Source organism: Salinibacillus aidingensis, assembly GCF_055393355.1.
The window spans coordinates 2,753,784-2,869,126 of sequence record NZ_AP043759.1; the positions used below are offsets into that span (position 1 = coordinate 2,753,784).

Here is a 115,343-nt window from a genome sequence, read left to right on the forward strand (position 1 = left end):
CATACTTAATCCGATAATAGGCAGGTTTAAGATGAGTAAATAAGGTTTCTTCCAATTCGTTTCGTTGACGAAGCATTACACAAGCATATTTTTGAAAATCTGTTACCATTTTCGCAATAACTTTTTTCAGTTCCATCATTTCTTCAGTTTTTGCTTCATTATAATCAGAGTGGTTTACACGTGAACCTAGCAAATTCATTGTGAGAAAGTAAATTTCATCCTCTGGCAGATTCACACCTTCAGCCTTTAACTGTCCAGATATCCAGTATGCTGCCTCGAACTCTTTGGTTTCCTTGAGCACTTCCTTTTCAGATTCTTCGACAGAAACACGATTCCCCTGCTCAATTCTCTGTTGCAGTATGAGCAATTGGATAGCTAGAAAGTGCAAGGTTTCATCGGTTAGTTCATTACCCAAAAATGTCTCAGCATTCAAAATAACCGTTTTCATTTGATTTAAATGATGCTGATTAAAATAACGAAGATTCTTAGATTCTATTGATGAAATCTGATTAATATTGAGCAAAATATCATTCCACTTATCTTTTGAAATAAGATTTGTTGCGTAATGCACCAATGCACTTCGCTTGGTCGATTCTTTTCCCTCGATGATATAACCATCTGTATGTTGGTAGGTTAAGATAAGAGACCATTCACCTAATTCTGTCTTCAACATCTTTAAGTCACTAAAAACAGTTCCTCTGCTTACCCGGGTCAGCGACATAAAATCTTTTACAAACAGAGGTTGTGAATCTGTCATTAATTTCACGGCCAGTAATGCTAACCGCTCTTCTTTATTATGAAAGTACTGCCATTCATCCAGCTCATTAATCAGTTCCGGAATTTCTGCCTTTACAGATTTTTTTAAATAAAAACCTGTTCCTTTTTGCTGCTGAATCTTTTCCAATTGGTGTTCACTCAACCAAGCATTAATCTTCTTGAGATCATAATAAACGGTTCTTCTGGAAATTCCGACTTTTTTGGATAGTTCCTGAACCGTATAAAAATCATCTCTGTCCAAAAACAGGTTTAAAATATGAACACTTCTTTTGTCCAGTGTCATCGGGATCCCCGGCCTTTAGTGCAAAAATTATATTCACAAGATTACGTTAGCTAACTTAATCTAATTATAATACGATTAAATCAGTATTGGAAGTGCTTTCAATATATAATTTTAGTACAAAGGGTTTGTGCAAAATTATACTATCATCTAAAACCATTGAAATTGGATAGCCGGGGATTCCGCTTCAACTCGAAAAGAGTCTCCGGGAATTTTTATTATCCAGATAAACATTATATCGATAGGAAATGTCTTACAGGGGATTATTTCAGAAAAGGCATGAGAAATGTGAAAATAGGGGCCAGCTTTATGAAAAAATCAAATCATATTTGGAAAAGCATACGGGTTCAGCCATTACTGAAGAAGGAGGGCAGCATGGCATTTTTATATTGAAGAAATGAAAAAAGCGGCACTAAAATAAAGGCCAGGGCAGCATCCCCTGACCTTCCTGCTTTTCACGTAAAGGTCCTATGTATTGCAGAGCTACCATCAGTCATTTTAGTTTCATTGCTCCACTTCCCTTACACGCCTGCGTTCATTATGTTCCCCTTTTCACTTCTATTTATTCATCTTTACAATAGAGTATGGGATTACTTTGCGTTTTGTAGTTGAGAAAGGTGATACAGGACAAATTCATAATAAGCCTCGGTGTGTGGAACAAAATCTTTTATTGTCAGATTCAGGGTTTTGGATTTGACCTGATTTCCCTGATAAGATAAGGCCTCTGTTCTATAATTCTCATAATCCCTCTCAATTATCTGCTTAAAATCATCCATTGGCAGACAAACAATCCCTGCTACTTCATCAGGATTTATCCTAAGTTCTGTTATATCCCCCTTATAATGATAAGCATAAACATAGCAACATTCCCTGTCCTGTTTGCCATTGGGCTGCTGAAGAGTATCACGGACGATTCCCAGGGGCGTTAACTCATGAAATGGTACCTCCAACCCGATTTCTTCCTTAATTTCCCTTGATCCTTCTTCAGGTCCCTCCCCGGCTTTTAAATGCCCGCCAACTGTAATATCAAGTAAATTAGGATAATTCACGTGAGCATTTCTGACTTGAAAGAGCAGATAAGGAACGTCATACAGATACGTATAAAGCCAGCATTGAAAGGCCGCATGCAGCCATTCCTGTTCGTGAACGGTCTTTCGATTTTCCTGACCAATTACTTGCAGGTTCTCATCCAAAACATCTAAACGTTCATCCATTGTGGTTTCTCCTTTATGTCTTAAGCAAGATTTATACCGTATCTTAATACATTCAATAGTTGGCCTTCCATCCCCTGTTTTTATCAATTTAAAAGCTGGTTTCGATTTTTGCGCAGCTTTTTTTTAGAGGTTGAGGGGACAATTTTTTTCCGAATAAACTTCAAACTCGAAATGGTTGCCAAAAGGCCCAGGGATTCAAACATTTTCATCCTCCTATATCGTGGTGTTTTAGGTTAGTATTCCCCGATGTGAAGGATATATGAGCTTTTTAACGTTCCCTTAGAGAATGCAGCTTTATTACGAGGGCATAAGACTTCAATAATGGCGGAATGGGAGATAATGAGGTTGGTTCATACTTAATGATGGACAGCTTCCCTAATGTACAGAGTCGTTTTTCCGTCATCTAAGCCATATTACAGATACACGATGAAGGATCGCTCTTTAACGATAAAAGCACGGGGTTACAGCCACTATAACAGCCCGAACAGAAATATACCCCAATTGCCGGAGTCGATCCTACAATTGGGGTAATACGTTTCAACCTTTTTAATCCTTTAATTTTCCTGCATTCCTTTAATCAATACCGCTGCCACCTCAGGACGGGAGAATTCCTTTGGCGGTTTCTCTCCGTTGCGCAACAGACCGCGAACTTTTGTACCACTTAAATGCACATGGTTTTCTTTGTCGTGCGGGCAAGTTTTCGCTGTTGCCATGTTTTCGCATTTTGTGCAATAGAAGGCATGTTCAAATTTAAAAATGGTAATGCCAAGCTCATCTTCAAACTGATTGATAAACTCCTGTGCTTCATAGGTGCCATAATAATCGCCTACACCAGCGTGATCACGGCCGACAATGAAGTGGGTACAGCCATAGTTTTTACGAACAATGGCATGCAAAATGGCTTCCTTTGGTCCGGCATAGCGCATCGCTGCAGGATAAATGACCAGGCGTGTACGATCTTCAGGGTAGTAATTTTTCAAAATCACCTGATAGCTTTCCATACGCACATCCGCCGGAATATCATCAGATTTTGTTTCACCCACAAGTGGATTTAAGAGAAGACCATCGACAGCTTCAAGCGCGCATTTTTGAATATATTCATGGGCTCTGTGTACAGGGTTACGGGTCTGGAAGCCAACAATGGTTTTCCAGCCAAGATCCGCAAACATCTGCCGGGTTTCACTTGGATCCATATAAAAGTCAGTGAAATCTCCATGATCAGGACGGTTTAACAGCGTAATCGGACCACCCAAATACACATCGCCGCCGCGTTCGTACAGCTTTTTCACTCCTGCATGCTCTTCGTCGGTTGTGCCATAAACGTTCTCGGCCTCAAGCTTTTTATCATATGTATATTTTTCTTCTAATTGAAGGGTTCCATAAATAACGCCGTCTTCCCCTTTTAGCGCAATTTCCTCCCCAACCTGGTACTGATCGGCCTCATCGTTTGCTACAGACAGCGTAATCGGAATACTCCATACAGTACCATCAGCAAGACGGGTATTTTGAACGACGCTCTCATAATCAGCCTGTCCCATAAATCCTGTTAATGGACTAAAACCGCCAATTCCAATCAATTCAAGGTCAGAAATGGCCCATGCGGACAGGGTTAAGGTTTTGAGGTTCTTCGCTTTTTCAAGAGCAGCTTCCTTTTCATTGCCCTGAAGCTCCCGGTTAATAAGCGTGCCACCATGTGCTTCAATAGCCATATTTGAAATACCTCCAATTTTGTCATTGTTTATCATTTATTATCGTATCATTATTGCGGTGCCTGTCACCACCCGGATTTTGTCGAATAATATTTAAGTTTGCTGCTGTCCAAAGTAAAGGCGTACCTATGATCCATAGATACGCCTGAATAGATGATTTGCAAGGATTGATGCATGTTAGTGCCTTCTATTTGGCTAGCACCTGTTTTAAAAAATCAGGATTGGGGTAAGCGACTTCTTCTGCCTTCCGAATCACCTGACTTGTATCGTACTTTACACGCTGAATACCGACTTTAAAATGCTCCCCCTCTCCTTCAGCCATCAAATAGGATGCATGATTCATGCCATCGAACGGAAGGCCCACACTTCCCAGATTGGCAACTGTCTTGCCATTTATGTAGCGAACATAGGGGAGGTGAATGTGACCATAAAGATAAATGTCGGCTGATGCTTCCTTCATAAGTTTGCTTTCCACTATTTCATCAGCTTCAGTAGGCTTTACGATGTCAAAAAGACTATTGGGGGTGGCGTGAAAGACATGAATTTTTATCTGGGCCGTTAAATCAATGGTTGCCTCTGCCGGCAAGCCCTTAAGATAATCAATATCTTCATTCGAAAGCCGGTCTGCGGTCCATTTCTGCTCCGTTCTCATCATATCCAGCGCCTGGTCAGGTACCTCTCCCTCACGAATGCCGCGAACCACCCATTCATCCGCATTTCCCTTCACAACTGTGGGATTCAGCGATTGAATGAGCTCCAGTGAACGTTCAGGCTCAGGACCGCGGTAGCAAAGGTCACCAAGAACCACAATTTGATCTGCATTTTTGGATTGGATATCCTTTAAAACAGCCTCTACTGCCGTTGCGTTTCCGTGGATGTCTGAGATAAAAGCGATTTTCATGATTGGACCTCCTTTAATATTCGAGTATAACGCTATAATAGCATACCGAATTTTGGATTCTAAAAAAGGAGGAATCCAAGCCCTATCACCGCAACGATTATTCGACAAAATCCGGGTGGTGACAGGCACCAACTTTAGATCGCCTTTCGTGCCAGTTCATCCGCGTGCTTATTTTGCTTTTCCGGAATCCATTTGATGAAAAAGAAAGGGAAAGGATCCGCTTTTTCTCTGATTTCATTTAACAGTGGCTGGAAGACATTGTTTTTCGTAAAATCCGCTTCAATGACATCCACGACGATTTTGGAATCGGATCGAAAGGATAAAATTTCATCAGGGAATTGCTCCCTGCAGATCTCCAGTGCTTTAATCACAGCGATAAACTCTGCTTCATGATTGGAGAGCGTGGTATCCAGTGAAAAGGAATACTCATACTTATTCCCTTGGGCTTTTATGTAAATTCCAACTCCGGCAGGTCCTGGATTGCCCCTTGCTGCACCGTCTGTGTAAACCTCTATCAAATGGCAACGCTCCTTTACGCTCGCTTGTGAAACATTTTGTGAAACAAGATTTTTCGGGTGGTGACAGGCACCTATGCTACTGCAGGCACCCGGGTGCAGCGGGATTGTCTGCAGACCTACTCTACAGTTTCCCGAGCTTCCTGCAATAACGCTCTTCATCAAATGGTGTTTGCTGTTTCATTACATCATACATTTCTTCTACTAAAACGGTGCCGATTTTTTCCTTTGCTTCCTGTTCTGTATAGCCAGCATTGATTAATCTGTCGAGGTTGGTCTTCGTACACTTTGGCTCATCCATTTGAAGCTGGTTATCGATCACTTCAATTAATTTATTTTTCATCCGTTCGTTTGGCATTTTGCTTCCTCCACGTATATTTTTCCAACATATTTTATCAGCTACAGAGACTGATTACAACTTTAGGACACAGAGGAGTCCCTCTATCCAGTCACGATATTATAATGCTGTATAATTTAGAATGCAAAAGGATGACACCTTAAAAATAAGGGACGCGAGAATCAGACCAGTTATCCTCACGCCCCTTCCAGTTCACGTATTCTCTCTTTAAGTAATCGAATCCAATCCAATAAGCTAAATCATCAGCGGTTTCTTCTGCCACCGTAAATTTGGTTAAGCGGATAATCACCTGCTGCAGTTCATTTTGCTTCCCCTGTTACACAGTAATAATTCAACTCTGGACCTGCTGTAGGAAATCGTCCCAATTCCCCTTATAATCGATAACTTCCTGCCTATCCGGATAAAAGTTACGTTTTCAGCTCAGGAAGCCTCTGTTCAGTATAGCACAATATTTTTCGACAAAATTCGGGTGGTGACAGGCACCTTATCGGGTTACCAAAAACCAGCCATTCCGCAAGTTTTCCCGATTATAATAAAATCTTTCCTGATCCTCATGTCTAAGTACAGTTCCACCTGAGGCTTCCACAATCGCCTGTCCGGCACCTGTGTCCCATTCCATCGTCGGTGCATAACGGGGGTAATAATCGGCTTTTCCTTCTGCTACCAGACAAAACTTCAGTGAGCTTCCTGCTGAAACGACATCTACTTGCTGTCCGCCCTTTTTAAGCTCGTCAATAAACGCTTGTGTGTCATCAGACATGTGGGAGCGACTGGCGACTACGTTAATCACATCAGATTCCTTCACATTTGGCAGCTGTTCACTTTGTTCCACTAGATCTGTCTCATTCTCCGCTTTGCTTTCAGAGGCCTCTTCCAGTTTGAAAGCACCCAAACCTTCTTTTCCAAAATAGAAAGTGTCCAGTGCCGGCGCGTAAATCACACCCATTGTTGGGTAACTTCCTTCGATCAATGCGATGTTAACTGTAAATTCTCCGTTTTTCTTAATAAATTCCTTCGTACCATCAAGAGGATCAACCAGCCAGAATTTATCCCAATCAGAGCGTTCATCGTATGGGATTTCGGCTCCTTCTTCACTGAGTACAGGAATTTCCGGATAGGCAACCTTCAGCTCCTTCATAATCGTTTCATGGGAACGCTTATCAGCAATTGTTAGTGGAGAATGGTCGTCCTTGTGCTCCACATCAAATTCCTCCTGATAAACCTCCATAATTTCCTTTCCAGCCTTTAATGTAATATCCATCAACCTTACTAAATCAGCCATAGATCTCATAATCCTTTCATTCGACATTTTCCGGGTGGTGCCTGTCACCTATTCGACAAAATTCGGGCGGTGACAGGCACCTACCCGATGAAATACTCCACAATCTGCTGCACGGATTCTTCAAGGGTTTGTTTATCGGTATCCACGGTGATTTCCGGGTTCACTGGTTCTTCGTATGGGGCGTCGATTCCGGTAAAACCTTTAATTTCCCCGGCACGTGCCTTCTTATACAGCCCTTTAGGGTCACGGGATTCACAGGTTTCCACGCTTGCTTTAACAAACACTTCAATAAATTCCCTGTCCCCCAGAAGCTCACGAATGTTGTCGCGGTCCTCACGGTATGGAGAGATAAAAGCAGTAAGAGTTACCAGGCCTGCATCCACCATTAATTTGGAAACCTCACCAATACGGCGAATGTTCTCTTTACGGTCGTCCGGGCTGAAGCCTAAATTTTTATTCAAACCGTGACGAACATTGTCCCCATCCAGACGATAGGTATGAATCCCCCGGGCATGGAGCTCTTTTTCAACCTCAACAGAAATGGTTGACTTCCCGGAGCCTGACAAACCGGTAAACCATAAAACAGCTCCCTTGTGTCCATTTAATTTTTCCCGGTCTGCTTTCGTTACTTTTGATTCATGCCATACAATATTTTCTGATTTTCCCATATTTAATACCCTCCTAGAACCAAATAAAGTTTACAATCATAACTGTAATCACCATGACAATCATACTTAAGGGAGCTCCGACTTTTACATAGTCCGTAAATGTATACCCTCCCGGACCATAGACAATAAGGTTAGTCTGGTAGCCAATCGGGGTCATAAAGCTTGACGATGCCGCGATAGCAATGAGTACCGCAAAGCCCATCGGATTCACCTGGAGATTTGCTGCCATTTCCAGACCTATAGGCAGCATAAGAACAGCTGCCGCGCTATTCGTAATCAGCTCTGTAAACACATTCGTTAAAAGATACATTAAAAATAATACCGCCAGTAACCCCAACGGCTGTCCAACGGCAAGAATGCCCTCTGCAATCCATTCCGCGAGCCCCGTTTTCGTCATGGCTACACCAATTCCAAAGGAGCTAGCAATCAGCAATAAAACATTAAACTGTACATTTCGCTTCGCTTCCTCCGGGGTTATGATTCGCATACCAAACAAGATGAGCACTGCCAATGCCATCGCCTTAAACATCGACAGCCATCCGAGTGTAACCGTCAGAATCATGACGATTAAGAGTCCTATGGAGAACCAGCCGTTTTTGGGATCTGCGTTTAAGGATTTAGGTGCATCAAGGGAGGAGACCACATAAAAATCATTCGATTGCCGGTAATTTTCTATAAAATCAGGTCCAGCCAGTAAGAGGAGTGTATCCCCGGGTCGCAGCACAATATCCCCAATTTTACTATGGATTCGTTCGTTATTTCGATGAACAGCGATAACCCCTGCATCATACTTTGAACGGAATTTTGACTCTTTAATCGACTTTGATAATAGGGCTGATTGATGGGAAACAACTGCCTCTACCAGCTGCGAGGTTCCATTCCGCAAATCCTCAAGTTCAATATTGGTCCCTGTTTCCACATATAACCCTTTCATCCGCTGCAAATCCGCAAGTGTCGTTATGAGCCCTGCAAAAATAAGACGGTCACCTATCTGAATCGTTGAAGTGGAGCGCACAGGAGAAATCCGGTCATGGTCCCGGATAATTTCAATCAAATACAGACCCTTCAAATCACGAAGTCCTGCTTCCTGCACACTCTTGTTCACATGAGGAAAATCAGAGCCAACGACCATTTCGCCAATATATTCCCTTGATTCCTCTTTGATCTGCTGTTGAAAGCCTTTGTTTTCAGGAAGGATTTTATAGCCAATAGAGAATAGATAAGCAATCCCGGCAATCGTGATAGGCAGACCAACCACGGCCAGCTGATAGAAGGAAAACCCTTCAAGACCATAATCAAGCAGCATCCCGTGGACGACCAGATTTGTAGAGGTCCCCATTAAAGTCATTGTCCCCCCCAAAATGGTGGCATAGGATAGGGGTATTAAAAACTTCGATGGTGCAATCCCATGATCCTCACACCATTTTTTTATGAGGGGCGTAAAGGTAACGACAATCGGGGTATTATTCAGGAAAGCGGAAAACAGTGAGGAAGGAATCAGAAAACGAAACATCGAGCCAATCCTTGTTTTCCCCATGTCCAGCCAGCTGCTCATGGCCCGGTCCACGATGCCGCTCTTTTGAACCGCACCCGCTACAATAAATAACAAGGCAATGGTCAGCATTCCCTCGTTGGAAAAGCCCTGCAGTGCCTCATCAGGTGTTAAAATACCAGTGATTAATAAAGTTGTAAGCGCTGAAAAAACAACCATGTCAGGACGCGCCACCTCAAAAAGCAGCCCACCCAGCATAGCAATAATGATAATAAGCACAAACATCATTTCAAAAGACATAGCAAATGCCCCTTATGAGACAAAAAGTAAGTTAACCGTCCCAATTTCATATGTATCTAGTATTCTATCATGGGATTGGTGCCTGTCACTACCCGGATTTTGTCGAAATGTTTCTGGTGTTGATCTTTATCAGCAATAGATTATAACAGCGTCTTTTAAATAAAAAATCAACCAGCCCCTCCCTTTAACAGGATTGAGCTGGTTGTTTAAAATTGTATAGCTATATAGTATTAATGCAACACCTTTACAAAGAAGCCTTTTCAGCGGATTACTGAGCTTCCTTTTCCAGACGCTCTTTACCTTTCCATGTTTGCTCACTTATTTTTTCATTTTGGCTTATATGTCGATGGTGAAGGTTAAGGTAGTAATCCAGGGCCTGACTGGCATTGATTGTATCCTGGTGGTTCATCCCCTTTTCTTTCGCGGTCTGAATCATCCATTGGCGTTTCTCTTGAATTAATTCCAGCAACTTTTCATTAAAATCAGCCATATTTCCACTCCTATCACGTAAAGTGAAACGTCAATAAGTGAGAGTTTAAGCGTCCAGCGCATTGTTGCATTGTTCCATCAAGGTGTTCATCCTGTTCGTTAGTATTCCCGCCTGATTCTTATATGAAACAGACGATTCAATTGTCGTTACTTCATCTTCGTTTTCCTCAAAGATTGACATTATGTCCGTAGTCTGAAATCCTTACTTTTATAGTAGTCATATTTTAGGTGATTATTTGTTTCTCACCCCTATAATACTAGAAATGTCGATAAAAACAAGTAAAAATACCTAATTTTTCGATATTTTTATAGGTGTACCCTCCTTCCTTTGTACTACAAAAATAGTAAGAAGCCTATAATTGGGCTATATAAACAGGTATTATCATCCGACAAAATTCGGGTGGTGACAGGCACCTTCCCCTAGAAGACAGTCATGAGATACAAAAACCATTTCCACTACTCTTTGTTCATTTCTATCATTTTAGACAAAAAATTCTTGACTATTTTGTTCATTTGAAACATAATTAGCACATAAGATGTTAATTACAAACAGGTGATGATATGTATTCGAAGGAAAAGCGAAGACAACTAATTCTTGAACGATTAGCAGAGGTAGAAAAAATAGACATTGAAAAGCTTGCTGAAGAGCTTGATGTTTCCACAATGACAATCAGACGGGACTTATCCTATCTCGAGGAGCAGGAAGAAGTCATCCGAACCCACGGAGGCGCGGTATTAAATAAACCATTGATTAATGAGTCCCCTTTTCAGTTGAAAGAAGGCAAGCATTCTCAGCAGAAAAAGCATATTGCTCAAAAAGCAATCCAGCTTATTCCTGATCAGGCTACGATTCTATTGGATTCAGGGACAACGACTTTAGAGATTGCCAGATTGATGAAAAATCGATCTGACGTAACCATCGTAACCAATGATATTAAGATTGCTGCTGAGCTAATGGACAGTGAGGTAAAGGTGATTATAACCGGTGGAGAACTTCAGAATCGTATCGGAGCGTTATTTGGAAATGTAACCGAAAACATTTTACGTGAAATCCATGTTGACCTCTTTTTCCTTGGGGCTCATGCCATTGATATAAATGCCGGAATAACAGCTCCCGGTTTTGAAAAGGCTTCCATTAAGAAGCTGATGATTGAAGCAGCTGATCAAGTCTGGCTTGTTTCAGATTCCAGTAAATTTAAACAAAAATCTTTCACAAAGGTTTGCAGTCTCTCTGAATTGGATGGAATCATTACCGATCAGACCATCGATAAAGAATATGAATCATTATTAAAAGAGCATTTAAACGTCATGAAAGCAAATGGGGGAAACGATCATGAAAGTTGGAGTCATAGCAGATGATTTAACTGGAGCTAATGGTACAGGTGTACGTTTATCAACTCAAGGATTCAGCTCTGCAACAATGATGTTTTACAATGAACCGACCTTTAATGGCAAGTATGATGCCATTTGTGTAGATACAGACAGCCGATATGCAGCAAGAGAGACATCAACCATGCGTGTGAAGACGGTAACAAATCATTTCAAAAACTGGGGTGCTGATATTGTTTGTAAACGCATTGACAGCACCATCAGAGGAACCAACATCGGTTCCGAACTCGAAACTCTTCTCACAGAACTAGGTGAGGATTCCGTGGCTGTTGTCGTTTCTTCCTTTCCGGATACCGGCAGAATCACATCAGGAGGCTACCTGTTAATTGATGGGATCCCTGTCCAGGAAACTGATGTAGCCAAGGATCCCGTTGCCCCTCTTCTCAAATCGTATGTACCGGATATTTTACAGAAAGACAATCCATATCCTGTTACACACATTGGACTTGAAACCGTTTTAGAAGGGAAATACGCACTGGAGGCAGCACTCAGAAAACAAATCAAGGAAGGAAACCGGGTTATTGTTGTTGATGCAGTTACAGAGGACGAAATTGAAAGAATCGCACAGACCATGGCACGCATTAAAGAATACCAGCTGGTTCCGGTTGATCCAGGTCCTTTAACGGCAGAATACGCCCGAGCTTACAGCCAGAACTATGAGGCCAGTCAGAAAATTCTTGTAACCGTGGGCAGTGTTACGTCCATTAGTAAAAAGCAATTGCATTATTTAACCGATGGGATGAACGCTGATCCCGTCTACGCGAATGTCGAAAAGCTCGCTACCACTTCCGATGAATCCTGGGATGAGGAAGTGAATCGTGTAACAAATTTAGCCTTACAGAAAATTGAAAAGCAGGATCTTTTAGTCATCACCACCAATGCTCCTGATTCAAAAAAGATTGACTTAAAAGCAAAAGCCAAGGAAGCGGGAGTATCTAAAGATTTTCTGGCCAAACGTATTGCAGATGGTTTAGGTAAAATCACCCGAATGGTTATGGAAAAAACCACCCACGAAATTGGGGGAGTATTCTCAAGCGGTGGTGATATAACTGCATCGATTTGCTCGCTAAGCCGGGCGGATGGAATCAAATTAGAAGATGAAGTTCTTCCGCTTGTCGCTTATGGAACCCTCATTGGAGGCCACTTTGATGGACTCCCGATCATCACGAAAGGTGGGATGATTGGAAATAAAAAGGCAATGTACACATGCATTAAGTTTTTGTTATCCAAATGCCATTAAAAGCACTAGTGCTGAAGCGCCCGTTTGCTAGCTTAGACGCCCGGATCTGATCAGACATAGGCTAAACACAGTAAATTCAAAGACATCCTGATGAAAGTCAGGAATGGCTTATCAAGAATCAACATTCTAAAGGAGGACATACACATGAAAACAGTAGAAAAATCCATTATTGCAATTCCAATGGGAGATCCAGCCGGAATTGGTCCTGAAATCACAATGAAATCTCTGACCAAACAGAAGATTTATGATATTTGCAAGCCATTAGTCGTTGGTGATGCAAAGGTTATTGAAAAAGCCATATCTATCGTTGAGGCTGATTTAGAAATTAACGTAATCAGTTCTCCGGAAGAAGGAAAATACGAGCTGGGAACCGTGGACCTGATTGACTTGGATAATATTGATATGAATCAGTTTGAATATGGAGAAGTGTCTGCCCAGTGTGGTCAGGGTGCGTTCGAATATATCAAAACATCCGTTGACTTAGCCATGGATGGAAAGGTAAAAGCACTGGCTACCACCCCAATTAACAAAGAATCACTGAAAGCTGCAAAAGTGCCTTACATCGGACACACTGAGATGCTTGAGGATTTGGCGGGAGCAAAAGATCCACTGACCATGTTCGAGGTAAATGGAATGAGAATTTTCTTCCTGACACGCCATTTATCTCTAAAAGATGCCATTAATCAAATGACAAAAGAGCGTGTCCGTAACTACCTGAATCGCTGTGACCAGGCATTACAACGATTAGGGGTTGAAAGCAGAAAATTTGCTGTAGCCGGATTAAATCCACACAGTGGTGAAGGCGGTCTGTTCGGTATGGAGGAAGTTGAACAAATCACACCAGGCATTGAAGCAGCCCAAGAAGATAGAATTGATGTAACAGGACCTGTACCAGCGGACTCTGTGTTCTTTCAGGCTTTAAATGGAAAATATGATGCAGTATTGTCTCTCTACCATGACCAGGGACATATTGCAGCGAAAATGACGGACTTCCACCGTACTGTATCTATTACCAACAGTCTTCCATTCTTGAGAACATCCGTTGATCACGGAACCGCTTTTGATATTGCGGGTAAAAACATTGCGGAAAGCATCAGCATGGAAGAGTGTATTAAGGTTGCCGGGGAATATGCACCGCGTTTTACAGCTGAGAGTCTGACAAAATAAGTTTTTACAAAGCTATTTAGCCTAGAAGCTCTGTAACATGATAAAGGATGGTGCCTCTCATCATCCTTTATCTCTCAAATAAAATTGTAATCGCATTCAAAGGGGGAAGAGAAATGGATTCCGTATCCGGAACACAAATGATTGCCGGCTTAGTATTAGCCGTCATTGTCTTAATTTTACTTATTCTGAAGACGAAGGTGCACACATTTTTAGCACTCATCATTGCCGCATCAATCGCAGGTTTAATAGGCGGAATGGCCCCACCTGCTGTTGCAGACGCAATTTCGTCAGGATTTGGCGGAACGTTGGGATCTGTCGGTATTGTCATTGGACTTGGAGTAATGATGGGCCGCTTACTGGAAGTCTCAGGAGCTGCCGAAACCTTAGCCTATTCACTCATTCGATTTGTAGGTAAGAAAAAGGAAGAATGGGCGATGGCAATTGCCGGTTTCATTATTTCCATTCCGATTTTCGTGGACTCAGCCTTTGTTATTTTAAACCCTTTGGTCAAATCCCTTTCAAGACGAACAGGTAAATCAGTGGTTTCCATCGGGGTAGCTTTAGCAGCGGGACTTGTTGTCACACACTCATTAGTCCCACCAACCCCAGGACCTTTAGGAGTAGCCGGTATTTTTGGCGTTGATATTGGACTCGTTATTCTTTTAGGAATTTTATTCAGTATCCCACTAGTAGTTGTCGGAGTATTATACGCAAAATGGGTTGGCAAAAAAATCTATCAGCTTCCTGATGAGGAATCTGATACAGGATTCTCCCGTCCTGACAAAGAAATGGGATATCCGGAACTACTGGAGATTATGGACGAAAGATCCAAAAAGCTTCCTTCATTAGGAAGATCCATGGCACCGATTTTAATTCCGATTTTGCTTATTTTCATGAATACAACTCTATCAGCTTTAGATTTAACGGAAGGCCTTTACAGCTATATTCTATTCTTAGGACAACCAATTATAGCTGTCGGAATCGGCTTACTGCTGGCGATTTATCTACTCGTTCGGGATATCAGCCGTGATGATGCACTGAAACGCATGGAGGAAGGCGTACAGACAGCTGGTATTATCCTTCTTGTTACCGGTGCTGGTGGTGCCTTGGGTGAAGTACTTGCCCAAAGCGGTGCTGGCGATTATATCGCAAACCAGGTTGCCGAATTTCCATTACCAGCAATCCTGATTCCATTCTTTATCGCATCCTTTGTACGTGTTATCCAAGGGAGTGGAACGGTATCCATGATGACAGCCGCTTCCATCTCAGCACCAATCCTGGCTACATTAGATGTCAACATGGCACTAGCCGTAGTTGCAGCTACAATGGGTTCTCTTGTATTCTCATACTTTAACGACAGCTTCTTCTGGGTCGTAAACCGTATGCTTGGAATCACCAATGTAAAAGAACAAATGCTGGTATGGTCCGTCCCAACTACTGTCATGTGGTTTGTCGCTATGATTCTATTACTTGTAGCGAATGTGTTTATCTAGGTGCCTGTCACTACCCGAATTTTGTCGAATTCACCAATAAAAAATGGCTCCGGCGTTATTTCCCGAGCCATTTTTTTCAAATCTATGTGATAGTGTGGGGACCCTTTTGTTCTCATCCTTTGCCGACTAAGATTAATGGCTTAATCCATCAGACAGATATCGCAACACTTGGTATGGTCAACCCTAACCTCTATACCCTAACTCTCTGGAAATCTCTTCTGCAGTTTTTCGTGTTTCTTCTAAAATGATTTCCTCACGTGCTTTTGAGTAGTCGGTAATGGGAATACTGACCCCTAAAGCAGCAACTGTTTCCCCATAAAAGTCTTTTATAGGATAGGAAAAGCCCATGGTATCCCGGTAATGTTCTGCTTTACTGATTGAATATCCTCGTTGTTTAATGACATCCAATTCCTGTTTTAATTGCTCTAGATTATCTATGGTATTTTCAGTCATCTTTTCAAGCGTTATATTCTGCAGATAATCCTCACGATCCTCGTCATTCATATAGGCAAGCAGTAATTTAGGAGCTGAACCCGCATATAGAGGAGACCGGCCTCCTACATGTATGACGAGCCGTACAGGTTTCGTGCTATCCAGTTTTTCTACATAAATAGCCTCATCCCCCTCTATCACTGCCATTTGTACCAGTTCATTTAACTTTGAATTTAACTTTCTCATATACGGAAGGGCTATTTTTCGATATTCCAGCTGATCACTGACACGCTTTCCTAACTCTAATAATTTTAAGCCGAGCCGATACCTGACATCATGACTGGACCTTTTAACTTTCACTAATAATCCCGCTTCCTCCAGTGAGGTAACAAGCCTGAACACGGTAGTCTTGGGGTAGTTTGATTCCTCCACCAAATCATATAGTGTCATTTCGGATTTGTCTTTAAAACAGTCTAATAACTTTATAGCCTTTAATAAACTTTGACTCATAAACCATTCACCCTATTTATTTCATGTTTTGTTATGCTATAAAACATCTATAATATACACATATATAAAAGCACATAGAGTAACCGCAAAGAAATACTTTCCATTCCATCGATACGCAACAGTCCAGCCGTCATTTCTGACACAGTTACTTATAATGATGTTTAGTGCGTTTAATGGACTGATGGCAGATGATAACATCCACGCAAACGTACACATAAAAGCAATGGCCATCGCACTGACCTGAATATCTGTTGATAATAGTAGTGTTAATATGATAGGCACAACTATGATTTGATGCATACCAAACAACGCCATAATAGTCACTAATAAGAGGATAAGTAAAAATAAAAGGAATATAGAGATTTGTGATGACCAGACCAAAATCGCTCCAACTACATCAACAATTCTTGTGTTCACCAGCGCATTTCCAAAAAGACCCGCACTTAAAAAGATCGCAATTTCCATATTTATTCCATTTGCTACTTGCTTTTTATATGGAAGGAACACCTCTTTAATTCTCCCCCACTTTTGTCGTATGACTGCCCATACAACAGGAATAATAATACAGTTCATACAAACAAGGGTTAACATTGGCTGGTCAATGATTGCTTCCTGTAAAACTAATAACATGAGGAGACTAACAACGAAAACTAGCAGAAGAACAAAATTCTTGTTTTGATTGTCTTCTTTCAGGGAAATTTTTTCCGGAATTTCATCATCTCTTTTCCGGGGGCGCAGAATAAAAAAACCAATCAGGATTTGTATAACTGCAAATATAATTCCAATGGGCATATAGTTCAAGTAGGACATCTCCAAGGTAAACAGAACAATACCGACTGAAGCGAAAAATGGTGACCAGATAATCGAAGGGGTAAATCCACTATAATAAGCCTGCGAAAGCATTTTAGGCTGAATTTTTATATCCTTCAGAAAACCATGAACGATTCTAAGTGCACCCATATTTAAAATAGGAGCTAGACTAAGCATAAAACCGCTTGTTCCATAAAAGGTTTTTTGCTCATCGTCGTTTCTTTTTTCAAACATAGTCACAACTCCATCAATAATACCTTCCTGCCTCAAAGGTATGGATAATAATGGAGCTAAAATAATAATAGATAATAGTGCAAGATTTTGAGTGATCCCATTAAACAGATTCAAGCCTGTATAGCCTTGGAAAAAATGAATCAAAATTCCCAGCAAAAATAGACTTCCTGTTAAGATTTTTCTCTTGGGGTTTAATTTATTATAAACCATTAAGAAAACAAAAATACAAAGGACCTGTAAGACTAGATTCATTGTATCGTAGTTTAGCAATTGAGTTAAAAGATATAGGCCACTTATACTAATAATCATACAAAAACGAAACATAATCAAACCAGCTTTCCTAAATATTCCCTAAATAAACTAAGATTGTATGAAGCCTATGTTTAATAGCTAGTTAAAAGCTTAATAAATTGGTCCCCAACCTCTTCTGTTGATGCATCTCCTCCAAAATCCGGGGTTAATACCTCCCCTTCATCGATGATTTGTTTAATCGTTGAAACAATTTTTCTCCCCCATTCCTCTTCACCAAAATGGTCCATCATCTGGGCAACAGACCAGATGGCAGCCAAAGGATTAGCTAATCCCTGACCGGCAATATCAGGCGCTGATCCATGCACGGGTTCAAACATGGATGGGCTCCATCGTTTTCCCTAATAATCGTGAAGACTGGCAACTACAGGTTGCCAGTCACTTCCGTTTATTGCAAATATTCTATGATCGTTGAGATTCCCTGTCCTCCACCTATACACAGGGTAACCAGGCCGTACTTTTCGCCTCTTCTTTCCATTTCATGCAGAAGCTTTGTTGTAATTATCGCCCCGGTGGCACCAATCGGATGACCAAGGGCTATGGCACCACCATTGACATTTACTTTGTTCAGATCCATGTTTGCTTCACGGATAACCGCAATGGACTGAGCAGCAAATGCTTCATTTAATTCGATCAGCCCGATATCTTCCATTGATAGATTTGCCTGCTTTAATGCTTTTGCCGTAGACTCAACAGGTCCAATTCCCATGATGTCCGGTGATACACCACTGGTCGCCTGGGCAATAATTCTCGCCTGAGGCTTGATTCCATACTCATCCACTTTTTCCTTATTCATCATTAACAGGGCTGCTGCTCCATCATTACGTCCACTGGCATTTCCTGGTGTAACGGAACCCCCATCTTTAAATACGGCAGGAAGTGTGCTTAATTTTTCTAACGATGTCAGTCTTGGATGTTCGTCTGTATCAAATGTGAGCGTTTTTTTCCGTTCTTTTACTTCAAAGGGTACAATTTCATCTTCAAATCGGCCTGTTTTGATAGCCTGATCTGCAAGCTCCTGGCTGCGTTGAGCAAATTCATCCTGTTCTTTTCGGGAAATCTGATATTTTTCGGCCAGATTTTCTGCTGTTAGCCCCATGGTTAGCTCACCATATTCTTCTCTTGGCTGGGAGCATGGCTGACTTTCTGTATTCGGATCCACTAAAACTCCGTTGCCAGCTTTATATCCATACCTGGCATTTCGCAGGTAAAAGGGAGCTGTACTCATGCTTTCTGCTCCACCTGCAACAACGACATCAGACAAACCGAGTTTAAGTTGCATATCCGCATTATTTATAGCCTGTAATCCGGAGCCACATTGCCGGTGTACTGTATAACCAGATACACTTACAGGTAAGCCTGCACGCAATGCCGCCAGTCTTCCCAGGTTTGCCTGATCCTGACTTTGCTTAGCCTGACCCAGAATGACTTCATCCACTTCTACGTCCGCTCCATATCTATTAAGGACTTCCCGAATCACTTTTTCTCCCAGATAATCAGGAGTTACATCCTTTAATGTTCCTCCCATTTTTCCTACTGCTGTACGCACAGAACCAATAATATAGGATTCTCTTAATTCCATTTTATCCTTCCCTTCTCTTTAATTCGCGAATTAACTCCCCAGCAATGATATTTCGTTGAATTTCAGATGTACCTTCATAGATTTTGGTAATCCGAGCATCACGGTAATAGCGTTCAATTGGGTAATCCTTCATGTATCCAATGCCTCCGTGAATTTGGACAGCGAGGTCAGCTACTTTGTTATAGACTTCTGAGCCATATAATTTAGCAATCGCCGCTTCTTTTACCACACGCTGCTTTTGATCGGTCATCCATGCCACCCGGTATGTCAAGGATTTTAACGTTTCGATCTGCATACTAATATCCGCCAGCATATTCTGGATGGTTTGGATTTCCAAAATTGGTTTACCGAACTGCTCCCGCTCTTTTGCGTAGCTTAGGCAATGCTCCAGTAATTTTTCACAGGAGCCCAGGTTTCGAGCCGCTAGACCTGCACGACCATTGGCAAGTACCTTTAATGCATTTACATAGCCCTGCCCTTCTTCACCCAGTACATTTTCAGCCGGGACTTCCATATCTTCAAAAAATAATTCCGCAGAGTGAGATCCCCTAAGTCCCATTTTTTCTTCTACACTACCTAAAGAAAAACCAGGGAAATCCTTCTCAACAATAAATGAAGTAATTCCTTTGGCACCCTTTTCAGGATCTGTAACAGCCATAACAGTGAAAACATTCGCATCAACAGCATTGGTGATATAGTGTTTGGATCCGTTAATGATATATTTATCCCCTTTTTTTACAGCTGTTGTTTTTAAATTTGCAGCATTTGAGCCCGCAGATGGTTCCGTTAGGGCAAACGCGCCAATCCATTCACCTGTGGCCATTTTCGGTAAGTATTTCTGTTTTTGCTCTTCTGTTCCAAACTCGACAATACCGACTGTCCCGATTCCGGTATGTGCTCCGATCAAAGTTGTAAAACCGTTATGAGTTTTGCCAAGCTCCTCAAATACGGCACATTTATCGACCATGCCAAGGCCCAGGCCCCCATACTCTTCAGGGATACTTAGACTGAACAATCCCATTTCTTTGGACTGTTCAATGATTTTTTCCGGGATTTCATTGTTTTCTTCAATTTCCATTGCAACCGGTTCCACTTCTTCTTTTACAAATTTACGCACATTTTCACGTAAGAACTCTATTTCTTCTGATAAAGTAAAATCCATAATTGATAGCCCCTTTTCTTATTTGTTTTGGAATGATGCCGGCCTTTTTTCAATAAAGGCCTTCGTTCCTTCCTGTTTATCCTCTGTTCCAAACACAACAGCCTGCGATAATTTTTCCATCCACATTGCCGTACTCTCATCGATATCAAATCCTTTGTGAACGGCCATTTTAGCTAAGTGGATAGCAATCGGTCCTTTCTTTAAAATCTCTGTTGCTACGCCCTGGGCTTTTTCAGTCAGGCTGTCTTCTTCAGGTACATAATAGCTGGCTAACCCAATTCGTTCGGCCTCTTTTCCATCAATCATTTTTCCCGTTAAAATCATATCCAGTGCACGCCCTTTGCCAATGATCCGTGCCATTCGCTGAGTACCGCCGGCTCCCGGTATAATCCCCAGATTGAGCTCAGGTAAACCGAATTTCGCTCTGTGGCCAGCAATACGAATATCACAAGCCATGGCTAATTCACACCCACCTCCCAGGGCAAATCCCTGAACAACCGCAATGGTGGCCTTTGTTGAATTTTCAATTTTAGAATAAAGAGCCTGCATACCGGGAACAATGGCTTCCAGAGGTTCTTTTTCATGTAGTTGCTTAATATCTGCACCTGCAGCAAACGACTTTTCCCCTGCACTTTGAATTATGATTACTTTTGTATCCTGACTTTTTTCTGCTATATCCAAGGCCTGATCAATTTCTTCAAGCATGGCTGCGTCTAAAGCATTGCGTACTTCCGGACGATTAAGGGTTATCCAAAAAATACCTTCTTCTGTTTGGATATCGACATTTTGAAATTGATTCATGATTTCACCCTTCTTTTAAGAATAGTTGTAAAACCCTTTTCCTGATTTTTTACCAAGCCGACCTGCCTTCACATACTTTGTGAGGATTGGTGAAGGACGGTATTTTTCACCCAATGTTTGATGGAGATATTCCATATTGCGAAGACGGGAATCAAGGCCTACTAAATCCGCCAGTTCAAGCGGACCCATTGGGTGATTTAATCCGAGTTTCATAGCTTTATCTATATCCTCTGCACTTGCAACACCCTCCATAAACATGTTCATGGCTTCATTCCCGATCAAACAATTCATCCGGGAGGTCACAAATCCAGGGAATTCATTGACTTCAACCATTTCTTTTTGAATCTGATTGGAAATCGTTCTGACCTGATCAACAGTCTCATCTGATGTATCCAGACCACGAATCACTTCAATAAGCTTCATTTTGTGTACAGGATTAAAAAAGTGCATCGCCACAACTTTATCTGGACGGGAGGTTTGTGCACCAATCTCAGTTGGACTCATCGTTGAGGTATTCGTGGCAAGAATCGCTTCCGGCTTACAAATTTCATCAAGTTGCTGAAAAATAGAAATCTTTAAATCTATTTTTTCAAGAACAGCCTCTACGACGACATCAGCGTTTTTGGCCGCCTTTGTCAGATCTGTTTCAAAATGCAGATTCTCCAGCGCCGTATGATAAACTTCCTTTGTTAAAAATCCTTTATCACAGCTCTTTTCAAGAAGAGACTCAATGTCACGTTCAGCCTTCTCAAGGGCCTCTTCTTTAACATCATTCACAAAAACCTCATATCCGGAAATCGCAAATGCATAAGCAATCCCCTTTCCCATCACTCCTGCACCAACAACAGCGGATTGATTCATGACGACATCTCCTTTGCATTACTAGAATTACTACTAGTTAGTAAGTCCTTTCTAAATGTTTTTTGAAGAAAATAGATGCTTACCAGAACGATAACACCTATAATGTCCGAGTAAATTCCCGGGATAGTCATTCCGATGGCTCCTGCAAATAAAAGCATTCTTTCATACCAAAATGCGTGTCGAAGCACCCAGCCTTCAGCAGCGCAGGCAATGCCAATAACACCAATAATAGCTGTAATAACTGATGGAATAATCTGAGATGCAGATCCGATTAACAGAAGCTGTTCTCCATATACAAACAGGTAAGGTACGATATATGCTGTAATGCCTAATCGTACAGCAGTCATACCTGTTTTCATCGGTTCAGACCCCGCAATTCCCGCTCCGGTAAATGCGGCAAGTGCTACTGGTGGTGTAATAGCTGACAATGATGCAAAGTAAAAGACAAATAAATGAGCAGCAACCGGTGTTACACCAAGCTCTATTAATGCGGGAATGGTTAAAGGTACCTGTACAATATACGCAGCAACTGTTGGTAATCCCATGCCAAGAATGATACTTGCAATCATCGTAAATATAAGCGCAATCAGTAAGATACCGCCAGATAATTCAATAATCAGACTGCTGAACTTCAGTCCAATACCCGTTAAACCTATCATTCCTATGATTAATCCCGCTGCGGCACATGCGATAACAGTTTCCAGGGACGCCTTTGCTCCAAGGTCTAAAGCCTTCACGATTTGCTTCCCTGAAAGTCTGGTAGAAGCCTGAATAGCTGCCACTAAAATGGTGCTTATAATAGCATAAAGCCCTGCCTTCATAGGTGAACTTCCACCCACAAGCATAACGACAATGACAACCAGAGGAATCAGGAAGTGGAAACCTTTCTTAAAGATTCCCCATGTGCCTGGCAGTTCTTCCTTTTTAATACCCACCATTCTATTCCGTCTTGCACGCAGGTCTACTTGCAAAAACAGTGATAGATAATAAAGAACAGCTGGAATAATTGCAGCTACAGCCAATTCCATATACGGAACCCCTAAATACGCAGCAATAATAAATGCCGATGCTCCCATAATCGGCGGCATAATTTGGCCACCAGCTGAAGACACAGCCTCTACAGCAGCTGCAAAGTAGTTTCTATAGCCTGTTTTTTTCATCAGTGGAATTGTAAATGCACCTGTTGTGGCTGTATTCGCAACAGCACTTCCTGAAATGGTACCAAGTATGGAGCTTCCAACAATGGCTGTTTTAGCCGGGCCTCCCCGATACTGTCCCATGGCTGAGACAGACAGATTGATAAAGAAATTTCCGGCACCGGAAACCTCAAGAAATTTTCCAAATAAAACAAAAAGGAATATAAAGGTTGCAGATACACCCAGTGCTGTTCCAAACACACCATTTGTTGTATAAAATAAATGATCCATAATCCACATGGTTGTAAATTCCCGATGCCCTAATGCTCCAGTAATAAAATGGCCAAAGAATCCGTAGGCCAGAAAGATAAAAACCAGCACAACGAGCGTCTTCCCTATTACTCTTCTGGTAGCCTCAATTAACGTAAACATCGCAATAAAACCAAGAACAATTTCTAAACTTGTTAATTGCTCAATATAGCTCATACGAGATTGGATCTCCTGAGCGTTAAAGACAAAATATGAATAAGAGACGATTGATAAAATCATTAATAACCAATCGTACCAATGTAACTTCTCTTTACCTGCTTTTTTTGTTGGCCGATAGATGGCAAATACCAGAACTAAGGCAAAACCCAAATGTGCAGAACGCTGAAGTATGGACTCAAATACGCCAAACAGCCCTGTGTACAAATGGAAAATAGACATGGCAATGGCTATTATGGATATTAGTTTGCCTGCAAATCCTTTCAACGCACGCAATTTTTCATTGGTCACTTCCGTCTGGTTCTGCTGAATATCATCCAGGTCAACATGGTTTCCCGCCATATCATCCCTCCTCGGGAGAAGCTTAGAACGAGCTATTCCAATACTCCTATCTCCTTATAATATTTTTCTGCACCAGGGTGTAATTCTCCAACACTATTTTTCACCGAATACTCGGCGTTAAAGTCACTCATTACTTTAGAGATATCTTCCCAGGAATCTCTTTCTTCAATGATCATTTTTGTTAACTTATAAATGGTATCTTCACTCATCAAATTATTGTTTGCTAACAGTACAGTATATCCGGCTGTGGTTAGGACATCTTCTGACTGGTTTGGATACGTACCAGCAGGGATGGTGTGTTCAAGATACCCTTCATTTTGGGCATGAAGTGCTTCAACAGTCTCTTTTTTAAGTGGTATAAATCGAAGCCCTAATGTTGTATCTAATTCCTGATATACGGCAACAGGTGCTGACAGCATTCCTGTAATGGCATCTATGTGCCCATCCCTAAGTAAATCTGCACCATCAGATGTTCCTACATATTCAATACCTTCGAGGTCGTCATAGCTCATATCATTCAATTTAAGGATCTCCTGAAATGCAAGTTCACCACTGTAGCCTTTAATACCTGGACTAACCGTTTTACCCGCTAAATCTTCAACAGAATGTATATCTGAGTCAGCACGAACGGCAATATGAAAAACATTTGGGTACAGTGTAGCAACCGTGCTTACGTTTGTTATCGGTTCTTCAAATGCTTTCTCTCCATTCAATGCTTCTGGTACGGTCTGCCCGTTACTAAAAGCAATATGAAATTTATCCTGCCCTAAGCCAAGTAGATTAGATATAGACCCCCCTTCTACAATGGTTGTAGATGAGTCAGGGAATAGATCATTCATTTTGTCTGACATTGCACCTGATAATGTATACCAAAACCCCCCTTGGGTAGCTGAACCAAACGTCATTTCACCAGGGACTCCACCAGCTGTATTGTCCCCTTGCCCGTTATTATTTGAACCTGCCCCTCCTGATGAGGAACAGCCTATTAAAATTCCTGCCATAAAAATAGTAGCTGACAGTAACCAAATCACTTTTTTCATATTGAGACCTCCTTCACAGTTTAATTTTCTCTTTAAATTCAGCACCAGTAATATCCCGAAGCTCAGACATAGATATATCTGATAATTTTTCAATCAGTACCGGGCCATCATCTGTAAACTTAAAAACCGCATGCTCTGTAACTAACATTTCTGCCTTCCTGATTCCACTGCTTGGAAAGGTTAGCTTTTCTACTAATTTTGGTTGATGGTTTTTGGCCTGATGAGTAGAAGCAATAATGATTTTCTTCGCCCCTGCCACAAGATCCATCGCACCACCAACACCTAATATACTCTTACCTGGAACAGCCCAATTGGCAATCTCTCCATAACGATCAACCTGGAGGGCACCTAAAACCGCTGCATCTACGTGACCGCCACGTATGATGACAAAGGAATCAGCACTATCAAATAACGAAGCGCCAGTATCCATTGTAATCGGTTTCTTGCTCGCGCTGATTAAATCCATGTTTACATTTTCTTCATCTGGTGTTGGACCGATTCCCAGCAAACCATTTTCCGATTGTAAATAAACTTTCTTACCATCCAAATAATCCGGAATTAAGGTAGGAATGCCAACACCAAGATTGACAACGGCACCTTCCGGAAGTTCTTCTACAACTCTTTTGGCGATTTTGATTCGATTAGATTGACTCAATATAGACCCCTCCCTTTTTCACGTATTTACTTTCCACTACGTAATCAACAAATAAATGAGGGGTTACTACTTGATGAGGGTCGATTTCTCCAGCTTCAACAATTTCATCGACTTCTGCGATTACAGTCTTGGCTGCTGTTGCCATTAGTGGGTTGAAATTTCTTGCGGTGTGGTCATAGATGAGGTTTCCGAGTGTATCCGCTTTCAAAGATTTAATAATGGCTACGTCTCCTTTGATAGCTTTTTCAAGTATATATCTCTCTCCATCAATCACTTTCTCTTCTTTTCCTTCAGCAATTTTTGTCCCTACAGCCGTCCTGGTATAGAAGCCGCCAATTCCTGCTCCACCGCATCGAATCGCTTCTGCTAATGTGCCTTGGGGGACTAATTCAATTTCCAGATTTCCATTATTCCAGGCCTCCACTGCATCACGATTAGTGGTAAAATAGGATCCGACTGCCTTTTTTAAATTTCCGGCCAGTAGTAACTTGCCAAGTCCTCTGCCTGCCTCTCCCAGATTATTACTGACTACGGTTAAATCCGTTTTATCTGATTCAGCAATTTCATCAAGAAGTGTCAAAGGGGTTCCTGATAATCCAAACCCTCCAACAAGTAATGTATCCCCATTTTTAATTACATTAAGAGCATCACTTGAGTTTATTAACTTTTTCATTCTTATGTCCTCCCTTATAATGTACAGTTCTAGAGATATATGGATTGCCAGGTCATCACCTTCCTTTTAAAAATGACATAATTCCGCAATGTGGAATTAAGATTCTGTTTTTCTAAATTTGATTATAATTAAATTTTTCTAAAAATTCAATATAAAAATAAAACTTTTTAGGAATCACAGCTAAAGGTTTTTTTAAGAATTGTTGGTAATTCCCCGTGCTCTCCCTGATTTCACTGATAGAATATCTATATCATATAGTGACATCCACCCCCATTTCCTGATAAGATACTACTACTGACTAAAAATCATTCGACAAAATTCGGGTGGTGACAGGCACCATACCCGAAAAGGAGGTTTACATATGCCAAACAATGAAGATATAGATAAAGCTACGGGTGGAGCAGTTGTTCAATCATTGGAATTCAGGCTGGGGGCATTTGGTGCGGCCATTCCCCTGTTGTTTTTTGTAATATGGGCGATCACCATTAGTGTACTCCAGCTTTCCTCCGAAGTTGGGCTTGTTCTAGGGGCCATTATGGGGCTGACCCTGGGACTTTTCTTTTCAAAGAGTAAATGGGAGGATTATGCTCAGGGATTGTTTGATGGACTGGCACAGCCGGTTGGTGTCATTGCCATTGTTGCCTGGTTTTATGCCGGAATGTTTGCACAAGTATTACAGGTTGGCGGGCTTGTTGAAGGACTGGTATGGATTGGATCCATTACAGGATTGAGTGGAGGATTGTTCGTTGCAATGACCTTCCTTCTGTCTGCAACTTTTTCAACCGCGGTGGGAACTGGATATGGAACGGTGGTTGCTTTCAGTACGCTGATGTATCCATCCGGTATTGCTGTTGGAGCAGACCCTCTCTTTATGTTCGCTGCAATCCTGGCCGGGGCTGTTTTTGGTGATAACCTGGCACCGGTTTCCGACACGACCATTGTATCGGCTGTTACCCAGGATGCAGACGTTCCCGGAGTAGTCCGCTCACGTTTTAAATATTCGATTGCCGCCGCGATTCCAACTTTCCTATTATTTGCGATATTTGGCGGGGGCGGCAATGTTCAAGGTAATCAGGCCGCAATTAGCTCTATGGCTGAATCCATTTCACCAAATGGACTGATTATGCTTGTTCCCTTTGCTCTCGTGCTATTTTTAGCCTTGCGGGGACACCATTTGCTGACATCCCTGACATGGGGAATTGTGTTTGCCATTGCGCTCATTGCTATTCTGAATATCAAGCCATTGACACAAATTCTGAATTTTAATCCTGAATCGGATATGATTGTAGAAGGTGCATTAGTATCGGGGATCACCAGCTATTTTAATATGGCTGTTTTGATTCTGCTCATTGTTGCAGCCAGTCATCTATTGAAGCTGGGCGGTACGATGGAAGTGATTACAGGTATGATGATTAAATGGATTAAAAAATCTGTACGTAGAGCAGAAATCGCCATGTGGAGCATTGTTGCCCTGCTAAATAGTGCCATAACGATTAATACGGCGGCTGAAATTGCTGCGGCTCCTTTTGTACGAGAGCTTGGAACCAGGTATAAGATTCACCGTTATCGCAGAGCCAATATGCTGGACGCCATCACCTCAGCATTGGGATACATTTTTCCCTGGGGTGCGCCTGTCCTTTTGGGCTGGTCAACCATCCAGTCAATGCAGGAGCAATATGAATGGCTCCCTGTTGTGAATCCAACGTCCGTCTTTCCTTTTGTCTTTCAAGGCTGGTTCCTCGTCATCATCATGCTGGTTGCTGCCTTAACTGGCTGGGGGCTTCGGTATGAAGGGAAGAATGGTGAAGAAGTTCGCGGGTGAGGTGCCTGTCACCACCCGAAATCGCACGAACTTTGTCGATTTTTATTTGACGACAAACGTTCCTGATAGATGTAAAAAGGGGTATGACAATACATATGTCATACCCCTTACTTATTCCGTATGCAATTCGACAAAATTCGGGTCGTGACAGGCACCAGCCTATAGTGTATCATTCTTCTCCAGCATCTCAGGATCTACCTGAACAGTGTCCGGATACTTTATGCCGGCTCCTGTGTTTAATCCTACTACGGTCTCATTTTGCCCAATCCAGCCTTCCTCCCGCAGTTTGCGGATAGCGACAAATGTGGCTGCTCCCTCTGGGCATACGAAGCTTCCTTCCAAGCCTGCTATTTTTTCCTGTTCGTCCAAAATGGCTTGATCATCTACAGCCACCGCACATCCATCCGTATCATATAGGGCATCCAGCACAAGAAAATCTCCCAGGGCTTTAGGCACATTAATACCAAAGGCAAGTGTTGATGAATCATTCCAGAACTCTGATTCACGCTCCCCATTCTCCCAGGCTTGCACAATAGGGGCACATCCTGTTGACTGAACCGCAACCAATCTAGGTAATGAACCTTCAACCAAGCCCAGTGTTTTTAATTCCTTCAGAGCCTTATAAATGCCGATCAGACCCACTCCACCACCTGTTGGGTATACGATAACATCAGGAAGCTTCCAATTGAGTTGCTCGGCAATTTCCAGCCCCATTGTTTTCTTTCCTTCTATCCGGTAAGGTTCCTTTAAGGTTGAGGCATCGTACAGGTTATAATCCTTTACAGCCTTCCCCACAATTTTTCCAGCGTCACTAATGAGGCCATTCACTAAATAAAGATTAGATCCGGATAAGGATACTTCTGTTCTGGTAATCTCCGGAGCATCCTTGGGCATAACAATGGTGGATTGAAGTCCGGCCCTCGCACTATATAAAGACCATGCAGCCCCGGCATTTCCATTCGTGGGCATCGCAAGCTCATCCACTCCTATTTCTGTTGCTTTTGATACACCGACTGCCGCGCCTCTCGCTTTAAATGACCCCGTAGGAATCAGTCCTTCATCCTTCATATAGAGATTTTCAAGCGACATGTCCTCCCCTAGATTGGTAAAGGAAACAAGCGGTGTCATTCCTTCCCCTAAGGACACGACATTTTCACGATCTTCAACAGGAAGAAGCTCATGATACCTCCATATAGAGTTTTCCCGTCCCTTCAGATCCTCAGCAGTAAAATTCTTCTGCAACTCATCAAGATTATAATCTACCAGGAGCGGCGAACCGCACGAGCACAATTGATGCTGCTCCTTCGTATGAAACTCCTTCCCGCATTTCGGACAATAAAGATGCGAAACATAACTGTATTTCATGAAAACCCCTCCCATTAATGATTATTCGACAAAATTCGGGTGGTGACAGGCACCTAATAGTCCCATCTCCAGGCACTTATCAACAGATAACTTTTTGGTGAATTTGGGGAAGCGGATTTCTATAATTTCATCGCTGCAGGACACGATTTCACCCCGGCCAAAGACTCGATGCTTGACCATCATCCCTTCCTGCAAAGCATCCCGCTCTTTTATCGCATTCGGGTCATAAGGGATTCTGGTCTTTTTGGTGCTTGTCCGGCTTTCCCTCTTCCCTGTCTTCTCATCTTCCTTAATAACCTTGGGTGGATGTACAATCCGCTCCACATCATGATAGAAGCGTGACGGCCGCGCTTTTTTCCCGTACTTGCGCTGATAGGTAACAAGCTCCAGATGCTGCTCGGCCCGGGTCATGCCAACATAAAAAAGCCGGACTGCTTCCTCCAGCGGTTCGTATACCCCATCCTTTGCACTTTCCAGATCAGACTGCGCCGGAATCACACCATCGATCAAATCAATCATATACACCCTTGGAAATTCCAGCCCCTTCGCACTATGAAAGGTAGAAAATGTGACGGCATCCTCACCCTTATTAAACTTTGAGGAAGCCATCAGGGCATCCAGGTGTTTAATCCGTTTCCCGAAACCCGCCACACTGTCCACTGATTTGGCTATGTCCTCCAAAGTGTTCAGTATATCAAATAGATTTTCCTTATTAAAACCGAGCCGCTTACTCATATCCTTCAAGACGTCTTCATACCCAAGCTCTGTACGTATGGAGCGGATCGCCTGTCCTGGATCCATTTGCTTCATTTCACGAAAAATCTCTTTTCCCTTTTTAATCTTCACCTTCTGAAAATCCTTCAAACGGGTATAACGAATCAGGTTGTCAAACACCGATTCACCATTCTGCATTCTATGAAGCTGCTCCATATGATTTTTCGATAAATACCAGTTAAACTTTCCATAAACCCTTTCGAAAATATCCGTCCGCCTGGCATCAAAAGCGAGCCGCATAAAATTCAGGACATCCTTCACAATCCAATGGGTGAAAAAACGGTTGTCAGGATCCTTCATATAAAAAGGAATTCCGGCCCGGGCAAACGCATCAATCAGAGGAATTGAGGATGAATGGTTCCGGTATAATATCGCTGCATCCCGGTAATTTTCAAGCAGAGAAATTTTATCCACCAGATAGCCCGGCTGCTCATGATAATCCCTTAGCGCAGTCAGCTCAACCTGCTCACGGGAAGGATTTTTCGTGAACATCTGTTTTTCATAGCGATTTTTATTGCGCTTAATGAACCTGTTCGAAACATCTACAATCTCTTGGCTGGAGCGGTAATTTTGCTCAAGCTTGAGAATTTTCGCTTCCGGATAAACTCTTTGAAAATCGAGCAGATATTGTGGCTCGGCCGCCCGCCACATATAAATCGACTGATCATCATCGGCAACAACAAATAAATTTTTGTGCTCCTCCACAAGCTGCTCAATGATGGCATGCTGAACCAGTGACGTATCCTGACTTTCATCGGTGAGGACATAATCAAATTTTTGCTGATATTTCACCCGCAGCGTCTGGTCTGTTTTCAGCACATCATTCGCCAGGGTAAGCATATCATCATAATCAAGAAGCAACTGGTCAGAACGGGATTTTTTAAAGTCCTCGTACTGTTTTAAAATATCTGCGGCTTTAGACACATCACATGTGATGGCCGTCCACTTTTCCTCAGGGATCAGGCGGTTTTTAATATAACTGATATAGGTAGTGAGCGCCTCAAGCTGATCTTCCGTTATCGTCTCCTCGTGTACAGACTGATAGATTTTCCGCAGAATTTGCTTCTTATTCAGCTCACCCTGCCCTTCAATGAGCTCATACCGGATTCCCTGCCGATTAAAATACTCCCTCACGACCTGAAAAGCCAAACTATGTATAGTAGAAAAATGTATAGAAGGAAGATTGGGAAAAAACTGCTGAAACCGCTCTTTCATATCATTGGCCGAAGCCTTACTGAATGTAACAGCCTTTATTCGGGAAGGATCGGCCTTTTGAACCTCTATTAAATATCCAATTCTCATGATGATCGTTGTCGTTTTACCTGAACCCGGAGACGCCAGCAGCAGGAGCGGACCCTTTGTATGTAAAACCGCCTGCTTTTGGACCTTATTTAGCACAACCCCCAGTTCGGCACTCTTTCTATCAAAAAAATACGAATCTCTGCTGTTCATCATACGAACTCCTCTATGCATCTACCGCGTTTATTCCTTATTAATCGTATCATAGAGGAACGAATGTGGATATATGGGAAATGTTTCATTCGACAAAATTCGGGTGGTGACAGGCACCACCCGGTCAGGCACCACCCGGTCTATTCCTTTCGCCCGGAAAGGAACCACCCTCCAATTGCAGTGGATAGTAAAACCGACCAGAAAACAGCCGTCCAGGTAATACCATGAGGAAACTCGTGCGGTAATACTCCGACATCCTCATGAGCCAATGTAATGACCGCAAGCTTCACCCCCACCCAGGCAACGATAAGATAAGCGGTAGTTTCCAATCCCGGCCGGTCGTTTAGCAATCTGACAAACCATGTTGCTGCATATTTTATCAGAATAAGTCCTGCAATCCCCGCGAACACAACAATGGCAAACTTTGCTCCATCCATTCCACCAAATGCCGGCAGCGGCGTTTCCGGCAGTGCGATGGCAAGGGCAACCGCTGCTAAAATCGAATCTATGGCAAAAGCCACGTCTGCAAGGCCAAGCTTGGCAACTGTTGGCCAAAAGCCTGACCCCTTCGAAAGTACTGTGTTCTCATCGTCCTCCTTATTCGACCCCAGCACATGCTTCATCCCTAAATAAATCAAGTAAGCAGCACCGATTGCCTGAACCTGCCAAACATTAGCAAGAAATGAAATGGCAAAAATAGCCGAAAATCTAAAAATAAAAGCTAACATAACGCCATAATTAATGGCCCGGTTTTTTTGATCACCAGGTAAATGTTTTGCGATAATGGCCAATACAAGCGCATTATCAGCTGATAGCAGTCCTTCCAGACCAATCAGCACAAGTAATGTCCATCCGTATTCAATCCAGATTGATTCCAATGTCCTTTCTCCTCTCACAATTTCATGTTGGTATTTGCATAAAAAAGAGACCCCTGCACTAAAGCAAAGGTCTTGCTAACAATGGTTAGGTCGCCAATAATGCCGAGAGTCGACTCTGTTTTGACGATCATTACTGTTAAAGCTACTCCCCTTAATTTCATATGAAAATTATATCAATAAAACAAAAACCTGTACATGAAATTCGACAAAATTCGGGTGGTGACAGGCACCTGAATAGGACAAAATCCCCTCCACATATACTCTAACAACAAATACATGCGGGGTGATTTTTTCATGAGACATGTAAAACTGACTTATGATAGACTGGTGGCCTTTTACATGGAGGAGGTTGACCGTCAAACAGCTTTTCGCTATACCTCAAAAATGCGGAATGCCGTCAACCCTTACATAATTGTCGAAAAACGAATGGATCATAAATATAACGTGATTAGTGGATTTTCATATGTTTCGGCGATGAAGCAGCTGCGGAGAAAATCCCCTCTCCTCTGTTATGTGGTGGGACCTTTTAAATCAGAAAAGGAACGAAAGGTATCCATGCTCAAGCATTGTGTAGAGAGAAACGAGAACATAAACTACGTGGAACTCCTTTATTATGAGTTAATCCGTGAGTGGAAAATGAACCCTCGCTCTATTGAGAAGATTCTGGGCAAGGCCTTTTTTGAAAAACGAAGCCAGCCACTTCAGCTGTGGCTATCAGGTTCCAGACACGAACATTCCAGGATACAAATGAAACATGAAACCAGGACGTGTATGCTGTATATAAGTCCCAGCCTAAACCACCGCCACCGTCTGTCCAATTGCAACCAGCTCATCCCGTCCTCTTACCAAGAGAAAGCAGAGCAACTAGGAATTAAGCCTTTCATCCAGGCCATTTTCCTGAACAATTTGTACAGCTTTAAGGAAAAGTGCCTTCTCGCAGAAATTTTCCTTTCTGAGGGAACAGAATTAAACAGCAGCCATCTCTTTTTATTCCGGAGATACAGAGAAAAATATCCTCTGTTTGAAGACTTTTATGAGGCAAAAAAGCAGGTCCGGCAAGCCCTGAATCCACAAGAGCCCATGGAGGAATACTGGTCCTCTATCCCTCACCCGAAAACTCTGGAGGAATACCTATTGGATTACGAGATTTATAATCTGTATTCACAAATGTACTGATGTTCGATTCGACAAAATTCGACCGGATTCGGGTGGTGACAGGCACCAGCTGCGGTATTTTTTCCCCTTTTCGTCCTTGGTTCCGGAAAAATGGTCTAACAGCACGTCCATATTCATATACGGTGGTCGTTCCTCCTGATTACCGCAAAAATACTGCAGGCTGCTCCACGCATAATCCTGGGGTCTGGAAACAATATTTGCTTCAAGTGGATTCAGGTGGATGTAGCGACTCGTCTCAAGCATACTCTCCTCATTGGCAATCAATCGATCAAAATAACGCTTTTCAAACACATGGCCCGTGAGCTTATACTTATAATTGAAGTAATCCGCATAACGCTTGTTCACCCGGGCCATCACCTTTGAGATTTCCTGCTCCTGTGAACGAAGCTGAAGGTGAACGTGGTTGGTCATCAAACAATAGGAAGCCACCTCAAACGGACATTTTCGATACACATGCTCCAATATATAAAGGAATGTCAAAAAATCCTCCTGCTCCAGAAAGAGATCCTCACGACGGTTCCCGCGACAAACAATATGATAAAAATATCCAGGCTCCCAAATCCGCTTTTTTCTCCCCATCATGCTCACCTCACACTATTTTTATTCCTCAGGCGAAACCTGTCTGCGCCTGAGTGTGAGGTTAGTATACTCCTTGCTGCAAAACCGTGCACATCAGGGAAAATTAAATACAGATACACTGAGTAATGAAAATCCAAAAGGTATGTAGAGGAAAATGAGATTTTTTGGGTTTCATTCAGGTGGAAGGATGAATTTATATATATTTCGGGGTGGTGCCTGTCACGCCCCGAATAATCTTGTTTCACAAAATGTTTCACACAAAAATAATAAAAAATCTGGCCTGGCAGGCTCGCTCAATGTCTTTTTATAGATATTTTATAATTCTTCAACGACCTCCCCATCGCCTGAATGTTTTCGGGTAAATAATCAATACGGTATGCAATCATCAATCGATCATTCCTGTTTTTTTCATCAGGTTTATCAGAAGCCTTCAGTAAAAGAGTTGAGTTACTCATTTCCAGATCCGCGAACTCACAAGCTCAACTAAGAAGAGCAGACCAATATTGACGCAACTTCCCCGATAACGTACAATTTATTTTAGTTATTTTGTTCAAAACATATTAAATAAATTAAACTTAACAATCATATAGCACCAGGTTTGACACAAGTTCAGTCCAATAGGGTTCAAAAAGTTAAAAAATCACAAGATATTCTCATTAATGCCATTGCCAGACAAAGGTTATCTATGGTGTTACACCTTTGAATATTTTCCTGCAAAACGTTAAGAGGAGGACGATTACAGTGGAGAAAACAAACACAGCACTAGTCTTAATTGATATACAAAAAGAGAGTGAATTCGGCATCCAGGGGGTTGAGCAAGCCGTTCAAAACGCTGAATTATTAATTGCGGAATGCCGGAAACAGGGCATTCCAATCATTTATACCCGCCAAATTAACCGTGAAGATACGATTGGTCTTTCAAATCATGAGCCATTGAAGGAAGATGGAACACCGGTCTTTTATCATGATGGAACAGATGCTGTTGAAATTTTGGATAAAATAAAACCCAAAGAACATGATATTGTGGTTGATAAATACCGATGGAGCAGTTTTTATGGTACCAACCTGGATCTGATTCTCAGGAATATGGGAGTTAAGAATTTGCTGATGGGTGGCTTTGTAACAGACGGATGTTTAATGACATCTGTGTTTGATGCATACTTTCGTGACTACCAGGTACATCTGGTGAAGGATATGTGCGGTGCCACTAACGAAGGGGCCCATATGGCTTCTATTCTAATGATCGCCAACTGGGTATACGACGTGGAGATTTATAATACCGATGAACTCATTAAAAAATTAACCGGTAATTCATACAGAAGCTGGAAATCCGCCTATCCGGATCAGCTCCAATTCACACCAGAAAACCTGCGCCGTGTGTTCAGTGAGCTTTAGGTCGGGGATGGTGCCTTCGGGGGTGGTATCTCCACGGCTGGTGCCTCCGCAGCTGGTGCCTGTCACGCCCCGAATAATCTTGTTTCACAGAATGTTTCACGCTTTATATAATTCAAGTTTAAACCTATGGCCCCGATGAAGCACAGAAAAACATAGGAATTGCAAGAATGGTGTCCCTCATTGCATTCATGAAGGACGCTTCACCTTTTAAACAACACCGAGTGGTCCTTCATAACGATGATGAAGGCCAATCCAGCTCTAAAAACGAGCCGAAGTGTCCTTCACTACATCAGAAAGCAACCATTTGATTGACAGTCCATCAACCGGGAATATTTACAAATCCCTTACGACCGTCAACCCACATAAAAAGACCGGGCATTTTATGTACCCGGTCTATCCATACTGGAGAAATATGAAAAAGCATCTCCCCATTAATTTAAGAACTTCACACACACAGCCTCTGGCGCATGTACATCCTTCTGCAACAAGGTGAGCGTTCCTTGCTGTTGATTTCTTTCAAACAAGGCAAGGGTTCCTGTTTCCTGATTGGCAGCTACGATAAACTGTTCTGTTGGATCCAGTACAAAATCCCTTGGCCAGTCCCCTTCTGTATGGGTCCATTCGATAAATTCCAGCTTGTTATCCGCTTTTACACGATAAATGGCAATCGAGTTGTGCCCCCTGTTGCCAGCATAAACAAACTTCCCATCCGAAGAAAGATGAATCGCACTGCCCTGACTATTTTCCGTGAAATCCTCTGGAAGGGTAGATATATATTGAACGTCCTCAAAGGTCCCTTCCTCCTCATCATATTTAAGCACAATAACTTCATTACTGAGTTCCGTCATCACGTATGCATACGGAGCATTCGGATGAAAAGCAATATGACGGGGGCCGCTTCCAGGTTTCACGGATCGCACGCTTACTTCACGCAAAACATCTCCATCCGGCTGATAAGTTGTTATCCTGTCACTTCCTAAATCGATGACAACTACATATCGTTCATCTGGTGTGAAGCCTGCAAAGTGAAGGTGCGGTTTCTCCTGTCGCTCATGGGGGCCACTTCCCTCATGCTCAACGGATTTTGGTGGCTGAATCGACCCATCCTCCTTCGTTAGAAAAGCCTCTGCCTGCTTCGTATGAAAATTAGCCGAGACAACTAAGCTGTTTCTGCTGTTGACACTCACATGACAGGGAGCCGAGCCGTCTGTAACCTGTCTGTTTAATTTTTCTAAATCACCGGATTCACCGGTAATTTTAAAAGCAGCGATACCACCCTGGTCCCCTTCCTTAGAGACCGCATAAAGATATTCATTTTTCTTGCTAACCGTTAAGTATGTAGGGTTATCCAGGTGAGCCGCAACCTCTACATTCGTAATCTGTTTCTTTTCCGTATCCAACGTAAAACGATAAACGCCCTCGCTATTCTTTTTTGTATATGTTCCAATATAACCTGTGAATTGTCTTGCCATAATCCAGGATCCTCTCTTTGTTGTAAAATTTTATCTCCTTTTATAATAGCAAATGCTGTAGTGGGAAGAAAAGAAGGTGCCTATTCATCTCCTATACCAATCTCGTTCTATTGTTCCCCCCATCTGCACAATCTCTTCACATATAATAAAAAAGGAAATTCTCCCTATTGGAAACTTATAAACTCCTTCTCCTTTATTTTAATGACTTCATGTCTAAAAGAGCTGGGACAATGAACCTGTCCCCATGTCCCACCACCTCCCGAGCACTTAAAATTTCACAAACAAATCCGATATAAATATAGTGGCTTCTCAAAAATTCGACAAAATTCGGGTGGTGACAGGCACCAAAAAGGAGGTTCAGCATGAAAAAGTATGATATTCAGGTTCAGCATGAGAAAAAGACGATTGATATGGTGGTTCGTGGCAGTTTCTCGGAGCAGGATGTGCAAAATTTTATGAGGGATTATCAAAATGCGGTATCGAGTATTAAGGCTGGAGAGTATACGTTAGAAATCGATTGTACCAATTTGGATATTTTGACACAGGATATGGTTCCGCAAATGGAAGCTTCCTTGAATATGTATAAGGAGTCCGGTTTTCATACGGTCCAGCTTAATATCCGGAATAATGCCGTTCTGAAGCTGCAACTGCACAGATTAGCACGCAGCATTGGCCTTAAAAACGCTAAGACCGTAGACGTTTAAACAAACAGGAGAATCACATTGATGTCTTTGAGTATGCAGTCATTTATCCACATCATCCCATTACATTTACACAAATGATTGCATGCCAAAAGAAACGATTTTATTAGAAAAAGGAGATTCAAATCAGAATGAACAACATCAAGATAAAAGAAGTCGCTATTTATCATCCCGAAAAGATTGTACATAACGATTTTTTCATTGAACATTTTAAAGATAAAAAGGATATATCGCACTTCTTAGAGGTCATGGGGAGAGAAAATCGATACGTGATTGATAATGAAGAGGAAAACGGATTAACGATGGGTATTGAAGCGAGTAAAAAGGTACTTGAGAGAGCAAAATTAACCGGAAACGATATTGACATGATTGTATTTACAACTCAGGTTCCGGAAACCACCTTCCCTACCAATGCTATCTATGTCCATCATGCCATTAACGCTAAAAAGCAAGCCATTACAATGGATACAAATGCGAACTGTGCCGGTATGACGATTGCTGTGGAGCAGGCATCTTATTATATGAAAGGGAATCCTAACGTCAATAAGGCTTTAATCATCGGTTCTGATTACAACACGCTTGTCAGTAATCCCGATGAAGAAATCACTTATGCGAATTATGGAGATGCCGCAGCTGCTGTGATTTTAGAAAAAACGGAGGAGAACACTGGATTTATCGATTCTACGTATTTTACCGATTCGTTTATCCGCGATATGATCCGATTTCCTAAAGACGGCTTATCGAAAAGCATCTTAGAGGATAAAAGTGTTTCCACCATCCGCTGGCAGAAGTTTGATGGGTCCAAGGCCTTACCCCCAGCGTATGACATGATTTCTACCCTGTTAGAACGGAATCACCTGGATCCTAAAGACATTAAGGCCTACTGTTTATCGCAATTTGCTTTAAGCAACATCCTGAGAATTCAGGAACATTTTGCCCTTGATGACGAACAAATCGTCTATGTTGGAGATCGATTTGGATATACAGGTACAAGCAGTCCTTTTATCGCCTTACACGAAGGAATTGAAGATGGACGCATCCAGCGTGGGGACTACGTGCTGTTCTGGACAGTCGGAGCAGGTCATGAATTAGTCGCTACCTTATTTAAATATTAATGCGACAACGTTTTTTCATAAAAAAGGGCAGTATTTGCCTTAGAAAAGATAAAAGCCTTTTGACTGCTATAACAGCAATCAAAAGGCTTTTCCTGTTCGATTTGTAAGAGTAGTTTTTTACATTTTAAACTGACGCACCAGACCGTTTAACTCCTCTGCAAGCTGTGATAACTGCTCAGAACTTGCGGTTACCTCCTGCATGGTACTGTTTGTCTGCTGTGATGCAGCGGCTGATTCCTGCACTCCCGATGCAGCCTCTTCAGATACAGAAGCAATTTCTTCAATAGAAGCATCCATTTTTTGACTTGAATTAGCCATCTCCGTAAGATTATTCGTAACAAATCCGATACTGGCAGCAATTTCATCGATGGCTATACGAAGGGTCTCAAAGGTTTCCTCCATCGATTGAATTTCATTTGCTCCTTTTTCCACTTCAGCATAACCATCTTCAAGTGATTGAACCACGGTTGAGGATCCTTCCTGAATGCTGCCTACAATTGTCGTAATTTCTGTGACAGAATCAGACACCTGTACAGCTAATTTCCGAACTTCATCAGCTACTACAGCAAATCCTTCCCCATGCTCTCCTGCTCTGGCAGCTTCTATGGCAGCATTTAACGCTAAGAGATTTGTCTGGTCTGCAATATCCTTAATGACGGTTACTAGTTTTGAAATTTCACTCGACTGGGCATCTAAACCTTTTACCTTTTCAACCGATTGATCAAAAATGGAGTAAATGGACTTCATTTGATTTACAGATCGGTTCATCAGCTTTCTTCCATCATTCGTCATATTCAAAACTTGCTTCGAGGCATCATAGGTTAGCTCACTGTCCTCATTTGATTCTCTTAATTTAGTAGAGAAAGCTGTTGTATTATCCGCCATTTGACTGGCATGATTCGCCTGATTTTCAGCTCCTGAAGCGATTTCTTCCATTGCAGCTGAGACCTTTTCTGTACCCCTCATGACTTCATTTGCGGACTGTGTAAGTTCTTCACTATGAGCAGACACAGTCTCAGATACAGAATGAATTTTACCTAAAAGTTCCCTCATATTCTGACTCATATCGTTCGTAGACTCTACAAGCCGGCCGATTTCATCCTTGGATTCCACTTGTAAATTTTCGTCGGATAAATCCCCATCTGCAATTTTTTTCATGCGATTCATAACCGTCTTAAGCTGTTTCGTCATGCTTCGGGAGAGAAGTGCTGCAATCAGGATTCCAAAAATGACAGCCAAAATCATAATGATCAGACTAATATTCCCATTTGCACTACTCGCATTTACGATATCATTTCCTGTTTGATTCATCTGTTCTTCGCGTTCAATCGCCAGTTTTTCAAAGGATTGAATTAATTCATCTGACAGCGGCTGAACCTCAGTTTCCATAATTTGCAGAGCTCTTTCTTTATTGCCCTTCTCGTACTCCGCATACACCTGATCTGTCAGGGTACCCCATTCGATTTTCTGATCAATCAGCTCCTGAACCTTACCGGACTTATCCAGTTCCAGCAACTCATTTTCCAAAGCAATGCTCTCTTCTATACCATTTTGAAATTTTTCCTTGTATGTCTCATCTTCATATAACAAAAATCCCCGCAGCAAATTGGTTCGCTGGGACATATTTAATGCAATCTTTTCCGCCTTCACTAATGAATTTAAATGATCATCATTTAACTCTTTTACTTTATCATTCGAATTTTGATTGAAAATTAACGTTGTGATTCCCAATACTAAAACGAATAAAATAATCGTTGAAAAAGCTGCGAAAAGTTTTGATCTAATGCTTTTAAAGTTGAATACTTTTAGATTTTTCATAGGATGTCACCTCTGTCTTTTCTTGTTGATAAAGTGAAACTTCCATCAGTGGGGGTTTCTCCATCCCCCACTGATGGTTAGTTGAACTTATCAGGAATTTACTGGCCGTTTATCCCCCCACTTAGTCTTGTTGGGTTACCCTCAAGACTTGAAGTGGGGGTTATACGGCCAGTTAATGCGTGATAAAAGGTCTGGAGATGAAATTCCAGTGCCTTTTTACCAAAGTTTCTATATGCATAAATCAATCTATCTAAATATGTATTAATGTTTATCTATCTCCTCATTTCCTCAATTTAAATAATTTTGTTTTGTTAAAAGTTTTCTTTTTTCTCCACCCATTTACAGTACAAACGCTAACAATTCGCCGTAATAGGTACAGATGAATTTTTTCAGCTCCTCATTTAATATCGACTGCATCGCTAAAATCTTTAGCGGGCCAGGATGGTGCCTGTCACAACCCGAAAAATCTTGTTTCACAAAATGTATCACAATATAGCTGGGTCAGTGATAGATGGCGCCCAAGACTTCTGGACTGTCTGCTTTGTTGCGTTTCTCTGTCCTGGGACAGTGTACCTGTCCCCATGTCCTGCGCGCGGTGACACGGGGTGGTGACAGGCACCTAAGTATGAAATAATCAAAAAATTCTAAGTAATATATTGCATTTCGACACGGAGAATAGTATTATAGATTCCATCGATATATTGCATATGGGTAATCCATTATTTAGCACCAAAGGGGGCACTTATCATGAAAGGGAAACTGTCTTTTTCGTCTTACGCAGTCATTGGAGTCATGTTATTTGCATTATTTTTTGGAGCTGGCAATCTTATTTTTCCAGCAAACCTCGGCCAGAATGCTGGTACTAACGTCTGGTCGGCAACATTTGGATTTTTAATTACAGGAGTAGGGCTGCCGCTGCTTGGAATTATCGCTATGAGTTTTTCAGGGAGTCGAAATCTCCAGGAGCTTTCAAGCCGTGTACACCCGGTTTATGCTGTATTTTTCACATCACTGCTTTATTTAACAATCGGACCATTTTTCGCTTCTCCTCGTACAGGGACGGTGGCATTTGAGATTGGTATATCACCTTTTGTAAGTGAGTCTTCACAGCAGATCGCCCTATTTATTTTTACATTAGTGTTTTTCGCAATCGTACTTTTATTTTCATTAAAGCCTGCAAAGCTTGTTGATAATATCGGGAAGTTTTTGGCACCTGGACTCGTTGTTCTGCTTGCGGTTCTTTTGATTACAGCAATCGTTAATCCGATCGGAGCAATGGAAGCACCTCAGGAAGCTTATTCTAGCGGAGCATTTATCACTGGCTTCCTTGAAGGATATAACACCATGGATGCACTGGCATCGCTGGTATTTGGTATTATTGTCATAAATGCGATCCGCTCCTTAGGTGTTACATCCAATGCCGATGTTCTCAGGATCACTGTAAAGGCGGGCAGTATCGCCATCTTGCTGCTCGGAATGATTTATGTCGGCATTGCCTATTTAGGAGCAACGAGCACACAGGTATTCGGAATCTTTGAAAATGGCGGACCAGTTCTAAGTAACGCCGCATCCCATTATTTTGGAACGTTCGGATCCATTCTTCTTGCGGTTACGATTACACTGGCATGTCTGACCACTGCCATCGGGTTAACGACCGCCAATGCGGAATATTTTCACACACTGTTTCCGAAAATCAGCTATAAAGCACTGGTAGTTTTCTTTGCAACCTTAACCTTTGTCATCGCAAACTTTGGATTGACGAACATTATCACTTATTCTGTGCCGGTTCTCATGTTCCTGTATCCACTGGCGATTGTACTCATGCTCCTGACATTTTTGTCGCCATTGTTTAACCATGCACGTCTTGTTTATGCGGCAACGATTACAGCGACGTTCTTGATCAGTATTTTTGATGGACTTAAATCACTCTGTCAATCACTGGGAATTGAGTATTTCGGTTGGATGCAGCCGATTGTAAACTTCTATGAACAATCATTACCGTTGTACAATCAGGGACTCGGATGGCTGCTGCCGGCAGTTGCCGTCATTGCAGTCACCGGTGTGATCAGCCGTTTTCAAAAAGCAGCTGAGCTTCATGCATCATAATATGTTAACAAATTCGGAATCGCCTGGTTAGCGACTAGCGATGAGGGAAGTATCGGTTTTCGTTGGGCGCTGAAGCTGCACATGGCTTTACACTCAAAACTTCAAACCATAGACAAAAAAAGCGGGCCTCCTCCTTATCGAGGGGGCCTGCTTTTTATTGACTGAAACTCCTTGGCAAGGTTCGAAGCCAGTTTTCTTTCATGATGGATGCCGCCTTCTCTTTGTCACCTTGTTTCATTAGGTTAATAATCGACTTGTGTTCATCAATGGATTCTTCCGTCAAAATGATAGAGTTATAGAAAAAATGTCTGTGAACATGCGCCTGCAAAGACTCGAGACTGCTCTGGATATAAGGGTTATTTGCGATATCGACAATCAGCTGGTGGAATTCTTCATCAACATTCAGCGCCGCATAGCTGTTATTGGAGTGGATGGCTTGTGCGAAGCGTCCATTAATGGCTTCAAGTTGGGCAAGCTGATCTGTTGTCATGTGGTCAATCGCCAGTTCTGCAGCTAATGACTGTAATGCGGCCAGTGGAGGGAGCAAGTCTTTAATGGCCTCCCGTTCAATTTCGGTTACCTGTGTCGCCTTCCCAGGATACATTTTGACAAACCCCCGTACTTCCAAGAGCTGCAAGGATTCACGAATCGGCGTCCGGCTAACTCCTAATGCATCTGCCAGCTCCTTATCATTTAATTTTTCACCTGGAAGGAGCGTTCCATCAATAATCCACTGCTGGATCTGTGTAAACGCATATTCCTTCGCAGACTGCCGAGCATGTTTGGCATAATTTGCAGGTATTGGCATGGATATCCGCCTTTCTACATCTTCATATTGTATGAGTATAGTATACATCAAAAAATACTATGATGAAATATGCGATATATTGGGGAGGTGCCTGTCACCACCCGGATTTTGTCGAATTACCAAAAGAGGCTCACCTCCCTAATTAAGATCAGGGGATAAGCCTCTATTTAAAGCCGTGAAACATTCTGTGAAACAAGATTAATCGGGTGGTGACAGGCACCAACCTAAGCAAGGACTTCTTTCGCCTTTTCCCGAAGCTTGAATTTTTGAACTTTGCCGCTGGCTGTCATTGGGTATTCTTCTGTAAATTTGATGTATCTCGGGATTTTGTGTCTTGAGATTTTTCCTTTACAAAATTCACGGACGTCTTCCTCTGTTACGCTTGAGTCCTCTTTAGGAATAATCCATGCCATTAATTCTTCCCCGTACTTTTCATCCGGGATTCCAATGACCTGAACATCGAGAACGTCGGGGTGCGTGTACAGGAACTCTTCAATTTCCCTTGGATAGATATTTTCACCGCCGCGGATCACGATGTCCTTGATTCGTCCTGTAATTTCCACATAGCCATTTTCGTCCATGATGCCGATGTCCCCGGTATGAAGCCAGCCATCCTCATCAATGGTGTTTTTCGTCGCTTCTTCATTGTTGTAATAGCCTTTCATCACAAGGTAGCCTCTCGCACAAAGCTCGCCGGGTGTATTCGGAGGCAATGTTTCATTCGTGGCGGGATCGACAATTTTTACTTCCACATTCGGCTGGGCCTTCCCGACTGTACTGACTCTGAGTTCAATGGGATCATCTGTTTTGGATTGGGTAATAACTGGAGAGGATTCAGTCTGCCCGTAAGCGATGGTGATTTCCGATATTCCCATCTTATCCATGACCGACCGCATCACCTCAATCGGGCAATTGGATCCGGCCATGATACCGGTGCGTAAATGACTCAAATCGTATTGATCAAAGGAAGGATGATTGAGCTCGCCAATAAACATTGTTGGAACGCCATGTAATGCGGTACATTTTTCCTGATCGACAGCTCTTAAAACTTTTTCTGCATCAAAATGCTCGACCATGACCATCGTTGCCCCCTGAGATATAGAGGCTAACGTCCCCATCACACAGCCAAAACAGTGGAAAAGAGGAACAGGAATGCATAAGCGATCCTCCCCGGTTAAATTCATGCGTTCAGCCACTTGTTTCCCATTATTGACAATATTGTAATGGGACAGCATCACACCTTTCGGAAAGCCGGTCGTACCTGATGTATACTGCATATTAATCACTTCATCATAGTGCAAACTGTCCTTCCGCTCCAAAAGGCTCTCATCAGTAACCGACTGCCCCTTTTCCATGATTTCCTTCCAGGTATAACAGCCGTCATAGCTATGCTCACTGATCACGATGATATTTTTTAAGTTAGGCAATTTACTTGAGTTCAGCTCCCCCTTCTCACTATGCTTTAACTCCGGACAAACTTCATTTAGAATATCAATATAGGAAGAATCTTTATAGGACTCTGTCAAAATCAGAGTCGTAGTGTCCGATTGCTTAAGCAGGTATTCCAGCTCAGCCGCCTGGTAATTCGTATTTACGGTTACCAAAACCGCCCCCATTTTCCCCGAGGCAAACTGGGATAAAATCCATTCGGGCTGGTTATCTGCCCAAATTGCGATATTCTCGGCCTTCTCAATCCCTAAAGACATAAACCCTTTGGCAGCCTGGCTGGACAATTTATCCAGCTGTTGATACGACCACCTTAAACCACTCTCAGGATATACGACGGCTTCCCGGTCCGGATGTTCCATGGCCTCCTTTTCGAGTAGTTCGCCAATGGTTTGGTTTAATAATGACATGAATTTTTAACCTCCTCTGAATTTATTAAAAGGCTTCAAATAATGCTTGATTATCCTCTGTAACTCTAAGCCTTTTGTAAATAATTGTTTGAAATCGCTTACAAAATTGACTATGTTTTTTACGCCATTAATAACTTTATATTCATGTGAAATGGTTGAAGTCTTCTTTTTACCATTCATAGAGACAACATCCCCTGGCTATTGTATGTTTATTATCTAATACGTCATTTTATCATAATTTTCATAAAATTTAAAATAAGGTACTGCCACCGCCCGAATAATCTTGTTTCACAAAGTGTTTCAAGCTCCCTTCCGTTAATAAAACATAAAAAAACAGAGGATGAAAACTGCTCGTTTCACCCTCTGTTAATTTACAAAAACTACTTTATATCATTCGACAAAATCCGGGCCGTGACAGGCACCACCATGCCTGAAAATCAAACTAACCCCTACAAATACAACAAGTGAAACAACCACCGGAATCGTAACGGTATGCACCTCTAATAGATTCCCATTCGCTTCATTGTAAAAATGAATACCTATATAGGAGCCTATTCCGGCAATCATCGATGTTATGGCTCCATATTTGTTGGCGGACTTCCAGTAAAGTCCCAGAACAAGTGGCCAGATAAACGCAGCTTCTAAACCTCCAAATGCAAATAGGTTGAGGAAGATGAGCAGCTCTGGTGGATGAATGGATAGTAGAAAGGCAATCACCCCAATGATTGCTGTTATCCCCATACTGATTTTCCTGATTCGATTTTCTGTTGCGTCCGGTTTCATATAATTGATATATAAATCTTTTACAACCGAAGAACTGACCAATAGAAGAAGGGAGTCGACGGTGGACATCATGGCTGCTAAAGGCGCTGCCAATATAATCCCAGCCAGCCACGGCGGTAAAACCTCAAGAGCAATTAGCGGGATAACCTGATCGGCCACCTCAATCCCGGGCAGTACCGGACGGGCAAATACGCCGATTAAATGCATATTTAACATGATAAATCCAACAACAACGGTTCCAATCAGCAACGCCCGGTGCATCGACTTCGAATTTTTATAGGACATAGCCCGTACAGCTACTTGTGGTAAGGCGACGACACCAACTCCAACGAGAATCCAGAATGAAGATACATAAAATGAGCTAAGCTGACCGTCTTGTCCATACGGAGTTACTAAATTTGGATTTTCCGCCATTAAATCCGAAAATATATTATTCAGACCTCCACCAGCAGCGACAACAGCGATAAGTAAAATTAATGTGCCAAAAAACATGACAATCCCCTGAATCGTATCCGTTAAAGCTACGGCCCGAAATCCGCCAATGGTGACGTATAGTAAGACTGATATAGAAAAAATAAATAAAGCCGAGACATAGGACAGGCCTGTTAAGGATTGAATCAAATGTGCCCCGCCAACCCACTGTGCGGCCATAGCGGAAAATAGAAAGACAATAATACTAATAGCAGACAGAATAACAACGGCTTTGCTATTATATCTCCCTTTCAAAAAGTCTATTAATGTAACTGCCTTGTAGCGTCTGGCCATGATTGCGAACTTTTTCCCCAATATTAATAGAACAAAATATCCTGTCGCCACCTGGGTCATCGCCAGCAGCACCCAGCCAAGTCCAATAGAATACGCAGCCCCCGGACCACCCAGGAAACTCGATGCACTTCCATATGTAGCAACCATCGTCATGGCCAGGACAAGCCCGCCAAATTCACGACTGCCGATAAAATAATCACTTAGAAAGGATGAAGATCCCGCCATTTTCCGATTGGACCAAATCCCTATTAAAAAAACAATAATGACAAATAAAAGCAATGGAATCATGACTCCCCAATTCATGAGGACCTCTCCTCCTCCCTATCCTCATCTTCTTCGTTAAAGGAAACTTCCTTAAGGACAAACTTCACAACCGCCCAAACCAAAAGAACCATAACGATAAATCCCAGGATACAGCTGTAAAAAAACCACGCCGGAAAGCCAAAAACAAATGTATATTCCTCCGGGGAAGCTGATCCTAAACCATACGCGAACCCATACCACCAGATGAAGTTAAATAAAGCCAAAGCACATCCGATGAGAGCCTCGCGATGGGCAATTTTGAATTTCTGGTTCTGGGTTAAGTGTTTGTTTTGATTCATCATGGACCTCCTTCCATACGTGTGCCTGTTTCCAATACGTGCTGTCACTATCCGAATTATGTCAAATCCCAATCAGATTAACAAGCTATATAAACTGGGAAAGACACAACCATTTGTGAAACATTCCGTGAAACAAGATTTTTCGGGTCGTGACAGGCACCACCCCCGACGCCCGAAAAAAAGTGATGAGCTTAAGCCCATCACTTTTTCTATCATTTTGCAGTTAAACAAACGACTATTCAACTAGCGATAGCTCAACTGGAATAAACTCGTCTACACTTTCCCCTTTGGATACTTTTACAGCCGTTTCAATGGCCTTCTCACCAATTAATGTAGGTTGCTGGGCGATTGTTGCTGCCAGTCTTCCTTCTTCAACAGCCTTAACTGCATCGTCTGTTGCGTCAAATCCTACAACAGTAACATCTTCAAGACCAGCTGCACTTAATGCCTGCAGTGCACCTAAAGCCATTTCATCATTATGAGCGAAGACTGCATCGATTTGATCTGTACCCTGAATAATGTTTTCCATAACCGTAAGCCCTTCAGAACGGTTAAAGTTAGCCGTCTGTTTTGCTACGATTTCAATTCCCTCTTCCTCATCCACTACATTATGAAAGCCTTCTCCACGTTCACGGGCAGCTGAAGAACCAGGGATTCCTTCTAATTCTACTACTTTTCCTTCTCCATTAATCTGTTCAACGATGTAGTTTGCTGCCATTTCACCGCCTTTAACGTTATCTGAAGCAATGTGGGCAACAACGTCTCCACCTTCAGCACTGCGGTCAACAGTTATAACCGGGATATCAGCACTGTTAGCTGACTCAACAGCAGAAACAATAGCTGCAGAATCAGTAGGGTTAATAAGAAGAATGTCTACACCCTGTTGAATTAAATCTTCTACATCACTAACCTGCTTAGCCGAATCATCCTGAGCATCAACTACCGTTAAATCAATACCTTGTTCCTCTGCAGCAGCTTCAGCCCCCTCTTTTAAGGTAACGAAGAATGGGTTATTTTGTGTTGATACTGAAAGACCAACTGTTAACGTATCGTCCTTACCTTCATCGCCACCTTCCGAAGTATCATCTGAACCTGGAGCTTGTGTTGAACACCCAGCAAAAATCATGACCACAACAAGTAACCACCCAAAACGCTTTAATAACTTTTTCATTGATTGACCCTCCCATAAAATTTTTTATATTAAAAGTGTCAAAATACACTTTTTAACCAGTTATGCAGCCTTCTTACGATCCAGTAATACGGCTAATAGAATGACAGCTCCTTTGACAACCTGCTGGAAGAACGAGGATACGTTCATGAGGTTTAATCCATTATTTAGCACCCCAATGATAAGAGCCCCTATAAGTGTTCCAAAAATCCATCCCCGTCCACCGGTTAAGCTAGTTCCTCCAAGAACAACAGCAGCAATGGCATCCAGCTCATAAGCCGTACCAGCTGTAGGCTGTGCTGAATTTAAACGACTCACTAGAATGAGACCTGCCACTGCAGAGAATATACCAGAAATGGCATATACCCAGATTTTCACTCGGTCTGTTTTTATTCCTGATAAAATAGAAGCTTCCTCATTCCCACCAACCGAGTATACCTGCCTGCCAAAGACAGTTTTTTTCAATATAAGGTACAATACGATATAAGAAACCGCCATCATAATTACAGGAAAAGGAATCCCAAATACATAACCTTTACCTATCATTTCAAATGTAAAACTCTCTGATAATCCGGTAATTGGACGACCTTCTGTATATACTAGAGTTAGTCCCCGGAAAATCGTCATGGTTGCCAGTGTTGCAATAAATGGAGCAACTTTACCTTTTGTTACCATTAAACCGTTAAATGCCCCCATCACACCTCCAGATAAAACACCCAGAAGAATGGCCAAAATCGGATCCACGCCAGATGCCAGCATCCCGGCTGTAAGAGCGCCAGCCAGTGCAAGAATGGAGCCGACTGACAAATCAATTCCACCGGTTAAGATAACAAAGGTCATACCAAATGCGATTAAGGCATTTATGGATACCTGACGGAGTACGTTTAAAATATTATCTAATGTAAAAAAGTCATCACTTGTAAATGCCAGAACAAGTATGAGTAGAATAAGCCCTATCATTGGACCAAGCTTTGATAAATAAGATGTTATACTTTTATTCATGTTACATCCCTCCCGTTGCGGCCTGCATAATTTTTTCCTGATCCGCTTCATTCCTGTTAAGGATTGTGACTAATTCACCTTCACGAACAACCGCAATCCGGTCACTCATCCCGAGAATCTCAGGTAGTTCAGAAGAAACCATAATAATAGCCACACCATTTTCAGTAAGCTCATTCATAATTTGATAGATTTCTTTTTTAGCCCCAATATCGACACCTCGTGTGGGCTCATCCAGAATTAATACTTTGGGATCAATACCGAGCCACTTACCAACCACAACTTTTTGCTGATTCCCTCCACTTAGTGACTTCACAGACTGATTACGTCCGGTTGTTTTAACACTTAACTTTTCTATCAATCTATCCACCATTTCAATTTCCTTATGATTTGAAATGAATCCCAAATTTGAAATCGCTTTAAAATTTGCCATGGACATATTTTCCTGAATCCTGAACGGTAACACAAGCCCTTCCTGTTTACGATCTTCAGTGATAAAACCAATACCTTCCCTGATTGCATCAGCAGGATGTTTAACGGATAGACGTTTTCCATCCAGATAAATATCACCTTTGGAGCGCTTTCTTGCTCCAAATACAGCTTCCATAATCTCTGTTCTTCCAGCTCCCATCAGACCCGCGACACCAAGAATTTCACCTTCACGAACCTGGAAGGAAATATTGTCGAACCATCCTTCCCGAGCCAATCCTTTGACTTCAAGCTTTATTTCACCTGGCATTACGTTCCGATCCGGAAAACGTTCTCCCAATTCGCGACCAACCATCATCTTAACGACTTCCTCAAAATTTGTTTCTGAAATCAGCTTTGTACCGACATACTCACCATCACGTAAAATGGTAATACGATCACAAATCTCAAATATTTCTTCCATACGATGTGAGATATAAACGATACTTACACCTTGTTCACGTAACTGTTTAATAACTTTAAACAAGGAAGTAATTTCCCGGTTCGTTAAAGCCGCTGTTGGCTCATCCATAATGATCAACTCGGCATTAGACGAAAGAGCCCGGGCAATTTCGATCATTTGCTGCTTTCCAACCGATAGCTCCCCTGCCTCCATATCAGGATCGATATCGATTCCTAATTGTTGAAGGCTATCTTTCGTCTGCTTCTTCATTTCCCTCTCTCGAAGAAATCCGGTTTTTCCAACTTTTAATTCCTTTCCAAGAAACATATTTTGAGCAACCGTTAAATGCGGGATGATATTAAGCTCCTGGTGAATAACAGCAATTCCGTCATTTTCAGCTTCTTTAGGATTGGAATAATGAACTTCATTGCCTTTAACCTTAACAACACCTTCATCACGTGCGTAAATTCCCGTCAATATTTTAATGAGTGTTGATTTTCCTGCCCCATTCTCCCCCATTAAGGCATGAACCTCACCAGGTTTAATTTCAAAATGAACGTCCTTAAGCACTTGGTTTCCAAAAAAGCCCTTATGAATATTTTTCATTTCTACAAATGGCTGTTCAGGCAATCTATTCACCACCTTTTTTAAAAAATAACCCCCGACTGTAAAATAGCGTTGGCATACGGGGTACACTCCCCTGTACGAATCACCGCTTTCACATTTTTACAAGCCTCTTTTAATTCTTCATGTGACACATAATCAAAAGGAATTTGCTGATGTTTATTTTCCATTTGATTGTGCAGTTTCGTATTTTTACCCTTAATCTCCTCAGCCCAGATCATCTTTTCAACCTCCATATCCTCCAGAACCTCATGAAGAACATCGACAAAAGATGGCTGACCAAGCTTTAAAGCAAGATCGATTTTTGGTACATGATCGGGAATCGGTAAACCACAATCTGCAATGGCTATCTGATCCGTATGTCCCAGTTTAGATAAAATGGCTGAAATGTCGCTATTCAAAATTCCGTGCTTTTTCATAATCCATCTCCTCCTGTTCCTTTAAGAAGCTTTCAACATCTGTCATAGAAGGTAATCCAGCTTGTGCTCCCTGCTTTGTAATAGAGAGTGAAGCAACAGCATTAGCAAAGCGGCATGCTTTTTCAACAGGAACCCCCTGGCCTATTTGAAAAGCAAAAGCCCCATTAAATGAGTCACCAGCACCAGTGGTATCTACAGGTTCCACCCGATATGCAGGAATCAGCAGTGGATCTGAATGGCTATTTTTATAAATTTCAACACCATCCTTTCCTTTTGTGATAATCAGCTTTTGCTTAAAGCTATCGGGATCTTCTATCTGCATCATCAGCTCTACGGATTCATACTCATTAGGAGTCATGTAATCAACTAAGTTTAATAACTCATTAGGAATGGGCTGGAATGGGGCTGGATTTAATACAACCTTAACCCCCGCGTCTTTCCCTATTTTGGCCGCTTCAATAACAGCCTCCATCGGAATTTCCAATTGTAATAAAATAACATCACTATCTTTCAGAACATCCTTATAGGCTTGAATCATTTCTTTTGTGATTGAGAAATTAGCTCCCGAATTAACGATAATTCGATTATCCCGTTCAGATAGTATGATGTGGGCAGTACCCGTTTCAGCGTCTGTAACCGGTTTCACATTGTCCGTAAGAATTCCGTTATCATCCAGGTTTTTTATCAATTGGTCTCCAAAAATATCCTGGCCAACAGCACCAATCATCGTCGTTTTTGCTCCTAAGCGCGCAGCAGCTACTGCCTGATTTGCCCCCTTCCCGCCAGGATATGTAGCAAATCCGGAGCCTAAAACCGTTTCTCCCTGATTAGGCATTCGCTCCGTTTGCACTGTGAAATCCATATTGATGCTTCCTACAACTGTAACCTTAGGGCTATTCACTAAGCATCATTCCTTTCTTTGCTGATTCACGCTCAACCAATTGAACAGGAAATGTATATTCAGTCTCCTCAACTGGTTTGCCCTCAATCATATCCATCAACAAGTTCGTTGCTTTAGCTCCCATATCATAAATGGGCTGGGCTATTGTTGTTAAAGCCGGAGAAGTCGTCTCACCTAAAGTGATTCCATCAAAGCCAACGATTGATAATTGATCAGGAACTTTAATAGCAAGGGTTTCCGCTGCTTTTAAAACCCCAACAGCCATCAAATCATTCCCTACAAAAATCCCATCAATATCCGGATGAGCTTTTAATAGATTCATTGTGGCTTCCTTGGCATTTTGTAAATGATAATCACCGTTAACGACTAAATCCTCTGAAAAGAAAGGCTTATCGGCAACCATATCCAAATATCCCCGCAAGCGGTGTTGAGCATTCATCACAAATTCAGGACCGGCAACATGGGCAATTTTTTTACAGCCTATATTATGTAAGTGTTCCACCGCCAGCTTTGCCCCATGATAATTATCGGCTGATACACATGGAATATCCGGTTCAAAATTACGGTCTAGGGCAACAACCGGAGTATTGATTCCTTCCAAATGATCATTGGTCAGAGTACTTGTAACAATAATAAATCCATCCACATATTTTTTTCTTAAAACGTCAATATAATTTTTTTCTTTTAATACCTGATCATCAGAATTACACAATATAAAGGTATAATTCTTTGCATTCGTAACATCTTCTACCGCACGAGCAAGTTCCGGGAAAAAGGGATTGGTGATATCAGGTACGATTAAACCAATCATCCTGGAACGTCTCGTATATAGAGTTCTCGCCAGTTCGTTAGGCTGGTAGTCTAATTTATTGATAGATTCCAGGACCTTTTCCCTTGTATCTTCGTTAACATATCCATTCTCATTAAGTACACGGGATACCGTTGCAACGGACACATTCGCATGTTTTGCAACGTCCTTGATTGTTGGCATGAACCCCACCTCAGCAGTTTATAAATAGTTAATTTCCGCTTATAAAGCTAACCTGTAACCGGTTACAGATTGTTCGAAATAAAAGGGGTATATGAAACCCGTTACAGATAATATAAAGCGCTTACAGTCGATTGTCAATAGTTTTTTTAAATTGGTGGAATTCAGAGCTCCTCTTTCATTACGTATTCAGCAAAACCAAAATTACAAAAAGTCTTTCAATTTCCACTTGTTAAAAATGGTTTTCAATATTATTATATAAATGTAAACGGTTTACATATTAACGGGAGGGGTGACAATATGACGAAGAAGAAAAAGAAGAACGTATTTTTTGAAAAAGCTCAGCGGTTCGGGAAATCATTTATGTTACCGATTGCAGTACTTCCTGCTGCTGGTTTACTGCTGGGTATAGGTGGTGCTTTCAGTAATGCAGCTACCATCGAAGCCTATCCATTTTTAGATGTTGCCTGGCTGCAAGCAATTTTCACCATTATGAGTTCGGCAGGGAATATTATTTTTGCGAACCTGCCTATCATCTTTGCAGTAGGTATTGCGATTGGACTTGCCAGATCAGACAAGGGAACAGCCGGTCTTGCTGCGGTAATGGGCTTTCTAGTCATGCACGCAACAATTAACGCGATGCTATCTATTACAGGTAAGCTGGCAGAAGATAGTATTGCTGAAGCTGGCCAAGGCATGGTTTTAGGAATCCAGTCACTGGAAACGGGTGTATTTGGTGGTGTCGTCCTTGGTCTATTAGCTTACTGGCTGCATAACCGTTATAATAAAATTGAATTACCAAGGTTTTTAGGATTCTTTGGCGGTTCACGTTTTATACCAATTGTAACTTCTTTTGCGTCCATCTTTTTAGGAATCATTTTATTTTATGTATGGCCGATTGTTCAGGGAGGGATTTTCTCCTTAGGTGGACTAGTAGAGGCAACAGGTTACGTTGGTACACTCATTTATGGTTTTATTTTGCGTTTGCTTGGTCCATTCGGTTTGCATCACATTTTCTATCTGCCATTTTGGACAACCAGTCTTGGCGGTTCAATGATTATCGATGGATCACTTATCGAAGGAACACAGCGAATTTTCTTTGCCCAGCTGGCTAATGCGGAATCCGTTGAGCAATTCTTTTTGGGAACGGCCCGCTTCATGTCCGGACGTCATATCACGATGATGTTTGGTCTGCTTGGTGCGGCACTTGCTATTTATCACACAGCTAAACCGGAGAATAAAAAGAAAGTAGCTGGGCTTATGCTGTCAGCCGGTTTGACATCCTTCCTGACTGGTATTACAGAGCCACTTGAATTTTCATTCTTGTTCATCGCACCAGTATTGTATGTCATTCACGCATTCTTTGATGGATTAGCCTTTATGATGGCCCATCTTTTTGAAATCACGATTGGTCAGACATTCTCGGGTGGTTTTATTGACTTCCTATTGTTTGGTGTCCTGCAGGGAGCAGACAAGACGAACTGGTTTATGGTTCCGATTATCGGGATCCCATGGTTCTTCCTTTACTACTTCACATTCAAATTTATGATTAGGAAGTTTAACTACAAAACCCCTGGTCGTGAAGATGAGCAAATGGAAGAAATGTCCTATACGAAGACTGAGCGGGCAAATGCAATTATAGCCGGGCTTGGTGGTGAAGAAAATATTAAAGATGTCGATGCTTGTGCCACGCGTTTGCGGGTAAGTGTCAATCAATCGGATCTTGTTAATAAAGACGATTTAACAAAAACAGGTGCAAAAGGGGTTGTAGCCAGCGGAAATGGCGTACAGGTCATTTACGGCCCTGAAGTGACCGGAATTAAAAATGAAGTAGAAGAAGCGTTAGGAGATAAATAGACAATGAGTATACTGGACAAACTGGAAAACCAACTAATTGTATCGTGTCAGGCATTGGATAATGAACCCTTACATTCCTCTTTTATCATGGGAAGAATGGCGCTGGCCGCTTACGAAGGTGGAGCAGCCGGTATCCGGGCCAACTCACCATCCGACATTTCGGAAATCAAACAGCAGGTCAATTTGCCCGTGATTGGAATCATTAAGCAGGATTATTCAGACAGTGAGATTTATATCACGCCCACACTTAAAGAAGTAAAGGCATTACTTGAAGCAGATACGGATATGATTGCGATTGATGCGACCAATCGTCAACGTCCCGGGAATGAGAAACTGACGGATATTGTCCGTTATGTACGGGAAAATGCCCCTGATGTTTTGCTCATGGCCGATGTGTCAACATTAGAAGAGGCTAAAAGCGCGGAACAGCTCGGATTTGACTGCGTATCAACAACGTTAATTGGCTATACCCCATATACTGAGGGTATGAGTCTGGCTGATGATGATTTCTCACTTCTTCGTCAGTTCGTGGAGCACGTCTCCATTCCTGTTGTCGCGGAAGGAAAAATCGATACCCCGGCAAAAACAGCGAGAGCCATCGAACTTGGTGCGCATTTTGCAGTGGTAGGCAGTGCCATCACTCGTCCGCAGCTGATTACCAAGTCATTTGCAGCAGAAGTAAATAAGGCAAGTAAACGACCGTAAGAAAAAACAAAGGCGGAAACGCCCGTTTAGACAATGAAAACAGGACTGGCCAAGTGCCAGTCCTAAATTTTTTTATATTCATTTAGTGCATGCAGCGTTTTTTCGTGGATGTGCATTTTTTCCTGATTACTTAGCAGCAGCATGCTCAACACATCAATGGAATATAGAATCGATAGTTGACTATTCAGGAATCCCTTTACCAGGTGAGGCATAATGTTGGATGTATATAACATGAGATCAGACTTTTCTGCCAGAGGAGTCTCCGAATAACTGGTGATGGAAATAACCTTCGCACCTTTACGCTTGGCCACGTTTATCCCATCGATAATCTCCTTTGTCTGCCCCGAACTGGAAATGGCAATCACCAAATCATCTGTATCCAAAATCGATGACGAAATAATCATCGCATGTGAATCCGTATGTGTATCAACGGCAATCCCCATTCTCGAGAGTCGGGCCTTTAATTCCTCTGCTGACAGACCGGAGCTGCCGATACCAAATATATGAATCCGGTTCGCCTGTAGAATCCATTCGCAAGCTTGTTTGTAGGCATCAATGTTCGTAAGAGAGTTCGTTGATTTGATGATGGATTCATAAATTTGATTGACGGCCGTTATCGCATCATCCGCTTCATGGGTCTCTTCAACCGCATCACGCAATAAAATTTTAAACTCCACAAAACTGGTTGCATCAATCTTTTTACAAAATCGTGTAATGGCCGCAACTGACACATCAATTCTATCCGCCAGCTCCTGAATATGGATGTTTAACAAATCCTTATTATGCTCGATCACATAATCGGCTATTTTTTTCTCCGTCCTGCTCAGTGTCTGATATTTCAGTTGTATCTGGTCCAGGATTGAATGTGTCATTGCGATTCCTCCAATGGTATCGTTACATTCATTATAGTCGTTGGAGACCGTTCCTGTCACCATTTGGATATTCTTTAATTTACACTTACTTCATCCTCATCCTTATCTATTTCATTCACATTTACACTCTTTGCAATCCCAATACCTGTATAACCAAGGATGATCGCAAAAATAAAACCTACGTAACATAAAATCGCCCACGGTGCATAGCTGAGCGTCGGAACACCCAAGGTCCCAGCCATAAACACACCTGCTGAAGACCATGGAATCAGAGGGACTACCACAGTACCGGAATCTTCCAATGTTCTGGATAAATTTTTCGCCAGCAGTTTCTGTTTACGGTAAGTATCTTTGTAAATTTCGCCAGGTACGATGATAGATAGGTAAGAGTTCCCTGTGACTAATGCCATCGTAATACAGGAGAGAACCGTTGTCAGAACCAGGTCACCCGTACGCTTGACAATTTTCATAAGCGCTTTGATAATAACTTCCAGTGAACCGGACTTGGTCATAATACCCGCAAAGATAAAGGCGCTAAATGCGATTAAAACCACGCCAGTCATGGACTGCATGCCACCCTGGTTCACAAGTCTCGTTACTTCAAAAATCACACTTTCCGGATCAAAACCAGACTGGTTAACCATGGATACATGAAATCCTGAAACCGAAGAAGCAAAAAATATCGGTAGCTGAAAATCCCTGCAGCCATTTCCCTAGAATCGCGGCAATAAAAGATGAAAGGATAATCGTTGGAAGAGTTGGTTTTTTTCGAATGGAACCATACAAAATAATAATAGGCGGAAGTAACAATAAGAGATTCCACTCAAACATTTCTGCCAATGTCCGCAGCATCTTATTCATAGTCTCCGGTGTTTCTACATTACCTGAAGATAGATTAAAGCCAACAAATAGATAAACTAATAGACTGATAATCGCTGCAGGAACCGTCGTCCATAACATATGACGAATATGTTCATACAACTCACTGCCTGCCGCAATTGGAGCAAGGTTTGTTGTATCAGATAGTGGTGAAAGTTTGTCTCCAAAATAAGCACCTGCCACAATGGCACCTGCTGTTGCAGGCAGGTTAGCCCCAAGACCTGTCGCAATGCCCATTAACGCAACCCCGACAGTACCAGCAGATCCCCATGAGGTACCGGTTACAATGGATATAATGGCTGAAACCACAAATGCAATTAAGACAATAAACGTAGGATCAATGACCTGCAGACCATAATAAATCATCATTGGAATCGTACCTGAAATCATCCATGTACCAATTAAAATTCCAATTGAAATAAGAATTAAAATCGCCGGCATGGCCTGTTTAATCTTCTCCTGTATCCCTTCCATCATTTCATCCCAGCTTAAACCGAGACGAAGGGCAATCATTCCTGCATAAACAGATGATAAGATTAAAAGCGGTTCAGGGTTAAAACCGTATACACCATAACCAACAGCAAGCAAAATCAGCATGACAACAATCGGTGAAAAAGCCTCAAATATATTCGGCTCTCGTTTCATACAAAATCCTCCTCTTTAAATATTTTTCGACAAAATTCGGGTTGTGACAGGCACCCCCACTATTCAAACGTCCCCTTCACAGCAATCTCCTGATCCTTTAGCATGTTTTGGCCTTTTGCCAGTACGTGCTCGATTTCCAGGGTTTCTTTGTTGAGCACTAATACATCCGCATCTGCTTTTCCCTCAATCCTGCCTTTATCCCTCAGCCTCAGCACCTTAGCAGTATTTCTTGTCACTAAAGACAGCACCTCTTCTAACGGCAATCCTTGTTCCTTAACAGCCGCAACCACCTGCTCATACAGTGTTTTCGTACTCGCTACACCAAAGCCAATCAGGTTTCCCCCCTCATCAAACTTTGGAAGACTGCCATTCCCATCCGATGATAAGGTGAGGCGCGACATATCTCCGCGGTTTTCCTTGTAATACGTAATCCATTCCCCTGTCTTTACATCAGCTGTCATATCCACGTAGGCCCCTTTTCCAGCCAGTGCTATGGCATCATCAAGCAGCTCCTGACTCCTTGTCACATGGGTTGCATAGAGATGGGACGGAGGAATCTCATACTTTTCAAGAAGTTCGTGTAATAAAGAAAGGTACTCTTTCCCAGGCCCCGTATGAAAATGAGTGACACCTGCTTTTCCGCTCAGCAAGCCGCCTACCCGTGACTCCCCGGCAAGCTTCGCCAATTCATGTAAAGAAGGCTGACCAGATCGTGAATCTGAAATAGCAATTTCTCCAGTGCCAATCACTTTATCAATCAAAATCACATCGTCCTTAACACTTGATGTAATGGTTGGCGTGGGCACATCATAATTACCCGTATAAATGTAAGTGGATATCCCTTCTTCTTCCAGCCCACGCGCCTTCGCAAGCAACGACGTCATATGTCGGGTCGTACCATCCGTTCCAAGCAATCCAACAACTGTGGTAATTCCGGACTGAATCATATCACTCAACTGAATCTCAGGCGTCCTTGTCGCAAAACCACCTTCTCCTCCCCCGCCAATCAAATGAACATGAGGATCAATAAACCCCGGGACCACAATGGATCCCTCAGCATCAATGACTTCGGTATCCACTCCCATCTTTTCAACCGCTTCCTGGTCGACATGTCCAATCATAGCGATCTTCCCATTCAGAATTAAGATGGACTGTTTTCCGATACAATCCGGCGTGTAAACTTCTCCATTTTTAATTAATGTAATCATGTTGCTGCCTCCATTTAATGAACATTGATTATTTTCAAAAAATTACTATTAAAATAAATACCCTTGCGGCCAAGCCCTTTCAGCATCTGAAGCTATACGAAATAATATCTCTCCTCACTTTTTGTATAAAATCCTCTCACCATTTCTAATGCAAAAATCGTGCCAAATTTTACGCACCGCCATTTCGACATTTTTTATCAAAAACACAAAATATAGGTTATCTTATGGGTATGTATAAATCCTATAAGACAACCTATATCCCTAAAGTTGGGTAAGCACCTGCTTTCCAAACTCAGTAATGCTTGTCCCCTGCTTTTTCGCACCTGTAAGTACACACTCACACTTTTTCAAAATTTCCAGCTTCGTACGTAACTGTCCTTCCGTAATCGGCTGATCCATCATCGCTTTTAACCTTACACGGCCAATACCGGATTTTCCACCCTGGTATAGAGACAGACATTGAAGAATTTCCTTAAAAATCCTTTTGTCCCCGGCCTGTTCAAGCAATTTCATCACTTTATTTACATCACTCGTATTTTCATTTTTTATCGTCAAATGACGGGGAAGATTCTGAACAGAAGGCTCCACACCATCTACAGTCACGGAAAGATAAGTGAGGAGTCCTTCTAATTCCCTGACATTTCCGGGCCAGTGGTAGACAGAAAGCCTGTCGAAAACCTCCGGGGTAAACCGCATATGAATTTGGTTTTTCTGCAAAAAGCACTCTGCCAAATCCTGTATATCCTCTTTCCGATTTCGCAAAGGAGGTATCTCCAAGGGTAACTGATTAAGTCGATAATACAGGTCTTCTCTAAACGTTCCTTCTTTGATGATGTCATAGAGGGGTTTATTTGTCGCTGCTATGACCCTCACATTCACAGGAATCATTTTGTTACCACCCACACGCATGACTTGTTTTTCCTGTAAAACTCTCAGGATGGCCGCCTGAATTTTCAGAGGAGCATCGCCGATTTCATCTAAAAAAATCGTACCATTTTGAGCTAATTCAAATAATCCTGCCTTGCCACCCCTGGATGCACCTGTGAAAGCTCCTTCCTCATACCCAAATAGTTCACTTTCAGCCAACGATTGTGTTATCCCTGCAAAATTGACCGCCACAAACGGACCACTTCTCCGTGAAGAATGTTCATGAATGGCTTGGGCAAATATTTCTTTTCCCGTTCCGCTCTCCCCCATAATCAGGACTGTATAATCATTGCGGGCCAGCTTTTTTGCCAAATTCCGTGTCTCCCTCATTAAATCGCTGTGCCCGATAATATCATCAAACGTATATTTAGTCGTCATACCCGTATCCAACTTTTTCTTCCGTATCTCCTGCTCCATTCGCTGAACATAGGTCACATCCTGAAATGTAAGGACTGCACCCGTAAAGGTTCCATCCTGCAGTAAAGGTTTCATCGTCGTTAAAATATTTAAGCCCTGAAACCGAATCATTTGTCGAGGGAAGGGTTCTTTTTTGGCCATGACTTGTTCAATGGGGAAATCCCGCAGCACTTCCGTATAGTTTTTCCCAAGTGAAGCTTGTCCATCTAGCCCTAAGATACTGCTTGCTTCTTCGTTAAATACGGTAATCTTCCCATCAGCATTAATAAAAATAATCCCTTCCTGGGCTGCATCCAGAACCGACTCCAGGTAAGAATTCATCTCAAGCTCGTTTTGGACCGACTGGGCTAATTCCCGACCAATCCGCACAAAGTTTTTTACGTAATCCATGGTCATATGTCTCGACTGATCAAATGGCTGTTTAAGAATTTTTGCAATTTCGAATAAAGTACTTAAATCCAGACTCCGATTTTCAAGGTCAATGACCCGCTGAACTCCCTCATGTACCAGGTCCTTAAGCCCATGCGTGACAGCTACATCGATTTGGCACACATCCGGAATGACATCCATGTCTGGAGAATAAGGTGTAAAATCTAAATAATCAAAGCCCAGCCGCTCCAGCATGGACATGGATTCATAGACTACTTCCTTCGTATTACTTACCAAAAGACACTTTGTCCCAACTGGCAACTCAAAAAGAATTTCAAGCTTATTAAAGTCAATAGAACGATTGGCCACCACCAGAGGAGCCTTCACTTTCGAAGTATCTACAATATCTCTGTAAATCTCCTCCGCCCCTGATGACAGAATCAAATCCACCTCTTCCAAGTCTACCGGCGGAAAATGATTGCTGCGCAGCTGAACCTCACCACCAAAAATTTCGTGGATCTTATCCCTGAATGTATGGTATAAATCAATCTCTTTCGTAATGATGAAGATAATAGGTTTGTTCACATGTTCCACTCCCCGAAAATGCCTGATATCATCTGAACTCTAGATTCAATCAAACGTTTGTTTAAAAGTGTCGGTCAAATACAGACTACTGTCCTTATTGCCTCTTTGCGTTCTAAATATAGAAGATTTCCTTTCCGATGATTATACCATTTTACCAGAACTCTCTTTTAAATTTGGAGCTCTTCGCTAAGATTATTCGACAAAATTCGGGTGGTGACAGGCACCTCAAACAACGGTTTTCTTCATATGTCTTCTGCTTTCAAACATGATCCGTTCCTCATCCAGGGTTAGGACTTCTCGGTTTTTCATTACAACTTTTCCATCGATGACGACATCCTCCACGTCCCGGCTCGTTACAGATTCTACTATTGTATTGACCATATTGTTGGTCGGCGTGATATGGGGCTGATTGATGTCTACTAGTGTTAAATCGGCTTTGTTCCCTGTAGCGACTTCACCCTTAACCTTTTCAAACTGAAGAGCTGCTGCACTGCCGGCTGTTATCATTTTCACGAGTTCTTTTGCTGCCAACACTACAGGATCAAATACAGGGAGTCCCCAGTAGGCATGAATTCCTGATCGAAAGACACGAATTTCATCAAATAGACTTAAGTTTGATGAGGAGGCACCGTCACTTCCTATCCCGATAGGCATATCCATTTCTACCATGCGCGGAGTCTTTGGAATACCGTGGGATCCAAAGTTCACACGTGGGCAATGAACTATTTTTACACCACGCTCTTTTAAAATTTCCAATTCCTTTTCAGAATAGGCAACATTATGAGCCGTTAACAAATTGGGTCCGAGAGCTCCTAAAGAATTGAGGTACTCTACTGGTCTCAGTTGATATTTTTCCAGACAATAGCGAACCTCATCACGGTGTTCGGCCAGATGTGCGTGTAAACCGGTTTGATATTTCCCGGCCAATTCTGCTCCACGTTCAATTAATTCCGGTGAACAGGACATGACCTGTCGCATCCCAAACCAAATGTGAATGCGGTCATGACCTGCTCCATGATACTCCTTATACAGATCTTCAATATCACTTAGAATTTCATTTGTTGGGTGCTTCATCGTTTTCGGTAAAAAGTCGCCCATGTCAATCGTGGATCTGGTAATAGCTGCCCGCATGCCTGATTCAATGGCTGCTTCAGCCACTTTGTGAGTATGAACACCTCCAGCCTCAGCAAATGCCGTCGTGCCGGACTTAATCATTTCCAGACAGCTCATTTGGGCACTCACACGGACATCATCTTCATCCAGATTTCCTTCAAAGGGTACTAGAATACGAGACCAGATCATTGGGTATTCATCCATCGTACGTCCTTTTAACAACTGCTGACACGTGTGGGTATGGGCATCCACCAGCCCTGGCATGGTGAGCTTCCCCTGGCCATCTAACGTACTTTCCGGCTGATACTTTTTCTTTACATCATCTGAGTTTCCTATCTCTAATATCTCCGAGTTATGTATGGCGATCGCCTGGTTCTCTGCAACCTCCAATGCCGGATTCAATAGACTTGTATTTTTAATTAACAGATCAATTTGCAACACTTACACCCTCTCTGCAGAAATTGTGCCGGGTACTTTTCGGACAATGGTTCACGGCTGATACCAAATACCGCAGCAGCATTTCACCAAGATTAATCGACAAAATTCGGGTGGTGACAGGTACCAAAAAAATCATCCATAAAGGCTTGGGCATCTACCTGGAAACAAACCTGTGTATTTGGTGTTTCGTCCTCATTTACGTGTAAATTTTCAACGGTTCTCCCCAGTGCCTCATCTGTCTTATCAACTTCGATATGCATAGGGACAGTATTCACCAGGTCCGGGTATAGTGCTACGCCTACCGCTAATGGATCATGCAGCGCACAGCCTTCTAAATATGGATGCAGTTTTTTATATTCGTGTAAATAAAACTGCGTAAAGGAAGCAAAGAGTTCTGCAGTGGGTGTACCCAGCTGTCTCCATTTTTCTACGTCTTTATCTGTTAATAATGTTTTTCGCGTTACATCGAGTCCAACGAGTGTGACAGGGAGCTTTGATTTAAATACAATGTCGGCCGCTTCAGGGTCTACGGCAATGTTTGCCTCGGCAAATTTGCTCACATTCCCAGGGGTTGCAACCGCTCCGCCCATCGTCACAATTTTGCCTACCTTTTTCATAATGGCAGGACTTTTTTCTATGGCCGCCGCCAGGTTCGTCAATGGACCTGTTGTCACAATGGTTAAGTCTTCACCACATCTATCCGTTTCTTCAATGATAAAATCGACCGCATGCTGGGATGGAACCAAACCGTCTTCCTTCAGTTCACCCAGTGTTTCACCAAGCCCATCCATCCCATGAATTTTTCCATTATACTCCCGAATTCGTTCTCTCGGCTTGTCGGAACCTTTCCGGACTGGCAATGGTTCTCCAACTGATTCGAGAACTTTAACGGTGTTTCGATAGGTATATTCTACGGGTGCGGTCCCATAAACCGTCGTAATCCCCAGTATTTCAAGTTCAGGCTTGGCCACAGCATAGGCTATAGCTAATGCATCATCAATGCCCGTATCCATATCCAAAATAACTTTCTTCAAAGCAAACACCTCCACAGGATTTATTGAAAAGACAAATGCCCATTTACTGATATCAGATATCCTTTATCAGGTATCCTTAAAAGATAATGGTTCATCAATCATACCCGGCACCCCTAAAGAACAACAACCCTCTACGGTACCGGTGAAATCACAATCATCCAGATATAAAGTGAAACTCCCATAGTAAGGGTTTTCTCCATCCCCCAATGATGATTAGTTGAACCTATCAGGAATTTACTGTCCGTTTTTCCCCACTTAATCTTGCTGGAGTACCCTCAGGACTTGAAGTGGGGGTATACAGCCAGTTAATGCGTGATAAAAGGATCACCATAATTCATCTTCGCCAGATAGCGTGAGGACATTTTCTTAACGATTATATAGGCAATGAGTACAGATAAAATTTTGTCCACACTGTTCACTAAAATCGAGCTTGAGAAAACGGAAGTCCAGATATCCTGAGTGGAGGCCAGAAAGACTCCCGTAACAGTGTCAACAGATTTTCCTGTTGCCCCTCCAAAAACCAGGACGGAGATAGGTGCTGACACAACTACCGTTATTAACGTTATCACAACCCCTGATACAATCGTTGTCCACAACTTCTTAAACATACCAGCTCTGGACATATATCCGATTAATAGACCAATAGCGATTGATACAGGAGCAAAAAATAGACTTGTTGGATTCGTCAGGGATGTAACGACATTCGTGGCTACCCCTGTTACCGCCCCCACCCAGGGTCCTGCGATCATAGATACAACAACGGTTCCAATCACATCAAAGTGGAGAGGTAATCGTAATAGCTGGACAATCTGACTCGTTACAAAATTCAAGGCTATACCTACTGGAATTAATAAAATGGCTAAAAGTGTAAAATCATGCAGTAGACCTTTTTCTTTTTTCATTGCAATTCCCCCTCATGTTTTTAGGTAGATTTATATTTCAGCTGATTTACAGCTTGAAACCAACGAAACTGTATCAGGAAGTTACCCTTTCTTTCGCTTTCATCTCCAATAGTGAATCCACAAATTCATCAATAGACAGAATCCGCTCTTCAACCCTTAAAAGATGGGCTAATTCACTAATATAAGGCTGTTTGATATTGGCTTCTTCTATGACATCAAAGTCCCAGAAAATCTCTCTCTTATCCTTATCAGCAGCAATCCGTTTATTGGTCATAACGATGACACGATCAAAATTTTTTACCACGAACTCCATATCGTGGGTAATTGTAATCACAGTAATGTTCTTTTCCTGCAAATGGTTGATGATTTTCGCAATTTGCTGCATGCCGACATAATCCTGGCCGGCTGTTGGTTCATCTAAAATGACGACTTCAACCTCCATAGCCAGCACACAGGCAATCGTGACAAATTTTCGAGTCGAATAGGGCAGGTTGTATGGATTTTCATCAAGATAGCCTTCGATGCCTGCCTGCTGTGCCGCACGCCTTACCCGTTCAGCAATGTCATCATCGGTCATCCCCTGTTTTTTTAGTCCGTAAGCAATCTCACTAAAGACATCACTTTGAAAAATCTGATCATCCGGATTTTGAAACACATAACCTAACCGTTTTGCAATTTGAGCGGTTGTATAACCTTTCATATTTTGACCATCAATGGTAATCGTTCCATAGGTAGGCTTTAGAAGACCATTTAACATCTTCACTGTCGTGGTTTTGCCCGCTCCATTCTGACCAATAATCGCCAGCTTTTCCCCTTTTTCAATACTCGCCGAAATATTTTTAACGGCGACAAAGCCATTCGGATAGGTAAAGCTCACATCCTGAATTTCAATAAAGCTCATGACCCTGAACCTCCCTGGTTGACGTGGATCCCCAGCCATTTTTTGATTTCTGCTTCTGCCTGTGATCGATGAATCGGGATTTGGCCAAAATCTGAGCTCCTTTTATTCAGCTCGATTCCCAGTCGTGCATATTGGGGCAGGCCCGCCTCATAATCGATTAGAGCAGGATTGGACAGAACATCCTCAACGTTTCCCTCCGTTATGATCCGGCCGTCATTCATAACAAAAAGATAATCGGCATGCTCGGCAATGAGTTCAAGCTTGTGCTCCACAAGGATAATCGTTTTCCCCTGTTCCTTCATCCATTTAATCATGTCGAAAATGTCCCTGGTCCCTTTTGGGTCAAGCTGGGATGTCGGCTCATCAATCACCAGAATATCCGGATCCATCACAATGACAGCTGCAAAAGCGACACGCTGTTTTTGTCCACCTGATAATTCATACGGGTTTTTATCCGCTAATTCCTCAATGTTCAGTAATTGGATTACCTGCTTAACACGCTTCTTGATTTCCGGAACCTCAACGCCAAGATTTTCGAGTCCATAGGCAATTTCACCAAACACGGTATCCTTTACGCCGCTAATTTGAGTAAAAGGATTCTGGAAGATAAAGCCAATGTTTTTTGCCAATTCACTCATGGTCCAATGACGAATATCTTTTCCTTCTACAACGACTTCCCCCTCTAAACTCCCTTTATGAAAATGAGGAATAAAGCCGCGCAGGACATTGCATAAAGTGGTTTTTCCGGTACCATTTTTTCCAATTACGGCATAAAGCTTTCCCTCTCTAATAGAAAGGCTGACGTTTTTCAGTGCCTTTTCCCCATCGTTAATCGGATACATGTAATCCAAATTGTTGACCCGAATTAATTCCATAGCCAAATCCTCCCTATGAGTAAAATCGTGAGCAGAATCACCATTGCCACCTGAATGATGTAATCGATTCTTCTTTTGGTCAGCTCATTCAGACTTGTTTTCTTTCCTATCGCTGAGAATGCGCGGGTTTCTAAAGCAATAGCCCTTTCTTCCGTGCTTGTAATGGAGCTTAAGACAAGCGGACCCAAAACAGGGATGAAAGCCTTTGCCCTCGTCAGGAGGTTGCCTTCTGTTTCCACCCCTCTGGACTTTTGCGCCTCCATGATCACTTTTGAACGGTTACTAATTTCAGGAATAAATTGAAACGTCGCAATAATGGCGTATGAAAACTTCGGGGACATGCCGATCCTCTCCAGTGCCTGACTGATATCTTTGACCGGTGTAATTCGAAAAAATAATAAAAACGCCGATGCGATGGCGATGATTTTAGAGGTTAAGGATAAACTCCGCATCACCCCTTCCTGCTTAATGGAGATGATTCCCCAGCTCCAGAAAATTTCTTCACCAGGTGCAATCACCGACTGGATGATAAAAATAAATAAGACCAAAACGAGCAAGCCCTTCACAACTAAATTCACCAGCTCCTTCGCCTTGCCTGCAAAAAAGGCAATCAGGATACACAACGGCAGCATTAGGTAGGCATACAGGTACCCTGGTACGAAAAAAATCGAAATCGTGACAAACAAAGGCAGCATAAACTTTGTTGATGGATATAAGTTCAAAATAAAATTGCCTTTTTCCATAGATATTGGCCTCCTTATGTATGGATAAATGGTTAGAAACGGACCGGCTGCCTGGTGTTTCTGTAAAGTCATTGTGCCAGGCAGATTATACTCCCCCCTATTTAAAGAGGACAAAAAAACACTCCCAGCTATAGCCGGAAGTGTCTGCTTATTACGATAGGAAATTGCATACAATTCGCCATCCCTCAACCCTGAAGAAAGAAGTTCGGATAAAACGTTGCTTCATCATAATTCACGGCGCACCAACAGAACTTTTACTATCAGTCATCAAAAACACGTTTAAATTCCGAAGATTTCAACATAATACGCATACCTGAATCGGAAAAATTAGAATGTATACAATCACCCTCGTAGTCAGACCATTTACGGCAGTCCGGTAGAAACTTATGGGCCATATCCCCAAAATTATACGACGGTGTTTCTTCTAAATGATTAAGTTTTTTTCATCATAAATGATAGATTGATGTGCGTCAACAAATTTACGAACATTTTAAATAAAGTAATAGATATTGTTCGTATTAATGGTCTCCTCTCCATATCTCAACAAAGTCCCTGAACCCAACAATCATAGGCGAAAGCTAGTGATAAAGCATTTATTGTCCAGCATTTATTTTATTAATCTGTTCTTCAAATAGATGAGTGACTCTTGTTATGACTTTCCCCTTTTTAACTCACCAAGCATTGGAGCGAGGTGATTACTTGCTCTTGTCCCGAGTACGATATTTTGTTTAAATCTTATATATAGTTGCTTTCCTATTGTAGCAGGAGCTGAATTACATTCTAAATATTCCAGGTGATGACAGGTACCTGAAGTAAAGAGAGGTATTTTAATGACAAACTCTAAAATGAATCCCAAGATTGATGATTTTTTGAGCAATGCCCATAAATGGCAACAAGAATTTGAGGAACTAAGAAGAATTATTCTCGACTGTGGGCTTACTGAAAAATTGAAGTGGAATTTGCCCTGTTATACGTTTCAAAACAATAACATTGTAATCATCCAAGGATTTAAAAATTACTGTGCTTTGATGTTTTTTAAAGGCGCCTTGTTAAAAGATCCAGAGAGTATTCTGACCAGGCCCGGGGAGAATTCACAGTCGCAGCGCCAGATTCGGTTTACCGATGTTCAGGAAATCGTTAAAAAGGAAGCCACATTGAAGGCTTATATTAATGAAGCCATTGAAGTGCAAAAAGCGGGATTGGAAGTTAAAAAGACTACAGAATTCACAATTCCTGATGAACTTCAGAAAAAGTTTGATGAATCCCCTGACTTTAAAAAAGCATTTGAAGCACTGACTCCAGGAAGGCAAAGAGCCTACATTCTTTACTTTTCTAAAGCCAAACAATCCAAAACCCGTGAGTCAAGGATCGAAAAGTATACAGAGCATATATTCAATGGAAAGGGATTAAATGATTAAAAACGGTGCCTGTCACCACCCGAATTTTGTCGAATATTAATTTAAACAAAGGGAATGACAGCCATAACTGGTGTCATTCCCTTTCTCATGCCCTGTACGACCTGCTAATCCGGTCCGTGAAACATTCTGTGAAACAAGATTATTCGGGGCGTGACAGGCACCGAATCAAGATCAATGGTTTTTAATAACCACCTGATCCACATTGAGATTTTTTCTTGGCTTCACGTTGTTTACGATAATGTCCGCAATATCTTCCAGATCCATTAAACCTTCCATTTCACTTTCTTCAAAGATGCCATCCCAAAATTCGGTCTTCATTCCACCCATATAGGCACCGTCTGCCCAATAAACAAACATGACTTCCCATTTTAGCATATCGTCTCGCTAATGATGCTCCCAATCCACTTCCTGCTCCAGTAATAACGACAACTTCTTTACTCATGATTCCGTCTTCCTTTCTACGATGATCGTGAATGAAATGCTATGAATGAACAATAGAATCCCATCAGGAGCCGTATAAACAAAATTTGTATTTGAATATTTTGGACATACTACCTCTTATTGGAATAGTCAATTTTATGAGCAGCGCCATATGTGTCGATGTTGCTTTTCTCATGCTTAATCAAGCACTATATTTATTTACATTTTAGCCCGGCTGCCGCCTGTGCTTGGTGGCATCGTGGTTTGCGTCACATTCAAAAATAGGGATGTGTATATACACAAGGGGATTATCGGTACTTTCCATAAGAAGTTCGAAATGTATTTGACGTGCTGGCGCGTTATCTATATAAAAAACAACCTGAAGCTGTGTATCATCAGCTTTCAGGTTGTTTTTTTGGCACTATTGATCACATGATTTAATTAGAAGCCGTTACCCCACCATCAATCACAAACTCCGATCCGGTAGAATAACTGGAATCCTCGGATGCGAGGAATAAGATGAGCTTGGATACTTCTTCAGGCTGCGCAGTCCGCTGCATTGGAATGGTCTTTTTCAATTGCTCAACAAGGTCCCTCGATCCCTCTACTTCAATCATAGGTGTTTGAATAACTCCCGGGTGAACGGAATTTACGCGGATGCCATATTCCGCAAATTCCAATGCTGCACTCTTTGTCATCCCGCGCACCGCAAATTTTGAAGAATCATAGGCCGAATTCCCAGCCGCTCCTCTAAGTCCATTTATGGAAGAAACATTGATGATGGATCCGCCACCTGCTTTTTTCATGGATGGAAGAACCGTTTTCATCCCCAGAAACACGCCAACCTGGTTAATATCAACGACTTTGCGGTACTCTTCTTCCGTCAGCTCATCAAATTTTTTGGTAACAACAATCCCTGCATTGTTCACCAGGACATTTACAGGACCAAATGCGGATTCTGCTTCATCAATCACATGCTTCCATTCATCAGCCTTTGTTACATCGTGCCTGACAAACTTGGCATTCTCACCAAGTTCCTTCTCCAGCGCCTCACCTTCATCCGCAAGAATATCAGAGAAAACAATCTTGGCACCTTCCTCAACGAACCGGCGGACATGCGAAGCCCCTTGTCCACGTGAACCACCTGTTACGACAGCAACTTTACCATCTAATTTACCCATTACTGAATGCCTCCCTTTTACCAAAAATAATCGTCGTTCTACTGCCAGTCTATGTAATCGCTTACATAGATAGACCTGAGTTTTTGACTAATACAAAAGGTTTAGCGAGGAGACATCTGTATTACGATATCTGACAGGCTCCTCTAACAAGGGAGCTGCAAGGCTACTACTGATTCTAACTATTTTCCATATCAAAACAGGCAGAGCTGATATTCCGTTCAGCTCTGCCTGTTCATAGCAGGGTTGTCCAAAGTGTACCTGGTACGTGCCTTCACCCGTGAAACATTCTGTGAAACAAGATTATTCGGGGCGTGACAGGCACCTAGATCAAGTTACCAACGTCTCTACCGATAAAGATCACTCCTGCGGTCGCTAAAGATAGGGATGGTTTTTCGTACGTTATCTACCTGATCTACGTCGATTTCTTTATATAAGATGGTTTCGTCTTCACCGGCTTCGGCCAAAACTTCTCCCCATGGGCCGACAACGATGGAATGGCCGCCAAAGGTATTATTGGGGTCAGCTCCGACACGGTTACAGGCGATGACAAAGCACTGATTTTCAATCGCACGACTAATCAATAAGGCACGCCAATGGTCAATGCGTGGTTTTGGCCACTCGGCGACAACGTATAAGACTTTCATTTCTCCAAGTGCATGCATGCGTACCCATTCCGGGAAGCGAATATCGTAACAAATCAATCCGGCAGAGGGTATGCCTGCGAGCGTAAACCATCCGTTATCATTTCCTTCGACTAAATATTTTTCTTCATCCATTAGCCGGAACAAATGCGCTTTACTATATTCTTTAACTTTTTCCCCGGACGCATTGACAACGAGCATGGTGTTTTTCACTTCGGCTGCCTGCTCTCTGGATTGATTGGCAACCGATCCGCCGACCACATGAACCTGATTCGCCTTTGCCAGTTCTGCGAAAAAGTTGAGACTTTCCCCACCCTCGATATCGGCAATGTCATCGAGGCGCGACAAATCATATCCAGTCGTCCACAATTCGGGAAGTACCACCACATCGACCCCGGATTTTGCCGCCTGTTCTATGTTTGTTTTCACTTTTTCATAGTTTCCCCACGGGTTTCCATATTCAATATCCATTTGAAGCAAAGCAACGTTCAAAGTCAACAGAGTCCCTCCTCCTATAAAGTGAGATTTCATTCAGTGGGGCTCCCCCACTGAATGTTCGCGAAACTTATCAGGACTTTATCAGCTATTCGCTCTACCATCATTGTTTTTATCATTCAGTGAGGTCTACAGATCGTTCATTCATGGTGAACCAGGCGTTATATGATTAACCACATACTCTTCTAATCGTTGAATACTATGAATGACATCATCCTTTGTTGTCGACACGCTCATTAGGTGGATGGATTCTTCGGGAATGGTGGCTTTTTCAGACAAGGCATCAATGGCTTCCTTTACATGTTCCTGAATTCCCAGTTCTGCAAGTGTGGTTGGCAGGTTTAATTCTTTATAATAGGGTAAGAGTTTTGTCACTTCATCATATTTATTTTCCAAGGCTAATTGAACCAAAATGCCGTAAGCGACCTTATCCCCATGGAGAAATTTATGGGTTTCCGGAATGGTCGTTAACCCATTGTGAATCGCGTGTGCTCCGGCAATTCTTCCGTATTCATCACCGTAACCACCAACCATTCCTCCTGCCATCATAATGGTTTCCGCTACTTTAACTAAAGCAGGTGTGACTTGATGATTCCGGACACTTTCAATGGCTTCTGTTCCCTTATCCAGCAACACATCCCGACAAAGCCGGGCAGCATGAAGGGCTATATCCAATGATAACGGTTTTTGCTTTATTTCATCCGTTAATGCAACGGCTTCATACCATTTCGCAATCGTATCTCCTATTCCGGCCCGCAGGTATTCTACTGGTGAATCAGCAATAATACGCGGCTCTATCAGTACCATATGGGCGGTTTTCGAAAAAACGATATAATGCAGAAAGTTTCCAGCCCCGTCATAAAATACACTTAGCGGGGTCCAGGGTGAGCAATTGGAAGCCAGGGTCGGAATCAAAATAACAGGAGATCCAACTCATCTCCTGCTGCTTTAGCTAAATCGAGTACTTTCCCTCCGCCAACACCAATCACTGCATCTGCCTCGTTATTTCTTAATTTATCAGCAACTCTTGCCACTTCTTCATGAGTACAATCCCCTTTGTATGGAACATGAACGACGGCGTTATCTAAAGATATATAGTCTTTAGCCGCCTCCCAGGATTTTTCACCATGAATAATGGCAGGATTTTCTAGCTTTTGCTCGGATAGTTTCACCGGCAATTGCTGAAGGATTCCTTCTTCACATTGATAAAAATTCGGTGCCCCTCGCACTTGTAGTGATTTCATTGTTTATCCCCCCATAAAAAAAGCTCTTCCAGTCAGAGGAAGAGCGTCCGCAACACATTTCCTCTTATCTCCCAACTAATGTTGAAGGATTTAGCACCGTGTACAATGATGTACCGGTTGCCGGGTTTCATCGGGCCAGTCCCTCCACCTTCTCTTTATAAGAGTTAAAAATATATGAAATTATCAATCATTATCCCACTTGGTACACCTCCTGTCAATTAAATGGCAAAACCTTTTGTCAATTTTGACTTTACAAAAAATAGTCAAATAGATATGATTAGTAAAATAATTCTATTCGATACGTCTTAGGAGATGAGAAGTTTGAGAACCTTTCCACAGTCAGAAATGCTACAGAGACTACCTGCACAGTTCTTTGAAGGACTAGTGAAAAAGGTAAAAGAAAAGCAACAGCAAGGGCACGATATTATTAATTTAGGCCAGGGAAACCCGGATTTACCGACGCCACCTCATATCATTAAAGCATTGCAGCATGCGGCGGAAGATCCATTGACCCATCAATATTCCCCATTCCAGGGATATGACCTTTTAAAGGACGCGGTTGCCACATTCTATAAACGGGAATATGGAGTAGAAATCGATGCAAATAAAGAAGTAGCCATCCTTTTTGGGGCCAAAGCCGGACTGGCAGAAATTAGTCCTTGCTTATTAAATCCAGGTGATATTGCCCTTATGCCGGATCCCGGTTATCCCGATTATATGTCCGGGATTGCTCTTGCAAATGCTGAATCTATTTTTATGCCTCTATTGGAGAAAAATAACTTTCTGCCGGACTATACGGCTATTCCAGAAGATTTAAAAGATCAGGCGAAAGTCATGTTTTTAAATTACCCTAATAATCCCACGACAGCGACTGCAACAAAAGAATTCTTTGATGAAACCGTTGCTGTAGCGAAAAAACATAACATTTGTGTCGTTCATGACTTTGCATATGGAGCCATCGGTTTTGATGGGGAAAAACCACAAAGCTTCCTCCAGTCAGAAGGTGCAAAAGAAGTGGGAGTTGAAATCTATACACTGTCCAAAACCTATAACATGGCAGGCTGGCGGGTAGCCTTTGCAGTGGGAAACCCATCTGTGATTCAAAGCATCCAATTACTGCAGGACCACATGTTCATGAGCTTATTCGGTGGCATCCAACACGCAGCTGCCGAAGCCTTATCCGGTGATCAGCAGCCCGTACGTGAACTTGTGCAAACCTATCAGGAAAGACGCAATCGTTTCATTAAAAAACTGCTGGAAATGGATATCGAGGTGGAAGCACCACGTGGAACCTTTTTCGTATGGATGCGTGTACCAGCAGGCTACAGCTCTGAAACGTACGCGGATTTACTTCTCGAAAAAGCACATGTAGTCGCTGCACCTGGTGTTGGCTTTGGGTACTATGGCGAAGGATACATACGCCTCGGATTATTAGCAGATGCAGAACGATTAGAAGAGGCAGCCATTCGAATCGGAAGGCTGGGCGATTCCCTATAAAATAGTAATCATCAATAAGGAGACTGCAAGGTACTGCAAATCCCACCAAAAACAGACATGAATCATATGGAAAAGGGCTAAAACAAAAAAACCATCGGATGTTCCTGTCACCCGATGGTTTTTGGTTTGATATTCGTTTGAAGCTATAGCCTCGCACACTTCCCCTTCTCTAATCTATGAATCTTCCAGTCTATTCACTATGCTGTCGAAAGCTGAGGCAATCCTCTGTGCAAAATGTTCACGGCAAAACATCATAGACAAAATCATGAGTTCGATAAATGCTGTACAAATTCCGGAGCTTGACAGGCACGAATCGAGCTTTTGCCGGCGGTTGCGAGGGTCGTGTCGATATCAGCTAACAGGTGGCTCAGGACTTCTTCTACTCCGGCCTGGCCGTTGTAAGCTAATCCATAAACATACGGACGACCGATCAATACGGCATCAGCACCTAAAGACATCGCCTTCACAACATCAGGTCCGCGGCGAATCCCACTATCAAAGAGGATAGGAATCCTTCCATTTACAGCTTCTGCGACTTTTGGCAGTGCATCCAGTGAAGCGATGGCACCGTCTAATTGTCTTCCGCCGTGATTGGATACCACAACACCATCCACCCCGTAATCGATAGCTCTCTTTGCATCATTCGGGTGGAGCACACCTTTTAAAATAATGGGAAGATGGGTTTGTTCACGCAAAAAGGCTAGGTCCTTCCAGGTTAGTTTTGGCTGGAAGGTGATGTTTACTAATTCATCGATAGCGGCCGCCCGATTTTGCTCAGGAGTTACGTCTAGACGATTTCGGAAAACAGGATCCTGAAAGTAATTAGCCGAACCATACCCTTCTCGTACAGGGAAAAATTGATTCGTCAAATCAGCTTCCCGAAACCCTAATGCCGGAGTATCAATGGTTATCACAATCGCTGAGTATCCAGCTTTTTCTGCTCGTCGGAGGAAGCTTACCGTTAGTTCTGGATCTTTACTACAATATAACTGGAACCATCTCGGTGTATCTCCAAGTGTATCGGCAATTTCCTCCAGTGTATAGGTGGAAACGGTACTGGCAACATAGGGGACCTGTTTCCCCCGTGCTGCTCTCGCAACCGCTAATTCGCCTTCCGGATGAGCCGCCCCTAAATGACCTACAGGGGCCAGCAGAAATGGCGATGGATAGGTTTGCCCTAGTACCGAAATGGATAAATCCCGTGTTGATACATCTTGTAAAAACTCCGGAACAAGCTTCCATTTTTTAAAAGCCTCTTCATTTGCCCGTAACGTCTCCTCGTGGCCGGATCCACTTTGAATGTACGTGAACACTTCATGGCTGAGTTTCTTTTGGGCATGCCTTTCTAAATCCTTATAGCGATAGATTGGTGATAGCTTGCTTTTTACAGCCTCATCAGACATGGACATACACCTCTAATCTTTTTTGAGTTTGGCAGCAACGACATTACCCAGTGACTGAAGCCCCTGAACGAGAATAATCAACACGGCCACGGTGATATACATAACGGATGGTTCATAACGCAAATGTCCAAAACGATAGGCTAAATCCCCAAGTCCACCTGCTCCGACTAAACCAGCCATTGCTGTTGCACCAATTAGTCCAATGGTTGCGATGGTTAACCCTAATATAATCGAGGGTCTTGCCTCCCGCACCATTACATTCCAAATAATATCTTTCGTTTTAATGCCCATGGCTTCATAGGCTTCCACGACACCGCGGTCAACCTCCAGTAAAGACGTTTCCATTAAGCGGGCAATATAGGGGGCCGTAAAGACAACAAGCGGGACAATGACCCCTCTTACTCCAATGGTGGTCCCGACTAGAATTTTCGTAAACGGAAGCATAAAGAAAAGCAAAATAATAAATGGAATCGACCGAATGACATTAATAATCATGTTAAGAAACCCATTTAAAAACCGATTTTCCAGACTTTTGCCCGGTCTTGTCAGCACAAGCAAAATCCCCATTGGTAATCCGATTAAAATCGATATCACTAAAGAAATGGAAACCATTTGAAAGGTTTCGATCAGGGCAACCCACAAATAGGAGCCCCATTCATCAAGAAATGCGTTTACTTTGCTCATAGGTGATCACCTCTTCTGTTTGAATACCTTTTTCCTGCAGGTAGGATATGGCTTGATGAATTTCAGAATCTTCTCCTTTAAAATGGACGAGTAAAGTGCCAAACGGATCATCCTTTAATTGCGTAATATTTCCGGATAAGATATTTGGAAATATATCAAAACGCTTTGTAACAATAGCCAGAGCTGGTTCCTCGCTTGAATCTCCCGTGAATTTTAACGAATAAATCTTACCTGTTTCTTTTAACGAATCAATCATGTCATTGGATAATGGATGGTTGAAAATACCATTCACAAATTTTTTCGTCGTTTCATGTTTTGGTGATGTAAAGACATCAAGGGTTTTCCCTTGTTCCACCACTTCTCCATTTTCCATGACAGCTACTCGATCACAAATCCGTTGAATCACATGCATCTCATGAGTAATCAGCAAAATTGTAATCCCTAACTCTTTGTTGATTCTTAACAGTAAATCAAGGATAGCATCGGTTGTGTCCGGATCCAGCGCACTCGTCCCTTCATCACTTAACAGCACTTCTGGTTCATGGGAAAGCGCTCGTGCAATCGCAACTCTCTGCTTTTGCCCTCCAGATAACTGTGCCGGATAGGTATCCGCCTTATCACTTAACCCGACAATATCTAAATAACGATTGACCCGCTCTTTAATATCCTTTTTCGGAACCCCGGTAAGCTTTAAGGGAATCGCAACATTGTCATAAACGGTTGCGGTTTTTAATAGATTAAAACCCTGAAAAATCATTCCAATTTTTCGTCTTGCTTTTAACAATTCATTAGGAGATAAAGAGGTTAAATCCGTCCCATCCATACTTACCGTACCTGATGTCGGTTTTTCCAGTAGATTCACATTCCGAACCAATGTACTTTTACCAGCACCACTATAACCAATCACCCCAAAAATCTCCCCTTTTTTCACCTCAAGAGAGACATCCTTCAAGGCCTCTATTGGCCCGTTTTCTGTTTGAAATGTTTTTGAAAGGTGGTCAATCTTAATCATGTAGAATCTCCTTCCTTCTGTTTAAAGAAAACTCGGCAAATTTTATATCTGAGATCTCAAAAGGATTTCATCATTCACCCAATGTTTATAAAGTGAAACTTCCATCAGTGGGGGACTTTCCATCCCCACTGATAGTTAGTTGAACTTATCAGGAATTTACTGGCCCCCACTTAGTCCTGTTGGGGTACCCTCAAGACTTGAAACGGGGTATTACGACCAGTTCATGCGTGATAAAAAGAAAGAGCCGCATTGTGCAGCTCATTTCCTTGTTGTTACCAGGATACGACCACGGAACCGGCAAACTCTTCTTCAACAAATTGCTTGACTTTATCTGAATGGTACGCATTAATGAATTTCTCAATAACCGGATCATCCTGGTTTTCACTGCGAACTGCGATAAGGTTTACCCATGGTGAATCTTTTGGTTCAATAACAATCGCATCCTCTGTTGGAACGTAGCCAGCTTCCATAGCGTAATTAGTATTAATCGCAGCAGCGGCCAGTTCACCAAGCTGACGCGGAATTTGTGCTGCTTCCAATTCAACAAATTCCAGTCCTCGTTTATTTTCCTTAATATCCTTCACAGAAGCGTTTGCCCCCACCTCTTCCGGCAGAGTAATTAATCCTGCCTGCTCGAACAGCATTAATGCACGTGCTCCATTTGTAGGGTCATTCGGTAAGCCAACTTTATCGCCTTCTTTTAACTCACTAATATCAGAAATCTTTTCGGAATAGATCCCCATTGGAAAGTTTACAGTTTTCGCAACCTCAACAAGGTCAAGATCACGATCCTCCACCATTTGATCCAGGAACGGCTTATGCTGATAGCTGTTAGCATCTAAATCCCCTTCTGCCAGCGCGGTATTGGGGGTAATATAATCGCTAATGACTTCAATTTGAATGTCTAAACCATCTTCTGCCGCAACTTCTTTCACAACTTCCATAATTTCCTCATGTGGACCGGCTGTGACTCCTACTTTCAAAGAATCCTCGCTCAATGTGGATGTCTCAGCATCACCAGCCCCACAGCCTGAAATCATAGCTGCAATAAAAATGACAGATAAAAGACCAAATACTTTTTTCATGTTTTTCTCTCCCTTTTGTTTTAAAAATTATGTAGTATAAAGAAAAGCCCCTCCATAAAAATGGAGAGGCTTATACACAAATAAATATAATCGACCTCTCTCATCTATCAAAACATCAACAGTTTTGCAGGAAGTAGCACCTTTTCTTACATTTGTAAGAACGGTTGCCGGGCGTCATCGGTCCTGTCCCTCAGCCACTCTTGATAAGAGATTTTCATATTATTCAATTATCGAACGTTTTATCGGCATCTTCCGAAAAAAGATTAATGTCATTGTATAGGAGGGAAAATCAGCTGTCAATGGAAAATTAGAAAAATTATGTTTTCTTTGCGTTGGTTTTATTTTATTCAAAGGCAAAAAATCCTCAATGTTTTCAGGATAGATGCGTTATCCATATCAAAACAGGCAGAGCTGATCTTCCATTCAGCTCTGCCTGTTCATAGCAGGGTTGTCCATAAGTGTACCTGGTACGTGTCTTCATTTGTGAAACATTTTGTGAAACAAGATTTTTCGGGGCGTGACAGGCACCAACTCTACTGCTTCTTCTTCTCCTGCTCTACTAATTTCCGTTTTAATAGTTTTCCGACTGTATTTCTTGGCAGTTCGGCACATATCTCATATTGTTTAGGGACTTTATAGTGGGTTAAATTGCGGTAACAATGGCCTTTTAATTCTTCAAGCTCTATGGTGTGACCGGCTTTTGGGACCACATAGGCTTTGACTACCTCGCCCTGGTCCGGGTCAGGGATACCGACGACAGCGGATTCCAGTATGTCGGGGTGGTCGTATAAAACACTTTCGATTTCCTGTGGATAGATATTAAACCCACCATTGATGATCATTTCTTTTTTTCTTCCTACAATGTAGAAGTAACCCTCTTCATCTGACATGGCTAAATCTCCTGTGTATAGCCATCCGTTTCGTAATGCTTGATTGGTTTCCTCTTCATTCTGAAAATACCCTTTCATGATTTGCGGTCCCTTAATGATTAACTCACCAACACTATGCTCCGGCAGTTCCTTATGATCTTCATCAACAACCTTACAGTCTGTCCCTGGGAGCGGGATGCCGATGCTTCCGACTTTTCGGACACCGCTCGCCGGGTTCCGGTGTGTGGAGGGTGAGGCTTCTGTCAGACCAAAGCCTTCACCGATGATCGCTCCTGTTAAGCCCTCGAACCTTCTTATAATTTCAATCGGCAGCGGGGCTGAGCCGCTGGAACAGATTTTCAAGCAATCCAAACCATAGGATTCGACATCCGGGTGATTGACAAACGCATTGTACATCCCGGGCACACCAGGAAAAAATGTGGGCTGATACTTCTTAATCTTCTCCAGCACATCGTCAACCTGGAATTTTTTGATTAATAGAATTGATGCCCCGACATAGACTCCGAGATTCATCGCACTTGTCATAGCATACACGTGATAGAGCGGGGTAGCGGTCAGAACCACCTCCTGACCAGCCTGCATCTTGTTCCCATACATCTCCTTACTTTGGAAAACATTGGCTACCAGGTTGAAGTGGGTTAACATCGCTCCCTTCATCTTCCCTGTTGTTCCGCCTGTGTATTGAATCACCGCAACATCATCCCTCGGTGAGATTGGAATCTCCCTGGTGATTGGCGTGGAATTCCTGATTAAAAAATCTAAGGACTGAGGGGGGTCATCCTTGGATCCTGATACAAAGACATGGCCGAACTTATACATCTCATTGACCTGATGGACGGTTTTCAGGTTATCCTGTTCAGCTATTAAATAGTTCATATTTGCATCACTTGCAATGTGTAATAGTTCTCTGGCGGTATAACGCGGGTTAATTTGAACGACAATCAACCCCAATCGCATGGCGGCATAATAAGCAATCATGTAGTCAGGGTGATTGGGCAGCATTAACCCTATTCTTTCCCCTTTACGTAATCCCATAGCATCCCATGCCGCCGCGAGCCGATCCACTTTATCCTTAAATTCCTCGTAGGAGAATGGTCTGTCTTCAGCAATAATGGCTGTGCGGCTTCCAAACTTTTCAACAGTTCTCTCCAGCAGAGAATAGAGCGGGACTTCCGGACATACAATATTTGGATTCACTTCCGGTGGATAGGCTTTATACCATCTGGGTTCCTGCACATGTTTCAATCCCTTCACCCCCTTTTAAACCTCGCAAAGCCAAATCACTCCAAGACCCCAACTTCCTGGTAATATTTTTTAGCTCCAGGGTGCAGGTTCTCAGGGTTAATTCCGTCAAGAGCTGTATCCTTGGTAAAATGTTTTGCTCTTTTAGGTATTTGATCTTCAAACTTCGGAATGTTGTCCCAGAATATCTTCGTCAGGTTGTAAGCATAGTCTTCCTCAATATCACTTCTGGCTGTCAGCATGGTAACCATTGTGTATGTCGGGATGGCTTCATCCTGTTCCTTATAGGTACCAGCCGGCAGATCTCCTGAAGCAATACCGACCCCTTTTTCTTTGATGCTCTGAAGCCTTTCTTCGTCAATAGGGATGACCTTAATGGGCTTCGTGATCTCAATTTCCTGTAAAGCGGGGATGAATGGGGCCCCGCCGCCGACAAATACATCCACATTGTTGTCTTTTAACATCGAAGCGCCATCCGAATAGTTTCCGTAAGAGATTTTACCGCCAGCTTCTTCAATGGTTTGCTCATCAATCCCATACTCCTCCACCATCTTCCAGAAGGCTACCGGACCGCCACCGCCTTTTGGTCCAAGGAAAATATGCTTATCAACAATATCCTCGATCGAATTAATGTCTTCATGGTCTGTGGTTGTCGCAATCGTTTGATAAACGGGATATAAAGCACCGATGGCAGAAATATTCTTCAGTGGCTTATCAAACCCTTTTCCACCTTCTAATGCTGACGTGAAATCAGATGTGTAGTTTAATCCCATTTGTATATCCCCTTTTTCCAGCGACTCCAGGTTAGAAGTCGAACCGCCCTCCAGCTGGGAAACATTCAAACCTGAGAAGCCATCCATGTAAACATCAACCATCACTGTCGTAATCGGATACCAGCCAGATCCCATAGGACCGCTTCCAACCTTCAAAAACTTACTAGGTGCTGTTGGCCCTTTTTCATCCGAGGACGTCTCACTGCCCCCACATGCCGCCAAAACAATGGATAAAGAAACCATCAACACCATCGATATCACTAATTTTTTCATCCTGTTCACTCCTCACTTACGATATCTTTCAATTTTCATACCTAACTCTTTTACATTTAAATCTCCACAAATATTTTTTCGGAAGTAAGCCCAAAGCTCCTCATTGGCCTTGCGGGACCTGCTCTGCCCCGCAAGACTTCGCTATCCACTCACCTGCCCGGACTTTTCCGCGGCAAAGGGACGGTTTTTTTTCTGCCAGATGATGATGAAAATCGCTAAAGTCAGACCGATCAAATCTGTCAAAAGACCCGGCATAACTAAACTAAACGCACTAGCCAGTAGGATCAGCCGTCTGACTGTGCCTAATGCCCCAAAGAGGTGATTTTCAAGCGCCCCAGCAAAAAATATACAGCTAAGAAAAGCGCTGACTAACGCAATCGCAATACGGGTGGTATCCCCTCCCTGAAGAAGCAATTCAGGATTGTAAACAAATAAAAAGGGAATTAAGAAACCACCCAGGCCTATTTTAATGGCGTAGAAAGCCGTTTTCGTTGGATTCGATCCGGATATCCCCGCTGTTGTATAAGCTGTGATTGCGACTGGAGGGGTTAAGCCAGACATTACCCCAAAGTAAAAAACGAACATGTGGGCAGCAACAACATTGATGCCCAGATCAATCAGTGCGGGCGCGCCAAGCACGGATAAAATGACATAGGCCGAAACAGTTGGCATTCCCATCCCCATAATGATGGAGGCCCCAGCAATCAGAACTAATAAAAGAAGCATTTGCCCGCCCGCAACATCAATCACAAACCGGGAAAATGTGATCCCCAGCCCGGTTAAGGATACGGAGCCGACAATTATTCCTGCAGTAGCACAGGCCGCAATCACAATCAAAGCGTTTCTTGCCCCGTTTTCCAGGGCAGCTAAAATATCAATCAGACTCATTCGGGTTGCCTCGCGAATGCAGCTTAAAATAATCGTAGCCAAAATCGCATAAAAACCTGATTTCATCGGGCTGTATCCATAAATCATTAACCCGATAATCAAGAGAATCGGCAAAAACAGATAGCTTTGCTTCAACAAAACCTGTTTCAAATCAGGCAGCTGTTCTTTAGGAATGCCTGCCATTTCCAATCGTTTTGCGTGAAAATACACCATCATCCCTGCAATAAAGAAGTAAATAACTGCTGGAATGAGCGCATAGAGAGCGATCCTGATATATGGAATTCCGATGGTTTCAGCCATAATAAATACAGAAGCTCCCATAATCGGCGGCATAATCTGACCGCCCTGGGAAGCAACCGCCTCAACAGCTGCCGAGAACCGCTTGCTGTAGCCTAATTTCTTCATAAGCGGTATGGTAAAAGAACCCGTGATTGCGGCATTGGCTGCCCCATTTCCTGTAATGGTCGCCACAAGGGCGCTCGAGCCAACCGATGACAGGGCAGGGCCGCCGGTTTTATTTCCGAAAAGACCAAAGGCAAAATCGGTAAAAAACTGTCCGCCCCCGGATTTCATTAAAAAGGATCCGAAAATGACAAACAGGATAAGGACGGTTGAACTTACGTAAATAGGGGCACTGAATATTCCCAATGTCCCGTTGAACATGTGATCAACCATCCTGTCATACCCCACTCCAGGATGTGCCAGAGCCCCGGGAAAATATCTGCCTAAGAAGATGTAGGCAAGGAAGAATACACCAATGACGGACATCAAAATCCCATTTGTTCGCCTTGTAGCCTCCAGTACGAGGACAATAAAAATCGTGCCGAAAAGGATGTCATTGTTGCTGATATTCCCCTGCCTGCTCTGAATCGCCTCTGCCCCCGTAATCATATAGAAGGCTGTTGCTAACGTTGCAAGTACGATAAAAAAGTCCAGAACACCAAACTTTTTGCCCTTTTTATAAGGGAATAAAAGAAAGATTAACAGCAGCGCCCAGATGACATGGACACTCCTTTGCTGCCACGATGACAACGTCCCAAAGCCGGCGGTATAGACATGAAAAATGGACAGTCCTATCGCAAGTACACTGATGATAAGCATGAAGATTCTTGCGAGATTCCATTTTTCTTTTCTATGTTCCCAAATCTCTTCAATAAAGGCCGGCTTCTCCTTAATTTTGGTATCAAGCTTTTGAGTTTGAGTGGTTTGGCTCTCCATTTTCAATCACCTCCAATGTGATATAGTAAGATCAAGTTTGGTTATACAAAATTTGCTGCTCCAGCCACCGCAGTTGCTGTGCTTTTTGTTTAGGCCGTTTAACAGCTTGCCCTTAATAAGTCACCAGCTATTGCAAGGAAAAATCACGCCGCTCTATTGACAGCGTTTTCATAATTGAGCCAAAAATAGCCTGAGCATATCTATAACACTTGCATCACTGGATGTTTCACTGTTTTTAAGAATATCGGTTTTACCATAATCATCTGTGACAAACACGAATTCGGTTATATTCCATTCCTTCATTGTCTATAAGTTTTTAATGATGGTTCCATTTGCTATATTTAATTAGAAACAGCACCGGTCATAAACATACACCTTCCTTTTTTCGTTTGTTTATTAATCATGCAATTTTCATGCCAAAATAACGATAACCGTTCTAAAAATGGCAAAAAAATAACTGCCGGTCGCAGTTTAGTAACAATTCAGAATTTTTATTTTTATTTAGATGGAAGCAGGTTTAGCGGATTTTAGCCTGCTCAGTTCCTTGAATGATTCAATTATAAATCAATATAATAGGATTTGCATGAATTCGAACGATTCAAGAATGATTCAAGGATTCACTTTTGAATCGGTCCTTTCCTATGTAATAAAGACTGCTTATCGCGCAGTTATGTATCTCCCCGGGAAGCGGAATTACTTCATTTTTGCAACAGGCTTATTCGTTTGATCGATGAAACTTAAAATACTATAAATGGATTGTAAGGCTGGAGCAGGCACATCCAGCAGATTGGCCTGTCTGACAATATAGCCGCACATCGCTTCCACTTCCATTTTCTTTCCACGGAGGCGGTCCTGCAGCATGGAGGTTTGATGATTTCTCGCCTTTTCCGCATTCGAGAAAATCCTGGCCTGAGTGGGCTCAGGGTCCAGAGAAATGCCTTTATGAATCGCCACATTGATGACCTCAGAGCAAATGGCTGATGCGGTGTTGTGCAAATACTTATCATCCAGAATTTGGCCAACCCGGGCACCTGCAGCGGCGGAAAGCGGATTAAAGGTAGCGTTCCAAAGTAATTTTTTCCACTTCCTTTCAAGAATGTGCCTGGATTGTACTGTATCAATACCTGCCTGATTCAACTCCTCCATAACGGCTGCACATTCATCTGCTGCCGATGAATCTAATTCTCCTATGACAAGCTTAACTCTTCCTTGCTGACGGATCCTGCCCGGAGCTTCCACAGAGGCTTGAATATACGTAGCCGCTGACAATACTCGTCCCTCGCCAAAAACATCCTCTAATATTTCTTCATTCTCAACGCCATTTTGCATCGTCAAAATAAGTGCGCTGTCCTTTAAAACATGCCTTAGCTGTTTAGCAACTTCCTCGGTATCATTGGATTTGACACAGAATAATACCAGGTCTGAGTTTGTCAGATCACTTAAACGATCCATAAATGTTCCGGAAACACGGAATTGGCCCTGCTCCCCCGTAATCCACAACCCTTCCGTCTGCATCGCTGCCAAATGATCCCCCCTGGCTAAAAACGTTACCTCATGTCCAGCGCGATGGAGCATTCCACCAAAATAACTGCCGACTGCTCCGGCTCCTGCAACACCAATCCTCATATCTATTCCTCCTATTCAAGTCTTTGGCTATGATTAGTTTAGCATGATTTGTCTGAAAATTCTATGCAATACTCTGTACACAAGAAGGTGCAGGGAAAGTTCTATCAAGCTTTTGCGTTATCTTGATTGGGATGTTGAAAAACGGGCAAAAAACATCTGGATTCTAGCCAGACGGTTATCTGAACAGGGAGATGAATATCAGACGGTAAAGAGTGAGGTGCTTGAGGCTGCAGCTGAAAACCATTGCCGGCCGGAGCAGATAGATACGATTAGAAGCGGATTATCCTGAGGAGATTGAGTGGTAGAGCACCTCTTTCATTCTAGTATTTAAACACTTCAGTAAAACATATAAAGTACTTATTATTGTATTAGTTGAGTGAGATGCCAAGGGCTCCAATCGATACGCCTTGGCCTTTCCCGTTATTTTGTTCTTGCTGAAATAATAAAATACTCTTAATGGGGTATTACGGGATATTGATGCGGAAAATCATTGCGCCCGATCAGGTATGATTTATGCAGAGTAATCCTTTAATTATTGTCCTTATTTTTTAGGATATAAAGCTCTTTTTCTATCTTATGAACTTTATCGACAATAAAATTAACATCATTAATTCTTGCTTCATTCGTTAATTCAAACTGACTGCCCAGTCCTTTTAATATTGCGTCAACAGAGTCAAATCGATTACGTACTGCTGATTTGAATTCATGCATGTCTGAATTTGAGAAGTTTTTTATGTGAGGTGTAAATACTGATAACCGATATTTATGTTTCTATCATATCGAGAACTGATGACAATTACAAAGCGGTAAAATTTAGAATTTGTAGCAGCTCTAGTGCGAAAAATGAATGACCAAGTACGGAAAGCGGAGTTTTGTCAACGATATGGTTATAAAAAAAATGAAAGATTAGAGAAGTTATAACTGTAATTGCTATTATTAGGTGAGCGGTTTCCTCTATCTATTTTATACTTTTTTCATCTGACAAGCCATATTTATTTTTGCATTGCCCATATTTGATTGATCCTATTTTTAACAAGACCCATGGCTGCGCTGTGGCCGGAATACCGGTAATATTACAGAACATATCACTTGTATCGAATTCTACTTCAATAGTTTTATCCGCGTATTTCTTAGCTTTTTAAATAATATATCCCGTAAATCACTTGATGCTGATTTACGGGATATAGCTAAAGCGGTTAGTCGCTTGCATATAGCGCAATGAAAGGATATTACCATAGGGCGGGACAGTGTACCTGTCCCTCTGTCCCTGTTTTAAAACACAATAGCCAACCGTAGCACCATTGTGCCTACTCCATACATTTTGTATAATATTAAATAATATAAAGTATATAATTTAATCGGTCTGACAACATATGAGCAATCATAGTGTACCATTTCAAAAAGAGTGAGATGACTTACGTTGATTGATATTAGTAAATTAATTAAAGGCAAAAACTTGTCTGAATTAGATGTGCAAATTTTAATGTATATTTTAGACAATATGGATAGTGTGTTAGATAAAGGTGTGCGGAAAATTGCAAAGGAAAATTACACCTCTCCTGCCACAGTTATTCGTTTATCTAAAAAACTAGGCTATACTGGTTTTATTGATATGTACTATAATCTTTTACCACTCGTAAAAGAGGTGGAAGAACAGCAGACAGACTTTTCAAAGGAATTTCCTGAAATTAGCAGTAAGGAGTTTTTTAAATTTAACAGGATGAAGGATATTGAGCAATTTATCAAATTTGTTATGAACCTCCAGCAGAAATATATTTTCATTTATGCAACCGGCTTTTCTGCTATTGCTGCTGAATACTTATATAAAAAACTTTTGGTTTTAGGCAAAAAGGCGACATTGGCAAGCGGGACAGATTCGATTGGTGTTTTTGAAAATAACTTAAATGATATTGGGGCATTGGTAGTCATATCAAAATCCGGTGAAACACAACTCGTAATCGAAAAACTTCGCACGGCAAAGGAACATGGAATTTGTACTGTGTCCTTTACGAAAGAGACAAAAAGCCAAATAGCAGATCTCTCGGATATAAATTTTAGAATTTTAGACAATAACAAATTGGACGATCGTAACAGTGCACCAAACATTTTCTTCCCCCGCCTACTTTTGATATTTGAACTCATCACAAAAATCTATTTGAATCAAAACAAATCATAATTAGTGTACAGATCTATCCACTTCCTTTAGCCTTGACAGATAACACCCACATACAATTGAACATTTCAAGTATTAGGTGAAACGTGTTTCAACTTATGAAACACGTTTTTTATCGTTCAAAAATTATATACACGTAAGCGTTTTCGCAGTACACTAACTTATGTCAACAAAAGATAGTTACTGGAGGTGGTCCATATGAAGGAGAAAGTGAAAGAATCTATGCAAAGGTTTTCAAAAGCCATGTTTATTCCTGTTCTTATATTACCAATCGCAGGTATTTTAATTGCTCTAGGAAATGTATTTACCAATCAGCGTTTACTGGAAATGGTTCCATTTTTGGATAATCCATTTACTACCGGCTTTGGATCTATCCTATCTAGCTCACTTGTTTCTATTCTAGGAAATTTAGGTCTGATTTTCAGTGTAGGGGTTACAGTCGGGCTAGCTAAAAAGGAAAAATCAGTAGCTGGTTTTACTGCCTTATTAGGATATTTAGTATTTGTAAACGCCATGAACAAATTTATGGAATTAAGCGGTTTATTAGAGGAAGCAGAATCTCTGCAAGGTACAGGACAAACCTTAGTTTTAGGAGTTCAAATCCTCGATATGGGGGTTTTCCTTGGAATCATTCTCGGTATTGTAACCGCTTATGTTCATAATAAATTTATTGATACCGATTTCAAAGGTGCTTTTCAAATATATGGCGGATCACGATTTGTATTTATAGTGTTAATTCCTGTTGTTGTAACACTTGCTGTTCTTCTCACGTATATTTGGCCGTTTTTCCAAAGCGGTATTAATAGTTTGGGAGAATTTATGCAAAGAACTGGAAATATAGGAATTTTCCTCTATGGAGCACTGGAACGTCTATTAATTCCAACTGGATTGCACCACTTAATCTATACCCCATTTCTATATACAGAACTTGGTGGTGTGGCTGAGGTTGGCGGACAGGTTTTTGAAGGAGCAAGAAACATTTACTATGCGGAAATTGCAGACCCATCCGTCTCCCGTCTATCTGAAAGTGTCATTTGGGATGCACGTGGTATTGCGAAAATGTTTGGTTTAATCGGTGCATGTTTAGCCATGTATCACACCGCAAAACCAGAAAACAAAGCAAAGGCCAAAGCTATTCTAATACCAGCTGCTTTTACATCATTCATTGCAGGTGTAACAGAACCAATCGAATTTTCCTTTATGTTTGTAGCACCATTATTATTTGTTGTTCACGCCGCACTTAGTGGTTTAAGTATGGTGACTTTAAATCTATTAGATGTGCGTGCAATTGGTCCTAATGGAATGATTGACTTTCTACTATATAATGTACCACTTGGATTCGAGAAAACAAGCTGGCCAATGTTCATTTTAGTAGGACTAGTATTCTTTGGCATCTATTATATTGTATTCCGTTTCTTAATTACTAAGTTTAATTTTAAAACTATCGGTCGTGAAGATGCTGATCAGGAAACAAAGCTCTATACCAAAAAAGAATACAAAGAAAAGAAGGCACAAGGAGAGAAAGGTACACACCCGGTTCCTCAAGGTGATACCGGAATGGCAGATGTTATTGTGAACGCTTTAGGTGGAGCGGATAACATCAATACCGTAACCAATTGTTATACAAGACTGAGATTGACACTCAAACAACCTGAATTGGTTGATGAAGCAACATTGAAAAATGAAACCGGAGCAAATGGCGTGATTGTAAACGATCAGAACGTACATGTTGTATATGGTTTACAGGTTAGCAATATCAGAAAAGACGTTGATAACTACTTAGGAATAGAAGAAGCTGAATAAGACTATGGAAAGGAAGATAACCATGAAAAAATTTTCAATCGTAATTGCAGGCGGAGGAAGTACGTATACACCAGGAATCGTTATGATGCTACTAGACAACCTTGACCGTTTTCCTATTAAAACACTCAAACTATATGATAACGATGAGGAACGACAAGCAGCGTTAGGGAAAGCACTGGACATTGTATTAAAAGAAAAAGCACCTGATATTGAGTTTTCGTATACAACGGATCCAGAAGAAGCCTTTACCAATGTAGATTTCTGTTTTGCACACATTCGAACTGGAAAATACAAAATGCGTGAACTGGACGAAAAAATCCCATTAAAACATGGAGTAGTCGGACAGGAAACATGTGGGCCAGGCGGAATTGCTTATGGATTGCGTAGTATCGGGGACATTATTGAACTGATAGACATAATGGAAAAGTACTCACCAGACTGTTGGATGTTAAATTACTCTAATCCTGCAGCCATCGTCGCTGAAGCATGCCGCATTCTACGACCAAATTCCAGAGTTTTGAATATTTGCGATATGCCTGTAGGAACCCTGCGCAGAATGTCACAAATTATCGGCAAAACACCAGAAGACTTGGATGTTCGTTACTTTGGATTGAATCACTTTGGCTGGTGGACAAGTGTGAAAGACAAAGAAGGTCATGAGTATTTACCAGAAATTCGTGATTATGTATCGAAACACGGTTACCTGACTCAAATTGAAGTAGATACACAGCATATGGATCAAAGCTGGCAGGAAACACATAAAAAAGCGAAAGACTTACTGGCTGTTGAACCAAGATTTTTACCAAACACATATTTAAAATATTACCTCTATCCAGACTACGTCGTAAAAGTAGAAGGATCAGATCCGGACTATACTCGTGCCAATGAAGTTATGGACGGTAGAGAAAAGGAAGTATTTTCTGCAGCTAAAACGATTGTAGAAAAAGGTACATCAGAGGGCAGTGAATTCAGCATTGGAAGCCATGCAACCTTCATCGTTGACCTTGCTCGGGCTATTGCCTTCAACACTCATGAGAGAATGGTGATGATTGTTGAAAATAATGGAGCCATCGCAAACTTTGATGATAATGCTGTAGTAGAAGTTCCATGTATAGTTAGCTCTGATGGTCCAGAGCCATTAAGCCAAGGAAATATCCCTGAATTTGAAAGAGCATTGATGTATCAGCAAGTGACCGTTGAAAAACTAGCGGTACAAGCTTATATCGAAGGAAGCTATCAAAAACTATGGCAGGCCTTAATTCTTTCTAAAACGATACCAAGCGCAAAAGTAGCGAAAGAAATATTGGATGACTTAATAGAAGCAAATAAAGAATACTGGCCAGAATTAACGTAATAGAGTAACTAGGCGAAAAGGTGAAACGATTCCTTTTCGCCTTTTCAACTACAATTAATAGGTGAACAATAAAACTATGGAGGCGTTATGTATGTTTAAAAAAATCTTCGGAAAAAGAGACGATAAATTAGTAAACCTTATGAGTCCCATCTCAGGAAAAATTATCAGCATTGAGGACGTACCAGATGAAATGTTCAGTCAAAAAATGATGGGTGATGGTCTTGCCATTGAGCCATCAGAAGGAATCGTAGCAGCACCAATAGTTGGAGAAATTGTTCAGTTTTTCCCAACCAAACACGCTGTTGGGATTCGTAGTGATAATGGACTTGAAATTTTGATTCACATTGGATTGGAAACCGTTTCGATGAAAGGAGAAGGATTCGAAAGCTTCGTTGAACAGGGTGATCGCGTTGAGGCAGGCCAAAAACTGGTAACCTTTGACTTGGATGCGGTAAAAGAAAAAGCCGACAGCATTATCTCCCCTATAATCATTACCAATTCAGATATGGTTGATAGCCTAACTAAAACCAAAGATACTCATGCGACACAAGGAGATACTGTGTTATTGAATGTTAAGATAAAATAACAGGTACAGGGGGGGACGGAGGGACAGGTTCCTCGTCCCTCCATCCCTTCCTTCTGGACGCCGAACACGCATAAATTCACAATTCTAACATAAGTTAAAAATATCCTATGTCTAAAAGGAATGATTAGATGATTGATAATAAAAAGAAATATATCATAAACCGCTATCTGGATCCGAGCCTAGACAGAACAGATGGTTTAATGGTTTTCATATACAAAAACAAAAACGCATAGCTAAGCCTTTTTCTTCATTTTATCCTTCCCCGGAAAATATACAAAAAAAATCCACCAATAAATAAATCAGTGGAATTTTTCTTTGTATCTTAACTTGTAAAGTTTACTATGATATTATTTATTTTTGTTCAATACATCAAACGCGACGGCTGCTAATAAAACAAGTCCCTTAATTGCCTGCTGCCAGTCAATACCTATACCCATCAATGACATACCATTATTTAAGACACCCATAACGAGCGCACCGATGACAGCTCCGAAAACTGTACCTACCCCACCAGTAAATGAAGCACCACCTATAACCGCTGCTGCAATGGCATCCAATTCAAATAAATTACCTGCTTGCGGAGTTGCTGCGTTCAAACGTCCAGAGAAAATAATTCCACATAGTGCCGATAATAAACCCATGTTTATGAATACCAGGAATTTTACTTTTTTCGTTTTTATCCCAGACAATTGAGCTGCATTCGCATTTCCACCTACTGCATAGATATGTCTTCCATAAACTGTGTTATTCATTAAGAATGTATAACCAATAACTAATAAAAATAGAACAATCAATACATAAGGAAAACCTTCATATAAAGCAAGTACATATGTGAATGAGAATATTACCGCTGTAAATAAAAGTAGTTTTAATATGAAAAGACCAAATGAAGTTACATTAAAATTATATTTTTGTGCATTTTTGCGTAGTCGCAGTTCAGTAAGAATATATAGCAATGAAAGAACAATTCCTATCACTACCGTAAACAATTGTATTCCCTCGCCACCAAAAATGTCTGGCAGGAAGGAGGAGCTTATACTTCTATAACCTTCAGGGAATGGGGCAATCGTTTGTCCATCTAAAACAACTAATGTTAATCCCCTAAAAATTAGCATACCTGCCAAGGTAACGATAAACGATGGGATATTAACATAAGCTACCCAAAACCCTTGCCATGCACCGATGATAGCACCAGCTACTAAACAAAGGAGGATTCCCATAAATACCGACATATCTAATTTGACGATCAAAAAGCCTGCAATTGCACCAATAAATGCAGCAACAGACCCAACTGATAAGTCGATTTCACCGGTTATAATAATTAACATCATTCCAATAGCAAGTACAATGATGTAGCTATTCTGCATAATAATATTCGTTATATTTAACGGTGTTAAAATAATGCCCCCCGTTAAGATTTGAAATAACAGAACAATTCCAATAAGTGCAATAATCATACCAAACCTTCGCATATTGGATCCAATAAAACTTTTTATATTATCCATTGATTAAGACCTCCCACTTTTCGTCATATATTTCATTAAAGTTTCCTGATTGATATTTTCATCATTATCAACCTCTCCTGTAATTCTCCCCTCAGCCAATGTATAGATTCGGTCACACATACCTAACAATTCCGGGAGTTCAGATGAAATCATAATAATGCTTTTACCGTTTTCTGCCAAATCATTCATAATTTTATAGATTTCATATTTTGCTCCTACGTCTATCCCTCGAGTCGGTTCATCAAATATCAAAATCTCTGGATCCGTAAATATCCATTTTCCAAGAACTACTTTTTGCTGGTTTCCACCACTCAAATTTAATGCTTTTTGAAAGATACTTGGGGTTTTTATATTAATTCTCTTTCTGATCGATTCAGCTTCATTAATCTCCTGATTATAGTTAAGGAAGTTATTTTTTGATACCTTACCTAAATCTGCTACAGTAATGTTGTTTTTGACATTATCAATTAAAATTAATCCATATTCTTTACGGTTTTCTGACACATACCCGATTCCATGTTTTATCGCTTTGCTTACATCATTCACATTGATTTCTTTTCCTTCTTTTATAGCTTGTCCGGATATTTTTTTTCCGTAGGATTTACCAAATATACTCATAGCCAATTCCGTTCTTCCAGCTCCCATTAAACCTGCTATTCCTACAATCTCACCTTTTCTTACATTGATATTTATATTATGTAATATTTTCCTTTCAGATGTAACGGGATGGTATGCTGACCAGTTTTTAACTTCAAAAACTACATCTCCTATCTCGGGATTTCTTTCAGGATATAAATTAGATAAATCACGACCAACCATTCCCTTTATAATACGATCCTCACTAATCTTGTTATCAGCTAATGATAGACTTTCAATTGTTTTTCCATCACGTAAAATCGTAATACTATCAGATACCTTGGTTAATTCCTTTAGCTTATGAGATATAAGAATGGAAGTAATTCCTTGTTCTTTAAATTCTATTAATAAGTTTAAAAGATTTTCACTATCTTCTTCATTAAGTGCAGCAGTCGGCTCATCTAATATTAGAAGTCTTACATCCTTTGATAGTGCTTTTGCAATTTCCACTAACTGTTGCTGTCCTACCCCGATATTTTTTATTTTTTCTTGAGGAGAAATATCTAAACCTACTTTATTTAGGAGTTCTTTCGTTATCGTAACAGTTTCGCTCCAATTTACGATTCCTTTATTTGCATTCTCGTTCCCTAGAAAAATATTTTCTGCAATTGATAGCTCTGGGACTAACGCTAATTCCTGGTGAATAATAACAATACCTAATGCTTCACTTTGATTAATTGTTTTGAACTCGCAGACATCACCATTAAAAACAATATCACCAGAGTAAGTTCCGAATGGATGAACCCCACTTAAAACCTTCATCAAAGTAGACTTGCCTGCTCCGTTTTCCCCAATTAAGCCGTGTATTTCTCCTTTTTTTACTTTTAAATTCACATCGTCTAAGGCTTTAACTCCAGGGAATGTTTTCGTAATTTGATTCATTTCCAATATGGTTTCAGTCATTCTATTCACACCTTTGAAATGAAAATAATTAAGATGATTTAGCGGTATCGAAAGTACCACTAAATCATCTATTATAATACAAAACTATCGTTAATTTTGTAGTTGATCTTCAGTATAATAACCTGATTCAACTAATACTTCCTTATAATTATTAATGTCTACTGAAACAGGTTCTAATAGATAAGAAGGTACTACTTTAGCGCCATTGTCATAAGTTTCTGTGTCATTAACTTCTGGTTCTTCCCCTTTAAGTACTGCATCCGCCATTTCCACTGCTTTTTTCGCTAATGCTCTTGTATCTTTAAAAATCGTTTGTGTCTGCTCACCAGCAATAATAGATTTAATAGATGGTAGTTCTGCATCCTGCCCAGTAATAATTGGCATTGGTTTATCCTCTGTTCCATAGCCAACAGCTTTCAATGATGAAATAACACCGATACTAATCCCATCGAACGGAGAGTAAACAGCATCAATTGTGTCATTAGAATAGTGAGCACTCAAAATGTTATCCATACGTTTTTGGGCTTCCGCTCCGCTCCATCTTAAAGTTGCACCTTGGTCAAATGATGTTTGTCCACTTTTTACTACTAAATCACCACTGTCTATATATGGTTGTAAGATAGACATTGCTCCATCCCAGAAGAAATAAGCGTTATTATCATCTGGCGAACCTGCAAATAGCTCAATATTAAATGGACCTTTACCCTCTTTTAATCCCAGCTTTTCTTCTAAGTATTTTCCTTGTAATACACCCACCTGGAAATTATCAAATGTTGCATAATAGCTTACGTGATCACTATTCATGATTAAACGATCATACGCTATGACAGGAATATCCTGGCTTTTTGCCTGTTCTAAAACATCCGTAAGTGCTTCACCATCAATGGATGCGATTACAAGAATGTCAACACCCTTTGTAATCATGTTTTCGATTTGTGAAATTTGGTTTTCTACAACATCCTGCGCATACTGTAAATCTACCTTATATCCAAGTTCCTCAAATTCTTTAGCCATGTTATCGCCATCTCTTACCCAACGTTCTGATGATTTCGTTGGCATTGCGATACCGACAAATTTTTGATCGCCATCACCATTGCCACCTCCAGCTTGACTGCTACAACCTACCATTGCGATCACAAGGATCAGCAATGACAGCATAAAGCCTATTTTCTTCATTTTATTCCCCCTCTGAAATAATCAATACACCTGTCGTGTAATAGAGTAGTCATTCCATAGTTAGAAAAATCCCCGGTATAGATAGCGCTTACACAAAGTAGTAAAAAATATATTAGTTCTCAAACGCTCTTCTACATTTTCACTATGGAATTCGAATATGTTCGTACAACTTACGGAACACAATCATTATATTGTACGTACATTTATTATAGTTTATAAGAATATAATTTGCAATATGAATTTTTAGAATATTTCCACCAATTTTTGTACCCTCTAATATAAAAAAAAGCCTTATAGAAAGGCTTTTTTATGTATTAATCATTTCTCGTGGATTTAAATTCTTTGTTGAGCTTCTAATAGCTATTTCTGGAGAATAAACGATAGAGTCCATTTTCGCTAAATCGTTTTGTTTACTACTCTCCTTCAAAGTAATTAAATCAATAATTGTTTTGGCAGCCTCTTGCCCCATTTTACTCTTTGGGTGAATGATGGACGTTAACTTTACTTCAGAAACGTTAGCTAAAAAAGAGTCATCATACCCAACGATTGAAAGGTCATCTGGTACATGAATTTTTTTCTCCCGTAATACATCTAAAAGCTTGATTGCAAGCTCATCATTATAACACACTAACCCTGTTGACTTATTCTGACTGGATGATAGTAATTGTTGAAGTTTCTCAGTTGGCTTCTTATCTTTTTCTGTAGTGGAGTACGTAACAATATTATTTGGATTTATTGGAATCTGGTACTTCCGGTGAGCCTTTAAGTACCCTTTCATCCTTTTAGTCCCTTGAATATCATCTGTTTTAAAAAAACCTAGTATGTCTTTATGACCTAGCTTTATTAAATGCTCTGTTTGTAAAAATCCACCTTTCTCATCATCCATTAAAATGCTAAGTGGCTCCAATTCATCATAATAGGCATTAATCATAATATATGGAATAGAAAGTCGTTCCAAATTGAGGAAATAGCTAATATTTGGATTGGAGTAAGCACTTTTTGTAGGTTCGATTATGACACCATCAAAGGATTGCGAAACAATGATTTCTAAGAGTTTTCTTTCCATTTCGTGGTCGTTATTTGTACTAAATAAACTTACTTGATAGCCCTCCTCAGTAAGTGTGGACTCTGCCCCACGTATGATTGAAGGAAAAATATAATCAGATATATAAGTGGTTATAATGGCAATATTCTTTTGATTAGAGTCAGATTTACTTTGCTGCTTACTCCGATCTGCGCAAAATGTCCCTACGCCCTGCTCTCTATATAACCATCCTTGGTTGACCAGATCTCCAATTGCTAAGCGTACCGTATGCCTGCTTACCCCAAATTGCTTCATAAGATCACTTTCCGTACCAATTTTTTGATGTGGAGTAAAAGTTCCATCTAAAATTTTGGATTTAATGCCTTGTTTGACAATACTATATTTTGTTTCCACGATGTACACCCCGATTACAGATATATTTATGCTTCGCTACTTATTCGTACAAGTATCATATCACAAAGTCAATACTTACTAAAATCTTCACTACTTTAAGAAATTTTAAAGTTCCCATTAGATAATGAACCCTTTGGATATTTTGATATCAACATAATAAAAAATGCAGAGCTATATTTACCACACAGCCCTGCGTAACATACATCTATCTCCAAATAGCTTCACTATATTTTAATTCATTTTTTAATCGTCTAAGACTCGTCTCTTTATCGATGACAATACATTCTATCCCATTCATCTCTGCAAAGTCATATAGTTGCTCCGTTGTGACAGCAAAGGAAAGTACAGTATGGTGTGCCCCCCCTGCGTAGATCCAGGACTCAGCTGCTTCACTTAAGGACGGTTCTGGCTTCCAGAGCACTTTAGCTACAGGTAAGTTTGGAGTTTCTTTTTTAGGTTGCTCGGCATTCACTTCATTGATCACCAAACGAAATCGGCCCCCAAGTTCAACTAGTGATGCGTTAACCGCTGGTCCCCCTTGGCCATCAAAAACTAATCGGGCAGGATCCGCCTTTCCACCCATAGAAAGAGGATTGACAATGATTTTGGGCCTTGTAGCTGCTATTGTAGGGCAAACCTCAAGCATATGTGACCCAAGAATCATTTCATTTCCAGGTTCTAAGTGGTACGTATAATCTTCCATAAAGGATGTTCCCTGATTATCTGAAATAATCTTCATGAGGCGAAGAAGCGCTGCTGTTCTCCAGTCTCCTTCCCCTGCAAAACCGTAACCTTGTGCCATTAGACGTTGAGCAGCTAATCCCGGTAATTGTTTCATACCATGTAAATCTTCAAAGTTTGTGGTAAATGCAGTATAATTCCCATCATCTAGAAAGGCTTTTAATCCTATTTCGATTCTGGCTTGTTCCAAAATGGATTCCTTCACCGACTCTCCATCTTTCCCATCAATAGGAATGTCGTAAAACTCCTGGTATTCGTGAAATAGAGCTTCCACTTCTTCCTCAGATACCTGATTAATCCGTTCCACCAAATCGCCTATCCCATAATAATCAACGGTCCAGCCAAACTTCATTTGGGCCGCAACTTTATCCCCATCCGTAACGGCGACATTGCGCATATTATCGCCAAACCTTGCCACGCGAATATTCGTTCCCTCTACAATACCTATTGCTGTCCTCATCCATTGAGCAATCCTGCTTAACACGTCCTCACTTTCCCAATATCCTGCAATAACCTTCCTGGCAATCTGCATTCTTGTTCCAATAAATCCATATTCACGGTCCCCATGAGCTGATTGATTTAAATTCATAAAGTCCATATCAATACGATCCCATGGTATATCACGATTAAACTGCGTATGTAAATGTAACAAAGGCTTTTGTAATCTAGAAAGACCGGATATCCACATTTTTGCAGGAGAAAAGGTGTGCATCCATGTAATAAGACCAGCACAATAATCATTAGAATTAGCGTCTAAACTAGCTCTCCTGATCTCATCAGATGTTGTTAAGACAGATTTAAAAACAACCTTGAAGGGTAGATTCCCCTCCTTGTTTAATCCCTCTACGATTTTTTTTGAATGACTTTCTACCTCTAACAATGCTTCTTCCCCATAAAGGTGTTGACTTCCAGTTACAAACCAAAACTCATAAGGTTTTATAAATAACATTATGTTCCTCCTAAATATATTGATAGATTTATATTTTTCGGTATGCTTTTAATCGTTTCATCACATCATTTTCTCCACGTCCAAAGTAGTCATGAAGTTTCGAATACTCCTGATACAATTTTTCATAGATTTCAACATTTTCAGGGATTGGTTCAATCACTTCATCTTTAATCCGTGCCATCTTTTCGGCAGCATCTAGAATAGAATCATATCCTCCATTTTTTGCTCCTGCTGCTACCGCGCCATACATCGCTGCCCCTACCGCTGGTGTTTGTTTCGACTCAGCAATTTTAATAGTTCTATCGGTTACATCGGCATAAATTTGCATTAAAAGCTTGTTCTTTAGTGGAAGCCCACCACATGCATACAGTTCATAAACAGGTACACCATTTTCATGAAAAGCATCTACAATTTTCCTTGTACCAAATGCTGTTGCTTCAAGTAATGCTCGATATATTTCCTCAGGCTTTGTTTGAATAGTGGCACCAAGTAACAAGCCACTTAGTTCTGTATTCACTAAAACAGATCTGTTCCCATTCCACCAATCTAGCGCTAAAAGGCCTGTCTCTCCTGGCTTATATGATGAAGCCTTCTTTTCCAGCCATTGATGGACATTCATCCCTTCTTTCTCTGCTGCTTTTTCAACATAAGCCGGAATCCCTTGGTTCACGTACCATGCAAAAATATCCCCAACTGCAGATTGGCCTGCTTCATAACCATGGTATCCAGGAATAATTCCATCCTCTACGACACCACACATGCCTTCAACCTGTTTCTCTTCCGTACCAAGTAACATATGACAAATAGAAGTCCCCATTGCCATTACAAGCTTTCCAGGAGTAACAACCCCTACTGCCGGCACAGCTGCATGAGCATCAACATTTCCAACAGCAACCGCTGTACCCTCCCTTAAGCCTGTCAATTCAGCCATATCTTTCGTTAAACCTCCTGCTCTTGTACCAAGTGGCACCACATTACCTCTCAGTTTAGTTTCTGTAAGATTCTCTAATCGAGGATCTAATGTTTTAAAAAACTCATTGCTGGGATAACCATCCTGTTTATGCCAAATTGCTTTATAACCGGCTGTGCAGCTATTTCGATGTAGTTTATTGGTAAGGGCGGAAATCACCCAATCAGTTGCCTCAACAAACTGGTCCGTTTGTTCATAAATATCAGGAGCTTCATTCAGGATTTGCCACACTTTTGCAATCATCCACTCAGAAGATATTTTTCCTCCATAACGAGACAAAAATTCTTCACCACGTTCTTCGGCAATTTTGTTCAACTCATTTGCCTCATCCTGTGCAGCATGATGTTTCCACAACTTTACCCAGCTGTGTGGATTGTTCCTTAATGCGGGGTCGAGGCAAAGAGGTTCTCCGTCCTGGTTTATGGGAAGCATTGTACAAGCAGTAAAATCAATCCCGATTCCGATTACGTCAGCAGAATCAACTCCTGACTCCTTTAACACAGCGGGAACCGATTGTTTTATAACTTCTAAGTAGTCCCCCGGGTGCTGAAGAGCCCACTCATAACCCAACTCTACGTTTGTATCAGGTAAGGTTTGATCAATTACTCCATGCGGATAGGGCGTCACATGACCGGCAATTTCTTCACCATTTTTCAAAGAAATAAGTACCGCGCGCCCAGATTCTGTACCATAATCGATACCAATTGTATATTTATTACTCATTTTCAGTTCCTCCCCCTATTTTTTCTGACCATAGTATGCTTTAGTACCATGTTTTCTTAGATAATGTTTGTCTAAGAGCACTTGATCCATTGAGGAAATCACTGGATTAAGCTGATAAGTTTGCTGGGCCATCTTACTAATTTCTTCTAAAACAACAGCATTGTGTACGGCCTCATTTGGATCCTTCCCCCAAGTAAAAGGTGCATGACTATTAACGAGTACCCCTGGAATTTCATTTGAATTAATGTCCCTAAAGGTTTCAACAATTACTTTTCCAGTTTCATGCTCATACGCACCATTTATTTCCGATTCTGTCATTGGACGTGTACAAGGTATTGTTCCATAAAAATAGTCTGCATGAGTTGTGCCTAAAGCAGGTATCCCCTTACCAGCCTGTGCCCAGCTAGTTGATGCTTGTGCATGAGTATGTACAACACCGCCTATCTCAGGAAAATTTTGATATAAAACAATATGTGTTGGCGTATCAGAGGATGGATTTAAATTCCCCTCTACAACATTTCCGTCTAAATCAACGACAACCATATCCTCTTGTTTTAGAGCATGGTACGGAACACCACTTGGTTTTATGACAACAAGGTCATCTTCTCTACTGATACCGCTTACATTACCCCAAGTAAAAGTTACTAATCCATATCGAGTAAGATCCAAGTTAGCTTCTAATACTGATTGTTTTAAATCCTCCAACATTTTGTTCACACCTTCTCCCTACATTTATTTTTGTACGTATGAATTATACCTATAATAATATAATTCGTACGTACAATCAATATAAATTATACCTTTTTACTAATCTAAATATGAAATCAGGTGCTATTGGAACAGTATTGCATACCTTGGTCACTGTGTAAGATGGTATGTTCATCCGTTCCTCTTTTTTTCTGTGCCTCATGTAAGGTTTGTTCAACCACACTTACAGATTCATCCTTCTCAAGTACACGTCGATTTGATTCTAATTTAATTACCTTACTATATCTTTGATGTTTCTTGGTTTGGCTCATAAAAGTTTCCTCCTAAATATGATAAAATAGATGTCGAAAAAAAAGTTAGGCTTATCCCAGTTGATAAGGATAAGCCTAACTTCCGTCCGTGATACATTCCGCATAAGTGGTACTGGGTACGAATACCTCCAGCTGATAGGCTAGATGTATTTTTGCTTTGCCGGAGGTGGGACAGTTCACCTGTCCCTCGGGGGAGAGTGACGGGACGGAGGACCTGTCCCTCCGTCCCTTTTAAAAATCCCGTAAATCAAAATAGGATGATTTACGGGAAACATTTTAAATGTATTGGTTTTTTACGATATCAAGGAGTCCTTTATCTTCCAGGTACTTCTTAGGAGCAAGAAATGTAACGGTAACAACCCCTGGATGTCGACCAATTTCAATTGCACCGGTAATCGTTGCACGGTTCATAACTTCTGGTACTGTTATGTCAAATAAATTTGCAGCCCTTTCCATTCCATTAGTTGTTGCTTCATTGAGATCTGCCCCCGATCCAACAAAAGAGATGGGATAGGATTCTTCTAGTTCAGTTACTCCCCATTCTTTACTTAGTTTTAGAGCCTCTTGTTTTTCGTGTTCACTAAAAGGCTTTGCTAGATATGGCAAGTCCTCAACGACTGGAAGAAGTACCGGTCCCTCTAAATCTAATCCTTTAATCACGTTAACTTCCAGGCTTACAATTCCAGAAACATCTGTTGTATGACCAGCAATTTCTCCATTCCCCTGCATGGCATGCATATCTCCAACATAAACTCCTCCACCAGGAACTTTAACAGGACAAAGCAGAATCGCGCCATCCCTAACCCGATTAATATCCATGTGTCCATCCGTACGATCCTCTAATTGTTCTTTTGAAACACTATAATCATGGGGTGCATCAATCAGAGCTTGACCGAAGTCACCTGCATTATGAGAGTCAGGTAATGGACGAGAAGGTGTAGTCCCTAATTGCCCTAAAAATGGACGAAGACGGGCCATTGTTCCAACTAAATCATGGGGTGCAAACGTTACAACTGGATTCTGAATAGAATTTTCAGGTGTATTCATATAATTTTTTGCATCGTTAGCAACTTTTTCTGCACCATCTTTATTTAATGTAATTCCCATTGATTTTTTCTGATTAAATGCCATCGTGTATGCATGTGTAAAAACAAAAGGTGTAATATCTGCATTACAATTTTTGCATCGAACCGCCTGCTGACTTGAACGCCTTCTTCAGCATCTGCATTTTTACCTGCCCAATACAAAAACTTGGACTCTATTAAATGGGAGTTGTATGGATGGCTGGTCCCAGGCATTTGCCAAATAAGCTGTCTCGCAAAACTATTGGACGTTGCAGTTGTATTTTCTGCAATATCTTGAGCGATTTCCATTGCTTTTTCCAGCGGCTGCTCATGTTCATATTGGACGAGGCCGTGTTGAAGGGCCTCCTGTGTCGGAATATATTTTCCCGTGTAAAACCATTCCAAGGCCTTTCCAACTCCAACTAACTGGGGTAAAAACCAGCCTGATGCAGCTTCAGGGCCAATTCCCCGTCTAGCAAACACAAAGCCGATTTTCGTATCCGGCTTTACGATTCGTATATCCATAGGCAGCGTCATCGTCAAGCCTATCCCTACAGCAGGTCCGTTAATGGCCGCGATAATAGGCTTTTTTAGATTATAAACTTCCAAACTGATTTGGCCCCCGCCATCTCGATAATTTTCCATTCCCTCATCTGATGCAAAGGTGGATCCGCCTGCACTTAAATCCGCTCCTGCACAAAAGGCTTTTCCTTCGCCAATTACGATGATTACACGTACATCATCATTTTCATCTGCCTTCTGGTAGCAACCGATCAGTTCATCCTTCATCTGTTCGGTAAAGGCGTTCATTTTTTCTGGACGGTTTAAAAATATGGTTAGTATGCCTTTGTTTAGTTCTGTTCGTATGGTGTTGTACAATTTGGGTCACTCCTTCAATAAGTTAAACATTCTTAAAGTTCCTTTGTTTTTGCTGCTATACAATCATATATTCACGTAGAAAAGGTGTAAGGATGAAACACCTCTCACCCTCACACCTTATAATCATTTAGCTCAAATTGGCTGTTTCTTTCTTATCTTTAGCTGCCTTGTCAGCTTCACTGCCACCGAAAATTTTATTTGGATTTTTGACGAGCATCGTATCAATCTGATCATCGGTAACTCCGCCCTTTTTCAGAGCAGGAATAATATTTTCAAAGATATTTCCTGGATGCCAATTTGCAATCAATTTTTTCAGTTCATCCGGCCATTCAGGAGCTTTTCCTAACCAATGATTAACCGTGTCATGAGATATCATAAGCTGACCGGCATAGCCTAGTCCGATCAATCCCATCAAAGTTCCTACGCGGTCTTTGTCCATTGGAGCTCCGACAAATCCTTGAATACCGAAGCGATCAAAGCCAACAAAAACACCATGTTCTAATGTACGCAAATGATAATTGATGTCGGTATTTCCATCCATATGTCCGATTAAAACACGATTTGGATCGGCTCCTTCAGAGACAAGCAGCTCTGCCTGTTCAGGACCCATTGTACCTTCCTGCGTATGAGTGATAATTGAAATGCCTGTTTCTTTTTGAACCCTTGCTGCTACTTTAAAGAATGTTTGCTCATAGTCCGAAATGGCATCCTTTCCAGAACCTAATTTAATTACGCCTGGTTTAATTCCGGTTTTTCCAATGCCCTTCGTAATTTCGTGCATGAACATTTCATAGATTTCTTCTTCAGCTGAACCCAGCGCTTTTTTAAAGGTAAAATAAGCAGGAGCACCTTCTCCTTCATAATAATAACCTGTTGAGCAGATGATATTTAAACCTGTTTTTTCAGCAATTCTCTTCAATAGCTCAGGGTCTCTTCCTGCCTCATTCGGAGTGGCATCCACAACGGTTTTTACCCCATGTGCTTTAACCGTTGCAGCAACTTCCATTCCTACACGCATAATTTCTTCATCATCTCTTGGATAAAGGGAATTTCCATAAAACCCTGGATACCCAAAAAAGAAGTGCTCATGCATTAACGTTTTCCCCAACTCATCCACTGGTACCGGACCTAATACCGTATTGACTTTTTGACTCATATAAATCTCCTCCTTAATTTTTACTTACTTCTGGCACATAACGCAGTTCGGTTTTGACAACTTTGCCATTCGGATTTCTTGGCAATACATCCACAAACTCGACATATTCAGGTATTTTAAATTTAGCCAGATGCTTCCTTACCCAATCCTTAACCTCATCTTCAGTGATGATTTCGTCATAGCGGGGCACAATGCAGGCCTTGACAACTTCACCGTATTTTTCATTTGGTACGCCGACAATGGCCACTTCCGCAATCTTTGGATTCGAATACAACACATCTTCAACTTCAACCGAGAAGATTTTTTCACCGCCCCGGTTCACCATATCCTTGATGCGATCCATAATGGTAATAAAGCCTTGGTCGTCTATTTTCGCTAAATCACCAGTCGAGAACCAGCCATCTTGAAACGACTTCCTGGTTGCTTTTTCATTATTCCAATATTTTCCGATTACCATTGGACCTTTAAATAACAACTCCCCGACTTCTCCTGGCGCTAAATCATGCCGTTTTTCAGGATCCACGACTCTTGCCTCTGTAACAGGCGTTGCTACACCCACAGAGCTCACATGATTCAGTTGATGCTCATCAGGCATAATCGTCACTGGAGAAGTTGTTTCAGTCAGTCCATAAGTATTGTGTAGCTTGATGTCTGGTACCCAGTTTTTAAGGCCTTTTAAAGTATCACTTGGCATCGGAGCACCACCAAAACCTCCCACTCTAAAATGGGAAACATCATATTTTTGGTAATCAGGCTGTTGCAATGTCATGACATATACAGTTGGAGATGCAATAACATGGGTGATTTTTTCGTTTTGAAGAATTTCTAGAAATGATACAGGTTTAAACATAGGCATTAAAACTATTTTTCCGCCTAAGTAGATAAACGTCATAAGTTGAGCTGCTAAACCCGTGATGTGGAAGACAGGTACTGCAACTACTGTGGAGTCACTAGAGGATAGATTATAGCAATATTTATAATTTTGTATCGTGTGTATCATATTAAAATGCGAGATCAATGCCCCTTTAGGTGTGCCGGTTGTACCAGATGTGTACATGATAAAGGCAGGGTCGTGCTCATTCACATTTTTAAAAACTTGTTCATTAACCTTCTTTTCAGTAAGCTTTGTAAAAGGAAGCGTTCCATCAGGCGGTCTTTTGTCAGTAATAAAACAGGTTTCAACCGAAATATGATCCATGATGTTTTCAAGATTTGGCCACCATTCCTTGTTCGCTATCAGTACCTTTGCACCTGAATTGGTTAACATAAATTCCAGTTCTTTTGACTTTAATTTCGTGTTAAGCGGAACCGCAATGGCCCCAATTCGTAATGCTGCAAAAACGCCAACCACAAAGGGAGTTCCATTCATGAGCAGTAAAGCAACCCGGTCCCCTTTTTTCACACCATAATGGTTTTTGAGCTGATAAGCTGCGCTGTTGACCTGTTCCTCAAGCTCTTTGTAAATAACCCACTCATCGCCATGAACAAGCGCCGTTTTCTCTGGATAACGCTGCACACTCTCTAATAACGTTTCATTTAAATTACGGGGTCTTTCCTTATATGTTTTCATGTCAATCCCATTAACTGATTCTTCATGAACCAGTGGAGCAATATCCTTCCAAAATTCCGGCATTTTTTCCCTCCTCTAAAAAATTTTGAAATTCCTATTAGGTATAAAATATTTACGTCGTGATCCACCTCCATCCTAAATCTGATTCTATATAAATCTCCTGACCCTACGTTCCTTTTGCAGGATTTTTAGGATTGATAGGATTAGAGATTATAAACATATAAATATTCTTTAATAGTTTAAGATATACTCCCTTGTTTTATATTAACCGGTTTGAACGAGTTAAATGGGCCATCTCCAATAAATTGGCAACAGCTTGGTTTAAATTCTGAAACCGGTCATCATCTGCTTCTCCCTTTTTCCATCTGTAATAGATTTGCTGAAGGATAACAGCCAGCTTATAAAAGCCAAAGGCCACATAGTACGTAATATTCGATATATCCCGTCCACTTTGTTTCGCGTATGCTTCTGCAAATTCCCGGCGACTGTAGAAGCCTGGCTGGTTGGTGACAAAGTGAATGCCTAAGTCCGGATCCTCAGATTGGCCCCAGTAGGCAAGCGTTGAACCTAAATCAGTAAGGGGATCACCAATGGTTGAAAGCTCCCAATCCAAGACGCCATTTATCTTACCAGGGGCCTCAGGATCAAATAAGAGATTATTTAACTTAAAATCATTGTGAACAATTGTGGTTTCCGTTGTCGTCGGAATATGCTGTTTGAACCACGTCTCAAGTTCAGAAACGCCTTGCCACTCATCGGTTTTAGATCGCTGATAACGCTTAATCCAGCCATGAACTTGCCGCTCCAGATATCCAGCAGGCTTACCAATATCGGTTAAATTTGCTTCTTTATAATCAATCGCTTGCATTTTAGTTAATGTTTGAATCATTCGATCAGAAATAATCGGTCCTGCTTGCTCCGATCCTCCATAGCTAGGGGGAAGTTCATCATCAATCACATAGCCTTCTTTTTTCTCCATCACATAAAAATGGCGGTTCATAATTTCGGGATTATCACTATACAATAATGGCTTGGGAGCCAGAGGAAATGCATGATTGACCTTGCTTAAAATCGTGTATTCCCGATGCATATCATGGGCCTTGGGCGGAATCTCTCCAAATGGCGGTCTTCTTAACACCGCTTCCCAATCCCCTATTGATATGAGGTAGGTCAGGTTCGAATAGCCCTCCGAAAACTTCTTCACTTTCATCGTTTCTTGAGGCAGAGCTTCAATCGATTCCCGTAAATGTTTTTCCAACTGCTGCCAATTAATTTGGTCCTGATCTACATAATTTCCTATTGTCATATGCCTCTCCTTTCAGTTTGATTAAGCTTTTTTTCTTATCGGACTTTTTTCTTTAAAGACCTAAACCGCATTGTTTTTATGTAGAATGACTTTTCACTACCAAAAACAGGTAAACAAAATTTTCCAATTTAGTAAAAAGCAGGACTGTATGACATGGAGATTCCTGACATCCTATCCCAAGTATTACTGCTATGAGGTAAGGAGAAAATCAGTCTTCATGGTAATATTCATGATTTAAAACGCTTCACCAGGTTTTTTCAAAAATTTATCTTAACCCAAGACCTCAGTTGTCCTTCAATTGCTCTCTGATTTCCAGTTTGGCAATATCCCTTAAATGCACTTTATCTGGACCATCAACAATTCGAAGTGTACGAGAATCTGCCCAAAATTCTGCCAGCGGGGTATCATCTGACACACCTGCTCCGCCAAATAGCTCAATGGCCCGATCAATAACCTTTAACGCCATTCTTGGAGCCGCAATCTTAATCATCGCAATTTCCTTTCTCGCTGCTTTGGCCCCTTCCTGATCAATTTTGTTGGCAGCTTCTAAAGTAAGAAGCCGTGCCTGTTCAATTTCCAGGCGACTTTCTGCAATGGCTTCTCGCACGCCATCTTTATCAATTAAGCGGGATTTAAACGCTTCCCTGTGGTTTGCTCGATGAATGAGGAGTTCAAGTGCCCGCTCTGCTTTTCCAATCGCTCGCATACAGTGGTGAATCCGGCCTGGACCTAGTCTTCCCTGGGCGATTTCAAACCCTCTGCCCTCACCTAGTAAAATATTTGACGCCGGTACTCTTACATTATGGTAATGAATCTCCGCATGTCCTTGGGGCGCATGATCATAACCAAAAACATTTAAATGCCTTTTCACTTCAACACCAGGTGTATCAAATGGAACGAGAATCATAGATTGCTGACGGTATGTTTCTGCATCAGGATCGGTTTTTCCCATCACAATCGCAATTTCACAACGCGGATCAACGGCACCTGTTGACCACCACTTCTTCGCATTTATGATATACTCATCCCCATCACGGACAATTGTACTCTCGATATTGGTTGCATCTGATGAAGCAACATCAGGTTCAGTCATGGAAAATACCGAACGAATCTTACCTTCAAGGAGCGGATCAAGCCATTGTTTCTTCTGCTCCTCAGATCCGTATTTGACGAGGACCTCCATATTTCCTGTATCTGGTGCATTACAGTTGAATATTTCAGGTGCAATGAGTGAACGCCCCATAATCTCACAAAGATGAGCATATTCATAGTTTGTTAGCCCCGCTCCATATTCTTCATCCGGCAAGAATAGATTCCACAACCCATGGGCTTTTGCTTTTGCCTTTAATTCCTCCAAAATCGGCGGAATTTCCCAGCGGCTCTCCTGTTCATTCAATTGTTCTTCAAAAGTCTTTTCGTTCGGATACACATATTCATCCATAAATTCGATTAATTCTTCTCTTAGCTTTACGGCTTTGCTTGAAAGCTCTTTTAACATTCTGCTTCCCCCCCGGTGTGTTATAAGGAATATTCTAAGTTTTTACCTATGCATTTCTTGGCCGTTCATCCATAAATCCAAATGGCTTTGTTTAATTTTGGCTAAATGCTGGAGACAGTGATTGTGAATACTCAGCGGAAATTCCCTATTTTAGAATTTTCAAAATATAATCGGTATAGGTTTCTACCAGTTCTTCCTTTGATAACCTCCCCGCTGGGCTATACCATTGCTGTATCCAGTTCATTGCTCCCAGGATAATCATTCTAGCTATGGTTTGATCCCTGGTTTTAAATTCTCCCGTTTCGATTCCTCTTTTGATAATCTGGTCAAAAAGATTTTCATACTGCTTTCTCAGGTTTAAAACGAGGTCAATTTGTTCGTTGTTAAACAGGTTTTTTGGCTCCATAATAAGGTTAAAGGTGTCTTTTTCATCTACGGCATAATCAATATGTATGGCTACCATTTGCTGTAAGATTTCAGAGGTTGATCCTTCACCATGCTTTAATACTGTTTCCAGATCTTTTACTGCATCAGATAAGATAAAACGATGACATTGGAAAATTAAATCGCTTTTGTTTTTGAAATAATAGTATAAAGACCCCTTCGTCATGAGAAGCTCAGCTGCAATCTCTTCCATAGTCGCTTTGACATATCCCTTGTTGTTGACAACCTTAATAGCAGAACGCAGGATTTGTTCTTTTTTTCTTTTCATCTTTTTTTCGGAAAGTTTCATTTTCTCACCTAATTACTTCAAAACAGCATTTGATAACGCTTACAATTAATAGTTGATAAACTGAATATATTTTATTTTTAAACCCCGTTAAATTTTCTGATAATTTTGTTAACTTTACTATACCAAGTTGCACTTGTGATTTCAAGTATTTTTTGATAGGTGCCTTTTTTATAGGTACACTGTCACCACCTAAATTTTGTCGAATCAGGACGTGTGAAACATTCTGTGGAACAAGTTTTTCGGGTGGTGACAAGCACCACCCTACTTCCACCCCAACTTTTCAGTATTCTCTTTAAACCCTATCAACCTATCAATACTCCTGCTGAACCATTGATTAATTCCATCAAATTGATTTTCCATTGACAAAAAGTTAGATACTGGGGTTTCATACCAGCCCCATATGGAATACTCCTCTTCGGTATAATCAAAATCACCCTGACGTTCAATTGCATCTTTGACCATGTGATAACGACTATGATTGCGGTTACACACTATCCCCAGAAACAACACCGGATAAGGCTGCGGTTCTACTACGTTAAATTCAAATCCTAAAATAATCTTTGAATGTGCTCTCTTTCCACCTGCAAAAATATCCTCCCGCCACATTGTGTATCTATTATAGGCAGCTATTTGTTTTAAACGTTCATAATCATACGTGTAGGGCTTTCCAAAAGCACTTGTGAATTTTGGTGTGATGGCATCTAAGCATTCATCCATTTTCGACAACGTTTCCCAAAAACGATTCATAACGAGCATATCATTGAAATTAAAATAATCTGCACCTGCCATATCCATCCTCCTCAAAAAATCCATAAAGTCCTGAATAATCGTATCCTCTTCGTAATCCTGCAAAAAATGATAAACATCCTGCCAGCGAATCTGGTCAAAATTGATGTCTTCTATATCTTTCAAATCATAATATTTCGTGCAGTACCTCAGATAAACCTCTTTCTCTCCTGTTAATTTGTTAAGTACTCGTTTGTATCGTTCCAACTGCCTGGGTCCTTCAAGTGAATTTACCTTATTTTCCAAAAAGCAAATACTATGTTGATTCCAGACAACAACATCAATGATGCAATCTCTATCATTCTCCAATGCATACTGTTGTTGGGTATCGATCGCAAAGCCTTCCCCTTCAATTTTCAAAACTTGATTCATAAAAGTGTCTAATAGATGATTATCTTTAGATAGGATGGAAGAGAATATTTCTGTTGTAAAATCCTCTAGAGGCGTTTTAATGGAGCTGCTATCTTTGGAGTATAGTTTTAATAGATTTTCGAATATATTTTGCAACAGGATTCCTCCTTTGGGGGTGGTGCCTGTGGGGGTGGTGCCTGTCACCACCCGGATTTTGTCGAACCAGGACGTGTGAAACATTCCGTGAAACAAGATTTTTCGGGTGGTGACAGGCACCTATACCAACCCTTCTTACTCCATGGTTTCCAGCAATAAACAGATCTGTCCGATTGGTGAGGGAACCGCCATTTCCAACCATCTCTTTAACCTCATCTACAATAAATGAAGGTATATCAAAAAAGTCCCGATTATTCTCCACCTTACTCGTGAAATGTTTCCAGCCTGTGAGCCCAACGTCCATCCCCTTTTGAATTCCAGTCTCCATGAGAATACTCGAAAAAGTCTTCGCAGGTTCCATAGGCTGATTGGGCAGGGAAAAATGCGGACAATGAATCGCCTTTGCCGGAATTCTTGAGTACTTGGCTTTGTTATAGTTTTCATTTCCCAGAACCAAAAAGGCACTTCCATCCGAATGAAGAACCAGCAAAGCCTCTTCAAATCTAGGGATAAATCCAACCAGGTATTCAAAATTCCCTCCATGTTCAACGTCCGCATAGATCATCAAGGCATCCAATTCCAAACGCCTCATCTCCTGCAATACCTTTTCCATTCTGTATTGGATCGTTTCATCACTGATGAATATGGGGGTTCCACTGCAATCGGGGGTCGGGATATTGATTTTACTGCTTAGTTGTGCGTTCTTATAGTTATATTGGGATTTCATCGTATGTCCTCCAAAGTTTATTCTCATGATGATTGAAGCTCCTATAAGCATTATACATGTAACTGGGACGGAGGGACAGGTTCCTAGCCTCGTCCTACCATTCATGCGAAAAAAACTATTCCTTCCAAGTTATCTTTTTTATGTATTCAAGATAAGTTTCCATGGTCTATCCCCTCTTTCCGTCTTAAAAAACCTAAACGCAGGGCGACAACCAGCCACCCTCGACATTACAGTTGCATTAGCATAGCTTCAAATACACGATTCAATATCTATGCAACCTTCACTTCCATAACTTAACAAAGACATCATATTTATATAATGCCTTGAATACATCTAACAAATCTATTAAATAAAAAAATAGACAACCTACTTAAGATAGCATTAACCTTACAGGTCGTCTATTTATTGCATTATTTTGCTATTTAGAGTTTCTATTAAGATCTATCACCCCTATAAACTTACCTAAGTTCATTCAATCCCCTTTGAAGGATTAAGTGAATTGGCTTTTGATTATTAGGCAGAATTTCAATCTCCTCAACTTTATTTAATATATTTCTCTCTACCCTTTTTTTAATATATTCATTATTTTGTAGAACTCCACCTAAAAACAATATCTGTAAAGGCTGATTTGAAATATTTAACTTTCTTATTACCCCAAATGCTAATTGAGATAACTCATGTGTTGCACTTTCTAAGATCTTTTCACTAACTTTATCTCCTAAACAAAATGCCTCTTCTACTATTTTTGCTAATTCTCCCACAGAATTTACTGTAAAATCGGAACCATATACCCAATCATACAATTCTTCATGGTCTTTAAATCCAAAATGATTTAGCACTAAATCTGATAGCATCGTTTTTGGTCCTCTACCATCGTACATTTTTAATATAGATTGAATGGCTGCTTTGCCAATCCAATAACCACCACCCTCATCACCTAAAATATGCCCCCACCCACCAGATCGAACATAATTGCCCTTACCGTCATGACCAAAAGCAATGGAGCCAGTACCTGAAGCAAGCAGGACACCAGGTGTATGGTTTGTGGCACCTATCAAAGTCGATAATGCGTCATTTTCAACAATAATTTTTTCTATGCGAATATTACTATTAGTAATTACTTGTTGAACAATTCTTCTTACTATTAATTGATCTCTCTGTGTATCAATTCCTGCCAAGGCGAAGACTCCTATTTTAAAGGTAACTGTTTTACCTTGACTATAATATTCCGGTGATATATTTCTTAATTGTTGTATATTCTTTAGTATTAACTCACTTAATGTTTTTACTGTTCGTTCTTTGCCAATAAGTTGATGGTTAGTTGTACTAGCTTCAGCTTTACTTAACACATTTCCTCTTCTATTAGCTATCGTAGAAATTGTATTAGTTCCTCCCCCATCTATCGCTATTAGAGGGAGTACTATATCTGCCCGATCCGCATGTTCCTCCTGAATTGTGTTATTAGCTTCATTTTTAATAAAAATATCATTTCGTTTGTATTTACTATGACTATTGGTACTATAAGTAACACTTGGCTTAGTCATTAGTCACCCAACTTTGCAAAATATCCTCAATGTTTTTGTCTACTGAATCCAGAGATTTTCTCTTCTCGTCCAACCATTTGGCAAATACATTATGCTCTTCATACCGTTTCTCTATAGTCTTTTTCATTCTTTTTGGACTTGGACCACCTTCAAGTTCACGAATATCAACAAAATGCTTTGGATCTAACGTGTTCTTAAATTCCTCTTCTGTTAAATTCAGCTTAGAACCAATTACTTTTTCTGCATGCTCATTTAAATGTTTTAACGTAAAGGCATCAAGCGATTCCTGTCCCTTATCCGTTAAACCTTTAACAGCGGAACTTACAATTTCATGTGCTTTTCTAAATGATAAATGATTAGTTCTCACTAAGGTATCAGCAAGTTCAGTCACATTAGCAAAGCTTCCTTGAGCACGTTCTAATAATTTACTGCGGTTTACATCCATAGTCATTAAAACACTCGACATTAAATAATAAATCTTTTGAAGTTTTTCCATGGCATTCCACATATACGGCTGCATGTCATCTTCTGTATCCACAATGTCACCAAAAGGCGTGTTATGCATCATCGTTAACACGGTCTGGCTGTCTCCTACAACACTGGATAGCAACCCGCGCATATGCTCAATAGATACTGGATTTTGCTTTTGTGGCATAATCGAACTAATTTGAACATATGGAGCAAACAATTTAAATGCTCCGAACTCCTGAGTGCCCCATAAGAGAAAATCTTGAGTGGAACGACCCAAATTAATACCAGCTAATTGAACAGCAGTCGCAGTCTCACCAATATAATCTGCTCCTGCTACTGCATCCCAGGCATTATCAATCATTTCATCAAAAGCCAAAATTTGTTGCACACGTTGTCTGTTAATAGAGAATCCTGAAGTAGTTAATGCAGCTGCACCAAGACTACTTCGATTAACCGTTTCAAAGCTTGATATTAGTCTTTTCATATCTCTGGACAACAAATCTGTCATAGCATTAAAATAATGTCCTAATGTAGTTGGCTGGGCTTGTTGAGTATGTGTATAGCCTATCATAACTGTATCAATGTGTTCTTCTGTAAGGTCAATTAAACTTTTATGCAAGTGCAGAGCTCCGTTAATTAAATTTAAAGTCCTCTCTCTTAAATTCATTCGATATATTGCAATACCCATATCATTTCGACTTCGAGCAATATGTAGATTTCCAGCAATATCTCCAGCCTCTTCCATTAAAATATGCTCAATTTCAAAGAATAAGTCTTCATACGATGAATTGTATTCTGACTTTTTAAATTCCTCAATATTAATCTTTTTAATCGCTTCTACTATTTTCGTAGCGTCATCTTGATTTACTATCCCTTCTTCGACCAGCATGATTAAATGTGCGAAGTGAATTTGAAGCATTGG

The 115,343-nt window shown here is 41.3% G+C and carries 102 protein-coding genes, 2 pseudogenes and 3 riboswitches (2 of these 107 cut by a window edge); of the genes and pseudogenes, 19 read left to right on the forward strand and 85 right to left on the reverse strand.

The window, feature by feature from the left end; genetic code table 11:
* From ACZ5OK_RS14475 to ACZ5OK_RS14530, 12 genes are all read right to left on the reverse strand, one after another.
* Positions 1-1,060, reverse strand: the 5' portion of a protein-coding gene (locus ACZ5OK_RS14475; protein ID WP_343837933.1) for a BglG family transcription antiterminator. Its footprint begins 1,055 nt before the window's first position; the window shows 1,060 of its 2,115 coding nt (coding positions 1-1,060); the start codon lies at positions 1,058-1,060; the stop codon falls past the left edge of the window.
* Between the two features lie 587 nt (positions 1,061-1,647).
* Positions 1,648-2,271 (reverse strand): NUDIX hydrolase, encoded by a 624-nt coding sequence (locus tag ACZ5OK_RS14480; RefSeq protein ID WP_343837936.1) that lies wholly within the window; start codon positions 2,269-2,271, stop codon positions 1,648-1,650.
* A 554-nt stretch (positions 2,272-2,825) separates the two neighbouring features.
* A complete protein-coding gene (gene sat, locus ACZ5OK_RS14485) occupies positions 2,826-3,980 on the reverse strand; it encodes a sulfate adenylyltransferase (protein ID WP_425542183.1) in 1,155 nt (384 codons plus the stop codon).
* 187 nt (positions 3,981-4,167) lie between these two features.
* On the reverse strand, positions 4,168-4,881 hold the full coding sequence (locus ACZ5OK_RS14490; protein WP_343837941.1) for a metallophosphoesterase family protein: 714 nt from the start codon (positions 4,879-4,881) through the stop codon (positions 4,168-4,170).
* A gap of 134 nt (positions 4,882-5,015) precedes the next feature.
* The gene (locus ACZ5OK_RS14495; RefSeq protein WP_343837944.1) at positions 5,016-5,399 is read right to left on the reverse strand and encodes a ribonuclease HI family protein; all 384 of its coding nucleotides are present in this window, start codon (positions 5,397-5,399) and stop codon (positions 5,016-5,018) included.
* A 121-nt stretch (positions 5,400-5,520) separates the two neighbouring features.
* Positions 5,521-5,754 carry a hypothetical protein gene (locus ACZ5OK_RS14500; RefSeq protein ID WP_343837947.1) on the reverse strand — a complete coding sequence of 78 codons (234 nt, stop codon included), beginning with the start codon at positions 5,752-5,754 and terminating at the stop codon, positions 5,521-5,523.
* Positions 5,755-5,893: 139 nt separating this feature from the next.
* The gene (locus tag ACZ5OK_RS14505) at positions 5,894-6,016 is read right to left on the reverse strand and encodes a hypothetical protein (RefSeq protein ID WP_343837949.1); all 123 of its coding nucleotides are present in this window, start codon (positions 6,014-6,016) and stop codon (positions 5,894-5,896) included.
* Positions 6,017-6,238: 222 nt separating this feature from the next.
* Positions 6,239-7,036: a 3'(2'),5'-bisphosphate nucleotidase CysQ gene (gene cysQ, locus ACZ5OK_RS14510; protein ID WP_343837952.1), complete on the reverse strand. Its 798-nt coding sequence runs from the start codon at positions 7,034-7,036 to the stop codon at positions 6,239-6,241.
* A gap of 80 nt (positions 7,037-7,116) precedes the next feature.
* On the reverse strand, positions 7,117-7,704 hold the full coding sequence (gene cysC / locus ACZ5OK_RS14515) for an adenylyl-sulfate kinase (protein ID WP_343837954.1): 588 nt from the start codon (positions 7,702-7,704) through the stop codon (positions 7,117-7,119).
* 13 nt (positions 7,705-7,717) lie between these two features.
* Positions 7,718-9,496: an SLC13 family permease gene (locus ACZ5OK_RS14520; RefSeq protein ID WP_343837956.1), complete on the reverse strand. Its 1,779-nt coding sequence runs from the start codon at positions 9,494-9,496 to the stop codon at positions 7,718-7,720.
* A 268-nt stretch (positions 9,497-9,764) separates the two neighbouring features.
* Positions 9,765-9,986: an aspartyl-phosphate phosphatase Spo0E family protein gene (locus ACZ5OK_RS14525; RefSeq protein WP_343837959.1), complete on the reverse strand. Its 222-nt coding sequence runs from the start codon at positions 9,984-9,986 to the stop codon at positions 9,765-9,767.
* 45 nt (positions 9,987-10,031) lie between these two features.
* Entirely contained in the window at positions 10,032-10,166 is a 135-nt protein-coding gene (locus tag ACZ5OK_RS14530; protein ID WP_343837962.1) for a hypothetical protein, read from the reverse strand.
* A gap of 380 nt (positions 10,167-10,546) precedes the next feature.
* Here ACZ5OK_RS14530 and ACZ5OK_RS14535 point away from each other — a divergent pair, with 380 nt between their 5' ends.
* From ACZ5OK_RS14535 to ACZ5OK_RS14550, 4 genes are all read left to right on the forward strand, one after another.
* A complete protein-coding gene (locus ACZ5OK_RS14535) occupies positions 10,547-11,344 on the forward strand; it encodes a DeoR/GlpR family DNA-binding transcription regulator (protein WP_343837964.1) in 798 nt (265 codons plus the stop codon).
* Positions 11,319-12,614, forward strand: a complete 1,296-nt coding sequence (locus ACZ5OK_RS14540) for a four-carbon acid sugar kinase family protein (protein WP_343837967.1) — start codon at positions 11,319-11,321, stop codon at positions 12,612-12,614. Before ACZ5OK_RS14535 ends, ACZ5OK_RS14540 begins: the two co-directional genes overlap by 26 nt.
* Before the next feature lie 144 nt (positions 12,615-12,758).
* On the forward strand, positions 12,759-13,781 hold the full coding sequence (pdxA, locus tag ACZ5OK_RS14545; protein ID WP_343837969.1) for a 4-hydroxythreonine-4-phosphate dehydrogenase PdxA: 1,023 nt from the start codon (positions 12,759-12,761) through the stop codon (positions 13,779-13,781).
* Positions 13,782-13,894: 113 nt separating this feature from the next.
* Complete coding sequence (locus tag ACZ5OK_RS14550) at positions 13,895-15,274, forward strand: GntP family permease (protein ID WP_343837972.1); 1,380 nt, start codon at positions 13,895-13,897, stop codon at positions 15,272-15,274.
* 183 nt (positions 15,275-15,457) lie between these two features.
* On the opposite strand, the gene ACZ5OK_RS14555 is transcribed toward ACZ5OK_RS14550, so the two are convergent.
* From ACZ5OK_RS14555 to ACZ5OK_RS14605, 11 genes are all read right to left on the reverse strand, one after another.
* Positions 15,458-16,216, reverse strand: a complete 759-nt coding sequence (locus tag ACZ5OK_RS14555; RefSeq protein ID WP_343837974.1) for an IclR family transcriptional regulator — start codon at positions 16,214-16,216, stop codon at positions 15,458-15,460.
* A 36-nt stretch (positions 16,217-16,252) separates the two neighbouring features.
* Positions 16,253-17,512, reverse strand: coding sequence for a hypothetical protein (locus ACZ5OK_RS14560; protein ID WP_464758212.1), 1,260 nt, complete (start codon positions 17,510-17,512; stop codon positions 16,253-16,255).
* Positions 17,513-17,643: 131 nt separating this feature from the next.
* Positions 17,644-17,889 (reverse strand): isocitrate/isopropylmalate family dehydrogenase, encoded by a 246-nt coding sequence (locus ACZ5OK_RS14565; protein ID WP_343837978.1) that lies wholly within the window; start codon positions 17,887-17,889, stop codon positions 17,644-17,646.
* A gap of 68 nt (positions 17,890-17,957) precedes the next feature.
* Positions 17,958-19,151, reverse strand: a complete 1,194-nt coding sequence (locus ACZ5OK_RS14570) for a thiolase family protein (RefSeq protein WP_343837980.1) — start codon at positions 19,149-19,151, stop codon at positions 17,958-17,960.
* Between the two features lies 1 nt (position 19,152).
* Positions 19,153-20,313, reverse strand: a complete 1,161-nt coding sequence (locus tag ACZ5OK_RS14575) for an acyl-CoA dehydrogenase family protein (RefSeq protein ID WP_343837982.1) — start codon at positions 20,311-20,313, stop codon at positions 19,153-19,155.
* 18 nt (positions 20,314-20,331) lie between these two features.
* Positions 20,332-21,114, reverse strand: coding sequence for an enoyl-CoA hydratase/isomerase family protein (locus tag ACZ5OK_RS14580; RefSeq protein WP_343837985.1), 783 nt, complete (start codon positions 21,112-21,114; stop codon positions 20,332-20,334).
* Between the two features lie 15 nt (positions 21,115-21,129).
* Entirely contained in the window at positions 21,130-21,975 is an 846-nt protein-coding gene (locus tag ACZ5OK_RS14585) for a 3-hydroxyacyl-CoA dehydrogenase (RefSeq protein ID WP_343837987.1), read from the reverse strand.
* Positions 21,972-23,939, reverse strand: coding sequence for a TRAP transporter permease (locus tag ACZ5OK_RS14590; protein WP_343837989.1), 1,968 nt, complete (start codon positions 23,937-23,939; stop codon positions 21,972-21,974). Before ACZ5OK_RS14590 ends, ACZ5OK_RS14585 begins: the two co-directional genes overlap by 4 nt.
* Positions 23,940-23,971: 32 nt before the next feature.
* Positions 23,972-24,979, reverse strand: a complete 1,008-nt coding sequence (locus ACZ5OK_RS14595; RefSeq protein ID WP_343837991.1) for a TAXI family TRAP transporter solute-binding subunit — start codon at positions 24,977-24,979, stop codon at positions 23,972-23,974.
* Between the two features lie 13 nt (positions 24,980-24,992).
* Positions 24,993-25,634 carry a 3-oxoacid CoA-transferase subunit B gene (locus ACZ5OK_RS14600; RefSeq protein ID WP_343837993.1) on the reverse strand — a complete coding sequence of 214 codons (642 nt, stop codon included), beginning with the start codon at positions 25,632-25,634 and terminating at the stop codon, positions 24,993-24,995.
* Positions 25,621-26,307: a CoA transferase subunit A gene (locus ACZ5OK_RS14605; protein WP_343837996.1), complete on the reverse strand. Its 687-nt coding sequence runs from the start codon at positions 26,305-26,307 to the stop codon at positions 25,621-25,623. Before ACZ5OK_RS14605 ends, ACZ5OK_RS14600 begins: the two co-directional genes overlap by 14 nt.
* Positions 26,308-26,668: 361 nt before the next feature.
* Here ACZ5OK_RS14605 and ACZ5OK_RS14610 point away from each other — a divergent pair, with 361 nt between their 5' ends.
* Positions 26,669-28,129: a Na+/H+ antiporter NhaC family protein gene (locus tag ACZ5OK_RS14610; protein ID WP_343837999.1), complete on the forward strand. Its 1,461-nt coding sequence runs from the start codon at positions 26,669-26,671 to the stop codon at positions 28,127-28,129.
* A 159-nt stretch (positions 28,130-28,288) separates the two neighbouring features.
* Here ACZ5OK_RS14610 and ACZ5OK_RS14615 read toward each other — a convergent pair whose 3' ends face one another.
* The 3 genes from ACZ5OK_RS14615 to ACZ5OK_RS14625 all read right to left on the reverse strand — a co-directional run bounded on the left by ACZ5OK_RS14615 (position 28,289) and on the right by ACZ5OK_RS14625 (position 32,598).
* Positions 28,289-29,494 carry a threonine synthase gene (locus ACZ5OK_RS14615; RefSeq protein WP_343838001.1) on the reverse strand — a complete coding sequence of 402 codons (1,206 nt, stop codon included), beginning with the start codon at positions 29,492-29,494 and terminating at the stop codon, positions 28,289-28,291.
* Positions 29,495-29,515: 21 nt separating this feature from the next.
* Positions 29,516-31,723: an ATP-dependent helicase gene (locus ACZ5OK_RS14620; RefSeq protein WP_464758213.1), complete on the reverse strand. Its 2,208-nt coding sequence runs from the start codon at positions 31,721-31,723 to the stop codon at positions 29,516-29,518.
* 137 nt (positions 31,724-31,860) lie between these two features.
* The gene (locus ACZ5OK_RS14625; RefSeq protein ID WP_343838005.1) at positions 31,861-32,598 is read right to left on the reverse strand and encodes a TerC family protein; all 738 of its coding nucleotides are present in this window, start codon (positions 32,596-32,598) and stop codon (positions 31,861-31,863) included.
* Between the two features lie 294 nt (positions 32,599-32,892).
* Between ACZ5OK_RS14625 and ACZ5OK_RS14630 the strand changes: the two genes are divergently transcribed.
* Positions 32,893-33,774 carry a hypothetical protein gene (locus tag ACZ5OK_RS14630; RefSeq protein WP_343838007.1) on the forward strand — a complete coding sequence of 294 codons (882 nt, stop codon included), beginning with the start codon at positions 32,893-32,895 and terminating at the stop codon, positions 33,772-33,774.
* On the opposite strand, the gene ACZ5OK_RS14635 is transcribed toward ACZ5OK_RS14630, so the two are convergent.
* Positions 33,760-34,353: an REP-associated tyrosine transposase gene (locus ACZ5OK_RS14635; RefSeq protein ID WP_343838009.1), complete on the reverse strand. Its 594-nt coding sequence runs from the start codon at positions 34,351-34,353 to the stop codon at positions 33,760-33,762. The genes ACZ5OK_RS14630 and ACZ5OK_RS14635 overlap by 15 nt on opposite strands.
* Before the next feature lie 741 nt (positions 34,354-35,094).
* Between ACZ5OK_RS14635 and ACZ5OK_RS14640 the strand changes: the two genes are divergently transcribed.
* The gene (locus ACZ5OK_RS14640; protein WP_343838011.1) at positions 35,095-35,748 is read left to right on the forward strand and encodes a cysteine hydrolase family protein; all 654 of its coding nucleotides are present in this window, start codon (positions 35,095-35,097) and stop codon (positions 35,746-35,748) included.
* Between the two features lie 431 nt (positions 35,749-36,179).
* Here the strand turns inward: ACZ5OK_RS14640 and ACZ5OK_RS14645 are convergent, their stop codons facing one another.
* Positions 36,180-37,220 carry a lactonase family protein gene (locus tag ACZ5OK_RS14645; RefSeq protein WP_343838013.1) on the reverse strand — a complete coding sequence of 347 codons (1,041 nt, stop codon included), beginning with the start codon at positions 37,218-37,220 and terminating at the stop codon, positions 36,180-36,182.
* Positions 37,221-37,582: 362 nt separating this feature from the next.
* On the opposite strand from ACZ5OK_RS14645, the gene ACZ5OK_RS14650 reads away from it, so the two are divergent.
* Together ACZ5OK_RS14650 and ACZ5OK_RS14655 are read left to right on the forward strand one after the other, a co-directional pair.
* Positions 37,583-37,924 carry a hypothetical protein gene (locus ACZ5OK_RS14650; protein WP_343838015.1) on the forward strand — a complete coding sequence of 114 codons (342 nt, stop codon included), beginning with the start codon at positions 37,583-37,585 and terminating at the stop codon, positions 37,922-37,924.
* A gap of 128 nt (positions 37,925-38,052) precedes the next feature.
* The gene (locus ACZ5OK_RS14655; RefSeq protein WP_343838017.1) at positions 38,053-39,036 is read left to right on the forward strand and encodes a ketoacyl-ACP synthase III; all 984 of its coding nucleotides are present in this window, start codon (positions 38,053-38,055) and stop codon (positions 39,034-39,036) included.
* Positions 39,037-39,153: 117 nt separating this feature from the next.
* Here ACZ5OK_RS14655 and ACZ5OK_RS14660 read toward each other — a convergent pair whose 3' ends face one another.
* Positions 39,154-40,854, reverse strand: a complete 1,701-nt coding sequence (locus tag ACZ5OK_RS14660; protein WP_343838019.1) for a methyl-accepting chemotaxis protein — start codon at positions 40,852-40,854, stop codon at positions 39,154-39,156.
* A gap of 747 nt (positions 40,855-41,601) precedes the next feature.
* On the opposite strand from ACZ5OK_RS14660, the gene brnQ reads away from it, so the two are divergent.
* Positions 41,602-42,960, forward strand: coding sequence for a branched-chain amino acid transport system II carrier protein (gene brnQ, locus ACZ5OK_RS14665; protein ID WP_343838021.1), 1,359 nt, complete (start codon positions 41,602-41,604; stop codon positions 42,958-42,960).
* Positions 42,961-43,114: 154 nt separating this feature from the next.
* On the opposite strand, the gene ACZ5OK_RS14670 is transcribed toward brnQ, so the two are convergent.
* The 11 genes from ACZ5OK_RS14670 to ACZ5OK_RS14720 form a co-directional block, all read right to left on the reverse strand.
* A complete protein-coding gene (locus ACZ5OK_RS14670; protein ID WP_343838023.1) occupies positions 43,115-43,768 on the reverse strand; it encodes a GntR family transcriptional regulator in 654 nt (217 codons plus the stop codon).
* Positions 43,769-43,992: 224 nt separating this feature from the next.
* The gene (locus tag ACZ5OK_RS14675) at positions 43,993-45,624 is read right to left on the reverse strand and encodes an AMP-binding protein (RefSeq protein ID WP_343838025.1); all 1,632 of its coding nucleotides are present in this window, start codon (positions 45,622-45,624) and stop codon (positions 43,993-43,995) included.
* A gap of 6 nt (positions 45,625-45,630) precedes the next feature.
* Positions 45,631-45,804 carry a hypothetical protein gene (locus ACZ5OK_RS14680; RefSeq protein WP_343838027.1) on the reverse strand — a complete coding sequence of 58 codons (174 nt, stop codon included), beginning with the start codon at positions 45,802-45,804 and terminating at the stop codon, positions 45,631-45,633.
* 210 nt (positions 45,805-46,014) lie between these two features.
* Entirely contained in the window at positions 46,015-47,475 is a 1,461-nt protein-coding gene (panF, locus tag ACZ5OK_RS14685; protein ID WP_343838029.1) for a sodium/pantothenate symporter, read from the reverse strand.
* Positions 47,472-47,774, reverse strand: a complete 303-nt coding sequence (locus ACZ5OK_RS14690) for a YhdT family protein (RefSeq protein ID WP_343838031.1) — start codon at positions 47,772-47,774, stop codon at positions 47,472-47,474. The genes panF and ACZ5OK_RS14690 overlap by 4 nt, the downstream gene beginning before the upstream one ends.
* Before the next feature lie 235 nt (positions 47,775-48,009).
* Positions 48,010-48,945 (reverse strand): ribose ABC transporter substrate-binding protein RbsB, encoded by a 936-nt coding sequence (rbsB, locus tag ACZ5OK_RS14695; RefSeq protein ID WP_343838033.1) that lies wholly within the window; start codon positions 48,943-48,945, stop codon positions 48,010-48,012.
* Positions 48,946-49,005: 60 nt separating this feature from the next.
* The gene (locus ACZ5OK_RS14700) at positions 49,006-49,944 is read right to left on the reverse strand and encodes an ABC transporter permease subunit (RefSeq protein ID WP_343838035.1); all 939 of its coding nucleotides are present in this window, start codon (positions 49,942-49,944) and stop codon (positions 49,006-49,008) included.
* 1 nt (position 49,945) lies between these two features.
* On the reverse strand, positions 49,946-51,418 hold the full coding sequence (locus ACZ5OK_RS14705; RefSeq protein ID WP_425542193.1) for a sugar ABC transporter ATP-binding protein: 1,473 nt from the start codon (positions 51,416-51,418) through the stop codon (positions 49,946-49,948).
* A 41-nt stretch (positions 51,419-51,459) separates the two neighbouring features.
* Positions 51,460-51,855 carry a D-ribose pyranase gene (gene rbsD, locus ACZ5OK_RS14710; RefSeq protein ID WP_343838039.1) on the reverse strand — a complete coding sequence of 132 codons (396 nt, stop codon included), beginning with the start codon at positions 51,853-51,855 and terminating at the stop codon, positions 51,460-51,462.
* Positions 51,830-52,756: a ribokinase gene (gene rbsK / locus ACZ5OK_RS14715; RefSeq protein WP_343838041.1), complete on the reverse strand. Its 927-nt coding sequence runs from the start codon at positions 52,754-52,756 to the stop codon at positions 51,830-51,832. Before rbsK ends, rbsD begins: the two co-directional genes overlap by 26 nt.
* On the reverse strand, positions 52,749-53,747 hold the full coding sequence (locus tag ACZ5OK_RS14720; protein ID WP_343838043.1) for a LacI family DNA-binding transcriptional regulator: 999 nt from the start codon (positions 53,745-53,747) through the stop codon (positions 52,749-52,751). The genes rbsK and ACZ5OK_RS14720 overlap by 8 nt, the downstream gene beginning before the upstream one ends.
* 297 nt (positions 53,748-54,044) lie before the next feature.
* Here ACZ5OK_RS14720 and ptsG point away from each other — a divergent pair, with 297 nt between their 5' ends.
* Together ptsG and ACZ5OK_RS14730 are read left to right on the forward strand one after the other, a co-directional pair.
* A complete protein-coding gene (gene ptsG / locus ACZ5OK_RS14725; RefSeq protein ID WP_343838045.1) occupies positions 54,045-55,601 on the forward strand; it encodes a glucose-specific PTS transporter subunit IIBC in 1,557 nt (518 codons plus the stop codon).
* 9 nt (positions 55,602-55,610) lie between these two features.
* Complete coding sequence (locus tag ACZ5OK_RS14730; RefSeq protein ID WP_343839005.1) at positions 55,611-56,306, forward strand: N-acetylmannosamine-6-phosphate 2-epimerase; 696 nt, start codon at positions 55,611-55,613, stop codon at positions 56,304-56,306.
* Positions 56,307-56,368: 62 nt separating this feature from the next.
* Here ACZ5OK_RS14730 and ACZ5OK_RS14735 read toward each other — a convergent pair whose 3' ends face one another.
* The 11 genes from ACZ5OK_RS14735 to ACZ5OK_RS14785 form a co-directional block, all read right to left on the reverse strand.
* A complete protein-coding gene (locus ACZ5OK_RS14735) occupies positions 56,369-57,178 on the reverse strand; it encodes a MurR/RpiR family transcriptional regulator (RefSeq protein WP_343838047.1) in 810 nt (269 codons plus the stop codon).
* Positions 57,179-57,252: 74 nt separating this feature from the next.
* Positions 57,253-57,822: a Na+/H+ antiporter NhaC family protein gene (locus tag ACZ5OK_RS14740; RefSeq protein WP_343838049.1), complete on the reverse strand. Its 570-nt coding sequence runs from the start codon at positions 57,820-57,822 to the stop codon at positions 57,253-57,255.
* Positions 57,815-58,702: a Na+/H+ antiporter NhaC family protein gene (locus ACZ5OK_RS14745; RefSeq protein ID WP_343838051.1), complete on the reverse strand. Its 888-nt coding sequence runs from the start codon at positions 58,700-58,702 to the stop codon at positions 57,815-57,817. The genes ACZ5OK_RS14740 and ACZ5OK_RS14745 overlap by 8 nt, the downstream gene beginning before the upstream one ends.
* 59 nt (positions 58,703-58,761) lie before the next feature.
* The gene (gene iadA / locus ACZ5OK_RS14750) at positions 58,762-59,910 is read right to left on the reverse strand and encodes a beta-aspartyl-peptidase (RefSeq protein WP_343838053.1); all 1,149 of its coding nucleotides are present in this window, start codon (positions 59,908-59,910) and stop codon (positions 58,762-58,764) included.
* 261 nt (positions 59,911-60,171) lie between these two features.
* Positions 60,172-62,208: a sigma 54-interacting transcriptional regulator gene (locus ACZ5OK_RS14755; protein ID WP_343838055.1), complete on the reverse strand. Its 2,037-nt coding sequence runs from the start codon at positions 62,206-62,208 to the stop codon at positions 60,172-60,174.
* 225 nt (positions 62,209-62,433) lie between these two features.
* On the reverse strand, positions 62,434-63,762 hold the full coding sequence (locus ACZ5OK_RS14760) for an amidohydrolase family protein (RefSeq protein WP_343838058.1): 1,329 nt from the start codon (positions 63,760-63,762) through the stop codon (positions 62,434-62,436).
* A gap of 89 nt (positions 63,763-63,851) precedes the next feature.
* On the reverse strand, positions 63,852-64,793 hold the full coding sequence (locus ACZ5OK_RS14765) for a nucleoside hydrolase (RefSeq protein WP_343838060.1): 942 nt from the start codon (positions 64,791-64,793) through the stop codon (positions 63,852-63,854).
* Positions 64,794-65,098: 305 nt separating this feature from the next.
* Positions 65,099-65,695: an ECF transporter S component gene (locus ACZ5OK_RS14770; RefSeq protein WP_343838062.1), complete on the reverse strand. Its 597-nt coding sequence runs from the start codon at positions 65,693-65,695 to the stop codon at positions 65,099-65,101.
* Positions 65,696-65,768: 73 nt separating this feature from the next.
* Entirely contained in the window at positions 65,769-66,596 is an 828-nt protein-coding gene (locus ACZ5OK_RS14775) for an energy-coupling factor ABC transporter ATP-binding protein (RefSeq protein WP_343838065.1), read from the reverse strand.
* Positions 66,593-67,471, reverse strand: a complete 879-nt coding sequence (locus tag ACZ5OK_RS14780; protein WP_343838067.1) for an energy-coupling factor ABC transporter ATP-binding protein — start codon at positions 67,469-67,471, stop codon at positions 66,593-66,595. The genes ACZ5OK_RS14775 and ACZ5OK_RS14780 overlap by 4 nt, the downstream gene beginning before the upstream one ends.
* Positions 67,462-68,214: an energy-coupling factor transporter transmembrane component T gene (locus tag ACZ5OK_RS14785; RefSeq protein ID WP_343838069.1), complete on the reverse strand. Its 753-nt coding sequence runs from the start codon at positions 68,212-68,214 to the stop codon at positions 67,462-67,464. Before ACZ5OK_RS14785 ends, ACZ5OK_RS14780 begins: the two co-directional genes overlap by 10 nt.
* 331 nt (positions 68,215-68,545) lie before the next feature.
* A riboswitch (purine riboswitch) is annotated at positions 68,546-68,647 on the reverse strand.
* 397 nt (positions 68,648-69,044) lie between these two features.
* On the opposite strand from ACZ5OK_RS14785, the gene ACZ5OK_RS14790 reads away from it, so the two are divergent.
* A complete protein-coding gene (locus ACZ5OK_RS14790) occupies positions 69,045-69,632 on the forward strand; it encodes a YdeI/OmpD-associated family protein (RefSeq protein WP_343838071.1) in 588 nt (195 codons plus the stop codon).
* 171 nt (positions 69,633-69,803) lie between these two features.
* Here ACZ5OK_RS14790 and ACZ5OK_RS14795 read toward each other — a convergent pair whose 3' ends face one another.
* From ACZ5OK_RS14795 to ACZ5OK_RS14820, 6 genes and pseudogenes are all read right to left on the reverse strand, one after another.
* Positions 69,804-70,007: a hypothetical protein gene (locus ACZ5OK_RS14795; RefSeq protein WP_343838074.1), complete on the reverse strand. Its 204-nt coding sequence runs from the start codon at positions 70,005-70,007 to the stop codon at positions 69,804-69,806.
* Positions 70,008-70,011: 4 nt separating this feature from the next.
* A pseudogene (locus ACZ5OK_RS14800) lies at positions 70,012-70,074 on the reverse strand (hypothetical protein); the annotation flags it as partial.
* 415 nt (positions 70,075-70,489) lie between these two features.
* The gene (locus ACZ5OK_RS14805; RefSeq protein ID WP_343838076.1) at positions 70,490-71,233 is read right to left on the reverse strand and encodes a glucose 1-dehydrogenase; all 744 of its coding nucleotides are present in this window, start codon (positions 71,231-71,233) and stop codon (positions 70,490-70,492) included.
* Between the two features lie 344 nt (positions 71,234-71,577).
* Positions 71,578-72,372 (reverse strand): carbon-nitrogen family hydrolase, encoded by a 795-nt coding sequence (locus ACZ5OK_RS14810; RefSeq protein WP_343838078.1) that lies wholly within the window; start codon positions 72,370-72,372, stop codon positions 71,578-71,580.
* Between the two features lie 141 nt (positions 72,373-72,513).
* A complete protein-coding gene (locus ACZ5OK_RS14815; RefSeq protein WP_464758214.1) occupies positions 72,514-73,284 on the reverse strand; it encodes an iron-containing alcohol dehydrogenase family protein in 771 nt (256 codons plus the stop codon).
* Entirely contained in the window at positions 73,281-73,613 is a 333-nt protein-coding gene (locus tag ACZ5OK_RS14820; RefSeq protein WP_464758215.1) for an iron-containing alcohol dehydrogenase, read from the reverse strand. Before ACZ5OK_RS14820 ends, ACZ5OK_RS14815 begins: the two co-directional genes overlap by 4 nt.
* 61 nt (positions 73,614-73,674) lie before the next feature.
* A riboswitch (SAM riboswitch) is annotated at positions 73,675-73,777 on the reverse strand.
* Positions 73,778-73,934: 157 nt separating this feature from the next.
* Between ACZ5OK_RS14820 and ACZ5OK_RS14825 the strand changes: the two genes are divergently transcribed.
* The gene (locus ACZ5OK_RS14825) at positions 73,935-75,110 is read left to right on the forward strand and encodes a pyridoxal phosphate-dependent aminotransferase (RefSeq protein WP_343838082.1); all 1,176 of its coding nucleotides are present in this window, start codon (positions 73,935-73,937) and stop codon (positions 75,108-75,110) included.
* A gap of 263 nt (positions 75,111-75,373) precedes the next feature.
* Here ACZ5OK_RS14825 and ACZ5OK_RS14830 read toward each other — a convergent pair whose 3' ends face one another.
* The 9 genes from ACZ5OK_RS14830 to ACZ5OK_RS14870 all read right to left on the reverse strand — a co-directional run bounded on the left by ACZ5OK_RS14830 (position 75,374) and on the right by ACZ5OK_RS14870 (position 86,204).
* Positions 75,374-76,513, reverse strand: a complete 1,140-nt coding sequence (locus ACZ5OK_RS14830) for an alpha-hydroxy-acid oxidizing protein (RefSeq protein WP_343838085.1) — start codon at positions 76,511-76,513, stop codon at positions 75,374-75,376.
* Between the two features lie 12 nt (positions 76,514-76,525).
* Positions 76,526-77,197, reverse strand: coding sequence for a methionine ABC transporter permease (locus ACZ5OK_RS14835; protein WP_343838087.1), 672 nt, complete (start codon positions 77,195-77,197; stop codon positions 76,526-76,528).
* Positions 77,172-78,209 (reverse strand): methionine ABC transporter ATP-binding protein, encoded by a 1,038-nt coding sequence (locus ACZ5OK_RS14840; RefSeq protein ID WP_343838089.1) that lies wholly within the window; start codon positions 78,207-78,209, stop codon positions 77,172-77,174. The genes ACZ5OK_RS14835 and ACZ5OK_RS14840 overlap by 26 nt, the downstream gene beginning before the upstream one ends.
* A gap of 272 nt (positions 78,210-78,481) precedes the next feature.
* Positions 78,482-79,294, reverse strand: a complete 813-nt coding sequence (locus tag ACZ5OK_RS14845) for a MetQ/NlpA family ABC transporter substrate-binding protein (RefSeq protein WP_343838092.1) — start codon at positions 79,292-79,294, stop codon at positions 78,482-78,484.
* A gap of 97 nt (positions 79,295-79,391) precedes the next feature.
* Positions 79,392-79,504, reverse strand: a riboswitch (SAM riboswitch).
* A 323-nt stretch (positions 79,505-79,827) separates the two neighbouring features.
* Positions 79,828-81,420, reverse strand: coding sequence for a long-chain-fatty-acid--CoA ligase (locus tag ACZ5OK_RS14850; RefSeq protein WP_343839006.1), 1,593 nt, complete (start codon positions 81,418-81,420; stop codon positions 79,828-79,830).
* Positions 81,421-81,464: 44 nt separating this feature from the next.
* Positions 81,465-82,472 (reverse strand): TAXI family TRAP transporter solute-binding subunit, encoded by a 1,008-nt coding sequence (locus ACZ5OK_RS14855; protein ID WP_343838095.1) that lies wholly within the window; start codon positions 82,470-82,472, stop codon positions 81,465-81,467.
* Positions 82,473-82,613: 141 nt separating this feature from the next.
* Positions 82,614-84,578 (reverse strand): TRAP transporter permease, encoded by a 1,965-nt coding sequence (locus tag ACZ5OK_RS14860; protein ID WP_343838097.1) that lies wholly within the window; start codon positions 84,576-84,578, stop codon positions 82,614-82,616.
* 168 nt (positions 84,579-84,746) lie between these two features.
* Positions 84,747-84,881, reverse strand: coding sequence for a hypothetical protein (locus tag ACZ5OK_RS14865; protein ID WP_343838099.1), 135 nt, complete (start codon positions 84,879-84,881; stop codon positions 84,747-84,749).
* 390 nt (positions 84,882-85,271) lie between these two features.
* Positions 85,272-86,204 carry a ketopantoate reductase family protein gene (locus ACZ5OK_RS14870; protein ID WP_343838102.1) on the reverse strand — a complete coding sequence of 311 codons (933 nt, stop codon included), beginning with the start codon at positions 86,202-86,204 and terminating at the stop codon, positions 85,272-85,274.
* A 112-nt stretch (positions 86,205-86,316) separates the two neighbouring features.
* On the opposite strand from ACZ5OK_RS14870, the gene ACZ5OK_RS14875 reads away from it, so the two are divergent.
* From ACZ5OK_RS14875 to ACZ5OK_RS14895, 5 genes are all read left to right on the forward strand, one after another.
* Positions 86,317-86,493 carry a DUF6904 family protein gene (locus ACZ5OK_RS14875; protein WP_343838104.1) on the forward strand — a complete coding sequence of 59 codons (177 nt, stop codon included), beginning with the start codon at positions 86,317-86,319 and terminating at the stop codon, positions 86,491-86,493.
* Positions 86,494-87,624: 1,131 nt separating this feature from the next.
* Positions 87,625-88,380 (forward strand): MurR/RpiR family transcriptional regulator, encoded by a 756-nt coding sequence (locus tag ACZ5OK_RS14880; RefSeq protein WP_343838106.1) that lies wholly within the window; start codon positions 87,625-87,627, stop codon positions 88,378-88,380.
* Between the two features lie 195 nt (positions 88,381-88,575).
* On the forward strand, positions 88,576-90,180 hold the full coding sequence (locus tag ACZ5OK_RS14885; protein WP_343838108.1) for a PTS transporter subunit EIIC: 1,605 nt from the start codon (positions 88,576-88,578) through the stop codon (positions 90,178-90,180).
* Positions 90,181-90,202: 22 nt separating this feature from the next.
* Positions 90,203-91,534 (forward strand): 6-phospho-alpha-glucosidase, encoded by a 1,332-nt coding sequence (locus ACZ5OK_RS14890; protein ID WP_464758216.1) that lies wholly within the window; start codon positions 90,203-90,205, stop codon positions 91,532-91,534.
* Between the two features lie 91 nt (positions 91,535-91,625).
* Positions 91,626-92,120, forward strand: coding sequence for a PTS sugar transporter subunit IIA (locus ACZ5OK_RS14895; protein ID WP_343838111.1), 495 nt, complete (start codon positions 91,626-91,628; stop codon positions 92,118-92,120).
* Positions 92,121-92,467: 347 nt separating this feature from the next.
* Here the strand turns inward: ACZ5OK_RS14895 and mmsB are convergent, their stop codons facing one another.
* The 19 genes and pseudogenes from mmsB to argH form a co-directional block, all read right to left on the reverse strand.
* Entirely contained in the window at positions 92,468-93,625 is a 1,158-nt protein-coding gene (mmsB, locus tag ACZ5OK_RS14900) for a multiple monosaccharide ABC transporter permease (protein WP_343838113.1), read from the reverse strand.
* A gap of 3 nt (positions 93,626-93,628) precedes the next feature.
* Positions 93,629-95,164 (reverse strand): multiple monosaccharide ABC transporter ATP-binding protein, encoded by a 1,536-nt coding sequence (gene mmsA, locus ACZ5OK_RS14905; protein ID WP_343838116.1) that lies wholly within the window; start codon positions 95,162-95,164, stop codon positions 93,629-93,631.
* A gap of 90 nt (positions 95,165-95,254) precedes the next feature.
* Positions 95,255-96,340 carry a multiple monosaccharide ABC transporter substrate-binding protein gene (gene chvE, locus ACZ5OK_RS14910; protein WP_343838119.1) on the reverse strand — a complete coding sequence of 362 codons (1,086 nt, stop codon included), beginning with the start codon at positions 96,338-96,340 and terminating at the stop codon, positions 95,255-95,257.
* A gap of 307 nt (positions 96,341-96,647) precedes the next feature.
* The gene (locus ACZ5OK_RS14915) at positions 96,648-97,778 is read right to left on the reverse strand and encodes a GntR family transcriptional regulator (protein WP_343838122.1); all 1,131 of its coding nucleotides are present in this window, start codon (positions 97,776-97,778) and stop codon (positions 96,648-96,650) included.
* A gap of 205 nt (positions 97,779-97,983) precedes the next feature.
* On the reverse strand, positions 97,984-99,468 hold the full coding sequence (gene araA, locus ACZ5OK_RS14920; RefSeq protein WP_343838124.1) for an L-arabinose isomerase: 1,485 nt from the start codon (positions 99,466-99,468) through the stop codon (positions 97,984-97,986).
* 28 nt (positions 99,469-99,496) lie between these two features.
* Entirely contained in the window at positions 99,497-101,161 is a 1,665-nt protein-coding gene (locus ACZ5OK_RS14925) for a ribulokinase (RefSeq protein WP_343838127.1), read from the reverse strand.
* 15 nt (positions 101,162-101,176) lie between these two features.
* Positions 101,177-101,869: an L-ribulose-5-phosphate 4-epimerase gene (gene araD / locus ACZ5OK_RS14930; protein ID WP_343838129.1), complete on the reverse strand. Its 693-nt coding sequence runs from the start codon at positions 101,867-101,869 to the stop codon at positions 101,177-101,179.
* Between the two features lie 116 nt (positions 101,870-101,985).
* A complete protein-coding gene (locus ACZ5OK_RS14935) occupies positions 101,986-102,180 on the reverse strand; it encodes a hypothetical protein (protein WP_464758217.1) in 195 nt (64 codons plus the stop codon).
* Between the two features lie 276 nt (positions 102,181-102,456).
* Positions 102,457-103,377: pseudogene (locus ACZ5OK_RS14940) on the reverse strand (acetamidase/formamidase family protein); the annotation flags it as partial.
* Positions 103,272-104,123 carry an enoyl-CoA hydratase-related protein gene (locus ACZ5OK_RS14945; protein ID WP_343838135.1) on the reverse strand — a complete coding sequence of 284 codons (852 nt, stop codon included), beginning with the start codon at positions 104,121-104,123 and terminating at the stop codon, positions 103,272-103,274. The gene ACZ5OK_RS14945 and the pseudogene ACZ5OK_RS14940, both read right to left, overlap by 106 nt.
* A gap of 127 nt (positions 104,124-104,250) precedes the next feature.
* The gene (locus tag ACZ5OK_RS14950; RefSeq protein WP_343838137.1) at positions 104,251-105,279 is read right to left on the reverse strand and encodes a phosphotriesterase family protein; all 1,029 of its coding nucleotides are present in this window, start codon (positions 105,277-105,279) and stop codon (positions 104,251-104,253) included.
* A gap of 13 nt (positions 105,280-105,292) precedes the next feature.
* The gene (locus ACZ5OK_RS14955; RefSeq protein ID WP_343838139.1) at positions 105,293-106,912 is read right to left on the reverse strand and encodes a class I adenylate-forming enzyme family protein; all 1,620 of its coding nucleotides are present in this window, start codon (positions 106,910-106,912) and stop codon (positions 105,293-105,295) included.
* 196 nt (positions 106,913-107,108) lie between these two features.
* A complete protein-coding gene (locus tag ACZ5OK_RS14960; RefSeq protein WP_343838142.1) occupies positions 107,109-108,155 on the reverse strand; it encodes a phosphotransferase family protein in 1,047 nt (348 codons plus the stop codon).
* A 283-nt stretch (positions 108,156-108,438) separates the two neighbouring features.
* Positions 108,439-109,653, reverse strand: coding sequence for an acyl-CoA dehydrogenase family protein (locus tag ACZ5OK_RS14965; RefSeq protein WP_343838144.1), 1,215 nt, complete (start codon positions 109,651-109,653; stop codon positions 108,439-108,441).
* Between the two features lie 145 nt (positions 109,654-109,798).
* Positions 109,799-110,365, reverse strand: coding sequence for a TetR/AcrR family transcriptional regulator (locus ACZ5OK_RS14970; RefSeq protein WP_343838147.1), 567 nt, complete (start codon positions 110,363-110,365; stop codon positions 109,799-109,801).
* 282 nt (positions 110,366-110,647) lie between these two features.
* Positions 110,648-111,679 carry a PD-(D/E)XK nuclease family protein gene (locus tag ACZ5OK_RS14975; protein WP_343838150.1) on the reverse strand — a complete coding sequence of 344 codons (1,032 nt, stop codon included), beginning with the start codon at positions 111,677-111,679 and terminating at the stop codon, positions 110,648-110,650.
* Positions 111,633-112,406 (reverse strand): aminopeptidase P family N-terminal domain-containing protein, encoded by a 774-nt coding sequence (locus tag ACZ5OK_RS14980; RefSeq protein WP_343838152.1) that lies wholly within the window; start codon positions 112,404-112,406, stop codon positions 111,633-111,635. The genes ACZ5OK_RS14975 and ACZ5OK_RS14980 overlap by 47 nt, the downstream gene beginning before the upstream one ends.
* 458 nt (positions 112,407-112,864) lie before the next feature.
* Positions 112,865-113,950 (reverse strand): BadF/BadG/BcrA/BcrD ATPase family protein, encoded by a 1,086-nt coding sequence (locus ACZ5OK_RS14985; RefSeq protein WP_343838154.1) that lies wholly within the window; start codon positions 113,948-113,950, stop codon positions 112,865-112,867.
* On the reverse strand, positions 113,943-115,343 hold the 3' portion of the coding sequence (argH, locus tag ACZ5OK_RS14990; protein ID WP_343838156.1) for an argininosuccinate lyase. The gene runs 120 nt beyond the window's last position; the window shows 1,401 of its 1,521 coding nt (coding positions 121-1,521); its start codon lies beyond the right edge, outside the window; the stop codon is at positions 113,943-113,945. The genes ACZ5OK_RS14985 and argH overlap by 8 nt, the downstream gene beginning before the upstream one ends.

Coding starts and splice junctions, on each gene's coding strand:
- ACZ5OK_RS14480 (WP_343837936.1), bottom strand. CDS start 2,271: ATGGATGAACGTTTAGATGTTTTGGATGAGAACCTGCAAGTAATTGGT.
- sat (WP_425542183.1), bottom strand. CDS start 3,980: ATGGCTATTGAAGCACATGGTGGCACGCTTATTAACCGGGAGCTTCAG.
- ACZ5OK_RS14490 (WP_343837941.1), bottom strand. CDS start 4,881: ATGAAAATCGCTTTTATCTCAGACATCCACGGAAACGCAACGGCAGTA.
- ACZ5OK_RS14500 (WP_343837947.1), bottom strand. CDS start 5,754: ATGCCAAACGAACGGATGAAAAATAAATTAATTGAAGTGATCGATAAC.
- cysQ (WP_343837952.1), bottom strand. CDS start 7,036: ATGGCTGATTTAGTAAGGTTGATGGATATTACATTAAAGGCTGGAAAG.
- cysC (WP_343837954.1), bottom strand. CDS start 7,704: ATGGGAAAATCAGAAAATATTGTATGGCATGAATCAAAAGTAACGAAA.
- ACZ5OK_RS14520 (WP_343837956.1), bottom strand. CDS start 9,496: ATGTCTTTTGAAATGATGTTTGTGCTTATTATCATTATTGCTATGCTG.
- ACZ5OK_RS14525 (WP_343837959.1), bottom strand. CDS start 9,986: ATGGCTGATTTTAATGAAAAGTTGCTGGAATTAATTCAAGAGAAACGC.
- ACZ5OK_RS14530 (WP_343837962.1), bottom strand. CDS start 10,166: ATGTCAATCTTTGAGGAAAACGAAGATGAAGTAACGACAATTGAATCG.
- ACZ5OK_RS14535 (WP_343837964.1), top strand. CDS start 10,547: ATGTATTCGAAGGAAAAGCGAAGACAACTAATTCTTGAACGATTAGCA.
- ACZ5OK_RS14540 (WP_343837967.1), top strand. CDS start 11,319: ATGAAAGTTGGAGTCATAGCAGATGATTTAACTGGAGCTAATGGTACA.
- pdxA (WP_343837969.1), top strand. CDS start 12,759: ATGAAAACAGTAGAAAAATCCATTATTGCAATTCCAATGGGAGATCCA.
- ACZ5OK_RS14550 (WP_343837972.1), top strand. CDS start 13,895: ATGGATTCCGTATCCGGAACACAAATGATTGCCGGCTTAGTATTAGCC.
- ACZ5OK_RS14555 (WP_343837974.1), bottom strand. CDS start 16,216: ATGAGTCAAAGTTTATTAAAGGCTATAAAGTTATTAGACTGTTTTAAA.
- ACZ5OK_RS14560 (WP_464758212.1), bottom strand. CDS start 17,512: ATGAATCTAGTCTTACAGGTCCTTTGTATTTTTGTTTTCTTAATGGTT.
- ACZ5OK_RS14565 (WP_343837978.1), bottom strand. CDS start 17,889: ATGTTTGAACCCGTGCATGGATCAGCGCCTGATATTGCCGGTCAGGGA.
- ACZ5OK_RS14570 (WP_343837980.1), bottom strand. CDS start 19,151: ATGGAATTAAGAGAATCCTATATTATTGGTTCTGTGCGTACAGCAGTA.
- ACZ5OK_RS14575 (WP_343837982.1), bottom strand. CDS start 20,313: ATGGATTTTACTTTATCAGAAGAAATAGAGTTCTTACGTGAAAATGTG.
- ACZ5OK_RS14580 (WP_343837985.1), bottom strand. CDS start 21,114: ATGAATCAATTTCAAAATGTCGATATCCAAACAGAAGAAGGTATTTTT.
- ACZ5OK_RS14585 (WP_343837987.1), bottom strand. CDS start 21,975: ATGAATCAATCCGCTGTTGTTGGTGCAGGAGTGATGGGAAAGGGGATT.
- ACZ5OK_RS14590 (WP_343837989.1), bottom strand. CDS start 23,939: ATGGCGGGAAACCATGTTGACCTGGATGATATTCAGCAGAACCAGACG.
- ACZ5OK_RS14595 (WP_343837991.1), bottom strand. CDS start 24,979: ATGAAAAAAGTGATTTGGTTACTGTCAGCTACTATTTTTATGGCAGGA.
- ACZ5OK_RS14605 (WP_343837996.1), bottom strand. CDS start 26,307: ATGAAAAAGTTAATAAACTCAAGTGATGCTCTTAATGTAATTAAAAAT.
- ACZ5OK_RS14610 (WP_343837999.1), top strand. CDS start 26,669: ATGCCAAACAATGAAGATATAGATAAAGCTACGGGTGGAGCAGTTGTT.
- ACZ5OK_RS14615 (WP_343838001.1), bottom strand. CDS start 29,494: ATGAAATACAGTTATGTTTCGCATCTTTATTGTCCGAAATGCGGGAAG.
- ACZ5OK_RS14620 (WP_464758213.1), bottom strand. CDS start 31,723: ATGATGAACAGCAGAGATTCGTATTTTTTTGATAGAAAGAGTGCCGAA.
- ACZ5OK_RS14630 (WP_343838007.1), top strand. CDS start 32,893: ATGAGACATGTAAAACTGACTTATGATAGACTGGTGGCCTTTTACATG.
- ACZ5OK_RS14635 (WP_343838009.1), bottom strand. CDS start 34,353: ATGGGGAGAAAAAAGCGGATTTGGGAGCCTGGATATTTTTATCATATT.
- ACZ5OK_RS14645 (WP_343838013.1), bottom strand. CDS start 37,220: ATGGCAAGACAATTCACAGGTTATATTGGAACATATACAAAAAAGAAT.
- ACZ5OK_RS14650 (WP_343838015.1), top strand. CDS start 37,583: ATGAAAAAGTATGATATTCAGGTTCAGCATGAGAAAAAGACGATTGAT.
- ACZ5OK_RS14655 (WP_343838017.1), top strand. CDS start 38,053: ATGAACAACATCAAGATAAAAGAAGTCGCTATTTATCATCCCGAAAAG.
- ACZ5OK_RS14660 (WP_343838019.1), bottom strand. CDS start 40,854: ATGAAAAATCTAAAAGTATTCAACTTTAAAAGCATTAGATCAAAACTT.
- brnQ (WP_343838021.1), top strand. CDS start 41,602: ATGAAAGGGAAACTGTCTTTTTCGTCTTACGCAGTCATTGGAGTCATG.
- ACZ5OK_RS14670 (WP_343838023.1), bottom strand. CDS start 43,768: ATGCCAATACCTGCAAATTATGCCAAACATGCTCGGCAGTCTGCGAAG.
- ACZ5OK_RS14675 (WP_343838025.1), bottom strand. CDS start 45,624: ATGTCATTATTAAACCAAACCATTGGCGAACTACTCGAAAAGGAGGCC.
- ACZ5OK_RS14680 (WP_343838027.1), bottom strand. CDS start 45,804: ATGAATGGTAAAAAGAAGACTTCAACCATTTCACATGAATATAAAGTT.
- panF (WP_343838029.1), bottom strand. CDS start 47,475: ATGAATTGGGGAGTCATGATTCCATTGCTTTTATTTGTCATTATTGTT.
- ACZ5OK_RS14690 (WP_343838031.1), bottom strand. CDS start 47,774: ATGAATCAAAACAAACACTTAACCCAGAACCAGAAATTCAAAATTGCC.
- rbsB (WP_343838033.1), bottom strand. CDS start 48,945: ATGAAAAAGTTATTAAAGCGTTTTGGGTGGTTACTTGTTGTGGTCATG.
- ACZ5OK_RS14700 (WP_343838035.1), bottom strand. CDS start 49,944: ATGAATAAAAGTATAACATCTTATTTATCAAAGCTTGGTCCAATGATA.
- ACZ5OK_RS14705 (WP_425542193.1), bottom strand. CDS start 51,418: ATGAAAAATATTCATAAGGGCTTTTTTGGAAACCAAGTGCTTAAGGAC.
- rbsD (WP_343838039.1), bottom strand. CDS start 51,855: ATGAAAAAGCACGGAATTTTGAATAGCGACATTTCAGCCATTTTATCT.
- ACZ5OK_RS14720 (WP_343838043.1), bottom strand. CDS start 53,747: ATGCCAACAATCAAGGACGTTGCAAAACATGCGAATGTGTCCGTTGCA.
- ptsG (WP_343838045.1), top strand. CDS start 54,045: ATGACGAAGAAGAAAAAGAAGAACGTATTTTTTGAAAAAGCTCAGCGG.
- ACZ5OK_RS14735 (WP_343838047.1), bottom strand. CDS start 57,178: ATGACACATTCAATCCTGGACCAGATACAACTGAAATATCAGACACTG.
- ACZ5OK_RS14740 (WP_343838049.1), bottom strand. CDS start 57,822: ATGGTTAACCAGTCTGGTTTTGATCCGGAAAGTGTGATTTTTGAAGTA.
- ACZ5OK_RS14745 (WP_343838051.1), bottom strand. CDS start 58,702: ATGAAACGAGAGCCGAATATATTTGAGGCTTTTTCACCGATTGTTGTC.
- iadA (WP_343838053.1), bottom strand. CDS start 59,910: ATGATTACATTAATTAAAAATGGAGAAGTTTACACGCCGGATTGTATC.
- ACZ5OK_RS14770 (WP_343838062.1), bottom strand. CDS start 65,695: ATGAAAAAAGAAAAAGGTCTACTGCATGATTTTACACTTTTAGCCATT.
- ACZ5OK_RS14775 (WP_343838065.1), bottom strand. CDS start 66,596: ATGAGCTTTATTGAAATTCAGGATGTGAGCTTTACCTATCCGAATGGC.
- ACZ5OK_RS14780 (WP_343838067.1), bottom strand. CDS start 67,471: ATGGAATTAATTCGGGTCAACAATTTGGATTACATGTATCCGATTAAC.
- ACZ5OK_RS14785 (WP_343838069.1), bottom strand. CDS start 68,214: ATGGAAAAAGGCAATTTTATTTTGAACTTATATCCATCAACAAAGTTT.
- ACZ5OK_RS14790 (WP_343838071.1), top strand. CDS start 69,045: ATGACAAACTCTAAAATGAATCCCAAGATTGATGATTTTTTGAGCAAT.
- ACZ5OK_RS14795 (WP_343838074.1), bottom strand. CDS start 70,007: ATGCTAAAATGGGAAGTCATGTTTGTTTATTGGGCAGACGGTGCCTAT.
- ACZ5OK_RS14805 (WP_343838076.1), bottom strand. CDS start 71,233: ATGGGTAAATTAGATGGTAAAGTTGCTGTCGTAACAGGTGGTTCACGT.
- ACZ5OK_RS14820 (WP_464758215.1), bottom strand. CDS start 73,613: ATGAAATCACTACAAGTGCGAGGGGCACCGAATTTTTATCAATGTGAA.
- ACZ5OK_RS14830 (WP_343838085.1), bottom strand. CDS start 76,513: ATGTCTGATGAGGCTGTAAAAAGCAAGCTATCACCAATCTATCGCTAT.
- ACZ5OK_RS14835 (WP_343838087.1), bottom strand. CDS start 77,197: ATGAGCAAAGTAAACGCATTTCTTGATGAATGGGGCTCCTATTTGTGG.
- ACZ5OK_RS14840 (WP_343838089.1), bottom strand. CDS start 78,209: ATGATTAAGATTGACCACCTTTCAAAAACATTTCAAACAGAAAACGGG.
- ACZ5OK_RS14845 (WP_343838092.1), bottom strand. CDS start 79,294: ATGAAAAAAGTATTTGGTCTTTTATCTGTCATTTTTATTGCAGCTATG.
- ACZ5OK_RS14855 (WP_343838095.1), bottom strand. CDS start 82,472: ATGAAAAAATTAGTGATATCGATGGTGTTGATGGTTTCTTTATCCATT.
- ACZ5OK_RS14860 (WP_343838097.1), bottom strand. CDS start 84,578: ATGGAGAGCCAAACCACTCAAACTCAAAAGCTTGATACCAAAATTAAG.
- ACZ5OK_RS14865 (WP_343838099.1), bottom strand. CDS start 84,881: ATGAAGGAATGGAATATAACCGAATTCGTGTTTGTCACAGATGATTAT.
- ACZ5OK_RS14870 (WP_343838102.1), bottom strand. CDS start 86,204: ATGAGGATTGGTGTTGCAGGAGCCGGAGCAGTCGGCAGTTATTTTGGT.
- ACZ5OK_RS14885 (WP_343838108.1), top strand. CDS start 88,576: ATGAAGGAGAAAGTGAAAGAATCTATGCAAAGGTTTTCAAAAGCCATG.
- ACZ5OK_RS14890 (WP_464758216.1), top strand. CDS start 90,203: ATGAAAAAATTTTCAATCGTAATTGCAGGCGGAGGAAGTACGTATACA.
- ACZ5OK_RS14895 (WP_343838111.1), top strand. CDS start 91,626: ATGTTTAAAAAAATCTTCGGAAAAAGAGACGATAAATTAGTAAACCTT.
- mmsB (WP_343838113.1), bottom strand. CDS start 93,625: ATGGATAATATAAAAAGTTTTATTGGATCCAATATGCGAAGGTTTGGT.
- mmsA (WP_343838116.1), bottom strand. CDS start 95,164: ATGACTGAAACCATATTGGAAATGAATCAAATTACGAAAACATTCCCT.
- chvE (WP_343838119.1), bottom strand. CDS start 96,340: ATGAAGAAAATAGGCTTTATGCTGTCATTGCTGATCCTTGTGATCGCA.
- araA (WP_343838124.1), bottom strand. CDS start 99,468: ATGTTATTTATAAAACCTTATGAGTTTTGGTTTGTAACTGGAAGTCAA.
- ACZ5OK_RS14925 (WP_343838127.1), bottom strand. CDS start 101,161: ATGAGTAATAAATATACAATTGGTATCGATTATGGTACAGAATCTGGG.
- araD (WP_343838129.1), bottom strand. CDS start 101,869: ATGTTGGAGGATTTAAAACAATCAGTATTAGAAGCTAACTTGGATCTT.
- ACZ5OK_RS14935 (WP_464758217.1), bottom strand. CDS start 102,180: ATGAGCCAAACCAAGAAACATCAAAGATATAGTAAGGTAATTAAATTA.
- ACZ5OK_RS14950 (WP_343838137.1), bottom strand. CDS start 105,279: ATGAGTCAAAAAGTCAATACGGTATTAGGTCCGGTACCAGTGGATGAG.
- ACZ5OK_RS14955 (WP_343838139.1), bottom strand. CDS start 106,912: ATGCCGGAATTTTGGAAGGATATTGCTCCACTGGTTCATGAAGAATCA.
- ACZ5OK_RS14960 (WP_343838142.1), bottom strand. CDS start 108,155: ATGACAATAGGAAATTATGTAGATCAGGACCAAATTAATTGGCAGCAG.
- ACZ5OK_RS14965 (WP_343838144.1), bottom strand. CDS start 109,653: ATGTTAAAAGAGCTTTCAAGCAAAGCCGTAAAGCTAAGAGAAGAATTA.
- ACZ5OK_RS14970 (WP_343838147.1), bottom strand. CDS start 110,365: ATGAAAAGAAAAAAAGAACAAATCCTGCGTTCTGCTATTAAGGTTGTC.
- ACZ5OK_RS14980 (WP_343838152.1), bottom strand. CDS start 112,406: ATGAAATCCCAATATAACTATAAGAACGCACAACTAAGCAGTAAAATC.
- ACZ5OK_RS14985 (WP_343838154.1), bottom strand. CDS start 113,950: ATGACTAAGCCAAGTGTTACTTATAGTACCAATAGTCATAGTAAATAC.